This is a genomic window from Flavobacterium sp. Leaf82, from assembly GCF_001422725.1.
Lineage (GTDB): Bacteria > Bacteroidota > Bacteroidia > Flavobacteriales > Flavobacteriaceae > Flavobacterium.
In genome coordinates this window covers 1-115,343 of sequence record NZ_LMMA01000012.1, presented here as the reverse complement: position 1 = coordinate 115,343, position 115,343 = coordinate 1, and the positions used below count along the sequence as shown (strand labels likewise).

Here is a 115,343-nt window from a genome sequence, read left to right as displayed (position 1 = left end):
ATGCATCTTGCAAGTTTTCAGCAATTAATTCAGCTGGACGACCTTCGATATGGTGACGCTCTAACATGTGAACCAATTCTCCGTTTTTGAACAAAGCCATAGAAGGGGATGATGGAGGAAAAGGAAACATATGTTGTCTTGCTGCGTCAACAGCTTCTTTATCTACACCTGCAAAAACTGTAATTAAATGATCTGGTTTTTTAGCACCTTCTAAACTCATTTTTGCTCCCGGACGTGCATTTCTTGCAGCACAACCACAAACAGAGTTTACAACAACTAAAGTGGTACCTTCAGCTTTGATAGCATTATCTACAGCGTCAGCACTATGTAAATCTTGAAAACCTGCAACTGTCAATTCAGCTTGCATTGGTTTTACCATTTCTTCTGGATACATATTTCTTTATTTTTAAATTTTACTTTTGAGTTGCAAAGTTACAAACTTTACTCGCAACTACTTAATTTGACGTATAAAGTTTTGTTATAGTTCAATAGTAGATTTTGAATACAGTAAAACTTTGTAGCAATACCGGTAATTGAACTCGCTTTTAAAGATTTTTTATAGCAACATTTCTACTTCTGTCTGGATATAAAACACAGTACATTAATTAGATATTTCTAATGGATCTAAAGCGCAACCTGTTTTGTTTTTTTATCCAAAAATTGATAATTATATTGTTTCAAATGGCTATATCTACTCTTTATTTTATGTTTGGTAGTTAAAACAGTTGACTTATTTTGTTCCGAAATTTCAATAGTTGACAGATAACTGCTCAGATATTTTTTAAGGATTTCTATATTTCCAACTTCTATAGAATAAATTATTTTTTTCCCTTCGTTCTTTATATTTACAAGATTTGCTTTTTTTAATTCTAATAAATGTTTCGATATTGTAGATTGTGCTAATGGAATTAATTCAACAATTTCGCCACAAGTTCTGTCATTTCTCTTCCATAGTAGCGTCATAATCTGAATTCTTGCAGGATGCCCAAGTGCTTTGCAAATTTTTCCTATTGCTTTGGTTTCTGTATCAAAATGTAAATGTTTGGTAATCCCCATAAATTTGCCAATTAATTCATTATCGTAAATGAACGATTATATAAAACCTGTATCGTTTTTACAGGTTTTTTATTTATTTATTTTTCTCTATTTCATTCGTTTTCTATCGGTAAACGGTAAAATCAAAGTTTTACGTGATAGTGAATTCAAAATCATTTTAGAGATGGCAAATCTAAATGTGAATACGTGTTTGTAACTGCCTTAAAAAGTTTATAAACCACGAGAATAAGACATTTTATTCAAACAAACCCAGACATTATAAGGATCATCTGGTATTTCTATTTATCAATTAATTCAAAGTTTTCAGGGTATCCACTATTTTTTACGATAAAGAGTATCGCATTTCAAAAGTTAAAAAAGCTTTTATTTAAAAATAACGCGAAACAATGCTTTGATAAAAGGTATTTTAGGGCATTTTAAAATTACCTGAAGATCCTGAGCTAAACTGGTTTCTTCATCGAGAAACTTAAAGATCAAAGCAGGATTTCCTTTTTTGAACATTGACGAAAAAATAGTACTTCCCAATTCATTATGACGATAAAGTATATCCAAAAGCAATAAATCATAAAACCAAAATCGGCTTTTTTTATGAAACCCTGTCATTGTAAGAGTCGAAGAATCGTTTTGAAGAAACCTAACTAATTCCGCAGATTTTTTATCCGAATTTCTAAAAGTATAACCCGTACTTGCTTTTGTCCATCCGCCGGCAGTTCCTATATTTAGAACACGTTTCGTGTTTTTTTTCCAAAAAGGATAAGAAGTCATCGGAATACTTCCCTGCTCTTTTTCAACAATTTCATATTGATCAATTCTTAAATTCTTTAGATAGATTTGAATCTCATTTTCGTATTCTTCTTTTGGAAGAAGATTTTCAGAAAACAACGTATATTCAACTAAAGCTTGAGTTTTAGAAGTGGGCAAAACATACATAAAGCGCGTATTTCCTTTTTGCTCAATCGAAAAATCCATAAAAGTCGCTTTCTTCGGATTGAAAACCTCAACTTCTGTTTTTACAAACCAACCCACAAAATGTTGTTGCAAAACCGGATATTTAGTTTGGCTCAAGGCAAAAGCTTTGGTATAAATACTATTGAATAAATAATCGCAAGTATATCTGTTCGCTTCTGTACCTACAAAAACGTGGGTTTCGAGTTCGTTGATATCAGTTACTTTTTCACTTAAAAAAGTAACATTTGAATGTTTTGAAAGTTCATCAAAAACAAAATTATAAAAATCCAATCCTCGAATTTGATTGTATTGATACGGTTTCAGATCTAAATCACGTTTGAAATCTTCATTGGCAAACAAAGCAAAATCCCATTTTTTAGAGATAATCGAATTCCATAATGTTTGCTCTTCTGCCCAAAAACACCAGGTTCGATCATTTATCTTTTTCGAATCCTGATCCAGCAACAAAATTGATTTGTTGGAGAATTTTCCAGACAATACCATTTTATAAACGGTCATCAAGGCAGATAAACCTGTTCCGGTAAAGATGTAATTAAAGTGCTTGATTTGCGAAGAATTCATTCTCAAAAATATGAATTTTATTCCTTTAGTTTTTCTAAAAGAAGTTTAAAATCCCTTGGATTAAGATAGTTATTATATTGTAAGATAATTTCCCTTTTTTCATTCAAAACACACAAAACCGGATATACGATTTGATTGTTCATCGTTCCTAATTGCAAAGCCAGTTCATGAACTCCAACATTATTACCTGAAGGCTGGTATTTAAAAATATGATTATCGAAAGTAATATCTCGTTTTTCCTCAGCATTTAAATCGATAAAATAAAAATCAGAATTCAGTTTTTCGATAATTTCCTGATTTTTGAAAGTCGTTTGCTTCATTCTCAGGCAAAACTGACACCAATTTGTGTGAATGAAAACGACTATTTTTTTCTTTTGAATTTGCTGTAAACTATCAACTTCTTCAAAAGATCTGCTTTTTAACTGGCAAAATCCTGTTGAAGTAAATCCGAAGAAGATTATAAGTAAAATTAGCTTTTTCATTTGTGCTTTTTTTTGCCACTCCCGATAACTATTGGGATTCACAGATTAAAATGATTTTAAAAAAAAACGAGAAAAATTTGCCACAAATTTCACAAATTATCACGAATTTAATTAGCGTAAATTAGTGCAATTCGTGGCAAAAAAATCATTTTAATTTGTGACATTAAACTTTATCTCAAAGTATATCGCAACCCAAAAAAACCGCGAATAGTCTGGTTTTGTCCATAAACATAAGTTGTATCAAATGTCAAACCATACGGATTATCAGGTGTCACCAATACTTTTCCAGCTGAATCATATTGCACATTTTTATCAAAAGGATCATTTGTTCTTGAAATCAAAAACGGATTGTTTTGTTTTGGCGTAAAGTTCAATAGGTTTTTTATTCCTCCATAAAGTTCAAAATTCTTCCATCCAAAATACGTAAACTGAATATTCTGAATACTATACCAAGGCGATTTTGGACTTCTTGGATCCAGATCGCTCAACAAAGGCAACTTCATTGGGCTGTAAACATTTCCGGTATAATCTAGTAATAAATTTAAGGAATCTATTTTATACGAAATGCTCCAGGTTGCAGTAAAATTCTCCGTTAAAAAAGGAGTTTCTGAAATTCCGTTTTCGACATTTTTATTATCTAAAACAGTAGCTCCAAGAATCATTTTTAATCCCGTTGGAAAATTGACATCAACATTCGTGCTTATTCCCTGACTAATTGCGTAACCATTAATATTGTCATATATAATTTTATTTGGATCAGTTTCATAATCTGATATGATCTTATTGCTAAAACGGGTATAAAAAGCCGTTGTTTCGATGCCTATAAAAATTCCGTTAGTAAAGTTTATTTTCTGAATGTAATTCAAATTCGCATTTATGGACTGTTCCGGTTTCAAATTGCTTTTCAGTACAACATCTCTCGAACCTGTAAGTGCAGCGTGATCTTCGGTAAATAAATTCACAACACGAAATCCGGTTCCGGCGTTGAAACGAAAAATTGTATTTTCATTCGTTTTCCATCGATACGCTACTCTTGGCGTATAAATTGAACCATGAATAGAATTATAATCGTAACGCATTCCCAGCAAAACCTGACTTTTAGGAGAAAGTGTAATTTCGTCCTGAACAAAAATTCCCGGTAACCAAGTACTCTCTGCTTCCTTTGTGGCAGTTGTATTATCGTCATAATACGAATATCGATTCGCAATACCGGCAAGAAAATCATTTCGACCAATTTTTTTATCCCAGGTCAATTGCAGGAAACCTATCTTTTGATTGGCAATATATGACGTTGTCCCGTAACGGCTGTCCTGATAATGCACATTTCCAGAGAACGAAAGCATCAGTTTTTCTTCAAAAGGCAATTGATAACTTCCTATTAATTCCCCTCTTTTAGTATAAATACTTTCGCCGTAAATTTCGTCGCCGCCACGGTATTTTTTCTCCCAACGAACATCTCCGCCCCAGCGATCTTCATACATTCCACGTGCTGCAATCGTAAATAAGCGATTATCTTCTCTTTGAAAATTCCACTTATTAAAAACCGAAATCCTTTGAGAAAGTGTGACATCAGTAAATCCATCCTTATCTTTATCTACAACCTCATTGTAATCGAAGTAATTGATTCCTAAAAGCGTTGTTGATTTTTTAGTCGGACTAAATTTCATTCCCAAATCAACATTCGTTTCTAGGTATGATGTCGTAAAAACATCTGCAGAAAACAAAGGTGCGTTTGTTGGATTTTTGGTAATAATGTTAATTAAACCGCCAACCGCTTCACTTCCGTAAAGAGAAGATGCCGGACCTTTTACAATTTCAATACGCTCAACTAATGAATTGGGAATTCCGGATAATCCATAAACTGTTGAAAGGCTGCTCACAATTGGCATTCCGTCAATTAAAACCAAAGTATAAGGACCTTCAAGCCCATTTATATGAATATCTCCTGTATTGCAAACGCCACAATTTAACTGCGGACGAACTCCGTTTATATTCTGAAGTGCTTCATAAATACTGGGAGTTGGATTTCTTTTAAAGAAAACAGGCGAATAAACCTCAACCGGAACAGCGCTTTCTAAACGTTTGACTGCTTTAAGAGTTCCGGAAACTACAACTTCATTCAGCTGATTTTCGTTATCGGTCAATTCAAAATCATAAGATTGAATAGAATCTTTAATAACTTCTATTTTCTTCTTTAAAGTCTGAAAACCCATTTGAGAAACCTGAATAGTATAATTTCCAATATCGACATTTTCTAACGTATAATGGCCTAAACTATCTGAAACTGTTTTATGTTTTGTTCCTAATAAATGAACATTTACTAATTGCAATTTATGACCTTCTCCAGATATAAAACCTGATACAGAAGTAGTTTCTTGCGCAAACGAAATTTGTAAACCAAACAAAAGCAATATCAAAAATAGTTTTTTCATTGTTGTAAAATTAATTTTAGACAAATCTAAAAATTAAATTTGATAAATATTGATTTTAAATTTAGAAATTTATAACTCTAATCAATTCAATATGTTATATTTCTATTTTTAAAAAGATAAGTCAAAGTCATCCCGTTTTTGATAGCGTTCAGTTTTAAGTAATGAAAATATCAACAAAAACTAAAAAAGGGCTTTAGGCAAACCTATAAGATTTTGCTAAAGCCCTTTTTTAATTCAATAGTATTTCCTTAGCTGAAGCAAGAAGTGATACAGAAAAGTCTATAAAAGCTAATATGTTTAAATCTTAAACTCTTCATCTATCAATTGTTTATTCATCATTGCTCCGGCAAAAGATCCAGAAGAAACTGCCATAGCAACAGATCTTGCCTGAATATGGCAATCGCCACTGGCAAAAATCCCGGGAATTGTAGTTTTTTGAAAAGCATCTACTTTCAACAAACCTTGTTCTGTCAAATCGCAGCCTAAAAATTCCGGCAAAGGACAATGTTGCTTAAAAGGGGCTTTGAAATAAATAGCTTTCAAGGATATTTTTGATTCATTGGTGAAGACAAGATTCTTAATAGTTCCATTTTCATGCTCAACAGCTTTTATTTCATCTTCGATAATTTCTACATTATGTTTTCTAAGAATTTGGCTTTGTTCTAATGTTAAAGTCGATTTTCCGTTGGTTAATAATCTTAAATCTTTCGTCCAGTTCAATATCATTTTTGCAAATTCAAAACCTATATCACCATTTGCGATAATAGCCGTTTTCTCTTTTTTTACTTCATAACCATGGCAATACGGACAATGTAGAATCGAAATTCCCCAACACTCAGCAAAACCAGGAATTTCCGGAAGTAAATCTTTTACACCGGTTGCAAATAATAATTTTCTGGACGTAAAGATTTTTCCTGATTCGGTTTTGATTTCAAAGCCGTTTTCAGTTTTCATGGCGCTTATTGCAAGACCGTTATAAAACTGAACCGTATTATAAAAGTCTACTTGCGTTTTGGCTTTCGCCGAAATAACAGCTGGCTTTTCACCATCATGCGTTATAAAATTATGCGAATGCGGCGTTTGTCTGTTGCAAGGCAAACCGCTATCAATCACTAAAACTTTTCGCAGCGATCGTCCCAAACTCATGGCAGCCGAAAGTCCGCTATAATTTCCTCCAACAATAATTACTTCAAAATCTGTTTCTTGTATCATAACTTTATATTTAATGATTGCTGTTTTTATGTAATTTGTAATTAATTAAATGTCCAATGATCATTCCTATTCCACCAATAAAAATTAGGTCGAGATGAATATCAAGAACAATCTCGCTTAAAACACTAATCCATATTAATGCCATTGAAATAATCAGAATAGAGGAAACCAAAAGATTTGATTTCTTAATTATCTTTACAATTGCAAAAAGTCCGATCGTCGCAAATAACAAATCGACGAATGGATTGTGACTTATACCCAAAGGCAGAATCGTAAGAAGCGGAAAAACCAAACAATGAACTAAACAAATAGTCGCGCTCGAAATTCCTAAAATATCGTAAAAGGGTGTGCTTGTTTTCTTCATTTTCAGTACTTTTGCTTAATGCAATTTTGTTGCAAATATACAAGATTATTTTAATTGCAACATTGTTGCGATAATATTTTTTAATACATTAAAATGAAAACAACAAGAAATACAGCAGCAAAGACAGCCGTTTTAGAGATTTTTGAGAAATCTAAAACCGCGCTCTCTCATACCGAAATTCAAAAACAAACGGGAGATTTATGCGATCGTGTTACGATCTACAGAATATTAGACCGATTGGTAAATGATGATATCATACATAAAATTGTAAATCTTGACGGAACTGTAAAGTATGCAAAATGCCATCATCACGCCCAACGTGTGCACATTCATAACCATGCTCATTTTAGTTGTGAAAAATGTTTAGAGATAACATGTCTTGAAAATGTAAAGCCGAGTTATATCATTCCGCACAATTATAAAGTAAATGACATAAACTTTACATTGTCAGGATTGTGTCCAAATTGTTTAAATTCTAACATTTAACTTTTAGACTCGCCTAAAAAAATTGTTGTGCTAATATAATTTATACTTATATTTGTTCAAACAACATTTTTACAATGGGTAAATCTTTAGAAGAAGTTCATCAATCGGTTGCAACAGAGCATAAAAAAACAGGATTCAGAAAAATATTAGCCTTTTTAGGTCCGGCATATTTAGTAAGTGTAGGATATATGGATCCGGGAAACTGGGCAACAGATATTGCTGGCGGTAGTCAGTTTGGATATTCTTTGCTTTGGGTTTTATTAATGAGTAATTTAATGGCTTTGTTATTGCAAAGCTTAAGTGCACGTCTGGGTATTGTAACCCAACGTGATTTAGCGCAAGCTTCAAGAGAAACTTACTCCAAGTTCATCAACTATATTCTCTACTTTCTTGCCGAAATTGCAATTGCCGCCTGTGATCTTGCCGAAGTTCTGGGAATGGCAATCGGGATTAATCTTCTTTTTGACATTCCGCTTATCGAAGGGGTTTTGATTACTGTCTTAGATACTTTCTTATTGCTTTTCCTAATTAATAAAGGAATTCGAAAAATGGAAGCCTTTATAATTGTTTTGGTAGCGATTATTGGATTTTCTTTTATTTTCGAAATGATCTTTGCAGAACCGGAACTGGACAAAGTGCTTTACGGACTTATTCCGTCAATGCCTAATTCTGCTGCCTTATATATCGCCATTGGTATTATTGGTGCGACTGTAATGCCGCACAACTTATATTTGCATTCCTCTTTAGTTCAAACCAGAAAATTTGACAGAACTCCAGCCGGAATCAAACAAGCATTGAAATATAACTTTATAGATTCTACAATAGCCCTAAACCTTGCTTTTTTTGTAAACGCCGCCATTTTGATCTTGGCTGCAGCCACATTTTATAAAAACGGAATGTTTGAAGTTGCGGAAATTCAGGATGCACATCAATTTCTGGAACCTTTATTGGGGACAAAATGGGCGCCTGTTTTATTTGCCGTTGCTTTGATCGCGGCAGGACAAAGTTCTACCGTAACCGGAACTTTAGCCGGACAAATCGTAATGGAAGGATATTTGAATTTAAGAATTCAGCCTTGGGTTCGCCGAATTATTACGCGTTTAATTGCCATTGTTCCGGCAGTAATCGTGATTTTGATTTATGGAGAAAGCGTAACAGGAAAACTTTTAATCCTGAGTCAGGTAATTTTGAGTTTACAATTGGGGTTTGCCATTATTCCGCTAATTCACTTTGTAAGCGACAAAACCAAGATGAAAGGATTTCATATTTCTAAAACAACTCAGGTTGCCGCCTGGATTATTGCTTTGATCATCGTTTCATTAAATGCAAAACTGGTTTATGATGAAATCACTTCATGGCTTGAAAACTCCAGTCACCCAACAATCCTTTGGCTAACAGTTGTTCCTCTGGCTTTTGGATTTCTTGCTTTGCTGTTATATATCATTGCAAAACCTTTTATCGCAAGAGCAAAATCGAATATCGAAAACCATTCACCTCATCATTTAAAATTAGTTTATACACCAAAAGAAAGTTACGGCAAGAAAAACATAGCGATTTCAGTCGATTTTTCTAAAGCCGATGAAGCTGCACTAAACAATGCCTTTGAATTGGGCGGAATCGATGCGCAATATACCTTAATTCACATTGTAGAAACTGTTGGCGCATTAATGTACGGAGTTCACGTTGACGATCACGAAACGACTATCGACGAAAAATTATTATTAGAATATAAAGAGATGCTTTCGCAGAAAGGCTTCAGGATAGAAACTGAACTTGGTTTTGGAAAACCTAACGCCGTGATTCCGAAGATTATCAATCAGGGAAATTTTGACATTCTGGTTATGGGAACCCACGGCCACACTGGATTAAAAGATATTTTATTTGGTACAACCGTAGATAAATTGAGACATAAAATTTCAATACCTTTGTTAATTGTTAAAAGATAGGCTCAAAGTGACAGAGCAACAAAGGCACAAAGATTTAAAACCTTTGAACCTTTGTGCCTCTGAACCTTTGCCCCTCAAAAAATAAAAGAAATGACTTTTTCAGAAGAAAATTATCTTAAATCGATCTATCATCTTACGGCTTCAAATGATGCCGAAGTCAGCACGAATGCTATTGCCGAAATGATGGAGACCAAAGCTTCATCGGTTACGGATATGCTTAAAAAGCTTTCTGAGAAAGATTTAGTAAATTATAAAAAGTATCAGGGCGTATCTTTGACCGAAAACGGAAAACTTGCGGCTAAAATGATCGTCAGAAAACATCGTTTATGGGAAGTTTTCCTTGTTGAAAAACTAAATTTCTCCTGGGATGAAGTCCACGATATTGCAGAACAACTGGAACACATCAAATCAGAACAATTGATTAATCGTTTGGATGATTTTCTGGGAAATCCTACCGAAGATCCGCATGGCGACCCGATTCCGGATGCCAACGGAAGAATTGTTAAGATCGAGAAACACTTACTTTCTGAATTAACTGAAAACCAAACCGGAATTTGCGTGGGTGTAAAAGATACTTCATCAGAATTTTTACAATATCTGGACAAACAAGGAATTGCTTTAGGTTCTCAAATCGAACTTTTATCTAAGGAATCTTTCGATTTATCTGTAAAGATTAAAATTGATGGTCGTGAATTATCAATTTCTAATAAGATCGCTTCGAATTTGTTTGTGAAGCTGGTTTAGAGTCATTTAACGTAAATTCGCTAAGAATTGCGAAGTGTTTACAAAGATTTTTATTTTTTTGTTAGACTGAGCGAAGTCGAAGTCCAGTTTGCTGAATCACTTTGCGGGGCTTCGACTTCGCTCAGCCTGACAAACGAGGCATTATACTTTATGATGCAAAAAGTTTCATCAAAGTCAGTTTTTAGCCCCGATAGTAGCGACATCCTTTGCTTGCCTTCTTTAGGCAAGTAAAGATATAGCGGATAGCGGGATTAGCTCCTAAATCCAATAAAAGTTATTTAAACGATTCCCTTCTCTATCATTTCCAACATTACAGGCGAAGCGTTCTTGAATGTTGGTTCTTGCTCGATGATACTTCCTGCGTTCTTTTTATTTACTTTAAATGTCACATCATTATCTGTGGTAAACAATAAAGCGGTCAAAAACGGATTTTTGATGTAGGTTCCTAATACCATTAAAGCTTCGTCTAAAGTATGCGTACTTTCGATTTCTTCGGTTTTATAACGTGTTGTTAAAGCTATGGAATAGGTATTGTCTTCGTTTATCGCCAAACGGAAGTAGATGTTTTTGATCTCGGTATCACCGATGGTTTTTGCTAAAGTAAGTTTGGCAAAAGTTCCGGCTTTGATGCTTTCTTTAACGCGTTCGCAAAAAAGAGCGAATATTGGTTCGTACATTTTTTTTAAGGTTCTAGGTTTTGAGATGCTAAGGTTCTAAGTTTTTAAAACCTTTGTCTATTATATTTAACCGCAAAGTTCGCAAAGTTTTTCGCAAAGGACACAAGGAAATTAAAAACTTTGCGAACCTAGCGTAAATCTTAGCTCTCGATAGCTATCTGGATTGCGGTTATAAAAAATTACTTTCCTGTAAATTCAGCTTTTCTTTTTTCTAAGAATGCTGTTGTTCCTTCTTTAAAATCCTGGGTTCCGAAACATTTTCCGAATGATTTTATTTCGGTATCAAAACCATTTTTCCCATCTGTATAATTGGCATTGATTGCTTTTATGGCTTTACCAATTGCAAAAGGAGCATTTTTGATGATTTTTTGAGCAATAACATTTGTAAAAGACAAAAGTTCTGCTTGCGAAACCACATGATTTACTAAACCATATTGTTGGGCTTCTTCTGCAGAAATCATTGCTGCGGTCATAATCATTTCCATTGCGCGGCCTTTACCTACTAATTGTGGTAAACGCTGTGTTCCTCCATAACCCGGAATTAATCCTAAAGTTACTTCCGGCAATCCCATCTTTGCATTGTCTGATGCTACTCTAAAATGACACGCCATTGCAAGTTCTAATCCACCACCAAGAGCAAAACCATTAACGGCTGCAATTACAGGTTTCTTTAGATTCTCTATATAATCGAATAATGTTTCTTGTCCTTCGGCTGCTAATTGAGCGCCTTCGACAATCGTATAATTGGCAAATTCTGAGATATCAGCTCCGGCTACAAATGCTTTTTCACCAAATCCTGTTACTATAATTACACGAACATCATCGTTTTTACCTAATAGTTTAAAGGCTTTACTCAAGTCGCTGATAGTCGCTTTGTTTAAGGCATTTAACTTTGTAGGTCTATTAATGGTTACGGTCGCAATTTTTTCTTCAATCGAGATTAAAAGATTTTCGTAGTTCATGACGGTTAGTTTATGAGTTTGTTATGGGTAAAGAAACCCTAAATGTGGTTCCTTTTCCGTATGTTGATTCAAAGATAATTGTTCCTTTGTAATTTTCGATAATGTTTTTTATAATTCCGAGTCCAAGTCCCATTCCACTTGTTTTGGTGGTAAATTTTGGTTCAAAGATTCGACCTGTGTCCAGTTTCTGAATCCCGATTCCGTTGTCTCTTACCGCAATTTCAACATTATTGTTTATACGTTTTACCGTAACAACAATAGATTTATGAAACTGGCTTTCCGGAATTGCCTGCGTTGCATTTTTAACCAGATTGGTAATCACACGAATCAATTGGGTTCGATCCATTTTTGAAATGATTTCCTCTTCTTCGCTTTCGAAAACAATATAATCTTCGTTGAAAATATCTAATGCTAATTCGACCACTTCAACCACATTTAAGGTTTCGTTTTGCTGCGCCGGCATAGAAGCAAAATTCGAAAATGCCGATGCCACCGCGGTCATGGTGTCTATTTGCTGAATTAAAGTTTCGGAGTAATCGTTTAATTTTTGCTTTACATCCGGAGCCGTTGGATCGAACTTACGTTGAAAACTCTGCACGGTTAACCTCATCGGCGTAAGCGGATTTTTAATTTCGTGCGCGACTTGTTTTGCCATTTCGCGCCACGCTTCTTCACGCTCGCTTTGTGCTAGTTTTATGGCGCTTGTCTCTAATTTGTCGACCATTCCGTTATAGGCTTTTATCAGGAAGTTGACTTCTTTGCTATTGGCTTCTAATACGATTTTCTCGTTTTTCTGATCCAGATTGGTTTCTTCTAAACGATCTGAAATGGTTTTTAGTGATTTTGTAATATAAGTCGAAAGAAAATATGCTAAAGCAAAAGCTACAACCAACATAAACGAATACACCTGACTTAAACGAATCAGGAAAGTATTTAATTCGTTGTCATAATAACCATCGTCTTCTAAGTAAGGAAGATTTAGGATTCCAAGCGGTTTGAATTTTTCGTCTTTGATTAAACTGTATGAAGATCGATTTTTGACTCCGTCGATGGTTTTAATATCTACAAATCGTTTTTCGATAGAAGAACGAACCAGTTTCAAAATATATTCCGGAATTGGCGGTGCTACTTTATCTACGGCAAAGGATTCTTTTGAGGATTTAAGTAATTTCCCGTCAAGGCTGTAAATATTGATTTCGATTTTGTGAATCTGCGCTAACTCGTGAATTTTATCTTTAAAGATAAGATCGAGATTTCCGGTTTTTAAAGGATAAGTTGTAGTCGATAAAACATAATTGATATGTTCTTTTACTGCATTTTCTTTTCGTTCAAGGCGTTCCTGATGGTATTCTTTTGCTTCATTCTTAAACTGAATAATCGAAATGGAAGCTAATAAAAATGATGCCACAACAATCAATACAATCATCGAAAGGAAAATCCTAACACGCAATGAAAGCATCGACATTTTGAAGTTGTTAAACATAGTTTTTTAGTATTCAGTCTCAGTATTCAGTCTCAGTCTCAGCATAAACTGAAAACTGAGACTGCAACTGAAAACTATTTTCTTTCTCTTATTCGTTTATAAAATCGGAAACCCAACATAATGATGATCGAGAATAAAAAGATTCCGATTACGCCGAAAATCCAGTTGATGGCACTTTTTAAAACTACTAAAAAAACCACGGCAAAAAGTATAATGGTTGCACCTTCATTCCATAAACGCATAAAATTGTTAGTATATTTTACTTCATCATTTTGTAACTGCTTAAATATTTGATGACATTTTGCATGATACAAATACAATAAGAAAACAAAACACAATTTCACATGCATCCAGGGCATTTTTAGCCAGGCTTGTCCTAAGTCTGTAAAAAGCAACATCCAAAAAGCAAAAATACTCGCCAAAATTGCTGACGGCCAAGTAATAATATACCACAAACGGTATGTCATTATTTTGTATTGTGCTTGTAGAATTTCCTTTTCAGGTGAAGGTTTTTCGTTGGCTTCTATTTGGTACACAAATAAGCGCACAATATAAAACAATCCCGCAAACCAGGTTATTACAAAAATAAGATGCAGTGATTTTAGATAGTTATAATATTCCATTTATTATTTGTTTCAAGTTTTAAGTTTAAGGTTTTTTTTAAAGTTGATTATAACTTGAAACCTTAAACTTAAAACAAATATTATTGGTCACAATATGCGTCCACTATAAAGTCTTTTTTCTTTACTCTTTGTTCTATTTTCTATTTAGCCCAATCGTTAATCCAATTTCCAACTGTTTCGCACCATTCGTCATCATCATTCAAACACGGAATTGCTAAGAAATTCCCGCCTCCGTTTTTCTCGAAGTCTTCTTTGGCACGCATTGCAATTTCTTCCAGTGTTTCTAAACAATCAGATACAAATGCAGGCGTAACAACCGCAAGATTTTTGATTCCTTTTCCTGGCATTTTGTCGATTTCAACATCAGTATAAGGCTCTAACCATTTGTCTCCTGCTAAACGTGACTGAAAAGTCAGACTGTATTTATCTTCAGGAAGTCCTAATAATTTCACCACTTGTTTTGTCGTTTCATAACATTGGTGACGGTAACAGAAATCATGTGCCGGCGATGGTGTATTACAACAAGAACCATCAATTTTACAATGTGATTTTGTTACATCGGTTTTGCGAATGTGACGTTCCGGGATTCCGTGGTATGAAAATAATAAATGATCGTAATCAAAACCAACTAAATGTTTCTGAATGGAATCTGCCAAATTCTTGATATAATCCGGTTTGTTGTAAAACGCAGGAACATCGGTAAAAGTCATTTGAGGAAATTTCTTTTTACGAATTTCTTCTGCTTTTACTAAAATAGTCAAAGTCGAAGCCATTGCGTATTGCGGATATAATGGAAAAAGCAATACTTCTGTAACTCCTCTATCATGTAATTCCTGAAGCCCTTTTTCGATAGTCATGCTTCCGTAACGCATTGCAAGCGAAACCGGAACATTTACCAAAGGCTGTACTTTTTTCTGCATTCTTTCAGAAAGCACTACTAACGGAGAACCTTCATCCCACCAAATTTTTGCGTAAGCATGTGCTGATTCTTCTGGTCTTTTTCGTAAAATAATACCACGAACCAATAAAGCTCTCAATAAATACGGAACATCGATCACGTATTTATCCATTAAAAATTCGTCTAAGTATGGTTTTACATCTTTTGGTGTTGGACTTTCCGGAGATCCTAAGTTTACTAATAATACGCCTTTCATTATATTTTTTCTTGCTTTAGGCTTTAAGCTTTAGGCTTTAAGCATTTGTTTTTTAAATTTTCTTCAAAAGTAGGTTTTGCTGCTTTTTAGAAATATGATAAATGTTATTTTTTATTTATGTTCTGATATATAAAATTGATTTGTTAGAATTTTTCACGCAGAAATTCTGTTCTTATAAATTCAATAGATTGTTTATAATAATCGTTGTTATCCCAATCTCCAATTTCAATTTGAGTTTTCCAATTATTTAAACAGATTACTTCGCACTCAGGTTCTAATTGAATAGAAAATAGGATATTTCCGTCATTATAAATCGCATAACTATCTTCAAGTTGAGCACCAAAAACACATTTTTCAGTACTTTTTGTTGCTTTATAGTATTTCAAATATTTGAAAACGTCAGGCAATTCCTTTTTAATTACATTATAAATATCTTTACCAAATCGATTATAACGCACTAATACATCTTCAAATTTTTCTTGCACGTATTCTTGGTGATCACCTAATATTTCAGTTTCCATTATTTTATTGGGTACATTTAAATAATTGAGTTACACATTCGTATTAATCGACATCAAATATTTCTTCGGAGTTGTCGCAAACTTTTTCTTGAAGGCTGCTATAAAGTGGCTTCCAGTGCTGTAACCAATTTTCAATCCTACTTCATTTACATTATAAGATCCGCTGTCTAATAATTTTCGGGCGAAATCCATTTTGTAATCAAATAGAAAACCGTAAACTGTGTCACCGTAAATTTGTTTGAAACCCATTTTAAGTTTCTTCAAATTCAAACCAATTTCATCTGCTAATTCCTGTAAACCCGGAGGTTCAGCCATATTCGCGATAATGATTTCTTTGGCTTTTCTAATTTTTAGAACGTTATCTTCATCAATCAAAAACGGACATTGTTCTGCATTTGGATCTTCGGTTCTGTTGAAATATAAACTCAGCAATTCGTATCCTTTTCCTTTATAATAAAGATTTTTTATCGACGGATGTAAGTTATAATGAAACAGTTGACTCAAAACAATCGCCATCGACGGACTAATATTTCCTTCGTTATAATACTTTTTGTCTTTATTATCAGGACTTAAAAAAGTAATATAGTCTGCTTCTGCAGAAAACAACGCGTGAAATTTCTTGATGGATACAATTACAGAGATTACCCACGAATTTGGAGCCAACTCTAAATTCAATGGTAATTCTTTCTGCGGATTGTACAAAAGCAACGATTTTTCTTCTTTCAAATCTAAAGCATAACTGCCCTGATTGAACAAGAACTTGGCATTGCCTTTTATTCCGAAATGAAACTGTATCAAGCCACTACCAACTTCGTGTTGTCCGAAAAAGGGTTCTGAACTGTCATTTTGAAAACGAATTAGCGTAAAGTCGTCTTCAATTTTAATAATTTCCTGAGAACTCATAGCGATATTTTTTTAGAACAAAAATCTAGACAATTGCAATATCTTATTTAGAATCACTCTAAACAAAACATTTCTAACAAGTTGATTTTGCTACAAAAATACTTCTTTTTGCATAAAAACAGCTGTTTAGAAACAAAAAATCACGCAGCGATACAAAAAGTACTTTCAGCGTTACTTTTATAAAGACTATAGTGATAATTTTGTTGCACTTTTATGAAAGTGAATTTATGGAAAACAATAACGTACCTAAACATCTTTATTTTTACTCAGTTGGTCTGAGTTATAAAAAAGCCGATGCTGAGGTAAGAGGTAAATTTAGTTTGGATGCAATTGCAAAAACGCGTTTGCTGGAACAGGCTAAAGAAGAAGGAATAGAAAGTTTAATTGTCACTTCGACTTGCAACAGAACCGAGATCTATGGTTTTGCAGAACATCCATTTCAATTAATAAAACTAATTTGTGATAACAGCAACGGTTCTGTCGATGCTTTTCAGAAAGTTGGTTTTGTCTACAAAAATCAAGAAGCCATTAGTCATATGTTTCGCGTAGGAACTGGTTTAGACAGTCAGATCTTAGGTGATTTTGAGATTATATCACAAATAAAAACCTGTTTTGCACATTCAAAATCAATGGGTTTAGCAAATGCTTTCTTAGAAAGACTGGTAAACGCCGTAATTCAGGCGAGCAAAAAAATCAAAAACGAAACAGAAATTAGTTCAGGCGCAACATCTGTTTCTTTTGCATCAGTACAATACATTATTAAAAATGTAGAAGATATTGGTAATAAAAATATTTTACTTTTTGGAACAGGAAAAATCGGAAGAAATACTTGCGAGAATCTTGTAAAACATACCAAAAATGAACACATTACTTTAATAAACAGAACGAAAGACAAAGCCGAGAAATTGGCAGGAAAACTTAATCTGATTGTTAAAGATTATTCAGAGTTACACTTGGAACTTCAAAAAGCTGATGTTGTGGTTGTTGCTACAGGCGCTCAAAACCCAACAGTTGACAAAGCCATTTTAAATCTAAAGAAACCTTTATTGATTTTAGATTTATCGATTCCTAAAAACGTTCATGAAAATGTAGAGGAATTAGAAGGCGTAACGTTGATTCATATGGATTATTTATCACAATTGACAGATGAAACTCTTGAAAACAGAAAATTACATATTCCTGCTGCCGAAGCTATTATCGAAGAAGTAAAAGAGGAATTCGTTACCTGGACAAAAGGAAGAAAATTTGCTCCAACAATAAATGCTTTAAAAGAAAAACTGAATGCTATTAAAGTTTCAGAATTAGATTTTCAAAGCAGAAAAATTGCAGATTTTAATGAAGCCCAAGCTGAAATTATCAGTAACAGAATCATCCAGAAAATCACTACACATTTCGCAAATCATTTAAAAGACGACGACACCATGGTTGATGAAAGCATCGAATGGATTGAAAAAGTCTTTAAGATAAAAGCATCTTAGTTTTTTACCATTAAGATATTAAGACAATTAAGCTTTGCGGCTAAAACATGACAAAATATTTTACCATTAAGATATTAAGAAAGTTAAGCTTTGTGGTTAAAAATTAATAAAAGGAAATCATTATAATTAAGATAAATTAAGCATTGTGCTAAACAAGACAACCTTAATTAAAAGAATAAAAAGTTCTATGACAAAAAAAGAGGTTACACAATTAGCTTATGAAATTACGGGTTTTGCCATAAAAGTGCACAAAGCATTAGGGCCTGGACTTTTAGAAAGCATATATGAACAATGCCTCAAATACGAATTAGAACAAAATGGATATTACGTTAAACAACAACTAGTTGTTAAAATAGATTATTACGATCTTGAATTAGAATCTGATTTAAGAATTGATTTACTTGTGAATGATTGTGTTGTTGTAGAATTAAAAGCAATAGAAAATCTTTTACCAATTCACGAAGCACAATTACTAACGTACATGAAATTGCTACAAAGACCTCAGGGTTTATTAATTAATTTCAATACTTTAAATATTACAAAATCAATGAAACCGCTGGTGAATGAGTTCTTTTCAAGATTGCAAGATTGAGAAAAAAATTGAACCATTAAGAGATTAAGAAAAATTAAGCTTTGCGCTTATTCGTATTTCCTTAATAAACTTAATATCTTAATGGTAAAAAAAACAAAAACCTTGGTTTTAAATATAAATAATGGCTGAAAAAACAATCAGAATTGGAACTCGCGATAGCGAATTAGCACTTTGGCAAGCACATACTGTCGAAAAAAAACTAAACGACTTAGGTTATAAAACCGAGATTGTTGCGGTAAAATCTACAGGCGATATTATTCTTGACAAACCGCTGTACGAACTTGGAATCACTGGAATTTTCACTAAAACTTTAGACATTGCTATGATCAATGGTAGTATCGATATTGCGGTTCATTCTATGAAAGACGTTCCAACTGCTTTACCAAAAGGTATTGTTCAGGCAGCAGTTTTAGAAAGAGCCAATGTTTTAGACATTCTAGTTCATAAAGGCAATCCTGATTTTGCAAATCCAAGTACGATTGCAACCGGAAGTTTAAGACGTCAGGCACAATGGTTCAACAAATATCCTAATCATACAGTAGTTGATTTACGCGGAAACGTAAACACTCGTATGCAAAAACTGGAAGACAATAATTGGGACGGAGCTGTTTTTGCCGCTGCAGGTTTGGAGCGCATTAACCTGAAACCCGGAAATTATATCGATCTTGATTGGATGATTCCTGCACCGGCTCAAGGTGCAATGCTTGTTGTGGCAATGGAAAATGACAATTATACGCTGGATGCGCTTTCTCAATTGAATCATATCGAAACTGAAATTTGTACCTATATAGAGCGTCAATTTCTAAGAACACTTGAAGGTGGTTGTACAGCACCAATTGGAGCGTTAGTAAATTATAATGAAGACGAAGATACTTTGCACTTTCAAGGGGTTTTACTTTCTATTGATGGAAAACAAAAATTGGAAATCGACAAAACAGTTGATATTTCAGAATGGAAAAAACTAGGTTTCTTCGCAGCTCAGGAAATCCTGAACAATGGCGGAACTGAATTGATGGCATCTATTAAAGAATCTTTAAAAAAATAATGAGTAAATCAATTCAAATATTATCTACAAAAAAGCTGTCGGGCGAACAAAAACAAGCATTGGTAAAAGCCAATATTGAAGTTATCGAAGCTGATTTTATTCAAACTCAAAACAAACCTTTCGAACTAAAAGACCTCAACGAAAATCTAATTTTTACGAGTCAGAATGCGGTTCATAGCGTTTTATCGAATCCTGAATCAGAAAAACTAAAAAGCAAAAATGTATTTTGTGTAGGTTTAAAAACCAAAATTCTATTATCTGAAAATGGTTTTAATGTTGTGGCTTACACGGGTTATGCTGCAGATTTAGCCGAAATCATTACTTTGATTTACCGTAACGAAAGCTATACTTTTTTTAGCGGAAACCTTCGTAGAGAAACGTTACCAAAAGCATTAAAAGATGCTGATGTCAAATTGAATGAAATTCAGGTTTATGATACATCATTAGTTCCGCAGAAGATAAAAACTACAGCGGACGGAATTTTATTTTTTAGTCCTTCTGGCGTTGAAAGTTATTTAAAAGACAATACAATTAAGAAAGAAAAGTGCTTTTGTATAGGAGAAACCACCGCAGAAGCTTTAGATAAAATTACCAAAAACATCATCATTGCAGATCAGCCTACAGTTGAAGACGTAATCGAAGATGTAATTGTTGAATATAGCAATAAGCTTTAGGCTATAAGCCGTAAGCAAAAAACCAACACAGCTTAAAGCTCAAAGCCTAAAGCAGCAAGAAAAAAAACAAACACCGCTTAAAGCCTAAAGCTTAAAGCCTAAAGCAATAAAACAATGTTAAAAAACGACCTATTTTTAAAAGCATTAAAAGGAGAAACTGTTCAACGTCCGCCAGTATGGATGATGCGTCAAGCCGGAAGATATTTACCGGAATTTATCGCTTTGCGTGATAAATATGATTTCTTCACCCGTTGTCAAACCCCTGAATTGGCTGCTGAAATTACTGTTCAGCCTATTCGTAGAATTGCTCCGGATGCCGCAATTTTATTTTCGGATATCCTGGTTGTTCCGCAAGCAATGGGAATCGAAGTTTTAATGAAAGAAAATTTTGGTCCGTTTTTACCAAATCCAATTCGTTCATTGGCAGATGTTCACAGAGTTTACGTTCCGGACATTCAGGAAAGTTTAGGTTATGTAATGGATGCTATTAAATTGACTAAAGAAATGTTGAACGACGAAGTGCCATTAATTGGTTTCGCTGGTTCGCCCTGGACAATTTTCTGTTATGCTGTTGAAGGAAAAGGTTCTAAAAGTTTTGATACTGCAAAAGGATTCTGTTTCTCAAACCCTGCTGCAGCACATACATTATTACAAAAAATTACAGACACTACTATTTTATACTTAAAAGAAAAAGTAAAAGCGGGTGTTGATGCCGTTCAGATTTTTGATTCTTGGGGAGGAATGCTTTCTCCTGTTGATTATCAGGAATTTTCATGGAAATACATCAACCAAATCGTTGAAGCTTTAGCTGATCACGCTCCGGTTATTGTTTTCGGAAAAGGATGTTGGTTCGCTCTTGGCGAAATGGGTAAAAGTAGAGCTTCGGCACTTGGTGTAGACTGGACTTGTTCGGCTAGAAATGCTCGTTATTTGTCTGGTGGAAACATTACTTTACAAGGAAATTTCGATCCGTCAAGATTGCTTTCTCCAATTCCAACCATCAAAAAAATGGTTCACGAAATGATCGATGAGTTCGGAAAAGATAAATATATTGTAAATTTAGGTCACGGAATTTTACCAAATATTCCTGTAGACCATGCAAAAGCGTTTATTGACGCGGTTAAGGAATACGGGAACTAAACATAGTATTCAATTTTTAGTCGCAGTTTTCAGCTTAAAATCAGACTGAAAACTGCAACTGGGACTGAAAACTTAAAAAACCATATCCTAGATGTTTGCAAACATAAACTTCACCAGAAATTCTCCATTTTCTTTTATCGAATATGGTTTTCAGGCGTACTATGCGACTGTATTTTTGATGGTGTGGTTACATCCCGAAGAACACAATGTAAGTTTGATAAATGATTTGGCTATTTTAATGGCTTTTGAGTTTATCATGGTACATTCAGGAGTTTTTATGGCGGTTATGCCTAAAAAGCTATCGCTGTTTGTGTTTTTTCCCATGTACGGATTGTTTGCATTGGCATTTCATCATTCTGTAATCAATACAAATATTTTATACATTTATTTGTTAACCGTTTTAAACAGAATGCGTTTTGCTTTTTCGGATGTGAGTCCTGAAATTCGCGCATTACAAATAGGAAAATCGGTTGCTAAAGCAATGTTTTATTTCTTTTTAATTTTTGCAGTATGTTTTGCAAATGGTATAATTCCGAAGTTTGGATTAACGGATGAATTTTTAGAAAAATCCCATTATTTTGACACAGTAAAATCAAGCGGATTATTCATCGACAAACCATATGTTCCAATATGTATGGGATTTATATATTACTCATTGCCGGTTTTGTATTTTATTTACCGAACGATTAAAAACTTTGGAAGAACTAATACCTATACCGCACAAGAAGGTAAATTAATCTTTAGCCAAACGATCAATAATCAGAAATTTAAATCTGGTAAAAAACAATAAATCATGCTCAACAAAGGATTACGAGACAACGAAAGCATCAGAATTGACAATGTCCTGAAAACATTGCGCTCTCTTGATTTTGTGCCTAAAATGTTGAATGACGATGAAAAATTTGAAATTGAAAATCAACTTCAGGAACTCGGTTTAAACATTCAAATTATAGTTGATTATAATAATGAAGAGTTAATCGCATTATTAATCCACAATCAATTCGATTGGAATCAGCTGGAACAATTTGCTGATTTCTTAATCGATTTTCCCAAAGCAGAAAATTATAAATTTGAAGATAAAGCGTTAGCTATTTATCAATATATCCAGCAGGAAAGCAAGGTTTTTTCTTTTGGAATAAATGCTAAAATTGCTGCGGCTAAAAACAAATAGAGATGAGTTTTACAGATTGGAAAATAGAAACAATTGACAACATTCTTCCGGAAGAGTTTTACAACCTCATCGAAAAGAACAAAAAACATATTGAAAAAACTTTTCCAGTTACACTGGCCAATTCTGATTCTCTAAATAAAACGCAGATTTTTTTAAAAGTCAGTCTTGAGAAAGAGAAAAATAAAGAAGGCTATTACTTTTATGCCAGAGATATAAATACTAATACTTTAATTGGTTATTTGTGTGTTAAAACTATTGATTATCGCATTTCTAAATGCGAATTAGGTTATTTTATTGATCAAGATTATCAAGGAAAAGGAATCACGTCAAAAATGGTTTCTCATGCACTTGATTTTTGCTTTAATAAATTAATGCTAAACAAGGTTTTTATATGTACCTCAGAAATTAATTTGGCAAGCCAAAGAATTGCATTGAAACATAATTTTAAACAAGAAGGAATTTTACGAGACGAATTTAGAAACGGTGACGGCGAATTGCAAAACACTGTTTACTTAGGATTGCTTAAATCAGAATATAATAACGATGAAAGATAAATTTTACGCATACATACAAAAATTACAAGATCAGATTTGTTCCGGATTAGAAGCTGTTGACGGAACTACAAAATTCCGCGAAGATCTTTGGAAACGTCCGGAAGGCGGTGGCGGAAGAACACGTGTTATTGAAAACGGAAATGTTTTCGAAAAAGGCGGTGTAAACATTTCAGCCGTTCACGGAAAATTACCGGAAGCGATGCAAAAGATGTTTGGTGTTGGTGAAGCTGATTTCTTTGCCTGCGGATTAAGTTTGGTTTTACATCCAAAAAACCCTATGGTTCCTACTGTCCACGCTAATTGGCGATATTTTGAAATGTATGATGAATCTGGAAAAGTAATCGAACAATGGTTTGGCGGCGGACAGGATTTAACGCCTTATTATTTGTTTGAGGAAGATGCAAAACACTTTCATCAAACGTGTAAAACGGCTTGCGATAAACACAACCCAGAATTTTATCCAAAATATAAAAAACAATGCGACGCATATTTCTGGAATGCACATAGAAACGAAGCCCGCGGAATTGGTGGTTTATTCTTTGATTATTGCAAAGCAAATGAGCAAATGTCAATGGACGATTGGTACAATTTCGTAACCGAAGCTGGAAACAGTTTCCTTGAAGCCTATGTTCCAATAGTAGAAAGAAGAAAAAATCTGGAATATACTCCGGAAAACAGAACATGGCAGGAAATCCGTCGTGGTCGTTATGTTGAATTTAATCTGGTTCATGACAAAGGAACATTATTCGGTTTAAAAACCAACGGAAGAATTGAGAGTATTTTAATGAGCTTACCTCCGCATGTGCAATGGGTTTATGATCATCATGCAGAAGCTGGAAGTGAAGAAGAGACGGTTATTTTAACACTTGAAAATCCTAGGGAATGGATTTGATTAATTATATTTACAAAAAGCAAGAAAAAAGGATAAATGGAAACAATTAATATTTTTAAAAATATCGTTTTTGAATTAAGGAATTGGTACATCAAGAAAAACGATGTTTCAGTCGATTTATTTAATGACTTCAACGATTTTACTATTTTAAAAATCATCAAATTACATTTTTTTGTAGTAACTATCAATAGTGAAAACCAACCTCATTTACTAGATCAAAATACATTTCATGCGATGCCATATGGACCAGTCGAAACAAACGTTTACGACTTTTATAAATCGCACAGAGGCAATTTTGATGGTTTATTTACTATTTCTAATGAAAAAATAATATTTACCACTGGAGCAATTTCACCTGAAATAAATCCGATATTAAAAGAAAAAATCTTAAAATCCATTGAAAAATTAGAGGAATTAGAGCCTAATTTAATTACTGCAGGTGCAGGATCTTTAGTTGAATTAACTCACAAATGGAATAGCTGGAAAAAATATTATAATGTTGCCAAATCTAAACAAAGTTATTCTGAATTAATGCCAAATGAGGAAATCAAAAAAGATAAAAAAATTGTCAATTTAAATTACATTTCTTAATTCATGAAATGGATTTCTAACATAACTTCTAAAATTACTCAGTCTAAAAACACTTTAGTAAAAGATATTTACGATCAAATACCAGATTCTAGTAATAAATTTGACGCCTTTGGTGAGGTACTAAAAACAAAAGAGGAAGAATTTCTACTTGAAATTTTCACCCATCTAAACTACTCTGTTTTAGAAGGTGAATATTTAAATGAAAAATTTTCAATTGAAATTAATAAATTAATAAGTTTAGTAGATACTTTTTTTCAATTTCCAGACCTTTCATTTATTGCAAACACCACAGTAGAAGGAAGATATACTGAATATTTATCAAACACAAAATTTTTATATTCATTTAAGCAGTGTCTAGAAGAATATTCAAAAAACAAGGACTTTATTGATGGTATAATACTAAAATTAGACAAAATATTAGTATTCAATTTGTCTGATAGATCTCATAACATTATTGAAGATTTAAAATTTGAAAAGAAGAATTTTGAATTAATTTTAAGCACTATTTTTTTAGAAAATTTAACTTTAAGCAGAAAAGAATTTACTTTAAGAAATAATGAAGAAAACTTAGAATCCCTTTTAAATTTAAATATCTCTTTCAAACAGTGCTTAGGTAGATTTCCTTTTCCAGATGACAACATAAAATTTATTTTAGACATATTAATAGATAAAACTACCTTTTTAATTAGAAAATTAATAATTAGAAAAAACCAAGAATTAAATTCAGAAAATCAATATTATGTTGCTTCTGGTATTGAAAATTCATTTTTACTAGAAACTCATCTCTATATTTCACAACAATATGATAAATGGGATGATTATTCACAAATACATTATCTTTCTGAAGAAAATGATGTTTATGCTCGGAAATTAAAATCTTTTAGCAATTCTAATGAAACATATTGGGATAGACATCGATTAATAAAAATTGCCAAGGATTTTGATAAAAAAATTAAAGATTTAGAAGATATAAAACTAGATAATATAGTAATTCAAAATATTATTTTTAATAAATATTCCAAAAAAATATCGGAAAATTACATCCAAAATTGTACCCTTTCATGTTCAGTAGAAAAAGAGAAAGAAAAAATATCTGTAGAGTTTAATTTCAACGAATTTCTAGAGAAAGAAAAAGAAAAGATTAAAAAAATTCAATCAGAATCTGTTATAGAAAATTTCTTTCCATATAAGAAATTAGCCGAATTCACAATTGAGTACATTAAACATATTAATAAGGAACTAAGAAAAGGAGATACTTTAAAAAAAGAATTGATTGAAAAATTAGAAATTGCAAATAATAGTCTCGAAGAAATTATAAAGAAATACAAAACGACTTTAAACTGGTGTCGAAATCATTTTTTCTATGCATATCAATTACCTTTCGAAGAATGTATTTTAACTTACAAAATTTCCGAGGATAAATATTTAAACGTGTTTTCACCATCTACATTTTCTTTACCTTTGGATTACGAATCTCTATTAAAAGAAATTGATGGACTTGAAAGTAAAAATGAAAACTTTAAAAATGAAATTAAAAGCTTAAGTAATTTCTCAATATTATTTGAAAAACTTGAGAGTAAGGTATCAATTCAAGAACAAGTTTTAGAAAATAACACTAAGAAAAACATTGAATTGCTTGGTATTTTTTCAGCAATTATAGCTCTACTTTTTCAAGGTGCCTACACCTCAAATTCTGAAACCACTTTTGAAAATAAATTATTTACTTTTATTATAATGTTTATTGCACTAGTATCTTTCATGTTAATGTTAAAAGTATTTGTTTCTAATAAAGTTGAAAGAGGTGAATTGATGACAATTAGAATCATTTCTTTTTTAATAATCCCTTTATTAATAATTACTATTATAATCCTTTTTAAATTATATAATTAACTAAGTGCATATCTTAAAAAATTCCATTTTTCCAAGATATATAATACAACATGAACTCCAAACTGATTTACATAGCGTTTTTTGCCAGCATTTTTGGGTGTTTTGCTCAAAACGATTCACTGCAAAATCCCTATTTTAAATCTTATAATGATAAAATTACTGGCAGTATTTATTATTTAGATACTTCAAATAGTTTTCAGATTGCTTCAGGCACTCAGGATTCGGAAACATTTGTTAATCTTATACCGAATAGAAGAGAACAGATTGGTTTTAATCTGAATTATAAAATCATTGATGTTTCTATTGGTTTTGCTCCAAAATTTCTAAGCCAGAACAAGGGAGATTCTCATTCCAAAAATTTTAATTTCAATACCCGTTTTTACTACAAAAAATGGATGCAGTCGTTTACTTTCATCAATCAAAAAGGATTTTACATCAGCGATGAAAATATAATAGCACAACTGCCAAATATGCGTACGACAAAAATTGGCGGATCGACGGCTTACGTTTTTAATAATAAATTCTCTTTTAAAACATTGGTAAGTCAAAACGAATGGCAAACTAAGAGTTCCGGAAGTTTTATTCCAACTTTCTCGTTTTACTATACCAATATCGACTTAAATACTCCTGATGCAACGCCCGGAGATATTTATGTATTTACTTTGGCACCATCCTATTTCTATAATTTTGTAATTAGTGACAGGGTTTTAATTGGTACCGGAATTGCTTTAGGAGTTGGAATTAATGATATCGATGGAGATTCATCTGCTCTATATCAAGCCGATTTTAATTTAAAACTAGCCTACAATAATGACCGCTTCTTTGCTTTTGCAAGCATCAATACCGTAAGTTTTGCTCAGGACGAAAATGTCAATCCGCGACTGAATGATAATATTGCCACTTTAAAACTTTCTGCAGGTTACCGATTTGATCCTCCTAAAAAAGTAAAAGAAGTTTATGATAAAGTAAATCAGAAAATAGGTTTGTGATATTCATAATTTTCATTCTAAAAATCTAAAATATAATAATATGAAAAATAGAGAAAGATACATCGCACAATTACATCGTATGCATTCCGGAAAAGGATTTATTGCTGCATTAGATCAAAGTGGAGGAAGCACGCCAAAAGCATTAGCACAATATGGAGTTCTGGAAAGCAGTTTCTCAAATGATGAAGAAATGTACACGCTTGTACATCAAATGAGAACCCGCATTATTAAAAGTACTGCCTTTGACAGCGAGTATATTCTGGGTGCTATATTGTTTGAAAATACAATGGATCGTAAAATCGACGAACAATGGACTGCTGATTATTTGTGGGAGAAAAAAAAGATAGTTCCTTTTTTAAAGGTAGACAAAGGACTTGCTGATCTTGCAAATGGCGTACAGCTTATGAAACCTATTTCTAATTTAGATAAATTACTATCACGTGCTGTAGAACGAAATGTGTTTGGGACTAAGATGCGTTCTGTGATTAAAGAAGCTAATATAACAGGAATTCAGGAAGTAGTAGAACAGCAATTTGCTGTAGGTTTACAGATCTTCGAAAAAGGACTTATACCAATTATTGAGCCTGAGGTTGATATTTATAGTGCTGATAAAGAAAAATCAGAAGAAATACTGAGAGACGAAATCAAGAAACAGCTTAATTTACTTGATAAAGATGTGAAAGTAATGCTGAAATTATCGATTCCAACTGTGAATGACTTTTACAAAGAACTTATGTCAGACCCACATGTTGTGCGTGTTGTGGCATTGTCAGGAGGATATGCACAAGACGAAGCGAATCTTAAGCTTTCGCAAAACCACGGATTAATCGCCAGTTTCTCAAGAGCATTATCTGAAGGACTTACTGCGGGACAATCTGATGATGATTTTAATACTAAATTAAGCAAGACCATTAAAGAAATTTACACGGCTTCTATTACATAAAATGATACTGAATTCTATAAAAAAATCCCCGGAAAATAAATTTCCGGGGATTTTTGGTTTTATGATATTACAACTATTTGCTTAACTCTTGAGCCAAATCTAACGTTTGTAAAATGATGTTTTTATCAGATTTTGCAGCATTTAGTTTACATTCGAAAATCAATTTGTTATCGATTAGCTTTTTAGGAGATTCAAGGGTAATATCCGTAAATTGTTCTGCAACTCTTTTGATTTTAGCAGCTTTAGTTTCGTTGGCTTCATCTGTATTAGCATAAACATTTGTCAATCCGGCAATATTTACTTTTCCGGAGATGTAGTTCTTCTTTAATGCTTTTTTTGCTTCTTTAGAAAAAGTTCCCTTTCCTGTATTAAAATAATCCTGCGTATTGGTTATAATTACTACATCTTTATCTTTTTTGATAAAAATAGTACCATAATCTTCTGTTCCCAGTATTTGATAATAATCTCCTTTTGGCTCTAAAAATTGTTTACGAACACCTAACTGAATTAGTTTATCACCAAAAGTGGGATGCGTAGAGGTAAAAACAGCAGAGAATAACGGAATGTTTTTCTTAATCTTTTGTTCTGTTACTTTTTCTTCATAATTTTCATCATATCCGTACGATTTCGTTGTTACTTCAACTTCCTTCATGTTGTATAAAAACATACTCAAATCACCATCAAAAAGTGTTGCAGTAGCTTCTTCATCTATTATTGTCGAAATTAAATCCGTTACAATAGTTATGTCCTCTTTACGAAGTTTTGGATTTTGAAATAATTCAGCAGTTAAGGACGGAAAGTTTTCAAGTATTGCTTTACTATTGATATGATAAGACATATATGCTAATGGCTTTTCATCCGGAAAATAATTAAAGATGTTTTTATTAATCTTTCTATTCGTCATTTTCTCTACGACTACTGCCATTGGTTCAGCATATTCAATAACTTCTTCAATACGTGCATTATCGTTATCAAAATAAAAATCAAGGTTAATACCTTTTACAAAATTTCCAAAACTATTTTGTACCGGCAAAAACTTGTTATAACTGGTAAACTGTGACAAAGCACCATATGTAGAACTTAAAGTAGACATTACTGAACTGTAGTTTAACCATGACGAAATATCAGCACCGGCATTTATCTTATCTGAATTTGGTGGTGTAAAACCATTTTCGAATAACGATTTGATAAAAAGGTTTTGTTGTTCTGCCTGCAAAAAATTAAAATCTGCTTCTGCTTTTTCATATTCTTCATTCGATATTCCTGCATACTCTTCTACTACTTCAGTATCATCATTTTCTGTTGTTGCGTTTGTCTCGTTTGTTGTCGTTTCTTCATAAGGTTCTTCGATTGAAATTGAATCTTGTTTTGTCTCATGAAGAATGTTTGATTTATATTTTTTAGTAAATTCTAAAATAACCAAGTAATTATCATTCCATGCAAATGATTTCTTTTGGTTGCTTGGAGAAAAAAGCAAATATTTCCCAAGATCCTTTATTACCGGTACCTCAACAGAATCTGTATTTTTATTAATGGTGCGTTGCTCTATTAGAAATTGCTTAACGGCTTCTTTACTTTTTATAGGAATCGTAACCTGGTAATATTGAATACTATCTGTGAAATTTCCGTGAATAGATGCTTTTTGATCTATTTGAAAAAGAGCTGCATATTGGGCTAAATCAGGACCATCCTTGTATTTGGCAATAAGCGGATGATTGAGTATATCTACAAGGTTTACTTTTTTAGAAAGCTGGTTTCCATTAAATTGAACGAAATAATCGTATTGTTTTTTATTGGCTTGACCAAAAGTCAAATGCAGGGCGAATAATAAAAAGAGCGTATAAAACTGCTTCATAAATCAGGGAGTTAATTGGATTGTATTGTTCATTAATGCCGATTTTTTAAGCACGCTGTACATACTTTGCTTTAAAAATACGGTCTTTTTGTTTTGGGAAATTTTACTATTTGGATTTTGCACTGCCTGAACATCTTTATCAAATGTATAAATGGCAATAATATTGGCTGCTTCAAGATCTTGTTTTTTCTTAGGATCTTTTATCAGTTTTTCAGGAATTGGATATGAAGCAATTCTTTCGAAGTTCTTGGCGCTACTGACAAAGTGAATTTGATCGCTTTGATTGTTTATTGTATTTACAACAGCATTAAGCGCTTTTACATTTGCATAATTGAGTTTGATAATGAAAACATAATTTTCAAAATCAGTTTTGGTAGTTACGTTTGTAATTCCGTCAATTTTAGAAGCTTTTGTTTTAAAATCCTCCAATTTTTTGATGATTTCCTGTTCGTTCGGGATTTTTACGCCATCGACTTCTTCGAGCCACATTGCCGATTTTGTTTTAAACCAGGATTTCGAAAAATTAACCATCAATGTGTACTCGCCACTTTGATCGTCGTGATGTTTGATTCTTTCTGTTATTTCAAAACAACTTGTTAGCAGTAAACAACAGCATAAAGCGAGAAATTTCTTCATCAGACAAATTTAATGGGAAAATTTTTAAAAACCATAGCATCGTAATAAACAACTTCTATTTCCGGGTTTTAAGAATTAAACGCAAACAAAAAAAGAGCAAAATTTTAGATAATATTAACGGATTCTAAGGTAGGCTAATCTCCTTATTCTGTTGATTTTTCTTTAACTTTGCACTGCTTCTCAAAAAGCATTATAATCTTCAAAAAATAAAAAATAACTGCACTTTTAGAATCAGGAATCAAGCTGCTTTAAAGTAAATCAGGTTAAAAACTGAGATCTAAAAAATCTAAATCTAAAATTATATGTTCCCATTACAGAGAAACCGCCGTTTAAGAACCAATGAATCTATTCGTTCTTTAGTTCGTGAAACAAGTTTGAGTCCACAAGACTTTATGCTTCCAATGTTTGTTGCCGAAGGAAAAGACGTAAAAGTTGCTATTCCGTCAATGCCGGGAATTTACCGTCATTCATTAGACAATACGATTAAAGAAGTAAAGGAAGCCTGGAATTTAGGAATCAAAGCGGTGAATATTTATGTAAAAGTAAGCGATAACTTAAAAGATAATAAAGGTGTTGAAGCCTGGAATAAAGATGGTTTGATGCAACAAACGATTCGTGCGATCAAAGATGCTGTTCCGGAAATGATTGTTATGCCGGATGTGGCTTTAGATCCATATTCGATTTATGGTCATGACGGAATTATCGAAAATGGTCAATTGATAAATGACGCTACTGTTGATGCTTTAACCAGAATGAGTTTAAGTCATGCTGAAGCCGGAGCTGATTTTGTCGCGCCTAGTGATATGATGGATGGACGTGTTTTAGCGATTAGAAAAGCACTAGAAGAAAACGGACATCATAATGTAGGAATCATGAGTTACAGTGCAAAATATGCTTCGGCATTTTACGGACCGTTTCGTGATGCTTTGGATTCTGCTCCGGTAGATTCTCAAAATATTCCTAAAGATAAAAAGACTTATCAAATGGATTATGCCAACAGAATTGAAGGAATTCGTGAGGCATTATTAGACGTTGAAGAAGGTGCAGATATCGTTATGGTAAAACCGGGAATTGCATATTTAGACATCGTTCGTGAGATAAAAGACACCGTTCATGTACCGGTTGCGGTATACCAAGTATCTGGTGAGTACGCGATGGTAAAGGCCGCAGCAGAAAGAGGTTGGTTAGATCACGACAAAATTATGATAGAGCAACTTTATTGCATTAAGCGTGCAGGCGCCAGTATTATCTCTACTTATTTTGCAAAAGAAGCTGCGATTCTTTTAAACAAGTAATATAAAATAAAAGCTACTTTAGCCGAAAATATAACTTATGAAAAAAGTATTACTTGGACTTGCCATGATCGTTTCTGTAACAGCAATTGGTCAGGATATTAAAATTAAAAAAGATAAAATCAGTATCGACGGAACTGAAGTTGCGATTTTAGACAAAGAAAAATTATCGTATAAAATACTTTCCTTAGACAACAGACCTATTTTTTCTATCGAAAGAAAGGCTAATACCCTACTTGATGGTTCAACGGTTTATTGGTCTCTTCTTACTGATTTAAGCAACAATAAAACAAATGAAATTGTTGATTATGGTACAGATCAGGGTTTGAGCTTTCAAAAAGCGATTGTAGCCAGTGTTTGCAATGAAAAATACAAATTCATAAGTGCATCCGGTTTAGATGAAAAAGGCGTTTTAGAATTCATTAACGGAACACCTACTAACATTACAAAAGTCTTTGATGATGCAAACCAGAAAACAATTGACCAGTTAAAAGCAGAAAATGATGCAATGCTTGCCTTGAGAATAAAAGTGGAGAATGGAAATATCCTTCAAAAACAGGAAGTTCTTAAAGATGGTCAGCTTGTTATGGATTATGTTGTAATAGGAGAAGTTAAAAAAAGCAATATAACTTTTATGCCTAATTTCCCTCCTAGTCTGGTTTATACTGTAAACTCCCTATATTCTGAGAAAGACAATAATAGCAGAGCCCAAAACCGAGTTAAGGTATTGGGTGCCTGGTATGCTACAAAAACAGGATATCAAAACCCAAATACCAATAAAAATATCAAGGATGAAATAATTACCTGGGATAACAAATACTATAATTTAAGAGGAACTCTTACTGATACCGAGAAAATTAATCTTTCGTTTTATGGTAATGAAGACAAAGATTTTCTTTCTAAACAAATTGTAGCCAAACTTCTTTATAATGGCTATAAGTTTGAAGCAATGAAATAAAATTAAATCTATAATGAAAAAACTATTATTCTTATTTGCCGTTTTAGCTTTAGCTTCTTGTAAAAAAGAAGCAACAGAAAATACTGTTAAGGAACCTGTAGAAAACTATTCAGAAGGAAACTCAGCAGAAGTCAAAACTCCGGAAGCTTTAGGGAAACAAATTTTTGAAGGACAAGGAAACTGTTTTTCCTGCCATCAGGCTGATCAAAAAGTAATTGGTCCAAGTATTCAGGAAATTGCGAAAATCTATAAAGACAAAAAAGGAGATATCACCACTTTCTTAAAAGGAAATGCGGAACCAATTGTAGACCCAAGTCAGTTTGCGGTTATGAAAACCAATTTTCCTGTGACTCAGGCAATGTCTGATGAAGAATTGAAAGCTATTGAGGCTTATATTTACAGTCATTTAAAGTAGTATTTTTCATTTCTGCTGACATACTGTTGTCATTGCATGGTTTTACATTTACAGCTTAACAAAAATGAAGCAAAAATGATAATTCAAAAATTCAATGTAATTGGTATTTCGGTAAGAACTACAAACGAAAATGGTACCTCATCAAAAGATATTCCGGCTCTTTGGAACAAATTTATGAGTGAAGGAATTCAGCATAAGATTCCGGGCAAAGTTTCAGAAGATCTATTTTGCATTTATACGGATTACGAAAAAGATCATACCAAACCTTACACTACTATTTTGGGCTGTAAGGTTGAAAGCTTAGATTTCGTGCCTGAAAACATGATTGGAATAACAATTGAATCAGCAGATTATGAACAATTTACTGCAAAAGGAAACTTAACCCAAGGAATTATTTTTAATAAATGGCTGGAAATCTGGAACTCCGATTTAAAAAGAAGTTTTACAGCAGATTTTGAGGTTTATGGAGAAAAATCTCAAAACCCTGAAAATGCAGAAGTGGCTATTTACATTGCAAATCAATAAGATACAGAAACAAAAACGGCGCTAAAATTAGCGCCGTTTTTTATTTTATAATTGAATAGACTACCAGATTTTAACTCTTTTATCTGGTTCTACATACATCTTATCACCTTTCTTAATACCAAAAGCCTGATAAAATGTATCTAAATTCTGGATTGGCACAACAGCTCTGTACATTCCAGGAGAATGCGGATCTGTTTTAACCTGGCTTTTTATAGCCTCGTCTCTTGATTTAGTTCTCCAAACTGTCGCCCAGGAAATAAAGAAACGTTGTTCTGGCGTAAATCCGTCAATTAATCCCGGATTACCGTGTTGCTTCAAATACAATTGCAAACCATCGTAAGCAGCATTTGTTCCTCCTAAATCTCCAATGTTTTCACCTAATGTAAATTTACCATCTACGTGAATTCCAGGAAGCGGTTCTAAAGCACTGTATTGTGCAGCAAGTTCACCACCAAGAGCAGTAAATTGTTTTAAGTCTTCAGGAGTCCACCAATCTACTAAATTTCCATCAGCGTTGTAACGTGCGCCAGAATCATCAAATCCATGAGAAATCTCGTGACCAATTACAGCTCCAATTCCACCATAATTAACTGCTTCGTCAGCTTGATAATTATAGAAAGGCGGTTGTAGAATTGCTGCTGGGAAAACAATCTCGTTATAAGACGGATTAAAATAGGCATTTACAGTTTGTGGAGACATTCCCCATTCTGTTTTATCAACCGGTTTGCCTAATTTAGCTAAGTTTTCTGCATAAGACCATTTTGATATGTTTTTCATATTATCAAAATAAGTTCCGCCTTCGTTAACATTTTTAAGTTCTAAAGCTGAATAATCTTTCCACTTGTCCGGATATCCAATTTTTACGGTAAGTTTTTTTAATTTCTCAATTGCTTTAACCTTAGTTTCTTTAGACATCCAAGGCAATGCATTAATCCTGTTTTCATAAGCTAACATTACATTGTTGATCATGTCTTTAGCTTTCGTTTTTGCTTCAGCAGGAAATAATTTCTCTACATAAAGTTTTCCTAAAGCTTCACCTGTTGCTCCGTTGATTACCTGAAGTGCTACTTCTTCACGCGGACGTTGCTTTAAAGCTCCTGTTAACGTTTTTCCGTAGAAATCGAAATTAGCATTTTCAATATCAGTACTTAAAGTCGAAGCTGTTCTGTTTAATAAAGTCCATTTTAGGTACTCTTTCCACGCTTCTACTTTCTTTTCTGTCAATGTTTTTTCTAAAGCAATCATATAACGCGGTTGCGCTACGTTTACTGTATCTAATTTTGACATTCCGATTCCGGTAAAATATTTCTCCCATTGAATAGAAGGTGTATTCTTTTTTAAATCAGCAACAGCAGTTGGATTATATTGTTTTCTACGGTCTCTTCTCTCAACACGGTCTAATCTTGGCGAAGACAATTCAACTTCTAAAGCCAGGATTTGTTTCGCATTTTCTTTTGCTTTAGCAGGAGATTCTCCAATATATTGCATCATTCTTGCAACGTGTACTTCATATTTTTCACGTTTTTCCTTAGAATCTTTATCATCTGCGTTGTAGTAATCTTTATCAGATAATCCTAAACTTCCAGGCACAAGGCTAACAGAGTTTTTATTACTGTTTTTTGCATCAGCTGAAACATAGACACCAAAAAAACCAATTCCACCCTGAGGCTGCATTTCGATAAAGAAATTTTGTAAATCGGTTACGTTTTTAATCGCATCGATTTTCTTTAAGTAAGGCTGAAGTGGTTTTATCCCATTTTTATTACGACCAACCGTATCCATAATCGTGTTGAATAAAGCAATTGCTTTACCCTGATCTGTACTCGATTTATACTTAGGATCTTTTGAAGCTTCTTTTAAGATTGCAAGTGCATCATTATCGGTCTTCTGACGTAGTTCGTTGAAACTTCCCCATGAATTTCTATCACTTGGAATTTCAGTTTTATCCAGCCAGGCTCCATTTACATAACGGAAAAAATCCTGTCCCGGACTAACTTTTGTATCCATGTTAGAAAGATTGATACCCGGTTCTTTCTTTTTTGCATCTTGGGCGTTTACTGCAGTAATAGTAATCATTGCAGAAACAACACAAAACATAGGTTTTCGTAGTTGTTTAATCATTTTTATTTATAGTTTTTAGTATATACACAAACATATTGCAATTATTTCAAACTCCATGTTAAATTTGGCAAATAATTGATTGAAGAATCGGCACCAAACAATAACAGAATTTGATTAAAAATCACCTAACAATAAGGTAATTGCTGCATTTTCTTGTTAATCACACAAACTAAAAACGACGCTCAAAAAAAGCGTCGTTTTATAGTTTTATATATTACCAGATTTTTACTCTTTTATCTGAATCAATGTACATTTTATCTCCTTTTTTGATTCCAAAAGCCTGATAAAAAGCATCAACATTCTGAATTGGCACAACAGCTCTGAACATTCCAGGAGAATGCGGATCTGTTTTTACCTGATTTTTAAGTGCTTCATCTCTGGTTTTTGTTCTCCAAACGGTTGCCCATGAAATAAAGAAACGTTGCTCTGGCGTAAATCCGTCAATTAATCCAGGATTTCCGTGTGCTTTTAAGTACAATTGCAAACCATCATAAGCTGCATTAATACCACCTAAATCACCAATATTTTCACCAAGCGTAAATTTACCATCTACATGAATTCCAGGCAATGGCTCTAAAGCACTATATTGATCTGCCAAAGCAGTCCCAAGCGCAGTAAATTGTTTTAAATCCTCAGGTGTCCACCAGTCTACCAAGTTTCCTTCGGCATTATAACGTGCTCCTGAATCATCAAAACCATGAGAAATTTCATGACCAATAACAGCTCCAATACCACCATAATTTACAGCTTCATCAGCTTGGTAATTGTAAAACGGAGGTTGTAAAATTGCCGCCGGAAATACAATTTCGTTATACGATGGATTGTAATACGCATTTACAGTTTGTGGCGACATTCCCCACTCTGTTTTATCAACCGGTTTGTTTAGTTTTTCAATTCCTTTTTTGAAATTCCATTTAGAAAGATTGCGTTCATTTCCGAAGTAACTTCCTCCATCAGCAACACTTTTAATTTCAAGTGCCGAATAATCTTTCCATTTATCAGGATAACCAACTTTTATTGTGATTTTATTTAATTTTTCAATCGCTTTTACCTTTGTAGCTGCAGACATCCAGGTCAAATTATTAATACGATTTTGGTACGCCAAAATAACATTATGAATCATATCGACTGCTTTTGTTTTTGCTTCGGCAGGAAATACTTTTTCTACATATAATTTACCAAGTGCTTCACCAATAGTGTTGTTTACAACTTGTAATGCTTTTTCTTCGCGTGGCAATTGTTTGATTGCACCTCTTAATGTTTTGCTGTAAAAATCAAAACTTGCAGTTTCAATATCTGTTGACAATGTTGTAGAAACTGTGTTTAGCAAATCCCATTTTAGATATTCTTTCCATTGTGCTACTTTGTTTTCTGTAAAAACAGTTTGCAAAGCCTTCATGTACTTAGGTTCCATAACCACTACGGTATCTAATTTTGCCAAACCAAGATTTGTAAAATAAGCATCCCACTTAATAGCAGGTGTTAATTTTTGAAGTTGGGCAATTGTCATTGGGTTATATTGCAAACGGCTGTCTCTGCTTTCAACACGATTTAATCTTGGTTTAGACAATTCTGTTTCTAAAGCTAAAATCTCAGCAGCACTTTTATTTGCTTTCTCTGCAGATTCTCCTGTAAACTGCATCATTTTTGCAACATGAAGTTGGTATTTTGCACGTTTTTCCTTAGAATCCTTATCATCAGATGTGTAATAATCTTTATCCGGTAATCCCAATCGGCTTACGCCAAGACTAACCGAGTTTTTAGAACTGTTTTTTTCATCAGCACCAATGTAAATTCCAAAAAAACCAGAACCACCTTCCGGCTCCATTTCAACTAAATATTTTTGAAGATCTGCAACATTTTTGATTGCATCAATTTTTTTAAAATAAGGTTCTAAAGGTTTTATGCCTGCTTTATTTCTGCCAACAGTATCTAAAATCGTAGAGAATAAGTTAATTGCTTTTCCCTGATCTGTATCTGATTTATATTTTGGATTTTTTGATGCTTCCTTAAGGATAGACATTGCATCTTTATCTGTTTTCTTGATCAGTTCATTAAAACTTCCCCATGTTGTACGATCACTTGGAATTTCAGTCTGATCAAGCCACGTTCCGTTTACATATTTAAAAAAATCCTGACTCGGACTAATTTTGGTATTCATGTATGAAACGTTAATACCCGGTTCTTTTGAAGTTGCATTTTGAGCTTTAACAGCCGTCAATGAAACGGTTACAAAAAAGGCGCAGAATAAAGGTCTGCAAATTTGTTTTTTCATTTATATTTAATTTTGTGGTCTTTATACAAACGTATTCCTAATATTTGAAACGCTATGTTAAAATTTTTGAAATAATCGCAATAAAGCGTTTTATCCTAACATCATTAATAGATATCATCGAATATTTTCATGTATTTAATACCGGTTTATAACTTGATATTAGAATTGTTTTTGGAATATTTGTTACAAAGAATTTAAATAAAAGTGAGAACAAAAATTCAGAGTGCGGTTTCAGGAAAAATTAATGCCATAGGATTACCTATTTTGGCACTTTGCTGGGTAAGTTTTTTTTGGGGAACTACATGGTTAGCATCTAAAGAAGGTGTTAGACATATGCCCGGTTTGCAATTGGCAAATATTCGTCAGCTTTTGGGCGGAGTTCTGTATGTGGGCTATTTTATCCTAAAAAAAGAACCTTGGCCAAAAGGCAAACAATGGCGTACGATTATTGTTTTGAGTATTTTAAATTTTGCTTTGAGTAACGGATTAAGTACTTGGGGCGTAAAATATATGAGCAGTGGTTTGGGAGCGATTATTAGTGCACTTTTTCCTATTTGGATTATCATTATCAACTTTTTTAATGGTAAGAAAATTGCAAAAATGGCTTTACTCGGAATGCTTATTAGTTTTGGAGGTATTTGTATTATTTTCATTGATTATATCGCTGACTTTCTAAAACCTGAATTTCAATTCGGAATTATTTTAATGACTGCTTCTACAATTACTTGGGCATTTGGAATATTAGAAACTAAAAAGCAAGCCGCAAACTTTAATCCGTATTTTAGTTTAGGATTGCAAATGCTGATTTCGAGTGTATTATTATTTGGAATCACAGAAGCTTCAGGAATTAATATTCCGCTAAGCGAAATACCTTTGGCTTCGTGGTGGTCAATTGGGTATTTGGTAATTATTGGTTCTGTCCTAACTTTTATTGCTTTTATATATTCCCTTCAAAATCTTCCAACAGAAATAAGCAGTATTTATGTTTACATCAATCCAATTGTGGCGATGATCTTAGGCTCTTTTATTTTTGGCGAAGTGTTAACACAGGCAATTGTTATTGGCGCTGTTGTAACTTTAGTGGGATTGTATCTGGTTAATAAATCTATTCGAAAAAGATAAAAAGGTTTTTTTGCCACAAATTTCACAAATTTTCACGAATTAACTTTTTATTGAAATTTATGAGTAAGTTCAAAAAATTAACGCGATTTACATTAGTGAAAATTTGTGAAATTTGTGGCAAAAACCTTTCTTACTCGGTTGCATTGTTAAAAACCAAACCCAATTAGCTTTTTAAAAAGTGCTTTTTGTACTTTTGCACGAAATTGTTTTTATGAAATCGTTTCTATACAAATACCGTAAATTCTTTATTGTTCTTATTGTATTTTCGGCTGTAACTATATCCTTATTTTATTCGGCTTTAAAGCCACAAAAAACATTACCAATTTACAATCCTGCTGATGTAAATCCTGAATTGGTCGATAGTACAATTCAATATAAAAGCAAATACCACACAATTGCTGATTTTAAATTTGTAAATCAAAACGGAGATACGATTACTCAAAAGAATTATGAAGGTAAAATTTATGTTGCCGATTTTTTCTTTACGACTTGCGGATCTATTTGTCCAAAAATGAGCACTAATTTAACCGAAGTTCAAAAAGCAGTTTTAAATAATCCGAAGGTAATGTTACTTTCGCACACCGTTTTTCCTGAGGTCGACAGTATTCCGGTTCTAAAAGCATATGCCATAAAATATGGTATTGTAGACAGTAAATGGAATTTAGTTACCGGAGACAAAAAAGAAATTTATACGATGGCCAGAAAATCTTATCTGGCGGTTAAACTTGGTCGTCCGGATCAATTGTATGATATGGTACATACTGAGAATTTTGTTTTGGTAGATCAAAAGCGTCGTGTTCGCGGTTTTTATGACGGAACAAATAAAGAGGAAATCAAACGCCTTTTAGAAGACATCAATTTCTTGTGTCAGGAGTAAAATCCCTTATTTTTAGAAACATTTAGCATTTACAAAAGTGTTAAATGCCTTGAAATAAAGAATAATTGCCTACTTTTGCAATCTAAATTCAATCTAAATAAGCTTTGCAAAATACTATCCATACTCTAAAAAAAGGCGAGAAAGCCATTATCAAAGATTTTGATATCGATCTTATTCCTCTAAAATTATTAGAAATGGGTTGTTTGCCGGGTAACTTAGTCGAATTGCTACAGATTGCTCCTTTTGGAGATCCATTATATTTGGACATTAATGGTTCGCATGTTGCCATTCGTGTAGAAACTGCTCGTGAAATTGAAGTTGAACTTATCAAAACCAACTTATAATGAGCATTCAAAATATCAATGTTGCCCTTATTGGAAATCCAAATACAGGAAAAACTTCTGTTTTTAATCAACTTACAGGATTAAATCAACAAGTGGGGAATTATCCCGGAATTACGGTTGAGAAAAAAATAGGGTTCTGTAAATTACCGCACAATATCAAAGCCAATATTCTGGATTTACCCGGGACTTATAGTTTGAACGCAAGTTCTATGGACGAAAGTGTGGTGATTGAGCTTTTGCTGAATAAAAACGACAAATTATATCCTGATGTTGCAGTTGTGGTTACAGATGTTGAAAACCTGAAACGAAATCTGCTGATTTACACTCAAATAAAAGACCTTGAAATTCCGACGATTTTAGTCATTAATATGTCAGATCGCATGGAAAGCAAAGGAATAACTTTAGATATTCCGTATTTAGAAGAAAAACTAAAAACGAAAATTGCTTTAGTAAGTTCTAGAAAAGGTTTGGGAATTGATGCGTTAAAAGAATTAATTGTTTCTTATAAAACGATTCCGCATGAACCGTGTTTGAATTCATCGGTTATTGATGAAGAATATTTTAAAAAATTACAACATGCTTTTCCTAACCAATTATTGTACAAATTATGGTTGGTGATTACACAAGATGTCAATTTTTTGAATTTAGATCGAAATGAAATCAGAAGCACTTTTACCAAATCACATTCAGAACTAAAGCGTTTACAGCAAAAAGAAACTATAAAACGTTATCAATTTATAAACGATGTTCTTAAAGAAGGTTTAAAAGTTGATGCCACAATGGCAAAAGATTTTAGAGCTAAGCTCGATCGTGTTTTAACTCATAAAGTTTGGGGTTACGTAATTTTCTTGGCGATATTATTTTTGATTTTCCAATCGATTTTCAGCTGGTCAACTATTCCAATGGATTTTATCGACAGCACTTTTGCATCTTTAAGCAGTTGGGTTGCTCAGGAATTACCAAGCGGAATTCTTACTGATTTACTTTCGCAGGGAATTGTGCCGGGAATTGGTGGAGTAATTATTTTTATTCCGCAAATTGCCTTTCTATTTTTGTTCATCTCCATTCTGGAAGAAAGCGGTTATATGAGTCGTGTTGTATTCCTGATGGATAAAATCATGCGTAAGTTTGGACTTTCCGGAAAAAGTGTCGTGCCTTTAATTTCAGGAACTGCGTGTGCAATTCCGGCAATTATGGCAACCAGAAATATCGAAAACTGGAAAGAACGCCTTATTACGATCTTAGTAACTCCGTTCACGACTTGTTCTGCAAGATTACCGGTTTATACGATTATAATTTCATTGGTTATTCCGGAAGAACGTCTATTTGGATTTCTAAATGTACAGGGTTTGGCTTTGATGTTGCTGTATTTATTAGGTTTTGGAACTGCAATTCTATCGGCTTATATCTTAAATAAAATATTAAAAATAAGTGCTAAAACGTATTTCGTTGTCGAAATGCCAAGTTATAAATTACCTCTTTTCAAGAACGTTGCGATTAATGTTGTCGAAAAAACAAAAGCTTTCGTTGTTGGAGCGGGTAAAATTATCTTAGCAATATCAGTCATTTTATGGTTTTTAGCTTCATATGGTCCGGGAAAAGATTTTAATGACGCAGAAACTATCGTAAAAGAAAGATTTGTAGATACTCCTCTGGACGAAACAACATTCGAAAATGAAGTAGCTTCTCAAAAATTAGAGAATTCTTATATTGGGATTATGGGTAAAGCTATCGAACCTGCAATTTCGCCGTTAGGTTACGACTGGAAAATAGGTATTGCAATTATCAGTTCATTTGCTGCACGTGAAGTTTTCGTAGGAACTCTTGCGACTATTTACAGTGTAGGAAGCAGTGATAACGAGGCGACTATAAAAAGTAAAATGCAGGAAGAAATCAATCCGGAAACGGGTAAGAAGATCTTTAATTTTGCTTCTGGAATTTCTCTATTATTATTTTATGCTTTTGCAATGCAATGTGCGAGTACACTTGCTATTACAAAAAAAGAAACCAATTCATGGAAATGGCCTGCAATACAGCTTTTCCTAATGAGTGGCCTTGCTTATTTTGTAGCGCTTTTTGCGTATCAACTTTTAAAATAAACAATCATGGTACAAGAAATTATTGCCTTTGTCATATTATTTATTGCCGTTGGTTTTTTGGTTAGAAAATTCCTTTGGAAACCTAAAAAGAAAAAAGATTGCGGTGACGGTAATTGTGGGTGTTCATAAGGAAAGATTCTAAGTTGCTAAGGAACTAAGGTTCTGAGGTTTTAGAAGGGCTTCGACTTCGCTCAGCCTGACAAAGCAAAACAGCTTTTTATTTTAGAGATAACATTATAAAACATAAAAAAATGGCTTCAATATGAAGCCATTTTTTATTACTGAAAACTCAGACTGAGACTGAGACTGAAAACTGAGACTGAAAACTACTTAACTCCCTCCCACTCTGCATAAAACTGAGCCAGAAAAGTTTCCATAAACTTATGTCTTTCTGCAGCGATTTGTTTTCCGGTTTCGGTATTCATTTTATCTTTTAAGAGTAAAAGCTTTTCGTAAAAATGATTTATCGTTGGTGCATTATTCTTTTTGTACTCTTCTTTGGTCATATTGGTTACCGGCGTAATTTCGGGATTATAAAGCGTTCTGTTTTTAAATCCTCCGTAATTGAACGCTCTTGCTACTCCAATTGCTCCTATCGCGTCTAAACGATCCGCATCTTGCACGATGTCCAATTCTACAGAGGTGAACTTCTTTTCGAAATTTCCGCCTTTATACGAGATGTTTTCGATGATATTAACAACATGTTGAATAATCTCTTCTGATACACTTTCTGATTCTAAAAACAAACGCGCTGTTTTAGGCCCTATGGTTTCATCTCCGTTATGAAATTTACTATCTGCAATATCGTGAAGCAAAGCGCCTAATTGAACAACTGTGAGATCACAATCTGTATCTTTTGCAATTAATAAGGCATTTTTATATACACGCTCAATATGAAACCAATCGTGTCCGCCTTCGGCATCATTTAGTTTTTCTTTTACAAAGGCAATTGTTTTGTTTATAAGGTCGGTATTACTCATAATTATATTTATTGTCTGTGTGTTATGGCCCGCGGATTTTGCGGATTGCATGGGTTTACACAGTTTATTTTTTAATTTCTATTTTCTGGAAATCTTTATAGAATAAAAAAAGTTGATTGTTAAAGTTTTACAAACCTCAACAATCAACAATATTTTCAATATCAATTTAAAATCTAAAATTCAAGTTTCAGAACAATCTAAACTCTAAAATCAGAACTCTAAAATATTTAAAGTCTCGCTGGTTCAACCCATTTAAAGATATGTGATTCTTGCGGAATCACTAATCTTTCTGAGATTCTTGCCATACGAGATGGTAATTTCATTAAGTAATCACGTGCTTTTTCAGCTTCATCTGTTAAATTAGAAATCTTATCAATTTCCCATTTATCGATTAATTTTTGCATGATATCTACATAATCGTTTGCGGTGTAAACTCCAATACGTTGAGCAGAATCAGAGAATTGTTCGAAAGCAGAACTGATCTTTTGACCAGATTCTCTTAAAAAGTGTGCCGGCATAACGATTTTTTGTTTCATCATGTATTGAAACGCCAACATCATTTCGCTTGGATCTACTGCAAAAATACGAGTAACAAACTCGCTATATGCGTGGTGATGACGCATTTCGTCACCAGCAATCATTTTACACATTTTAGACAACTTGTTATCTCCAAATTTTTTCGCCATTTGGGCTACTCTATTGTGCGAAACATAAGTTGCTAATTCCTGGAAACTGGTGTATACAAAGTTTTTGTATGGGTCAGATCCAGTTCCAATATCAAAACCGTCGTTGATTAAGTGCTGTGTTGTCATTTCGATTTCACGCATGTTCACACGACCGGACAAATACAAGTATTTATTTAGTAAATCACCGTGGCGGTTCTCTTCTCCTGTCCATTGTCTGATCCATTTAGACCAGCCATTTCCACCATTTTCTACCTGATTTATACCTTCTACATCCATTAACCATGATTCATAAGTTGGCAAAGCTTCCTCAGTGATTGTGTCACCTACAAGTGTTACCCAGAAATCATATGGTAATTCTTTAGCAATTTCACGTAACTCTTTTACCTCCTCAAAGAAATTTTCTCCTTCAGAATTAGGCAAAAAGTCTGACGGCTGCCAAATTTTTTCCACTGGAATTAAATACTGTTCAACGAAGCTATCCACGTTTTTTTCCAAAAACTGCATTACTTCTAATCTAATGTTTTTTATAGACATTACTTATTTTAGATTTGGGATTTTCATTTCAGATTATTCTGAATCAAAAATCTATTTATACTCGTTTACTCCTTCTACAACTGCTTTCTCTGTCATCGCCATTAAATCAGCAAAGTTATAGTCTTTTACTGCCAAAGCCTTATGTGCTGTAAAGGTAAGGCGATTTCCTAAACCTACAGGAAAAAAACCATATTTTACCATTTTCCATGAATTGTTGATACTCACTGGTACTATATACGCAGAAGGTGCATATTTACATAGAATTTTTAAACCATTTTGAGCGAATTCTTTCGGTTTTCCTGTTTTGCTACGCGTTCCTTCAGGAAAAATAACAGCAGATCTATTGTATTTCTCAATATATTCAGACAATCCTTTGATTGCAGGAATGGCTTGTTTTGGGTCTTTACGGTCAATTAGCACTGATCCTCCGTGGCGTAAATTATAAGATACACTCGGAATTCCGCTACCTAACTCCTTCTTACTTACAAATTTACAATGAAAACGTCTAAAATACCAAATCATTGCGATAATATCGTACATACTTTGGTGATTTGAAACAAAAATAATTGGAACTCCGGTTGGAATGGTTTCTCTGTTTTCGATTTTATAAGTTGTTCCTACAAGATTTGTGCATCTTAAAAGGCAAAAATTTAAATAATCGACACTTTTTTTATGAGCCTGATAGCCAAAAACATTTAGGCAAATCCATTGTATTGGATGAAATACAAGCAAACACAAACTAAAAATGATATAGTATATAGCAGATATTGGATAGGAAATTATTTTTTGCATGCTTAAAAAATTAATGCCCAAAAGTAATAAATAAATTTTTAGCCTTATAAAAATTGAAAACAATAACCGTTTTTCTGGTTTAATTGTACCTTTGCCTATAAAATTGCAAATTTTTTCTGAATTAAATGAACTTCACTTACCCCAAAAATGAACGCTTAAAGAGCAAAACGACAATTGGTTTACTGTTTTCTGAAGGAAAATCGGTTTCTAAATATCCATTGCGTTTGGTTTACCGTCAAGCGGAAGTTGATGCAGATGAAAAAATAAAAATGGGCGTTTCTGTCTCTAAAAAATACTTTAAAAAAGCGGTTGATCGTAATTATTTCAAACGCGTTTTGAGAGAAACGTATCGTTTGAACAAACATTTGCTTTTAGACAATATCCAGGAACCGTATTCTTTGATGTTTTTTTATCAGACGAAAGACAAATTATCATATGAAGAAATCAATACCAAAACAATTCAGTTGTTTGAGAAATTCCTTTTGCAGGTAAACAAACCTATTGATTCTGAAAATAAAACGGAGTTGTAATCTTTCAATTATAACTTTATTTATCAAATTAGACCAACGCTTATAAAAAAATTGTAGTTTTAGATTTAATTTGAAATAGATATGAAATATATTTCCATTTTATTCTTTGTTCTTTTTAGCTTTACGGGTTGTGGTAAAAACGAAGAGCCAATGGCTGATATGGCAGTTAGTGCCATTAAACTTACTGCAAAAAACGAATCTGCTACCAGTTCTGATGCACAAGCTGAGCCAGCTTCTCCTCAAATTTCGCAAAAAATTATCAAAGAAGCTTCTCTTCGATTTGAAACTAATGATTTAGAAGAAACTTTTAAGCAAATTCAAACTGCAATTGCTACAAATAAAGCTACGATTGAAAATGATTCTGAAGGAAAAGATTATAACAACATTTATAGAAATCTAACCATTCGTGTTCCAAGTGAGAATTTTGATGCTTTTATAAATTCTGTTTCAAAAGGTGTTTCTTATTTTGAAAGAAAAGACATTTCGGCTCAAAATGTAACCGAACGATATATTGACCTAACCACAAGATTAAATAACAAACGTAAACTCGAAGCCCGTTACTTAGAAATATTACAAAAAGCGACAAAAATTAGCGAGATTCTGGAAATTGAAAAACAGATTTCAGCCATTCGCGAAGAAATTGAAGCTAAAGAAGGACAGCTGAAATACTTGGAAAGTCGTGTATCAGAAAGTACTGTTACCATCGAATTCTACAAAACCATTGCTCAAAAAGAAGGGGTTAAAACTTCGTACGGATCAAAAATCTGGACTGCCATTCAATCGGGATTTTTTAGTCTTTCAGAATTTTTAATATCGATCATTAGCCTTTGGCCATTTATTATACTATTTTGCGTATTCGCCTATTTTATTAGAAAAAGATTTAAAAGAAAAAAACTATAATCATGTATCCTTATTTCAAAAAGAAATTCATCATACCAACTGTTGCGGCAGGATTTTTATTTATTGGAACCAGTTTCAAAGACGACTTTTTTGAAATTGCCAAGCAAATCGAAATCTTCACCACATTATTCAAAGCCGTTAATACGAATTATGTCGACGAAACCAATCCTGGTGACTTGATGGATAAAGCGATTAAAAGCATGTTGGGAAGTTTAGATCCTTATACGGTTTATTTTAACGAACAGGATGTTGTAAATTTCAAGATCAACAATACGGGAGAATATACGGGAATTGGCGCTTTGATCTCCAGAAAAAAAGATCGCTTAATTGTTCGTGAACCTTATAAAAATTATCCTGCTGACAAAGCGGGATTAAAAGCAGGCGACGAAATTATCCAGATTGGTGATGTTTTGATTGCTGATTTTAAAGATGACGCTTCGCAATTGTTAAAAGGAACTAAGAATACTAAAATTCAGATTAAATACCTGCGTCAGGGAAAAACGTTTACTACTGAATTGGTTTTGGATGAAGTTGATATTAAATCAGTTCCGTTCTATGGAAAGATAGATGATAAAACGGGTTATATCGTTCTGGCACATTTTAGCCGTAAAGCTTCAAATGAAGTAAAAGACGCTCTTGAAAAACTAAAAGCTGATGGCGCTACGCAAATTGTGCTTGATTTAAGAGGAAATCCGGGTGGCTTGCTAAATGAAGCAATTGATATATGTAACTTGTTTGTTCCTAAAAATGAAGTTATTGTAACGACAAAATCAAGAATCGAAAAACATAATAACACCTATAAAACAACAAAAGAACCTATTGATACTCAAATTCCGTTGGCGATTTTGGTAAACGGACGAAGTGCTTCTGCCTCTGAAATTGTTTCGGGAGCTTTACAGGATTTAGATCGTGCGGTAGTTTTGGGAAGTCGTAGTTTTGGAAAAGGTTTAGTGCAGCGTTCTGTTGATCTGACTTACGGAACTCAGCTAAAAGTAACAATTTCACGTTATTATACGCCTTCCGGTCGTTGTATTCAGGCTTTGGATTATGCGCATAAAGATAAAAATGGCGTGGCTCAAAAAACCGAAGCTAAAAACTTTAATGCTTTTAAAACCAGAAAAGGAAGAACGGTTTATGATGGTGGCGGCGTTTTGCCGGATATTGAATTAGACGAAGCTAAAATGAGTCCGATTACGACTGCGTTATTAAAAAATGACGGAATCTTTGATTACGCAACTACCTATTATTATAAGAATCCAAATCTTGGAGATAAAATACCAACGGTTTCAGATGCTGATTACGTGAGTTTTAAACAATACTTAAAAGCAAATAAAATTAGTTTTGATACGGAAACCGAAGTGGCTTTGAAAAATACTCTGGCTGCTGCCAAAAATGAAAAAATCGATGAAACAATAGCTCCGGAATACCAACAATTATTGGCTGCCCTTGAAAAAAGTAAAACAACTTTGCTGGACAAGAACCAAAAAGAAATTAGAAACCTGATTCAGGAAGAACTGATTAAAAGATATCAATATCAGGAGGGATTATATCAATATTATATTAGAAACAATTCAGAGATTAAGAAGGCGGTAAGTGTTTTAAATAATCAAACTGAATATAAAACGATTTTAAAGATGTAAAAATGAACATTTGTAGAGCCTTATTTCTGTTTTTAATTTACAATTTATCGGCGCAGCAAAAAACCATTGAAACCATTTATTTCGAATTTGACAGATTCGATCTTACACGAAAAGCAACCGAAGTTGTAAACTGTTTTATTAAAGATCTCGACACTTCAAAAGTAGCGTCAATACAAATTTATGGGTATTGTGATGATCGGGGAAATGATGAATATAATTTTCAATTATCAAATAATCGCGCCAGGACTATCCAGAATCTATTAGCCTCAGCCGGATTTGATAATAGTACTATCATAATTCTTGAAGGCAAAGGACGTATTTTACTTAAAACAGATACTGTAGAAAACTTGCATGAAACGCGTTCCAGAAACCGCAGGGTTGATTTGATCATTTTTAAGAAAAACAACCTCGGGAAAGGAATTCATGATTCGTTTAGCGATAAAATTAAAGTAGGTGATAAAATTTTCTTAGAAAACATTCTCTTTAATCTTGGAAGTTCAAAACTGACTTCGCTTTCTAAAAAAGAACTGGATAAAGTCGTAGTTATTTTAGAAAATAAAAAGAACGTGCGTTTCGAAATTAGGGGTCATGTTTGTTGTACTCCCAAAATTTACAGCGACGGAATTGATAAGGATACTAAAGAAAGGAAACTTTCGTGGAACCGCGCAAAGACCGTTTTTAATTATCTGAGTTCCAAAAAAATTTCTAAAAACCGAATGACTTATCGCGGCTGCGGCAATAAATTTCCGTTAGGAAAAGGTGATGCCCTTGATCGCCGCGTCGAATTTTTAATTACCAAATTATAGCTTTCTGACTTAAAGTAAAACTCTAAGAAAAACTACTACACGTTTGTATTTAAATTAGTTATAATTAAATATTTAAATAGATTTATATATTGCAATAATGTTGCATTAGTGTGATTCTAAATACACAATATGTTTAAATCAAGATTAGCTGATTTTAGAATTTAATAAATATTATTCTCTGATCATCTCAATATGCGGAATATCATCTTCAAGATACATTTCGCTGGATTGTACAAATCCGTGACTTTCATAAAATTTCTTTAGGTACAATTGTGCTCCGATAGTTATTTTGTCTTTATCGAAATTTGATTTTATTCCTGCAATGGCTTCTCGCATTAAATCGTGTCCCCATTTTTTGTCGCGATAATTTGCATCTACCACTACTCTGCCAATTGAGGCATTGTCGAAACTAATTCCGGCATCGAATAAACGCGCATAGGCTACAATTTTGTCGTCATATTGACCAATTAGGTGTAATGCTTTCTTGTCTTTTCCGTCAAGGTCCAGATAAACGCAATTTTGCTCTACTACAAAGATTTCACTTCTTACTTTTAGTAAATCATATAACTCATGAACCGTTAATGCCTCAAAAGGCTTTATTTTCCACTTTAATTCCATTATGTATTCTATTTCAATTTTAATAACGCTAAGCAAAATTACATTAAATAAAAATCCTGACTACAAACTGCAATCAGGATTTATACTTTTGATTGAATAAAAGCTTATTTTTTCTTCATGATAATTTCCATACTTTTATATTCATTTCCATTTTTCACATCAAACATTTCCATTTTACGAGTTTGTGGATCTACAATTGTATAGATTTCCCTGAAAGGTGTCTTTTTCTGATTTACAGGATTTACGACTTCTCCTTTTAGTTCCATACTTTTTGTTTTATCATCATATTTACCCATTGCCACCATCATTCCTGTACCCATGTTGTCGATAAAAGTTGTTGTATATTCTTTGCTGGAGTTGTTGTAAGCAAGGGTACTTTTTCCTTCAAATGGCTGTCCCATTATTTTTCCCTGATAATTGGTTTCCTGATAACGCCCTCCAAGAATCATTTTGACATTTGCTACAGAACTTGATTTTTCAGGTTTACCATTTGGTTCGTACCAGAAAGTCATATCGCAATTCCAGGTTCCTACTTCATCTGTCATTAGTTTGTGGGGTTCGCCCGGTTTAGCATAATCTTGCCAGGCTTTCATTTCTGTTGCTGAATCTACAGGTTCTTCGGCAATTGGTTCTGTTGTTATAATGCTGTCTTTAGCATTTACGGTTCCAACTTCTGTTTTTACTTCTTTTTTACAGGAAACAAAAAACAGCAGTAACATTACTAATACTGTGATTAAATTTTTCATAAGTCTTTGTTTTAATGTTTGTTACAAAACAAAAATAAGAAAAAATATTAGTTAATTGTTTTCGGTTTTGATTGTTATCGTTTATCTATTTTGACAGATTTTATAATTGCTTCCAGATCAAACATTAAATCACGTTCCTGATTTGAGGGCGAATAACAGAATCCTTCTATAACTAAAATCCTATTGTACATTTCGTCTACAATTGCATAATTGATAAAAGGCCCGGACATAAAATCATTCTTAAGTTCCCAGGTTCCTTTGGTTTCATAAGCGTTTTTGCCGTCTAAAGTTGTCGAAGAAAAATAAGGTGCATAAGCTTCCCCTGTAATCATTCTTGTATTGGGTTCGCGTCCTTTGATGTAACTGCCAACGGAATCGCGCATCCTGATGATATTGCTTATTACATTTGAGCCTTTTTTAAAACTGCGCAAAGGTATCTGATAGATGAGTAAGCTTGTGTTGCCACTGATTATATCTTTCTTTAACCAAATGAAATTCTTTTTGTGCAACATGTATTCATAACCTGTTGGAATTTGCAAATCGATATGAAATTTGTTTTTTATAACAGCAGGGTTTAGAAGTGATTTGCTGTTGTCTTCCTGGATTTTTTTTATTTCGGCATCCCGAATGATCTTAATAATTTGTGAGGAGTTGAGTTCGATGCTGCAAATAATATCATCTACAGATTTGCCGTAAATACGAAATGTATTATGGGGTAATGCTCTACTGTGATTGATTTCGAATTTGTCTGCAACTGCTTTTTTGACTACAATTATACTGCGGCTGTCTGTAACGAAACCTTCAAGCAGACGAGCGGGATATTGATTTATGGTAAATAACGGTTCTTCCTGGGTAAGACCCAAAACCGGTGAGGCAAATTTATTACGGATGCTGTCACCTACTTCACCATACCACAACTGATCGTCTATGATAATAGAGATCGAATTGGTTTTTCCGGATACAGGCTGGGACTGCTTTTCATTTTTGAAACACGAAATGAGTGCAAATGGAATTAGCAGCAATAAAAAATGGGTTTTATTCATTTTCTTAATTTATGAAATAAAACCCAAATTTATGTAAGATTTTTTTACTATCCGTTTATTTTAAGTTTCATTCCGGGTTTAATTTCTCCGTCTTTTATATTATTCCATTTTTTAATATCTGAAATTGTAACTCCCGGATATTTTTTTGAAATACTATACAACGAATCTCCTTTTTTAACGTAATAGTCTTCTCCAAGATCTTTGGCTGAAGTTGCTTTTTTCTTGAATGAATCAATCGAAGAATTTGAAGCAATTGCAGTGTTTACGGCATTTTCATCAATAATTTCAGGTGTTGCTTTAGAAACTACCAATGTTTTGCCTAAACCAATATTATTTGAAGTTAAACTATTTAGTTCTTTTAACTCCGCAATAGTCGTACCGAATTTTTTAGCAATGCTTCCTAAATTATCTCCTGCTGCCACAACATATTCTTTAGATTGTGTATTGTTTTTATCTTTATCATCTGCGGCAGCAATTGCTTCTTCTGATCTTTTCTCAACAGCATTAGTTTTTAACTCTTTAAAGCTTTTAGTAACCGGATCGTAATCTGTTTTCAGTTTTAGATTTCTTCCTAACGCAACTGCATTTGATTTAAGATTATTCCATTTTTTTAATTCAGGAATAGTCACATTATATTTAGCTGCAATGGTTCCTAAGTTATCTCCTTTTTGAACTCTATACCACTTAACATCAGTATCTGTTGGCTCAATTATTTTCTCCAGTTTTGCTTTTGCTTTTGGCGTTACTTTCAAAGCCAATTTTGCGGGCATTGTTTTATTTAGGGACTGATACGCTACGTAGTCATAAATTTTATCTTCGTTTGAAACAAAAGTGGCGATTTTATCTTTTGGCAAACGCAAATAATGTGGTTCGTTTTGATAAAAAGGTACTACGTTTAATTTATACGAAGGATTTAAAAGTTGTATTTGAGATTGTGGCATGTCTAACAAATCTGCGATTTGCTTGAATGACATTTGATTTTTGATCTGAACTGTATCAGTTTCAAAGTTTTTAACTACGGCTCTTTGCGGATTAATTCCGTGTTCTTTATGATATTCAAAAAGATACATTGTAGCTAAAAAAGCGGGTACATAACCTTGGGTTTCTTTAGGAAGATGGTTACGAATGTCCCAGTATTTTGTTTTTCCGCCAGAACGACGAATTGCTTTGGTAACATTTCCGGGACCTGAGTTGTATGAAGCTAAAACAAGTTCCCAGTCGCCAAAAATGCTGAACATTTTAGTCATGTATTCTGAACATGCAGCTGTTGCTTTAAGCGGATCACTGCGTTCATCGATATAGGAATCTATTTTAAGGGCATATTGTTTCCCGGTTCCGTACATGAATTGCCAAAGTCCTGTGGCGCCCATTTTAGAAACTGCTTTAGGATTTAAAGCAGATTCTACAACGGCTAAATATTTAATTTCTAATGGGACGTTTTGTTTTGCAAAGGCGTCTTCAAAAATTGGGAAATAATATTCTGATAAAGACATTAATCGTGAAAACGATTTTTTACGATTTTTAAGAAATGACTTTATTATGTTTTCTAAACCTTGATTGTATTCAATGTCAAAAGGTGATTTCTCATTCATTGCCTGAAGACGCTGTTTTAGCAATTCTGTTGGCAGTTCTTCATCTACAGTAACATCTGTGTTGATGGTTTGAATGTCTTTGGTAAGATCATCGTAAATATCTAAACTTACTAATTCGTTCATCCAGAGACTATCAACGCGGGTTGCCATTTCGTCTCTTTTAAAAGAATTTTTAACAGAATCTAAATACGATATCTTTACAATTGGCTTAATCTCTACATCTGTCTTTGCAACATCTTGTGCAAACATCGAAATTGAAAAAAAAGCAGAAACAACTATTGATATTTTTTTTACAATCATATAACATTTTTTTAAAATTCTATAAATCAAACTATTATAGAAGGCTTACTTTTGCAAACTTAACCAGTTTATGCATGTAAATTATGTAAAAAAATGTTAATTGTGATATTTTAGTCTAAAATCGCAGCGATTCCAGGTAAAACTTTCCCTTCTAACATTTCTAGCATAGCCCCGCCACCAGTGGAAACATAGCTCATTTTGTCTTCGAAACCAAATTGTTTTACGGCAGCAACTGAATCTCCACCTCCAACTAATGAAAATGCTCCATTTTCTGTCGCTTCTGCAATATAATCACCTAAAGCTATAGTCCCTTTTGCAAATGATTCCATCTCAAAAACGCCTAATGGACCGTTCCATAAAATAGTTTTTGACTCTAAAATTACTTTTTTGAAGTTTTCTAAAGATTTTGGACCTGCATCAAGACCTTGCCATCCGTCTGGAATTTCTGTTACGTTAACAACTTTTGTATTTGCTGTGTTTGAGAAATCATCTGCAGCAATTACGTCAACCGGAATATGGATCTGAACTCCTTTTTCTTTGGCTAATCTTAAAATTTCAAGTGCTAATTCTTGTTTATCATCTTCGCAAATAGAATCTCCAATTTTACCACCTTGTGCTTTAATGAATGTAAAAGTCATTCCGCCACCAATGATCATGTGATCTACTTTGTCCAGGATGTTTTCGATAACTGTAATTTTAGAAGATACTTTTGATCCTCCAAGAACTGCTGTTACTGGTTTTTCGCTATTTTTAAGTACTTTGTTTAAGCTTTCTATTTCTTTTGCCAACAATGTTCCGAAACATTTTTCTGTTGGAAAAAATTGTGCAATGATTGTTGTTGAAGCGTGCGCTCTGTGTGCAGTTCCAAAAGCATCGTTTACATATATGTCTCCAAGTGAAGCTAATTCTTTTGCAAAAGCAACATCTCCAGCTTCTTCTTCGGCATGAAAACGTAAATTTTCAAGTAATAAAACTTCTCCTGGTTTTAGGTCTTTGGCTGCAGCCTGAGCTACTTCTCCAACACAATTTTCAGAAAATTTAACCTCAACTCCTAAAATTTCTGAAGCTGTTTTTAAAATATGTTTTAATGAATATTTTTCTTCAACTCCTTTTGGTCTTCCTAAATGCGACATCAAAATTACGCTTCCGCCTTGTGCTAAAATAGCATCAATTGTTGGTTTTGCAGCTTCGATACGTGTAGCGTCAGTTACATTAAAATTTTCATCCAGTGGTACATTAAAGTCAACACGGATAATTGCTTTTTTATTTTTAAAATCGAAATCGTTTAAAGTTTTCATTAGATAATTTTTTAGTTTTTTTGAAAGAAAAACAAATATAGAACTTTTAAAGTATCAATAAATATAAAAATAACCTATCTACAATAACGAAAACGTTATAAGTTAAGAAAAAAAACAAATTAGGTATTAAATTGTTTAAAATGCTCTAATCGTGTACCGGACTTTGTGTACATGGACAGTTACTGATTGACTGTAAGAAATCGAAGCCAATAGTTATTGAGTGTGTACCTGTGTTATAGTTACCCAAATCGTTGAACATTACCTGGTATGAATATCCAAAATAGAATTTAGATTTCATGAAACCTACCATTGGCCCAACTGATAATGGTTTAGGAAACTGGTCGTTTAGGAAACGGTATGAAACTCCTATCCAGTAATAGTCTTCGTAACGGTTGTAACGTCTGTACTTAAAGTTAAAATCGGTTGTAGAACGTTTATCACTTGCAAAATATTGGTAGTAGACAGACGGTTCATATTCGATACGGCTGTTTTCTCCGTCTTTAAAAACGTATCCTGAATATACCTGATAGTTGGAAAGTAAACTAGGTTCTACTCCTCTGTATTTATCGGTATTTTTCTTTAAAACGTTATTGGCGTTAAAACTTACATAGAAGCTTTTATTACGATACAAGGCACTAATATCAAAGTTACTATTAGCATTATAACGATTATCTGTAACTCCCGGATCGATAAAAGGCTGATTAGGTGTACTAGTAAATTCATCTGTATCAATACGGAAAGTATTGATGTTATAGGAAAGTCCAAAAGACAGGTATTGCTTAGAATAATAATCTAAAATGATGTGGTGTGCAAAGGAAATTTTAGCTCCGGTTTGACGCGTATAACCATTTTTATCATTATAAATATTGATACCAACTCCGGAACGATCCAGTACTCTAAAATCAGCATAAACTGATTGGTTATCTGGTGCATCTTTAATTCCCACCCATTGTGTAAGACCGTTGGCCCTAATTCTAAGGTTGTCACCAATACCGGCAAAAGCTGGTGAGATAACAAAAGGGTTGTCTGCCAAATATTGTGTAAAAACTGGTAGGTTTAACTCTTGGCTGTAACTTGTTGTTACAGCCATGAGTACTAAAGATAAAATAAACTTTTTCATTGTAATAATTTTTTTAGATAACATCATCAGGGGCTCTTATTTTGTTATCTGTATAAAGTGAAATGTCCTACAAACTCTCTCGCATCTTTCTCGTCTTTCAATTTAAGAACATACCAGTAATCTCCTGTTGGTAATTCTTCGCCATTGTATCTACCATCCCATTTTTGTCCGTAGTGGTATTTAGCAATTATACGACCGTATCTGTCGAAGATTGAGAATTCAAGGTTGTTGTAAATATTTGTACAACCAGGCCCCCATGTATCATAAATACCATCTCCGTTAGGTGTAAAGTAATTATCAAGACAAACATCTACGTAAATAGCATGAACTGTGATTGTCGCCGTACATCCGTTTTGATCTCTTACTATTACTACATAATCTCCTGTTTTGTAGATTTTGTATTTGTTTGAAGATGTAAACGGCTCTCCGTTGAAACTGTATTCGTAAGCAGGTGAACCACCAGCAGCAGTAACATTAATGATATTCATTTCCTGTTGTCCTGTAGATTCAGCAAGAGTTAACGGATCGTATGCTTTGATATCGAAACTAATCGTTGGCACGATACATCCATTTGTATGTCTTGCCACAATAAAGTGTCTTCCCGGAGCAACATTTGTAAAGATGTGACTTGTCTGGAAAGGACCTGCTTCATTATCAAGTGCATAATCAATCTGTGTAAGATCTATATTGCTTGCATCAACTGTAATAGTTACCATGTTAGATTGTGCGTTGTTCACACAGTCATAATTAACTTCGACAGTTGGGTTAAGAACTACCGGTAAAGGCATGTTTTCTACAAACTCAGATGTACATCCCTGAGCATCTTTAACATAAACGGTATGAACACCTCCTGAAAGGTTAGTAAAGTCAAAGATTGTCTGATCTATTGCTCCTACAGTATAAGTTCCGTTTTTAACATCAAGACTTACGCTATATGGTGCTGTACCTCCTTTTATTTCGATACTAAATGCTCCGTCTTTGTCGTCTTTACAAACTTCTGGAATCATAGAGTTTGCAAGTTCTTTAACTATAAGAGGTAGTGGTTGTGTAATTTCTATTTCATCTACTACATAACAACCATTTTCATCTTGTGTAACGATAGTATAAATACCAGCAGTTAATTTCTCGAATGTGTTTTTAGTATCAAACTGATTCAAGTCTGGTGAAATTGCATATTTAACTAAACCTGTACCACCTGCGTAACTCATCACGATTTGTCCATTGTTTTCTCCAAAACAAGAAACGTTTGTTGCTACGTGTGTAGTGCTCAGACCAACAGCAGGTTCTTTAATTTCTACAGATTTTACTACTGCATCACAATCACCACTTACAACTCTAACATTGTAATTTCCTGCGATCAGTCCTTCGAATCTACCATCAGCCTGAGGTCCTTGTAATATAACACCAGCTGTAGTTTCTAAAGTATAAGCGTAGTTTCCTAAAGCTCCCGCAGCATTTGCAACGATAACACCAGTTTGTTCACCTGTACATTTTACAACTGCATTTGTAATATCTAAGTCTAATAACAGAGGCTCTAAAGCATCAATTTTAATTTCGTTAGAAATACTAGCTACACAGTTATTAGCATCTTTTACAAAGTATTGGTATTTACCAACCGGTACTTGTAATGTTACAGAACTTGTAAATGGAGTAACATTATATGTTGTACCATCTGCACTGTAAGTATAAGGAGCTGATCCTCCTGTTGCACTTAATGTAAGGATCGTTTCTGTATCACATGTTTGTGATGTTGCTAAAGTTAAGTCAGCAACAATTTCTGTTGGTTCTGTAATAACAATATTAGCTGATGTTATTGAACAGTTGTATCCGTCAGAAACTGTAATACTATATGTTCCGGCAGGTAATCCTGCGAAAACAGGATCAGTTTGCGGACCTGAAACAGCAACTGGGTTTACTGATAAGTAGTTTAATGTATACGAATAGTTACTTCCCTGACCACCTGTTGTTGTATGTACAGTAATGATACCGTCTCTTCCTCCAAAACAAGATAACATTGCCGCATTTGGCGTAGCATTTACCTGGATTGGATCCGGCTCAACTAATGTTACTATTTCAGTATCGATACATCCTTTACCATCTTTAGCATTTACTGTGTAAACTCCGGCTTTTAATCCTGTAAAGTTTCCATCAGTTCTGTAAGCAACTATTGGAGCACCGTTTAATACTAATTCATAAGTATAGTTATTATCCCATCCACCTACTGCAGAAGCAGAGATTTCACCGTCATCATAATTTGCAGATGTACAAGTAATTGGACTAGTTAATACTTTAACCTCTAATTCAGCTGAAGGCTGCGCTATTGTAAACACACTAGAAACAGTACACTCAGGTAATGCTCTTAATTTTGCCGTTACGGTATATGTACCTGCAACAAGGTTTGAAATCAATTCAGGACCTGCACTTGTAGTTGTTCCTGAAATTACTGCAGGACCACCTGTAATAGTGTAATCAAAAGGACCAGCTTCATCTAAAGGATCTGTTTGATTGTCTACAAAAGTTAATTCAACGCTTCCGTTACTTGTACCATAACAAATTTCTGTTGCAATTGGATTAACCTTAATTTCAAATGTATTAGGATTTGAAACATAGTGCGCTTCTTGTATTGAACAATGTGTATCAGGGTTTTCAACAGTAATTAAATAATTTCCTATTGGTAATCCTGTAAATACTCCTGTTGTATTGTTATCTGTAAATGTGCTTCCGCCAATACCTTCAATTTTGTATAACAAGAATGCCGGAGCCGGTGTACCTGTTGTTTTAACAGTTACAGTTATGTCTTCATTGTTGATACAAGTGATGTTTTTGTTAATATTAATATCAATCTCATCTAAACTAATGAAAGGTTTAATATCGATTATTGATGTTGCTGATCCAACACATCCGTTTTCATCATAAACATTTACAGTATAAATACCTCCTGTAAGATCAAATACAGTATATACATTTGATGTACTGCTTTGAAGTACTGTTGCTCCTTTAATAAATTCATATTTAATGAAGTTACCAGAACCACCAGTTACATTATTTACTGTAATTGTAGCCAGATTATTTCCGTTAGTTCCAGGAGTACAGCCAAATTGAGTAACAATTGGATCAGGAACTGTAATTACAGCTGGCTGACCTATTGTAACATCTTCTAATGCTTTACAACCTCTGCCTGAAGTAACTGTTACTGTATATTGTCCTACAGGTAATCCTGTAAACACTCCAGATGTTTGATCTGGTTTTGTAACTGGTCCTGCAGTAATACTATAGTAATAAATAGGGTTATTATTTACACCTGTTTCATCAATAGTAGCAGTAATAGTTCCATCTGTAAATCCGTTACAAGTTACATCAGTTCCTTTTACAAGTAAACCTTCAATTTTTGTAGCTTCTTCGATATCAAACTCAACTGTATCTGTACAATTAGTTGTTAAATCTGTTACAACAATAATATGATGTCCGTGATTAACATTATTAAATGTTCCTGACGTCTGACCAAAGTTACCGTCTAAGCTATAGCTATAATTTGCAGGAGTTGCTCCTCCTGTAGTTGTAGCTGTAACTACACCATCTACGAAGTTACAACCTGGCAATTTAGTTACCACAACATCTAAAACTAATGGTGGTAAAATATTTACCACAGCTGTTGTTGTTACTTCACAACCATTACCATCTTTTACTGTTACATCGTAAGAACGAGCATCAGTAACTGTAAATGTTGGACTAGACTGGAAGCCATTACCAATACTATAAAGGATTGGTGCCACACCTGTAACTCCTGTGATCGTAAATGTATACGTTCCGTTTGTTGTATCCGGACATTGAATGAACGGAGCCACACTTGGAGTTGTTGGTAATGCATCCTCAATAATTGTTTGAGTTTTTGTAGCTGGACATCCGTTAAGATCTTTTACATAAATATCCCAAACCATGTCAGCTCCATTGTTTGTGTCTACAACAATTACAGGATTTCCACCAAACGTTGTTGGTACAGGAGATCCCTGAACTACTGCTGCATAACCGTAAGCTTGCGTTCCGCCTGTAGCAGTAATTGTAATTGTAGCTTTTTTGTTGATGCAATTAATATTTGTTGCTGTTGATGTGAAATCCAGAACTGCTGGCTCTCCAACTACAAAATTAATTACCTGATCCTGACAACCTGAAATGTTATCTAAAACTGTAAATGTATAATTACCTGCAGTTAAACCTGTGTATGTAATAACATCTCCTACTTTAGTTGCTGTTCCTACAATTGGTGAGATACTGTATCCGTAATTAGCCGGAGTAATGTAGTTCGTTACCGTAAAGGCAATTGAACCTGTGTTTCCTCCATTACATAATACATCGCTTAACAATTGAGCTTCAGCATTGATTTTGTCAGACTCTTTTATTACAATCGCTTTAGTTGTACTACAACCGTTAGCATCTGTAACTTTTATTTGATAATTATCCGGTAATAATCCTGGGAAAATACCAGTTGTATTGTTTGCTACAGCTGTTGCCGGCGAAACAATTTCGTACTTATATGGTCCTACACCACCAGTTACTGCGGTTACAGTAGCTGTAGAAGTTCCTCCTACAGTGTTACAGTAAATTGGTGTTGAAGTAATATTCATATCTGTTGGCGGTGTGTAAGGATTTACGACTACAGAGTTTGCAACTCTACATCCTTTAGAATCGATTACAACATAGTAAACAGTTTTTGGAGTAACTATAGTACTTACATTTAATGTTGGAGAATCTCCAAAAGTAACTCCATTATCAAAACTGTATTTATATCCAGGTGTACCATCAGTAGCTGTTAAGGTAACAACTGCATCCTGAGGAGCATTAGTCAGGCTACAACCAAATGGTGTAACTACTGCCGTTGCTGTTAATGTAGCTGGCTCTGAAATTATTACCGTTTCGCTTACAACACATTTTTTAGCATCTCTTACGTAAACTGTGTAAGTATTTGCTATTAATCCAGCAAAAATGTTAGATGGCTGATATGTTGTACCGTTAATACTGTATTCGTAAGCAGGAAGTCCGCTTCCGGCTGTGATTGTAATACTTCCGGTATTGCCACCATTACAACTTACGTCTGCGTGAGTTGTACTTATTGTAGGCATTACAATAGGATTTATAACTACAGGAAGTGAAACTGCCTGACAGTTTTTGCTATCTGTTACTGTAAATGTATAAGTACCAGGAATATTTGTTGTGTATGGAGAAGTTGCCGGTGTAGGTGCGCCTCCATTAAATGAAACCTGATAATTATTATAGGTCAATGATCCCTGAGTAGCTGTTAATGTAATTGTAGCCAAGTTAGGAGCAGCACATGTTAAATCCTGTAGTTTAGCCTCTAGCAATAATTCCTGATCAAGGTTGTAAACATAAGGTGTAACTGCATCACAATTGTTAGCATCTCTTACATAGAAAGTATAAGAACCCGGCGCATTTAATACGAAGTCTGGGCTAGATTTAAATCCGTTACCAATACTGTACATTAATGGACCAACACCATGACCTACCAAAGTAACATTTACCGGAGCGCCATCATAACAAACACCAGTTATTGGGTCGATTGTTGGTCTAGGATCTGTTACAATAGTTAATGGTAATTGTGCAATACATCCTTTCGAATCTTTTACATAAGCTATCCATGTTTTAGACGGATCTAAAATAGCATTAGGACTAGCTTTATAATCAGTCGCAACAGGAGTTGCAGGAGTTGCAACGAAAGCATAAGTATAGTTTGGAGTTCCTCCAGAACCTATTACACTCACTTTTGCACCAAAAATACAGTTTGCATTAACATTAGAAACTAAAGATAAATCTAATGGTACAGCCGGTTGGCTCACCACTACAGTATTTGTAGCGACACAACCTGTTGCTACATCTACAACATCAATTTTATAAGAACCTACAGCTAAATTTACAAGAGTAACTTTAGGGTTTGTATGTGTTCCTGCAACGGCAACACCGTTGATTGAATAGGTATATGATCCGGCAAAATTACCTACTGTAAATTCTACAGAACCATTTGGAGTTGCTGCTGTTTCGTTACAGCTAACATCTTTTATTAATTGACCAGAAACTGTAATATTTGTTACTGGTTTGATTGTATATGATTTTTGGAATGAACATCCATTTGCATCAGTTACTTTGAAAACATAAGTATCTGGTCCAAGTCCTGCAAAAACATTTACTGTTCCGTTATCAACCGTAATTGGCGATACGATTTCATATTTAGTAATTGCATATCCACCTACTACAGACACTGTAATACTTGTTGTTGGAGCATTACAAGTTACTGCTGCACCAGCAAAAGTTAAGTTTGTAATTTTTTGGTATGGATTAACTGTTACCGTGTTATCAAACGTACAGCCTTTAGCATCTTTAACATAATAGTGAATAGTTTGTACTGCACCATTATCCAGAACTGCTAATGTATTAGCGTCATTGTATACTGCAGAACCATCAAAATTGTATTTGTATGGAGCTGTTCCTGTACCTGCAGTAACATTTACTGTTACAACTGCTGGCTGAGCAACATTACTTGTATTACAAGAATATGGGGTTACAGCTGCAGTAGCTGCAAGAATTGCAGGTTGTCCAACTGTGAAAGGTTTAGACAATGAACATCCTCTACCTGAGAATACTGTAATAGAATACGTTCCCGCAGGTAAGTTAGAGAATATGTTATTTGTTTGTACTGATCCTGTTGGAACAGGTAAGATAGAATACGTGTAAACCGGATTATCGCTGTTAGCAGCCAGATTTACAGTAATCGTACCATCGCTTGATCCGTTACAAGAAGCATCAATTACAACTGCAGTAAAATCTACAAGTGTTGGAGCAGATAACTCAACCGGAGCATTTGCAGTACACAATGTATTTGTATCTGTTATAGTAATTGTATAAGCTCCTGCCGGAACACCTGAAATAACATTACCTAAAATAGTTCCCACATTAGGAGTGATACTATATGTATAAGTACCTGAACCTCCTGAAGGTGTCAATGTTATAACTCCATCGTTATTTGCACAAGTTGGTAATTTAGTAATAGCAGGTACTACTAAAAGAGGTTTTTCGATTACGATAGATTTAGTATCAATACAACCGTTAGCATCCTTGATACTAATAGTATTTGAACCTGAATTTAGACCAGTAACGTCATAAGGTAAACCAGGAATACTTGCATATAAACCGTTGTTTACACTTATAGAATAAGGTGCAACACCTGCAGTAGTTTGAGAAACTCTCACTACATAAGTTCCTTCAGCCACACATTTGTCTACAACTGCTAAAGCAATTACCGGACTTGGTGCTAAAGATATTGTTGTACTAACTCTGTCTGTACAACCATTTGCATCTTGTACAACAATATCCCAATTGGTTCTTGTTGCATAATTTAAGCTTAAAACATTACCTGTATTGAAAACTGTAGGTGTGAAACCAACAGCTCCAGCAGCATATTTATAAGGACCTGTTCCTCCTGTTGTTGTCAGGGTAACCTGAGCATCAACATTACAAGTAGCATCTACAACTGCTGTTATAGTAGTTTTAAGTGGTTGTGCCGGTTGTGTTATGTCAAATGTATAAGCATTAGAACATAATGTACCTGTAGACTCAGAAACTCTTAAAACATAGCTTCCAGCTTTCAAATTTGGTATCGTATGAGAAACCGGACCACCTGCAGGACCTGTTAATGGTCCGCCAATTGCCGGAGTAACCGGTAATAAAGTCAACGCATTTAAAACAACATAATTAATTACAGAAACTGTAGGATCGTAACCGCTAACAGTAAATTGTAATGTTCCTGTTGAAGTACCTGTACAAGTAACATTAGTTGCTGTTGTACCAGTAATCACAATTCCTGACGGAGGAGGAGGAGTTTTAAATTCTAAAATAGAGATACAATCATTAGCATCTTTTACTTGTAAGTAATAAGTAGTTCCGTGTTGTAAACCTATAAATGTATAAGTTGGGCTTGTTTGCGAAGGGCTTTCCGTTAAAGGTTGTCCAAAAATAGAATATTTATAATCCGGTGTACCTCCTGAAGTAGTTACTGTAACATTTACACCTGTAGCACAATTGTTTGAATCTATAACCCCAGTCATGCTCAAATAAGGTGGTGTTTCAATTCTTAATTTACCACTTTTAAATTCACAACCTACTGCATCTACAACGGTAATATAATAATCACCAAAGTTTAAGTTTGCAAATTTATGAACAGCAGTTGCCGCAGCACCTGTTTCAGTATAGGTATCTATTTGTGTAAATGTATTATCGTATAGTCTGTAAACGTATGGAGCAACTCCACCAGAAACTACATTAAGATCAAAACTACCAGGAGTATTTAAGTTACATAAAATTGCATTACGTACTATATTAACCACAATTGGAGCTGGATTATTTAAAGTGATTGATGCAGGTGCAGAAGTACAACCTTTAGAATCTTTAACTAAATAGTCATAAGTTCCTGCCGCTAAACCTCCAAAAACATTTGTAGATACATAAGTAGCACCGTTATCAATACTGTAAGTAAAAGGAGAAACTCCTGATGTAGCTACCAATTTGATAGAACCATCTGTGTAAGCATTACAAGTTGGGTCAACTTTTGTAGCTGTTACAGCAATACTTTGCGGTGTTGTTGTTGTAACTTTATTGGTAACCTTTTTACAACCTGCAGCGTCAGTTACTTCAAAATAGTAATCACCTGCTACAGTTGTAGTAAATGTGTTTCCAACTAAATCCGGAGATGTACCATAAGTTACTCCGCCATCTGTAGAAACTAAATAAGAATAAGGAGCTAAACCTCCGCCTGCATTAATAGTAATACTTGCTCCATCCGGAGTTAAACAAGTAATATCGCTAACTAAAACAGCATTTGCTGTTAAAACAGAATTAACTGTAACCGTAGCTGTAGCTGTACAGTTATTAGCATCCTTAACCGTAACAATATATGTTCCAGGAGAAGTAACTGTAAAAGTATCTGCAGGGCTTGGCGTAACACCATTACTGATAGAATATGTTAAAGGTGCAACACCTCCTGTACCAACAGCTTTAATTATAAAAGAAGTTCCTGTTGAAGTACATTGATTTGTAACTGAAGCTGAAACTGTAGGCGCAATATCTGTAGTAATTGCTACATCTAATTTAATCGAACAACCATTTGCATCTTTTACCCAAACGTCCCAATCTGTAATTGTAGCGTTAAGGTTAGCAGTGTTATTTGATACATAATCAGTTAAAGCAGGTGTAACATTATTTTGTACAAAAGCATAAGAATAAGCTGTAGTACCTCCGGTAGCATTAACTGTTACTTTTGAAGTAGTTACATTACAATTCGCATTTACCACATCAACAGTAGCTGCAAGAGCTTGGGTTGGTTGTGTAATTGTAACTGATTTATTGTCTTTACAATTTGTAGTATTATCTGTTACCTCAAGGTTATAAGTACCGGCAACTAAATCATTTAATGTAATAACATCTCCTGTTGTTGCAGTTGTGTAAGGTAATCCTGTTGGAGTAGAAGTTACTGCAACAGCATAATTTCCTGTTGCGCTAAAGCCACTAATTGTGAATCTTGCTGAACCTGTATTTCCTCCAAAACATAAAACATCTGTCAATTTAGAAGCTGTAACAGTAATTGGTGTAAGACTGTTTACTGTATAAGACTGAATTGCAAAACATCCGTTTGCATCAGTAACTTTAAAAGTATAAGTATCCGGAGTTAATCCTGTAAAAATTCCTGTTGTAGCTCCAGTTACGTTTGTAATAGCAGAAGCCGGAGCAGTAATTACATAAGCTAAAGTTCCAACACCATTTGTTGTTGTAACTGTTACTGTACTTGTAGTACTTGCAGCAGGAGAACATAAAATTGCTGTACCGGTAATTGATGCAATAATTGGAGGATCTAATTTTTTTACAACAATTTGTTGAATTGCTGTTGTACATCCTTTTGCATCTTTAACAGAATAGTTGATCGTTTGATCTGTTCCGTTATCATTAATTGTTAAGGTATTACTGTTGCTATATGGACTTCCGTTGAAGCTATATTCATACGGAGCTGTACCAGTTGTTGGTACTGCAATTGTAATCGTAGCAGATTGTTTTGTATTTGTAACACTACAAGTAAAATTAGTAGCAGTAGCAGTAGCTGTTAAAGTAGTAGGCTGACCAATAGTTACAGCTACAGTATTTGTACAACCTTTACTGTCTTTTACATAGAAAGTATATGAACCTGCAGCTAAATTTTCGAATAATGAAGTTAAAGCATAAGTTGTTCCATTAGAACTGTATGTATATCCTCCTGAACCACCAGCTCCTGTTAACTGAACAGAACCTGTTGCTGAACCATTACAAGAAGCATCAACTTTTACAGCAGTAACAGTTGGGTTTGTAATTGGGGCAACAGTAGTAGATGTAGTAGTAGAACATCCGTTAGCATCTGTAATTACAAATGTATAACCATCAGCGTTAGCAGGAGTTACAGAAATTGTAAATGATGTTCCCGCAATAGGACCAACCGGAGAACTTGGTGTTCCCGATCCTTTTGTTACTGTATAAGTATATGGTGCTTTTCCTCCTTTAACATCAACTTTGATAGTGGCGTCTGGAGTAGTAGTACAATCTAATTCTTTAGTTACACCTGCCAAAGCAGATACTTGAGGGTAAACAGTTACCGGAGTAGCTGCACTAGTTGTACAACCATTTTTATCCTTAACTGTAACTGTGTATGTTCCTGCAGTTACTGTAAAAGTATTACCTGGCTGGAAATTCGTTCCATCAATACTGTAAGATAAAGGGTTTAATCCTGTAGCATTTGCCGTAATAGTAAAGCTTGAAGTTGAACCTGTCTGACATTGATTGTCAACCGTAACCGAAGTAATTACAGGTTTAGCATCTACAGCAATAGTGATTGGGAAATTATCTGTACAACCATTAGCATCTTTAACGTAAACGATCCAGTTTAATACTGTACCGTTTGCAGTATCAACTGTCAATACATCATTATAAACCGTAGGAACCGGAGCTCCTTGTCTTGCAACAGCATAGGTATAAGCAGGAGTTCCTCCTGTTGTAGTAGCTGTAATTTCGGCTGTAAATTTATTACAATTTACTGTAGTTGCCGTTGCAGTAACATCTAACACAGCAGCTGGCTGAGCTAATATAACTGAATAAGTAGCCTGACATTTTGTTAATCTGTCTGTTACAGTAATTGTATAAGTACCTGCAGGCTGAGCAGCAGTAACAGCAATAGTTGTTGTTGCCTGGCTTACATTTGTAGCTTGTTGAATAATTGTATTCGCAGCGTTTCTAATAATATAGTCAAATCCGCTTGCTTTTACTCCACTAACTGTAAATTCAATAGTTCCTGTAGATCCAAAACATTTAATGTTTGTAAGTACTGAACCACCGGCAGTAATATCAGAAGTACCTTTTACAGTATGACCTTTTGTAAATAAACAATTTGTAGCAGTATCAGTAGCCTGGAAAATATAATCACCAGGGGCTAATGATTTAAAGTCTCCTGTTGTATTTGTTGCCGGATTAAATCCTGCCGGACCTGAAATAATCTGGTATGTAATATTCGCTAAACTTCCAGTTTTTACAGCTGTCAAAGTTACGTGTCCGCCTGGAGGAGTTGTAGAACAATCGTATCCGCTATCAACAATAGTGATATCTGTGATTGGGTCTAAAGTACCAATAGTAATCGATAATGGACCAATTTGACAATTATTAGCATCTTTAATGTAAGCTGTTACTGTTCGAGCTGTTGTTGTAGAGAATGTATTTGTTGTTGTAAAATTAGCAGTTCCGTTAAAACTATACGTATAAGCACCAGTTCCTCCACCAGCAGTAACTGTAACTACTGCAGGAACTGTTCCTGTAGCACTACATTTAATTGTTGTAGCAGCAATTGATCCTGTTACAACAGCTGGTTCCGTTAATCTGATAATTGCACTTGCAGAAGTACAACCTTTGCTATCTCTAACCTGATATGTATAATCAACGTTTGGACTTAAATTAGAGTACAAAGTATTTGTTGACCAACCTAGGTTATTAAAGTTGTATTCATATCCGCCTGAACCACCAGCACCAATTAATTCAACTGTACCATTTTGTAAACCATTACAAGTAATTTGTGTTGGCGAAGCAGTAACAGTAGGATTAGTAATTGGGCTAATAGTAGCCGTAACAGTTGTAATACAACCTTTAGAGTCTGTAATTTCGAAAGTATAAAGTCCCGCTCCGGTTGTAGCTGAGTAATTAAATGTATTACCTGTAACATTTACAACACCGCCATAAGCTCCGGTATCTTTTTTAACTTTATATGTATATGCAGCAACTCCATCTGTAATGTCAACTTTAATAGTTGCATTAGGAGTTGTACAATCTAATGTTTTTGTAATTGAAGCAGCCGCTTTTAATTCCGGTGCAATAACAATATTTGAAATTGTTACAGGACAGTTATTACTATCTGTAACTGTAATAGTATGTGTACCTGGTCCAACATTTGTAAATGTATTCGTGTTTTGTGCAGGTGCACCATCTAAACTATATGTTATAGCTCCTGTACCTGTTGCAGTCACTACAAGTGTAGCTCCTTTACTAGATGAGAAACAATAATTTGAAGTAGCAGCCAAACTTGCTGTTGGCAATACTGGCGCATCTACAACTACTTGCGCAGACGCAGTAGAAGAACACGCATATTGATCACGAGTTACAACAGTATAAGTTCCTGTAGGGACATTTGCAAAAACTCCAGTGTTTTGGAAAGCTCTTACAACTGTAACACCATTTGCAGCTCTTAATTCGAATTCATAAGCAGGAGTTCCTCCTGTTGCAGTAGCTGTAATTGTTGCACCTGTAGTACAAGTTGCAAGTTTAGTAACTTTTGCATCAATTTTTAATTCGGCAGGAACACCAATAGGCTGGCTAAATGGGAAACTACAACTTGCAGCTTTATCATCATAACGAATTAAAATATTATATGTTTTACCTGTTAATCCAGTAACTGTAACAGGAGATGTTTTAGAGTTTGTCCATGTTGTTCCGTTATCTAATGAATAATCGAAACCATAAGCAGTTCCAAAATTTTGAGCTGATAAAGTGATTTCTCCATTATTAGCACCAAAACAAGTAAGATCTTTATGACCTACAATTGCAGCAGAAAACGCTTTATCCGTACCCACAACAACTGGGAAATCTTTTGTCGCAAGACAAGATTCCGGAATCTGGCGAACCCAGATATCATCTATAAGAACGTCATTACCGTTAAATTCATTACTGTAAGATCTAATTACAAAACTTAAATTAGTTTTACCAATACCCGGATTTAAGGTTAACTCCTTATATTCCCATTTTTCAGTTTTAGGAACAACCCATGGGTTTGACGTGTCTGTAGTAGCAACAATTTCTTCTACTCCACCTACATTATTTAAATTGTTTACTAACTGAATCGTTAATTTTGGATCAGCATGAGATGTTGATGTTTTTACAATAAGATTCTCTGCCCATAACGAAATTATTACAGACTGATTATCAATTACATCTTTAATTGGTTTACTGTATAAAATACCACCAATTCCCGCAGAACCTCCTACGTTTACACATAAAAATCTTCCTAACGGATCTTGTGGAACTGTATGATCTTTTGCAAAAATCCATGAATTTCCAAAATTCGTTTTAATAGAACTTGCTACCGCATATTTACCATCATTGATTTGGTAATCGTTAAAAGCACCACAAGGATATCCAACTGGGTGTGGTGTAGATTCATCTTCAAAACAGTAAGCAGGATTAATACCCGGAGTAGTTGTATAACCACCTTTACCAAAATCTTCCTGTAATAAGTTACTATAAGTAGAAACTGTAGTTACCGTGTACTTAACAGAAATTGTATGAGTACCAGATGGAACATTTGCAAATACGTTATTTGTAATTGGAGTATTTGGAATACCATTTCTAAAATATTCATATTTATAGTTTGCAGAGGTACCGTTTGTAACCGTTACAGTACTTGTTGCAGTACCGTTACAATTAAATACAGGATCTTCAACTTTTATAGTTGGTTCAGCTGGTTTTTGATCCAGAGTTACCGTGTAAGGAATTGTATACTCACAACCAACTGCATCTTTAATTTTTAAGATATAAGAACCTGGCAATACATCTTTTTCATTTGTAGCCTGCCATGTTGCACCACCATCAAAACTGTATTGATAAGGAGTCGTTCCTCCTTGTGCATTATTAATTCTTAATTTACCTCCTTGTTGACCTAATGTACATCCTGCCAATGCTGCAACACCACCAGATGCTGTAACAGCAGAAGTTGGTCCTGAAATGATTTTTTTCACTGCAGGATCTGAACAATATTTAATAGTAGGCTGACCAAATTCAGGAGTATAAGATATACCATATCTTACAATTACATTATAAGTTCCCGGTTGTAAATTAGAGAATACTGGATTTGTTTGATAAGTTCCTCCATTATTAATACTGTAAGACATACTATATCCGTTAGCATTAGTAACATTTACTCTAATTTCAGAGTTATCATTATAACAAGTACTGTTTGTATTTGTTATTGTATAATCTGGTTTTGTATTAGTAGGAACTACAACTGTTCTGGTTAATGTACAGTTATTTTTATCTACAATTTTAATTACATATGTTCCCGGAGCAGTAACTACATACTCGTTTGAACTTTGAAAAACGGTATCACTATTTATAAAATAAGAGTATGGGCTATTTCCACCTTCTGTAGTAATTTTAATTTTTCCGTCACTACAAGCTGTCAATGGTTCTACCAAAGTAGCTGTCGCTTTGTACTCATTCCAAACCTTACCGATATAAATATATTTTGTGTCTTTACAACCATCATCTGTAGAAACTTCTACAACATAGTTTTGATCTGTAGTTAAATTATCAAAAGTATATTCAGATACTGCAACCGGTCCTACATTATATAATAAGTTTCCGTTATTGTAAACTTTATAATAGTATTGTGGATTAGCATCATTTACTGCAACCTTAATTCTACCTTTTTCACCATAACACAATGGTTGCGTTACTTCTGAAACTACAGCAAAATTTCTTTGTCTGATTTGAATATTAGGAACTGTAAAAATACAAGGATTAAGATTTACACCAGTTTGTCTGATATATACCGTGTAAAATCCTGCCGTAGTGACATTAAAAATATTACTTGCCTGATAATTTGTACCATTAATACTGTACTCATATCCTGCCGGAACACCACCAATAGTAATTGTACCTGGTTTACCGCAAATAATATCTGTATGTTTTTCTGTAGGGTTTAATGAGTTGGTAAATACATTAAAATAGAAACGGTTAAAACAACCACCTGCATAATTTAATGTCAACCTGTATTGTCCCGCTATCTTGGCTTCATAATTTGGTCCGGTCGCAACTTGGGTCCATGCACATGAAGTACCTTCATTAGCACAATTTGGACTAATTGGAGCAGCACAACTTGCCTCATCCAGTTTCTCCCAAACAAGAGTAGAACCGTCTGAAATATGAGTTTCGATTAATCTGGAATCATTTGCACCACACAAGAAAAGATTAGGTAACTCTTTTCCGTTGTTAGGACAAATTAATACCTCACCTTTATAAGGAGCTTTTGCATATGGAATAACCGGATTTGTTGTTGTAGCACCAAATCTGGTTACAGTAAAAGCCTGGTAAATTGATCTACATGGAGCAGCAGCTAAGTTATAAACATAATAAATTCCAGGCTCTTTAACAGTAAGAGTTTGTCCTGTACCTATTTGTTTAGTACGAGCTTCGTCACTAAACCAAGTATAAGAAGTATACCCGTTTGCAGCTACCAGATTTACATCATCTTTACATAAAGTAGCAGTTGCTGTATATTTACAACCATCAACACCTACTAAAAAGTTAGTCGCCTTTGGAGTTAATATACATCCAGTATTGGTATTAACACTTGGATCATCAGAAATTTGAAAATCCGGATTTAATGTTCCTTTATAAGTTGCATAAGCCGAGTTATCAATGCTATTAGAACATGCTTCACTCAATGAATTACAATCAGGAACAACCTTAACTTTGAAACTGATAACTTTATCTGATAATGAATTTGCCTTAACTACTGAATCATCAATTTTAAATACAATACTTCTGGTAGCAGGATCATAACTTTGAATCGATACTCCGGCTGGTAAAGGATTTATATCAGTAGGATAATTAAAAATAATATTAATAGGCAACTGATCTCTAATCGTTAAAGATTTAGCATCATCATTACCGGTATTTTTAAAACCTATTTCATAATTTAATTGTTGACCTAATGTTACATTCTGGTTTCCAATATCTACACCGGCAGAATTTTTTACAATTTTTGTCAGTACAATATGTGGTTCGATAATGTCTACCGCAAAGGCATTAAAGTAGTAGAAATAAACGTCCTGGGTACTTCCTAACTTAATTTTTGCCGAAGTTTCGTTATTATCAATTACAATACCCCCGGGCCTTAATAATGTTCCCGGATTATTAATATTCAAAATACCGGCATCGTATCCTAAGGTATTGGTACTGGCGGGATTTCGATTTAAGAAATCTTCTGTTTTATCCGTAGCCGGATCAACAAAAGTTACACTACTATTAAAGAAGTTATTAGATGGTCTTATAATTGCATTTGCAGCATTTGTAGCCGTAATAGTTGTACCATTAATTTGCAGATAATCTCCCGCAATAGGCTGATCTCCCTCTAAAGCTGCAAAAGCAAATTTTACACGAACAGGACCAGTAGGAATAGTTTTAAATCCTGCAACATCAATATCTAAAGTGGTTGCACCACCAATACCGCTAAAACCATCAAATGATGTAATAAATTTTGCTGGTAAAGTTGGATCTTCATAAACCACAAAAATAGACCAACCGGCAGACAAACCAGTTCCGCCATTTGTTCCTTGACTTGACTTAACATTTGCAACAGTATATAAACCCTGTGCATTTGTTTGTCCCGCTACTAATGAGGTAATATCTGCATAACAAGCATATGCTTTATTATTATCACCACCAATTGGTGCTGCATTAGCATCATGAATGATTTGACCTGTAATGTCATTATAGCCACCTGTAGGCAACTTAAGTTTTACTTTTTCTATACCTGTACGATCATTTTGCTGAAGGATCGCACCCCAGTACAAACCAGCGTAAACAATTTTATAACAGGCAGGTTTTGGTACAGTTAATGTCGCACTACTAGAACTGAAAGTAGTGTTATCATTATCGATATCAATATAATTCATATTGAAATCAGAATTGTATCCAGAACCATTATAAGCGTCTTTTGGACTCCTATTATTGGTTTCCCTGTTCAGGATATTGTTACCAATAAGTAACATATCACCCTTTAATCTCTTGTCAAATCTTGGCGTAAATGGCTTAAGATTTTGAGAAATTACAAAGTAACTTTGAAAGAAAATCAAAGCTATTAAAATCAATCTTAGGTTAGTAGGTGTTTTCATAATCATTTTTTTGTTTACTTACATCTTATCCTCTAAGGGGCATTAGTGAATAAAACAATTAGTATTCTATAACATTTATTATTATGCCCTTCTTAATTTCTTAAGAAGGACCGACTCAATCTTAATACGTATTAATTCTCAACTTTTACGATAGCCATTTTCCCGTTATATGGCTTGTTACCTTTTGCTTCTAATGCTTTAGTTGCTTCAGATAATCCATCGAATTTCTCGTAATAGATATAATATTTACTTGTTGTCACATTGTAAAAGAAATTAACATCTGAACGTCCGGCTGCCACCGCTTTGGTTAAGAATTGATCTCTTTTTTCAACACTGCTGTGAACGGCAATAATTAAATAATAACCATTATCAGAATTTTTAATATTCTTGATAATTTGCATATTCGACTGGTCTTCACCAAAATCAAAATCACTTGCGGTTAATGGTGTACTACTCAATTTTGTTGTTTCTTTTATACGTTTAAGAGCAGCAACGTCCTGCGCATATCTTCCTTGATCGTTCTCGTAAGCTGCACGTTTGATTCTACGTTTTTTCTCTATTTCAGTTTCCGCTTTAATACGTTCTAAATTCGAAAGTAAAGTAGCGCTGTCTTGTTCCATTTTTAATTGTGCTGCTTTCAACTGATTTATCTTTTCAAGATAAGCTTTGTTCAGAGCATCATTTTTATTAGGAACTTTTTTAAGTCTTTCGTTATATAAATTAGTCAACTTATCGATTTCATCTTTTTGAGCTCTGTTTGCTTCAGCAAGTTGTGCTTTTAATGCTTCTAACTGACTATTTTCTGCCGCAACACTTTTAAAAGGTTTTGGTTCTCTGTAAATTCCTTTTTCGCTTAAATCATTCTCTTCTCTTAAGTCATTCAAGTCTCTTTGTTTATTTGCCACTGTTGTATTGAACTGTGATAATAAATCTTTTTGATTTTTACTTGAACTTTCAATAGATTCTGTCAAACTCTCTATAGCTTTTGCTGTATCATCTTTTGGAGCCGAAGCTGCTTTTGCAAGTGCATCTGCAGCAAGTTTAGCCTGAAGAGCCTCAGCATCTGCCTTCGCTTTTGCATCAGCTAATAATTTTGCTTCACGTGCTTCTTCTGCCAGTCTCAATTGTCTTGTTTCTTCTTCAGCTCTTAATCTTTCTGTAGATTCAGCATCTGCTTTAGCTTTTTGATCAGCCAATAACTTAGCCTGCGCTGCTTCCATATCTGCTTTTGCTTTTGCATCAGCAGCTAATTTTGCCTGAATTGCATCAGCGTCTGCTTTAGCTTTTGCATCGGCAGCTAATTTTGCTTGTGCTGCAGCAGCATCGGCTTTAGCTTTTGCATCAGCTGCTAATTTCGCTTGTTGTGCTTCTGCATTAGCTTTAGCTTTTGCATCAGCAGCTAATTTTGCTTGTAATGCATCAGCGTCTGCTTTGGCTTTTGCATCAGCAGCTAATTTTGCTTGTAATGCTTCAGCGTCTGCTTTGGCTTTTGCATCGGCTGCTAATTTCGCTTGTAACGCATCAGCGTCTGCTTTTGCATCGGCTGCTAGTTTTGCTTGTAATGCTTGGGCATCTGCTTTTGCTTTTGCGTCAGCAGCTAACTTAGCTTGTAATGCTTCAGCGTCTGCTTTGGCTTTTGCATCAGCTGCTAATTTCGCTTGTAACGCATCAGCGTCTGCTTTAGCTTTTGCATCAGCAGCTAATTTCGCTTGTTGTGCTTCTGCATCTGCTTTAGCTTTTGCATCTGCTGCTAATTTTGCTTGTAACGCATCAGCGTCTGCTTTAGCTTTTGCATCAGCAGCTAATTTTGCTTGTTGTGCTTCTGCATCTGCTTTCGCTTTTGCATCTGCAGCTAATTTTGCTTGTTGTGCTTCTGCATCTGCTTTAGCTTTTGCATCAGCTGCTAATTTCGCTTGCAATGCATCAGCGTCTGCTTTGGCTTTTGCATCAGCTGCTAATTTCGCTTGTAATGCATCAGCGTCTGCTTTGGCTTTTGCATCAGCAGCTAATTTTGCCTGAAGTGCAGCCGCATCTGCTTTAGCTTTTGCATCAGCAGCTAATTTAGCTTGTTGTGCTTCTGCATCTGCTTTAGCTTTTGCATCGGCAGCTAATTTAGCTTGTTGTGCTTCTGCATCTGCTTTCGCTTTTGCATCGGCAGCTAATTTTGCTAAACGAGCATCTTCTGCTTCTTGTAATTTTTTCGCTTCAGCATCAGCTTTTGCTTTTGCAGTTGCTTCAGCGTCTGCCTTAACTTTAGCATCAGCCATAAGTTGTGCTTGTAATGCTTCCATATCCGCTTTTGCTTTCGCATCTGCAGCTAATTTTGCTTGTTGTGCTTCGGCATCAGCTTTTGCTTTTGCATCAGCAGCTAATTTTGCCTGAAGTGCATCAGCATCGGCTTTGGCTTTTGCATCAGCGGCTAATTTTGCTTGTAATGCTTCTGCATCTGCTTTAGATTTTGCATCAGCGGCTAATTTCGCTTGTTGTGCTTCAGCATCTGCTTTTGCTTTCGCATCGGCAGCTAATTTTGCTTGTAATGCTTCTGCATCTGCTTTAGATTTTGCATCAGCGGCTAATTTCGCTTGTTGTGCTTCAGCATCTGCTTTCGCTTTTGCATCAGCGGCAAGTTTTGCTTGTAACGCATCTGCGTCTGCTTTAACTTTAGCTTCAGCATCTAATTTTGCCTGAAGTGCATCAGCATCTGCTTTCGCTTTTGCATCGGCAGCTAATTTTATTTTAAGAGCTTCGGCATCAGCTTTTGCTTTTGCTTCAGCAGCGATTCTTGCTTCTCTTGCTTCAGCATCTGCTTTTGCTTTTGCATCAGCAGCTAATTTTTCTTTTAATGCAGCTTCTTCCGCAGCTTTCACTTTTGCGGCAGCAGCTAATTTTGCTTTATTCGCAGCATCAACATTTGCTTTTGTATTTGCAGCAGCGGCAGCAGCTATTTTTGCTTCAGCTGCTAATCTTGCCTGATAAGCATCTGAATCTGCTTTTGCTTTTGCATCTGCAGCTAAAATAGATTGTAAATCTGCAGCTTCAGCTTTTGCTTTAGCATCTGCTTTACGTTTTACTTCGGCAGCATCTGCTTTGGCTTTTGCATCAGCAGCTAGTTTTGCCTGAAGTGCTTCTGCATCAGCTTTTGCTTTTGCATCTGCAGCTAGTTTTGCTTTTGCGGCAGCTTCAGCATCAGCTTTCGCTTTTTCGGCTGCTAATTGAGCTTGTGTTTTTTGAGGTGTTGCACTTTCAGCAACTTTAGCTTTTGCAGCTTCAGCATCGGCTTTCGCTTTTGCGTCTGCAGCTAATTTCAATTTCAATGCTTCGGCATCAGCTTTTGCTTTATCAGCAGCTAATTGTGCTTGTGTTTTTTGAGGTGTTGCAGCTTGAGCAGCTTTTGCTTTTGCAGCAGCCTCAGCATCTGCTTTCGCTTTTGCGTCTGCAGCTAATTTCAATTTCATTGCTTCTGCATCAGCTTTTGCTTTATCAGCAGCTAATTGTGCTTGTGTTTTTTGTGCAGCAGTAGCTCCAGGTTTATTGGCAACCGCTTGTGCTCTCGCAGCGGCAGCGGCATCTACTCTCGCTTTATTATCTGCAGCTAATTTAATTCTACGGGCTTCAGCATCAGCTCTTGCTTTATCTGCGGCCAATTGTGCTTGTGTTCTTTGTTCTGTACCAACTGCTCTGTTTGCAGTTGCAGTTTGTGCTCTTGCTGCAGCTGCGGCATCTGCCTTAGCTTTAGCATCGGCTGCTAATTTTATTTTAATAGCTTCAGCATCTGCTTTCGCTTTATTGTCTGCTTCTAATTTTGCTTTTGCAGCGGCTTCGGCATCAGCTTTCACTTTTTCTGATGCGGCAAGTCTTGCTGCTTTTGCTTCGGCATCAGCTTTCGCTTTTGCTTCTGCTGCCAGTCTTGCTTTTTCTACACCGTCAGCTCTCGCTGCTGTTGTAGCGGTCGATGGTTTCGCGATTACGGCTTTTGGCTTAGACGGATCTAATAATGCACCTTCTTCGTCATCACCATAGTAATAGTTTTTGTTTTTGAATTTATAAGCAATCGCAAATTCATGAGAACCTCCCATGTTCGTGAAATTACCCATTCCTCTTTCATAGTTATATTCAATAGCAATACTTGGAGTTATATTAACACCAAGTCCGGCTGAAACTCCATATAAAGTATTATATCCTGCCTGTGCCCAAACTCCTTGCGGAATAGCGACCATGGCAAGTCCTGAAATAACTGTTTTGTCTTGTTTGATTTCTGTTTTTACAATTCCTGAAAATTTACTTCTGTCAAAAAAACCATAACTATCAATGTATCCTGTATACATTGCATGAAGTTCGATTGCTCTTTCCGGATCTTCTTTTACAATACCACCTCCAAAATTGTAAAGGATCAGATTGTTAACCGATACTCCAAAATCAAGAAATGCAGTTCCGTAATTAATACCGGGATTTACAGTAAGTAAGGTGTGTGAAGGATAATCGCCTTCAACAATAAAAGTATTATCAGATATAATTTTTCCTTTGTCTAAAGCACTTTGATAAACACCAACGTTTAAACCAAAAGTTAAATTACTATCCTGTTCTAAAACGATGTTATGTGCAAAGTTTCCTATTCCGCCAAAAACAGTCATCAGACCATAATTTTGTTGAAATAATCCAAAAGCAAAAGCTTCATTTTCTCTAAAACGTCCAGAATAATTGGCTAAATAAGTATTTGGTGCATTCTCAAATTGCACCCATTGTCTTTTATTATAAAAACTTGCATAAGCATTTGTTTCGCGAACAAAACTAAATGCAGGGTTAATTAAATATCTATTAAACTTTAAAGAATTTCTGATAGGTAACGAAAACGAAACAACTCCATCCTCAGAAGCTGTCTGTGAATAGAGTGTATTTGAAAAACCGTAAAATAAAGTTATGAATAGTAAAATTTTCTTCATATTATCTTATCACAGTTATTGATCCTTTTTTTTCACCTGTGTCGCCTTTAATGACATAGTAATATACTGGATTTACATTTTTAAAATCTATTGAAGTCTGAGGCCAATCTCCTTGATAATTGCTAACATCAAGAACCATATCGCCATTCGAACTTATAATCATAACCTTGGTATTTTCATTCTTGTATTCATCTGGGATATTCCAATATGGACTCCTAGTTAAACTAATTATATTTGGTATAACACTTGTTGGTTTTGGTGGTCCTGTAGTTTTAAAAATAAATTCTTTAGAAGACACACATCCTGAAACCTGTGAAATTTTTACTTTATAAGTACCAATAGCTGCAACTACATACGTATCTGTTGTTGCACCTGCAATAAGATTATCGTTTAAATACCACTCAAAAGTAGGGCTTGCAGCATCTGTTGTTACAGTAACATTTTGAGTGCTTCCTTCTGTAAGTTCAAATTCGTCTGCTACGTCAATACTAGCGTTAAAACCGTTGTTTTTAAGGTCAATTGTTCCTGTAGAACTACAACCTCCAAAATCGACAGCTACGGTATAAATTCCGGCATCTTTTGCAGTAACTGTACGAGTGTCGCCACCAAATGCAGCGCCATCTTTTTTCCATACATAATGATTACCCTGAGTTGCTGTTAAAATAGTTCCGTCAACACTTGCACAAAACGGATTTCCTAAACTGGAAGTAATAGAAACCGCAGATCCGCCAGAACCAGAAGTACTAACGGTAACACGATTTGAACTAAAGTTTACATCAGAACATAAACCATAATCAATCTCGGCATAATATTTTCCTGGAGCATTAACAATTAACTCTTTAGAGCTTTGTCCCGCAATTGCAACATCATCTTTGTACCATTTATACTTAATTTTTGCATAATTTACTGGCGATGAATTTACAATATCAGGCGTGTCGTTGTTGATAGAAAGTGTCAGACTACCGCCTGCACATAACAACGCAACATCATTTTTATTATTAATGAAAAAAGAACCTTCGTAGTCCTTAAAATATATAGGGAAAGAGGTATTACCCAAAGTGTTTTTAAAGCTCGTACTCGCTGGAGCACTTGCCAAAGAACTCTTAACCCTAAAACTATAAGTGTCTGCACCAACTATGGTAGTTGGTACAGCAAATTTTATAGTTTGTGAAGTAGAAGAAAGATCTGTTGCCAGAAGTTTCGTTGTAGCAATAGGAGTTGCATAACTACCCTGACTGTTTGAAAGTTCAATCACAAAAGTAGTTCCTGCAGGAAAATCTATATAACTAAATGTTGCATAAAATTCGTTGAAATTGTTACCCGCGCATAACTTCTCCAGACCATCAAGTGTTTGTGGTACAATAGTTTGCGCTTGTATTTTTGAATTAACAACAAAAAGAATACTCAAAAACAGAAAGCATTTAGTTAAAGATAGAGTAGTTTTTTTAATCATATAGTGCGTTTTCTGGCCAAATCTATATTCTCAAAAAACAAAATATCAATAAATGTTTCCGAAAAATCATACTTATAGTTCTCTATAATGTCCTTTGCAAGAACAGAATAAAAGGCTGCTATAAAAGGTTTTTCTTCGCAGTTTGAGTTGTCTTGATCTTTATTCGTCTCAAGTGCCATAACAAGGCCATCCTTGGGGATGGATGGCCCTACTATAAACTGATTAGAATTATCTAATTTGCCGATTATTGTATCAGCACTATCATTTTTTTGGTTTGGAGCCGCAGTCAGGCTGCAAATAGCATCAATAGAAGCCGTAGGTCTTTCTAATGAACTTTGTGCATATAGACTTAACGTAATAGGTGAAACCAAAAATATTATATATAAAAAATATTTTTTTCTAGATTGAGCCATTATGTCTTGATCTTTATTTGGTCCGTTTTAAGACGAGTACATAAATTGTGTCTGGGGACTTTATTAATAAAATTTACGCTTTAAAATAAAAATCTGAATCTATTTATCTATTTCCGCTTGAAGCTGTGATTTTACCTAATTGAAGTCTGAAATCAGGTTTTTTAGCATTGAAAATATCAATAAATGTTTCTTTATTGTCACTTTGAGAGTATACGTTAAAGAACACACTGTTTCCATACCAGCTTTCTAAATCTTCGTTGTTAGAATTGTATTCTGTAAAGATATTTCCGTTACATAAGTTGAAATACATTTCCTCAAATTTGATTTTTTTAAGGTTGGCATCATTGATTTCTGTTTTGCTGTCTAATAAAACTGCAGGATTAAATCCAGAGATTACACTTCTTTTCATTTCAAGAGAAGCATTTTCAGCTACATACACAGCCTCTTTTACTAAACCTGCCTGAATATCAGCTTTAATGTTTTCACTGTCATTAAGCATTGTAATATTAGTTGCAACTACTAAAGTCTGTTTTTTAGTAAAATCAGTTTCACTTTTCTTTTCGTATGATTTTACTTCCATACAACGAGATCCGTCTTTAGTACTTGAAAAATATGAAGATCTAACAGCTAATGAGTTGTAGAAACGACATTGAACTCCTTGAGAGAATTTATAATCGTCATTGATTGATTTGTAAGAAACAAATTTAGTAACATTTAAATCTCCTCCTAATAAACCAAATGAGTCTCCTCCGGCATAGCTTACCATAACGTTTTCAAGAACTGTTTTGTTACCAACACCTGCAAGAGTTAAACCGTTGAAAGTATCAACACCTTTTACTTTTTTTCCTGCAAATTCGATTCTAACATATCTTAAAACTCCAGAATTAGAAGCTGCGTTATCACCACCATAAGTAGTCAAAGTAGGATCAAGATCCATGTTGTAAGAACCAACATTTCCAAATTTGTTTATTGGAGCATCACCAAGAATTACAACTCCACCCCAGTCTCCAGCTTTTTTCTGGCTACGGTTAGAAGTAAATACAATTGGGTCAGTTTCTAAACCATCTGCAATAAGTTGTGCACCTTTTGTAACTACCAAGGCACCTTTTGTTTCGAAATCACCAATAATCAATGTTCCTGGCTCAATAGTCAAAACAGCATTATTAGTTACATAAACATTTCCTTGCAATACATAAATATTCCTTTTCAGCAATTTAGTATTAACAGAAATGTTTCCTGCTAAAATTTGGTTTGCTTCTCCATACTCTACTTTGTTAGGCTTAAATTCGGTCCAGTTGTTCAACCAATTGTTGTAGCCCATAATTCCTTTCTCTTGTTGAGCACTCATAGAGGTAACTGTCAAAAGAACGCAAATAATTTGAGTAATTTTTTTCATGATAAGGGGGGTATTACTGTTAATAATAAATTTGGGTATGCGTATGCGTAAATGAAAAAACTCATCTCGAGTTTTCTGATTATTTTTCAGAACACATCGAGAACGAGTTGCTTTTTATCTCTTTTCTCAAAATGACGCAAAAAATTTAAATGATCTACGTAAACACTTTAAAAAAGGTTTTAAAAAATATAATTATTTATTACATTTCGTTCAATTCGTTGAACTCATGTAAAGATTTCAATGTGTTTTCGTAAAATAAAATCGCAGCGATTAAGTTTCCTTTATCAGAATACGGCATCATTTTTCTTTGAAATTCTACTGTTGTATCTAAGAAAGTAGTAGTACCAACTGCTTGTGCATCTAATACTTTTTTGTGTTCACTATCGTCCGGAATACCTAAGTCTGCCATCGTAACACCAGGTTTAGTAACCAAAGCTATATAAGGAAGAGTTTTTACCAAAACTTTAATACGCTCAATGTATAATTCTAAAAGTTCTCCTTTTTGCATACCACTCAATTCTTTTTGATCATGGTATTTACGGATAAGAGCTGTCGTACTAATAATACTTCTTGGGGCATTTTTTGCCTGAGCCGAAATTGCTCCGGTTGTCATGAAAAAAACTGCACTTAATAAAATAATTTTCCCTTTCATAGATTCTTTTTATAAATGGTTGTTGATGAAAACAAAAATATATAAATTAACTTAAATTGCAACTTTATTGATTTCTTTTTTCAAAAAAAAAGCTTAAAAAAAGCTTAAAAACCAGCCTTATGTCGAGAAAATGTGCGTTTTAACGAGGTTTTTGTTAAATTTGTTAAAACTTAAACCGTAAGATATTAACTATAAAAAAAATCACATTTCGTAAAATAATAACCAAAAAAAACTTACTTTTCGTAAATTTTAGAAAAAATTTATCACCAAAAAACACCTATATTCTCTCCATTTATCATTGTTATTAACAAAAGTTGGTTAATAAACTCCAAAAAAAACTTTTTATCGCGGCATAAATAAAAAAGTAAGTGATAAACTTTTTACCTAAAATTTTTGACTACATCATTTTCTTCTATCTTTGCTTCATGCAATTTTCTCAAATTTTAGGTCAAGATTACATCAAAAGTCACTTGATAAAAAGTGCAGCTTCCGGACGAATTCCGCACGCACAATTATTCATTGGGCCAGAAGGAAGTGGTACATTATCAACGGCAATTGCTTACGCGCAATATATTTTGTGTAACAATACAGGAAACGAAAATTCAAACGGAAATGATTCCTGCAATTTGAAGTTTCAAAACATTTCACATCCGGATTTACATTTTATTTATCCAACAGTTACCACCGAAGACGTAAAAACCAAACCAAAGAGTTTAGATTTTATTCAGGATTGGCGCACTTTTATTCAGGAAATGCCTTACGGAGGTTTATTTGACTGGTACAAAGTTTTGGGCGTTCAAAACAAACAAGGAGAAATTCGTGTTGAAGATGCAACAGAAGTTTTAAAATCACTTGCTTTAAAATCTTACGAAGGCGGTTATAAAATCATGATTATCTGGATGGCAGATAAAATGAATATTGCCGCGTCGAATAAATTATTAAAACTCCTCGAAGAACCTTCAGACAAAACTATTTTTATTCTTATTTCTGAGAATGAAGAAGACATTATTCAAACCATACGTTCTCGTTGTCAGGTAATTCACTTTAACGGATTACCGGAAAAAGTTATTGCCGAAGCGTTAATTTCAAAAGAGAATATCGACGAGAAATCAGCTTTTAAAATTGCACATCAGGCACAAGGAAATTATAGTAAAGCCTTACATCTTTTAAAAGAAGATGACTCAGAATATCCATTTGAGCAATGGTTTGTTAACTGGGTTCGTGCCGCATTTAGAGCCAAAGGAAATGCTGCCGCCATTCAGGATTTAATATCCTGGAGTGAAGAAATTGCAGCTCTTGGACGTGAAAGCCAGAAGAAATTTATTCAGTTTTGTATCGAAATGTTTCGTCAGGCACTTTTACTAAATTATGAAGCTCCGTCTTTGGTTTATATCGAACCAAAAGTTGAAAAATTCAAACTCGAAAATTTCGCGCCTTTTGTAAACGGAAACAACATTCACGAAATTTTCAAGGAACTTTCTGATGCTATGTATCACATTGAAAGAAATGGAAATGCAAAAATAATTTTGACAGATTTATCTATAAAACTTACTCGTTTAATTCATAAAAAATAGTTTCAAATGAATAATAATGTTGCCTCCATTTTACTATTAGCATTTTTAGCCTTAACGTTCTTACAATCGGGATATGAAAAAATATTTTATTGGAAAGATAATGTCGATTGGCTAAAAGGACATTTTGCTAAAACGCCATTAAAAAACCAAGTACCGCTTGCGCTTTTACATCTTTTAATTCTCGAATTAATTTCTGGAATTTTATGCGTTGTCGGAGCAATACAATTGCTCACAAATAGTGGTCGTGAATTTGGTTTTTACGGCGCTATTTTTTCCTGCATCTGTTTGTTAATGATGCTATTTGGACAAAGATTAGCCAAAGATTACGATGGTGCGAGAACCATTGTTATTTATTTTATTCCGGCTGTTATGGCTGTTTACTGGTTGAATTAAAAATATGCCACTGATTTTACAAATTAAAAAGATTTAAAAATCATTTATCTGTGGCAAAAAAAGCAGCCCGCATTGCGGGTAAAAAAACAAAATTATTATTAAAAAAATGAATCCAAAACACCCTTCAGAATCCCTAACAATATTAACCGATTTAGTTTTACCGAGCGAAACGAATCCTTTAAATAACCTTTTTGGCGGCGAATTATTAGCCCGTATGGATCGTGCAGCAAGTATTGCCGCGCGCAGACATTCACGCCGAATTGTGGTTACTGCTTCTGTGAATCACGTCGCATTTAACAGAGCCATTTCATTAGGAAGTGTCGTTACCGTTGAAGCAAAAGTGTCAAGATCTTTTAAAAGTTCTATGGAAGTTTTTATCGATGTTTGGGTAGAAGACCGCGAATCCGGAAACAGAACCAAAGCAAACGAAGCGATTTATACTTTCGTAGCCGTTGATGATACCGGAAGACCAGTTGAAGTACCTGCAATTGTACCTGAAACTGAACTTGAAATACAACGTTTTGATGCTGCTTTGCGTCGTAAACAATTGAGTTTATTATTGGCCGGTAAAATAAAACCTTCTGAAGCCACAGAATTAAAGGCTTTGTTTTTATAGTATCAAATTTGATACAATTTGGAACAATCAGGTCAAATCAAACTCCAAAAAAAAGAAGTATTTTTACAAAAATTATAAGCCCATACAAATCTAAATCAAGAAGTTATTTATTTTACGATTTATTTTTGATAAAGAAAAAATATAAAAACTTAGATGAAAGAAAAAGAAAAAGAGAAAGAAAAGATGAGTTCAGAAAAAGATGCCAAATTAAAAGCGCTACAACTTACGCTTGACAAACTAGATAAAACGTACGGAAAAGGTACCGTAATGAAAATGGGCGATAAAGCCATTGTAGAAGTTGAAACTATTTCTTCAGGTTCTCTTGGTGTAGATTTAGCCCTTGGAGTAAACGGTTATCCAAAAGGTAGAATTATTGAAATCTACGGACCGGAATCTTCTGGTAAAACAACCTTAACGTTACACGCAATTGCCGAAGCTCAAAAAGCAGGCGGAATTGCTGCATTTATAGATGCTGAGCACGCTTTTGATAGAAATTATGCTGAAAAATTAGGCGTAGATATCGAAAACCTGATCATTTCTCAACCAGACAACGGAGAGCAGGCATTAGAAATTGCAGAGAACTTAATTCGTTCAGGAGCAATTGATATTGTGGTAATTGACTCGGTTGCCGCGTTGACTCCAAAAAGTGAAATCGAAGGTGAAATGGGAGATTCTAAAATGGGTCTTCACGCACGTTTGATGTCTCAGGCTTTGAGAAAATTAACCGGAACTATTAGTAAAACAAACTGTACTGTTTTCTTCATCAACCAGTTGAGAGAGAAAATTGGAGTTATGTTTGGTAATCCTGAAACTACAACAGGTGGTAACGCCTTGAAGTTTTACGCTTCTGTACGTTTAGATATTCGTCGTTCTTCTCAAATTAAAGATGGTGAGAATGTTATTGGAAACAGAACAAAAGTAAAAGTGGTAAAAAATAAAGTTGCTCCACCTTTTAAAACTGCTGAATTTGATATCATGTACGGAGAAGGAGTTTCTAAAACTGGAGAAATTCTTGACTTAGCGGTTGAATTCGAGATCGTTAAAAAAGCAGGATCGTGGTTTAGCTACGGAGATACAAAATTAGGACAAGGTCGTGATGCTGTAAAATCTTTAATCAAAGATAATCCGGAATTAGCTGACGAATTAGAAATAAAAATCAAAGCGCATATTAAAGAATTAGCAAACGCTTAAAAATACAAAAGACTTAATTATTAAGACTTTACACAAACCCGACAGACTTTTAAAGCCTGTCGGGTTTTTTATTTCAAAAAAAAGAATAAAAATGACGCAACCATTTTCAAATAAGTTCATCTAGTAAACAGACATAAGATTTGATTAGGTATTAGGCCATAATACCGACTTCGGAATTTTTTTTCAGAATAAATTTGGTTGTTTGTTCGATAAAACCCGTTAACTGTTTGGTGTTAGCGGGTTTTTATTATTACTGAAAAAAATTACATTACCTACGCAACCTTTTTCAATTTCTACTCTCTATTATATTGTGACGTTAACGGAGTTTAAGATAAACTCTTTATTATCAATCCTTAATATTTTTAAACCATGAAAGAGAAAATAGAAGTGTTGTACAGTAAAAACCGTAGGAAAACCAAATTGAAATTTAAAAAAGTATTGCGTTTTATTTCAGAAAAAATAATTCATCGATAGTATTTTGAATATAAAATGGGGGATTTTAATTCAAAAGAAAACCCGATAACTTCAATGAGTTATCGGGTTTTTTATATTCTATTCTCTTTATTCTATTCTCTCTTCTCTTTCTTAAATTGAAGTAATCCTTTATAAATCAATTGTCTTACTTCGTCCCGAAGCGTTTTTCTATTCTCACTTGTTAATCCTTTAGTTTCTACAAAAGGAAGAATTTTTCCTCTCATTTTTCCCGGGCTTCCACTTAAAAAAGTATAAGAGAATCGTTCCTTGTTATCTGCAAAAACAATGGGTACAATAGGAATTTGATGTTCGATTGCTAAACGAAAAGCTCCATCTTTAAACTCATCTAATAAAATAGTTTCATCATCCGGAACTCCGCCTTCTGGGAAAATACAAATACTAAGTCCTTGATTAAGCCTGTCTTGCGCTCTTTTAAAAACTTCATTTTTGCTTCTAGAAGAATTTCTGTCTACCAAAATACAAGTACGCTTATAGAAAAAACCAAATAAAGGAATTTTTGAAAGTTCTTTTTTCCCAACAAAAACAAAAGGATTTCTAACCACCGCCAACATCAGCATAATATCTGTCATCGAAGTATGATTGGCAACAATCATGTAACTCTTATTTTTAACAAGCTTCTGTTCTCTCTCGACTTTATAATAAAAACCCATCCCAAAAAGGATAAATTTAGCCCAAATGCGGGCCATTTTAAAGAAATAGGGATATCCGCTTTCCGAGATAATAGAAATCAGTAAAAACGGCAGCATAATCAATATCGGAATGGCCATCAAAATGTAAAACCAAATGCGCCATAAAACCCAAAAAACAATTTTAATTCCTTTCATGGTTTCAAATGTAAGAAAACAGAAGTGAATTTTACAAAAAGAATTTGAGCTGCTATTTATTTACCACAAATTTTCTTTTATTTAAAAATGTTAATGATACTATTTTAACACAGAGGAGCACAAAGTTTTTCACAAAGTTCACAAAGTTCACAAAGTTTACAAAGTTTTAAAAAAAAAGTTTTTTCTAAGTTCACAGGTTTTGATTGAACTATGTCGATCTAAATTTCTTTTTCTCTGTGAAAACTTTGTGTTTTTTCTATATTAAAACTTAATATATTATAGGAAAATAATTATTAAATTTAATGTATTTTTGATCTATGACAGAAAACGAAATATCGACAATAATAATCGGCTTGGCAATCCAAGTACACAAAGCACTAGGACCAGGATTGTTAGAAAATGCATACAAAGAATGTTTATTTTATAAAATTAAACAAAATGGTCTTTCTGTAGAAAAAGAAAAAGCTATGCCTCTAATTTTTGAAGAAATAAAACTAGATTGCGGCTATCGCGTTGATTTATTGGTAGAAAATAAATTTGTAATTGAAATAAAAAGTGTAGAATCATTAACTACAATTCATTTAGCCCAAACTTTAATATATTTAAGACTTGGAAAATACAAACTAGGTCTACTAATAAACTTCAATGAAATTCTTTTAAAAAATGGCATACGAAGGGTTATAAATGATTAAATTTTAAGGCTAAATACTCCGTGATCTTAGGATTAAATATCTTCCTCACAAAACAACTTTGTAAACTCTGTGAAAAACTTTGTGCTTCTCTGTGGTAAAATTAAGAATCCCAAAAAATAGCAATATTGGCGAAAAAAACTTTGCGAACTTTGCGGTAAAAAAACCTCAAAATAAACTTTGCATAAAAAACCTTATGCACTTTGCGGTAAAAAAACGAAATTTGCGGTTAAGAAAAAACTAGAATGGCAAAAATACTTACTGGTGTTCAGAGTACTGGAACGCCACACTTAGGCAATTTATTGGGAGCAATTATTCCTGCAATTGAGTTATCAAATAATCCAGCGAACGAATCATACTTGTTTATCGCTGATTTACATTCGATTACACAAATTAAAGACGGAAAAACATTAAGAGAAAATACATATAGTACCGCTGCAGCATGGCTTGCTTGTGGTTTAAATCCTGAAAAAGTAACTTTTTACAGACAATCTGATGTAACGCAAACTGCTGAATTGACCTGGTATTTAAGTTGCTTTTTTCCATTTCAACGTTTGACTTTGGCACATTCTTTCAAAGATAAAGCCGATCGTTTAGACGATGTTAATGCCGGACTTTTTACTTATCCGATGTTAATGGCGGCAGATATTTTACTTTATGATGCTGAATTTGTGCCGGTTGGAAAAGACCAACTGCAGCATTTAGAAATTACTCGTGATGTGGCTTCTCGTTTTAATCACCAAATGGGAGAAACATTTGTAATTCCGGAAGCTAAAGTTCAGGAAGACAGCAAATTGATTCCCGGAACAAACGGTGGAAAAATGAGTAAATCTGCCAATAATATTATCAATATTTTTCTTGACGATAAAACATTGCGTAAGCAGGTTATGAGTATCGAAACGGATAGTACTCCGCTTGAAGCGCCGAAAAATCCTGATACTTGTAATGCTTTTGCAATCTATTCTTTACTAGGAACTGAAGAGCAAATTGCAGAAATGAGAGCAAATTATCTTGGCGGAAATTACGGTTACGGTCACGCTAAACAAGCTTTGTTTGAATTGATTACCGAAAAATTTAAAACCGAAAGAGAAAAATACAATTACTATATCAACAACCTGGACGAAGTAGATGCTTTACTAAAAAAAGGTGCATCAAAAGCTTCTGTTATTGCTGATGGTGTTTTGGCCAAAGTTCGAGAAATACTTGGGTTTGGGAAATAAAAAAAATTGCCACGAATTACACAAATTTACAGAAATTAATCCGTGACTATTTGTGTAATTCGTGGCATTTATATTTTTAAATAGCTTCAAACAATTTTCCGGGTAAAGGTCTAATTACCCCTTTTAACTCCATATTCAACAACATACCTGAGATTTTATAAATAGGAAAATCACATTTTAAAGCGATGGTGTCCAGTAATTCTTTACCATTTTTAAGTAGAAAATCATACAATTTTTGTTCCTCAGGTTCAAGCTCTACAAACAACTGTTTTTGAACTGGTTTGGCTTTATTTTCGATATCCCAATTGAGGATATAAATTAAATCTGCGGCGCTGGTTAACACGTTTGCTTTTTGAGTTTTAATTAAATTATTACATCCCTGACTGTACTTATCACTAACACGACCCGGAACGGCAAAAACATCTCGATTGTAATCGTTTGCTAAATTTGCTGTAATAAGTGATCCACCTCTATCTGCTGATTCTATAACAATTGTAGCTTCGGTCATTCCGGCGACAATACGATTTCTGCGTACAAAATTTTCTTTATCCGGATTTGATGAACTCCAGAATTCCGTAATAAATCCACCGTTTTCCTCTATTTTTGCCACGTATTTTTTGTGCGATTTAGGATAGATTTGGTTTAATCCATGTGCCAGAACACCAATAGTCTGTAAGTTATATTCCATTGCTATTTGATGCGCTACTATATCGACACCATAAGCAAAACCGCTTACAATTACGGGATTAAGTGGTGCAATATCTTCAATTAACTTCTTGCAAAATTCAGTGCCATAGCCGGTTATCTGGCGAGTTCCAACAATACTGATTACTTTTTTGCCTTTTAAATTTATATTACCCGAAGAAAAAATTAAAACCGGAGAATCTATACAATGCTTAAGCCGATCAGGATAATTTTCGTCCAGAAAAAAAGACACTTTTATGTTGTTGGATTTAATAAATTCAAGTTCCTGATTCGCCTTTTCGAAAACACTTTTATCTTTTAAATTTCTTAACAAAACTGTTCCAACTCCATCAATAGCAGCTATTTGATTTATTTTAGTATTAAAAATAGCTTCGGCACTACCGCAATGTGTCAGTAATTTTTTCGCCATTATATCTCCTACTCCATCGACTTTTAATAAGGCTAATAAATAAAATAAATCTTGATCTGACATGAATTGAAATAGAGTTAAATGGCGGCGAAAAATAGATTTCTAAAACAAATATTGGATTTATTTTAAGAGCAGTAAAGATATTAAATATAAGTAAATTCTTTCAAAATAAATATGTTTTTCTCTAATAATATACTCTTTATTTAAATAAATTATAAGTAATCCCAATAAAAAAAGCAGGTTTATATACTTCATCATATTTAATTTCAGTATCTGATTCATTTGAGAAATCATATTCTCCTGAACTATTTAATAAGTTGGCAGTATTTAATTTTTTTACTTTATTAAATGAAACACCTGACGTAATCACCAAACGATTTAATTCAGTTATAAAGGCACTTAAACCAAAATAAAATCCAGCGTTTGCATTATCATTTATACTTAAACCTACTGAAATTCCGGCATCTAGACTACCTTTAAAATTATAATAGGCATGAAGTAAACCACCTAGCGAATGTTTTAATGTATTTGAATTAGATTCCTCAACTCCAGTTTTTGAATTACTATCTGTTTCGATTTTTTTTCTAAGTGTATAATTATCATCAGATATGAAATTTAAAAAATATCCTGCACTACCGTTTACTTTCCAATTTCCATAAGTACTCACTTCAATCTCGCTATATTTATACATTACTTTTCCTTTGCTGTTTTTTAACTCTGGCGTAAATTTAGCACCGTCATCGTACACATTTTTTGAGATAATGGTAGATTGAAACTTACTTGTAATAATCTCATCATAAAGGTCAATTCCTGCTTGAGCCTCAATAATCATTTTATCCTTATTTTCAGGTTGCATTAATTTGTCATTAATTGCTTTTGCTTTTGTCATTTCCTCTTCAAACAAATACTTACTCTCAAAATTAGCAGTGATTTTATCAAATTTTAATACATTATTACCGTCTTTCAATTCTCCTGAAAGTTTTAGCACATTATTTGCATACAATTTGTTCAATTGTTGATATATAGAAACCAAGCTTAAATAAGATGTTTGAAGATTGGTTAATTCTTCCGTTATTTTCGATTTTTGTTGTAAATGCTCGGTATTTATACCATAAACTGAATAGTAACTTGATTTACTTCTTTCTTTAAAATTCAATATATCGCTTATAAATATACTGTCTCTATTTATCTGTTTTACAAGGGTACTTTTTAAGGTTGTGTACTTATCAATATTCAAGAAATGCTTTTGGAAATTAGTAAACTCCTCTTTAAATTTTTGTGATTCAACGACAATATTAAATATTGAATCATATTGTCTTTTAAGCTTTTCATTATCTTTCGTGAGCTTATTAATCATTTCATCTAATTCTGCCAATTTGGATTTTAATTTGAATATTTCATTTTCTAATTCTTCTATTCTTTGTCTATCAATATCATTGCTCCCATCTGTAATCATTTTCAATTCTAAAGCTTTAACTAGATTGTTATTCTCAGAAATTTTATTTGAGTACCAAATTTTTCTATCTAGAATATCCTCAATTACTTCACTTTTACCACTCTCACCACTTTTTAACTTCCTAGATGTATCCACTTTAGTCTCTGGTATTTTAATCTCCGAAAAACCTTTTGTGCTAAAATCAAAATTTATAGGTACATAAGTTGAATACGTGCTCATTAAAAAAGTATTTACTCCAGAAACATCAACACATACAGGAGTTCCAAATTTTACTTGATTTATAGTATTTGATAATTTTGGTCCGTCAGCCGTTAAGCAATTTATTTGTTTTTGCCCATAAGATGTTATCACAAAAAACAATGTCAGTATTAAAGTAATTTTAGTTTTCATAATTTCTATATTTTTGGTTTACCTACTCTAATTCCCATTTTCGGCTAACTGGTTGATTATTAAACCAAAATTCGAAATTACAGCGCATAAAAAAATCCCTACAAATGGGGATTTTTTGATTAAGAAACTATTTGATTAATTTACAACTACGTGATTCAAAGTATGATGAAGTTAAAAATCATACTTGCGTTCTACTGCAAAACGTATTAAGTCGGTTTTGCCATAGAGATTCATTTTTTTGAGGATATTTTTGCGATGCGTGTCTACAGTACTTTTGCTTATAAAAAGTACATCGGCAATTTCGTTAGATGTTTTTCCTTCGCCAATAAGTCTCAGGATTGCTTTCTCACGATTGCTTAAAAGAATGTTTTCCTTCGTTAATTCGTCTTTGACGACAATTGCATCGTCAAAAAAAGTTTCGTTGCTTATAACGGCTCTAATCGCTTCAATTAATTTCCTGAGCGGAGAATTTTTCATAATATATCCGGACGCTCCCGCTTCTTTCATTTGCTGAATAGCTTCGGTCTGATCAAACATGCTAAAAGCAATTATCTTGATCTCCGGAAATTCATTCTTTATAATTTTAGTGGCACAAATTCCGTCACATTTTGGCATTCGGATATCTGTAATAACAATCTGTGGTCTTTTTTTACGAACCAATTGTATCAGCTCTTCCCCATCGTTGGCCTCACCTACAACGGCGATATCATCTTCAAATTCTAAAGAAAGTTTGATGCCGTCTATAAGCGACTGATGATCTTCGGCAATGATTATTGTTATCATAATGGCAAGTCTATAATGATGGTCGTTCCTTTGGTCAAAATTGAATCTATGGTAAATGTTCCGCCCATCTGTTCTACTTTTTTCTCCATATTTTTGAGTCCAATTCCGGATTTACTAACCACAGTTTTCGGGTCAAATCCTTTACCGTTATCCTCAATAATGATATTGATTTCTTTTGATGTGCCCTGGGTTAAATAAATATTGACTTCGGTTGCTTCTGAATGTTTTATAATGTTGGTGCACAGTTCCTGAATCATTCGGAATAAAGCAACTTCTATCGTATTTTCTAACCTTTCTGTAAGTTCAAACGGAATAACATTTATGGCTAAATGCTCTAAAACGCTCATTTTCTCCGCCATTTTATTAACTGCAACCAGCAATCCTTCGCTGCCAATAATGCCTAAATTTTTAAGATGGGCAATATTCCGTACTTTTTGATATGCCTCTTCTAATAAAGCGTCGGTTTTATCATAAAGCTTATTTTCTTGCTGATTTGCTACTTCGTTGTGGCGTTTCAGATTTTGGAAATTTAACTTCAGTGTTGCCAGCATACTGCCTAAATTATCATGCAATTCGTTGGCGATATTTTGTCGTTCTTTTTCCTGACTTTCAAGCATTAAATCAATATCGTTAAGCTCTTGGTCTTTAAGTATTTTTTCTGTTTTTTGTATCTCGATAAGTTTTTCCTGTTCAGCAATTTTTTTCTTTTTTGCAATATTCTTATAAACCAATATACTGATTAACAAAACAATAATTAAAACACTTATCATCAAATACAAAACAATCTTGTTTTTTTTGATGTTTGTTTTTAATTCCAGATTTTCAAGTTCTTTTTCCTTGGTTTTATATTTAGTATCAAAATTATTAATGGCAATATTTTGCTGTTCAGTATTTAACGAATCATGGTATTTATTTGAAATTTCTAAGTGATATAGCGCCTTGTCCAGGTTTTTTGCATCCTTGTAATTTAAATAAAGAAAGTTATTGATGTTTTCTTTATTCACTTTATTGTATTCGATTAGCTTTATTTTATCTGCCTGAAGTAATAAATCAATCGCTTTTTGATACTGATGAAGCTGCGAATAATTAGAAGCCTGATTCATCAAATTATAACAGATATAATTGGGATTTGGTGTTTTTTCCTGATGCAAAAGCAAATTATCCTTCCGGAGATAATACAAACTGGAATCTGGTTTGTATAGAACATCGCTAAAAAGTACTGCAAGATTATTATATATCTTACTTTCAAGCTTTTTATCTTTTACCTTTTTGTTTAGAACTATTGCTTTTCTAAAATAATCCAGACTCTCTTTGGCTTCTTTGCTGTTGATTTTTAAAGAAGCTAATTGAACATATCCTTTAAGAATTTTAGAATCATTTTTGGTTGAAAAAGCATAATCCATATATTCTTTGAGATAGAATTGGTGCTTTTGCGTATTGTCTTTGTAACTAACTAATAATGAAGCAATATTTAAATTAATTTCCATTGCTTTTTCTACAACATTAGCTTTTAAATATTGTTTTTTAGCTATTAAATAATTTTCAATCGCTTTTACATCATTGTTTTCTTTACTATAACTTTTTGCTGTCAGAAAATAATAATAACCCAAATCTTCCGGTAAAAAAGCAGTTGTGTTTAATACAGAAAGTTGCTTTAAAGCTTCTTTTGATTTGCCTTCTGCAATAGAATTTTCAATAGAACTCAAAACTTTATTTTGTCCCACACAAATGCTCACCATACAAAGTAAAGTGAGCAAAATGCCAAAAGTTGTATGTAATGAATTTTTATGCACCTTCACGGATTGTTCCTCTTCCGGTTGTATTAGGATCAGCTTTAGGGACTAAAATAAGCTCATATATTTCTTGAGGAGTTTTTTGCAAATCTCCATTTTCATGATGAAAAGCAACATTTATAGATTTATGAAAATTAATTGACTGAAATTTTTCATCATTTAAATCAATAATAAATGATTCATAATAACCATTCGCTTTTAAAGGTTCTCCCAAAAGATCCTTAAAATGAATTACAATTTTATTTTCTTTACTATCCGAAAGATTATAAATCTCATAAATCCCATAAAAATTGTTTCTCGGAAGTGGCGGTATTACTACAGCTATAACTGCTTTTTTACCTTCTAAAAGAGTACCTCTTACATCATAATAGTCCATAATTTTGTTTTTTAAGTTAATAATAATCAAATCTATGCAATTATTAAAAGAAAAAAATACCTACAAATGGGTATATTTAAGGGAGTGGTTTAAAAACCTAAAAACAGGAATCATTTTACTTAAAGTTATCTGTTCTAAAGTTTAGAAATTAATTAATACTAAAAACACTTTGAATAAGAAGATTTATTAAATCATTTTTCAAAACAATAAAAAATAAACATTAATAATTTAAAGTAAATTCTTTCAAAAATAATAATTTTAAATATTATTTCCAGAATCTGAAAAAAGATTATTTATCATAACTAATTGAAAATTAATTAACTGTAAAAACATTCGAATTGTTAATAAAAATTGTGAATAAAATTTTGATAACTATATTCGTTGCATAACTTTGTTACTATGAAAATCGAAACTTACATAGCACAGTTATTGTATCGTTATCAGTGTGTAACGGTTCCAGGGTTTGGAGCATTTTTAACCGAAATTCACTCGGCTCAGCTTAATGAAAGCACAAATTCGTTTTTTCCACCCAAGAAAATGATCTCTTTTAATAGCCATTTGAAAAACAATGACGGGCTATTGGCAAATCATATCGCTAACGGAGAAAAAACATCTTACGGCTTTGCTGTAAGTGCCATTGCTTTTGAAATTCAGAATTGGAAACAAATCTTAGATGAAAATGGCACAATAAGCCTAAAAAATATTGGTGAAATTCGTTTAAATTCTGAGAAAAATATAATCTTCACACCAAACGATCAAACTAATTTCCTAACAAGTTCTTTCGGATTAAGTCCGTTTGTTTCACCACTTGTGAAAAAAGAGAATTTTGAGAAAAAAATCAAGGAAATTGAAGAAAGAGAACCTATTGCCTTATTTGAAGAAGAAGGAAGATCTTCGAATTCATTCTTGAAATATGCTGCAATTTTTGTTTTAGGATTAGGAATTACAGGAAGTATAGGATATCCGTTGTATCAAAATCAAATAGCTACAAAAACACTTATTGTTGAAAGTGCTGTTCAGAAAAAAGTACAAAACAAGATTCAGGAAGCTACATTCCTGATCCAAAATCCGTTACCGGCCGTAACACTTTCTGTCGATTCAGCAAAAGTAGAAGCTGCTGAAGAAAAAGCGATGCCTTATCATATTATGGCAGGAGCATTTAGAAGTGAGCAAAATGCACGTAAAGCTTACAATCAATTGATTAAAGATGGTTTTAAAGCAAGAATGCTAGGCGAAAACAAGCATGGTTTATTTCCGGTTTTATACGGAAGTTATGCTACAATGGCTGAAGCCGAAAAAGCACAAAAAGAAATTCAAAAAGGTGAAAATCCAGATGCCTGGATTCTAATTGAATCACTATAATATCAAAATCCTAATCCTTAACGATTAGGATTTTTTTTGTCTTATTTTGTCTTTAAAAAACCCTTATCTGACCTGCTTTCTATAATCGTAAATCTATTTTTGTTCTACACTTTTAAAGAACAAAAAATGAAATACACCCTAAAATTATTTCTTGTATTAGTACTTATTCTAAATTCGAATGTTTTTACTGCCCAGACAATATTAACTACTGAAAAAGCTCAGGAAATTGCACAGAAAAAAGCAGATAAAGAAGCACAAAAAGCAACAGATGATTATCGAAAAAAGCTTAGCGACGAACAAGCGACTTTAAAAAAAGAACAAAAAAAGCTCGACAAACATCAAAAGGATCTGAAAAATTCTGAAAATGATATTGCAGCTACCAACAAGAAAATCGATAAATTAGAATCAAATAAGCAAAAGCTGGAATCAAAGATAAACTCCAGTTCGATTTCTCAGGAAGATCTTCAAAAACAACAGATTAAATTAAAAGAGCAAGATCTTGATATTCAAAAACTGAAACTAAAAAAGATAGAACAGCAAAAAAAACTGGATAAAGTTAAAGCTGAAAATTAAAACTAAAAAAGCCTATTTGCAGACACAAATAGGCTTTTTTGTTTAACGTGGAACAATTTTCGCATCCTGATTAAGAATTTCTTTTCCGCTTTGAGTAATAATTAATCTGGCGGGAGGTGCATCTTTTTCACCCAAAACTATGATATCACAATCATAAACATAGTTTCCTTTTTTAAATTCTATGTGATGATTTCCTCCGCTTCCATCCTGAATCCATTTTCCGTTAGTGATAATCAAATCAGGCTTTTCGGTCATTTTTTGTTTGATTGACCATGAAGCATATCGATAACTATTATTCCCTAAATCATCAATTCTGATTCTGAATTTTGAAGTTTCCAGAATATAAACCGGTTCTTTAAATTTAGCAATAGACGAATGTACTTTCGTTTTGTCGCTCTTAATCAGTTTGTTTTTCAAATCTTCTTCATATTTTGATTGATGATTTATAGTTATCAAACGACCATCTTCATCGATCCAAATACTGCCCTGATTTAGCATAATTCCGCGCCAACCCACTTGTGACCAATCTTTTGCAGGATTTGATTTGATAATTTCATTTTTTAAATCGGCATCAAAAATCTGATCGTAACGCTTTACAAAATCAGCTTTATTCTTAACAGCCGGAATTGGAGAATCTCTGTTTAAAGGATAACGAATAATATTTGCTACAGCCTCTTTTTTATTATTTTTTACGTTCTCTATAAACGTTTTAATAAATTTTTGATATTCCGGTTTTAAATCCTGCCCAACTGCATTGTGAACAGAAAAAACAAGTAATGCAATGTATATCAGCTTTTTCATATTTCTATTTTACATAATGTTTATATAGTTTACTCTCAAATTTCATCACAAAGATTCAGGAACAAAATTTCAAATTCCGCGCCAAAAAATCTAAAATCTAAAATCTAAAATCTAAAATCTAAAATCTAAAATCTAAAATCTAAAATATAAAATCAATTTATACTGGCTTTGAACATTTTAAGTTCATCCCAGGTAAATTCATCTCCGTGTTTTTCTTTCAAACCATTCAGAGATTCTTCCTGATAAAACTGAAAAGCTTCACGAAGCGCCAGAATTTTATCATATGGCAAAACATCTGAAATCTCTACTTTTTTAGCCTGGATAAGCTTAACCAAATGCATTTCGATAGTTTGCACTGTTAATTTACGAATTCTTGCAATATCCTGAACAGAATTTTTTTCAAGCCATAAATCATGCGTTTCTTCTATCGTAGTTTTCTTGGCAGTCTTTGGTTCATTTTTATCCAGTTTTCTTGCTGTATAACGCACCACAGGCTCATCAGATTTAAAAATATCAGTATTCGAAATATTCAATTCCTCGCGAATCTTCGCAACTTTGTCTAATTTGTAGTTTTTAATGGCCGTAGACGACAATTTCTCTTTACAAATGGTTTCGCCTGCAACGACAATTTCAATTAGCAATTTGGCCTTCATTAAGCGCAAAACAGCTTTAGTTTGCAAATCATCTAAAAAAGCAAGTTCTTCATAGAACTCTTTTACTTTTTTAAATTTCTGAATTTCTGCCATTTTATTCAAAAGATCCGTCACCAATTTATCCATTGGCTTGAAAAAATAGTCATATGCTGCCACTACTCTTTCCTGGACAAAGAAAAGATCGACAGTTTCTTTATTGAAAATTTTATTAAGCTGATGCACGAATTTTTGTGCAGGATCTGCCAGCGAATCAATTATTTCTAAACGTTTATGAGCCCAGGCAGAGTGCTTTGATTTTTCAGAAGCTACTGCATTTTCGTTATAACTAAAACGATGATTACGCCATTCTTGTGCTAAATCTGCCCAATTAAAACTGTTAATCAAATAGTTATGAATAAAGTTTTTAGTTTCAAAATGCAATGAATGTTTCAATACGTCTTCGGTCGCTTTGTTCAAAGCATAATCCATGACATCCTGATCGTTCGAAATACCATTCATTTGTAACGGAGAAAGCAAAATAAGCCCATTTAAGGACGTTAAACGTGACAATGCAACATATGCTTGTCCGGGTAAAAAAACTTGCGATACATCGAGCGCAGCTTTCTCAAAAGTTAATCCCTGACTTTTATGAACTGTAATTGCCCACGCTAGTTTAAGCGGATAATGCGCAAATGTGCCCAAAACTTCTTCTTCAACTTCCTTTGTGAGGTCGTTCACTTTGTATCGGATATTTTTCCATTCGTACTTTTCAACTTCGATGGTTTTATCTTCTTCGGGAAAATGTATGAATATTTCTTCTGGCGAAAGCGATTTTACAACCCCCATTTTTCCGTTAAAATAACGCTTATCAAAAGACAAATCATTTTTGACAAACATAACCTGGGCACCAATTTTGAGTTTCAGATTTTCTTCGACCGGAAAAATTTTCTCCGGAAAATCCCCCACAATAAACGGTTGATAAGCAAATTCGTTTCCGGCTAAATCCCCTATTGCCTGTTCGTTAATCGAATCGGCTTTGGCATTATGCGTTGTAAGAGTGATATATCCGGGATTATTTTTTAAATCAAAATCAGGTTTCACATATTCGTTTAAAACCTGAATATCCTGAGGTGTAATCTGATTGTTTCTCAGGTTATTTAAAACCGAAATAAAAGTATCATCAGACTGACGGTAAATCTTTGACAATTCGATATATAAAGGCGGATGCTGCTGTATAACGTGCGAATGAAAAAAGAATTTCCCTTTGTAATAATTGCGTAAAGTTCGCCATTCTTCGTCCCTGATTACAGGCGGAAGCTGCAATAAATCGCCAATAAAAAGCACCTGAACTCCACCAAAAGGACGTGAATTTTTACGAACCGTTTGCATCATAAAATCGATAGCATCCAGTAAATCAGCGCGAAGCATACTGACTTCATCAATAATCAAAAGCTCCATGTTTCTGATCACATTACGCTTTACATTGTTCATTTTAAAATGTCGGCGCAACGTTTCTTTATTCTCAAATTTCACCGTTTCTGTAAACTGAGAAGCTTCTTCATAAGACGGAATAAAGGCAGAAAATGGCAACTGAAACATGGAGTGAATCGTTACTCCGCCGGCATTTAGCGCCGCAATTCCGGTTGGCGCTACAACTACTGTATTTTTATGGGTTGTAGCAATGATTTCGCGTAAAAGCGTAGTTTTTCCTGTTCCTGCTTTACCAGTCAGGAAGATCGATTTTTGCGTTTGATTGATGAATTGTAAGGTGTAAGCAGCTGCTTCTGTAACGTTTTGCATTGGGCTTGTATTGAAAAACTAAAATTATCGCATTTTTATAAAAGAAAAAACCTAAATCTTTACAGACTTAGGTTTTTAATTTAGTTATTTAGTTTGGTATTATTTTTTAACAGCTTCTCCTTCTTTTACTGCAGGTTTATCATCCGTTTTTGGCTCAGATTTATACTTGTCGTTCAAAGCTTTAATGATATCTTTTGTAATATCATATTTCTCTTCAGCATATAAAATTGAGGCCGCATCACCAGTACCATAAATATAAGAATAACCGTTTTTCTTACCGTAATCTTTGATGAATTTCTTCACTCCACTTACTAGAGAATCCATTTCAACACCACTTTCTTGTTGCAATTGTTGAGACAAAGCTTGTTGAGCATAACCCAATTGTTGTTCTCTTTTTTGCAATTCAGCACCTCTTTGTTGAGCCCAAGCCTGTCCGTTTGCTTGTGCCTGACTTTGAAAATTAGCAGCGTCTTGTTTAAAACGTGTAATCTCAGCTTGTAGTTGTCTTCCTTTTTCTTCGGCCTGAGCTTTGTATTTAGCTTCAAGGTCTTTTGCTTCAGTGTACTCTTTCATTAAAACTGAAGTATCTACGTAAGCTGTTTTTACTTCCTTAACTTCTGCGGTTTTATTACATGAAACGGCGAAAATTGAAAGTGCGATAATTACTAATGCTTTTTTCATTTTTTGAATTTCTATTTTTTTAATGTATTGAAGACAAAAATATAAAAAAATAAATAGCATCAACATAAAGTTTAAAAAATGCTCTAATTTTATGATTGTTTTTATTTATCGAAAGAATTATGTCAATAATTCAACACTATTAAAAACGTCTTTCATAGCTTTTATTAGAAACACTTTCTCAAAAAAGAGATAATGAGTCCTCACTTGAGCTAAAAAACCACCAGAAACACGCCCATTTTACGTTTTAGTCCTTTTTTTAAGCCTAAAAGAATCTTGTACATCGATTTTTTCAAATTGATGCTTTTAAAAATTTATAACACCAGAAAATGTCGAAAAAAATCATTTTGTCTTTTGAAATTTTAAAAAACAAAAAATTGAATTAACAACATTTTTAAAAATGCTCAATTTCGAAAAAAATTAGAATACAATTTTCGAAAAAAAATAAAATTCATAAAAATTTTCTTCTTCATGATTTCAAAATTTGAAAACAGAAAAATTCAGCCTTAAAATATCAAAAAATGTGCGTTTTTATGGTATTGTTTTTATTTATGGAACCATCTTAAAGCATAAAAAAACACTATCAAAAGTGGCTTTCATAGCTTTTATTAGAAAGATGATCTCAAAAAAGACATAATTACTCCTCACTTATAGTGAGAAAACGCCAGAAACACGCTTATTTTGCGTTTTACTTGTTTTTTAAGACATAAATGTGCGATGAATACTCTTTTGTACTTCCCGCTTTTAAATTTGACTTTAAACCAACAAAAAATGCATTGATATAATTCATTTTTCCTGTTTTGTATTTTTCAGATAAAAGGCTCACATAAAAAGAATCAAATTTCATCGGAAGCACTTTTTCTAATTTCATATCGACTTTTTCAAAAAGCAATTGAATGGCTTTTTTTGAGAAATGCCAAAAATGAATTGGCACATCATAAGCTGCCCAAAAAGTTTGATAATGTTTCGCGTCGTAAGATTTAAAATTTGGAACCGCAACAATTAATGTTCCAGTTGGTTTTAGTAAACGCTTTAATTCCTGTATTTGTAATTCTAAATTTGGAACGTGTTCTAAAACGTGCCACATTGTAATTACGTCAAATGAATTATTTTCAAGATCACTAATTTCGTTTACAAAAGAAATCCCTTTTTGTATCGCTATATTTTTTGCTCTTTCGCTTGGTTCAACTCCAACAGTTTTCCAACCGTCATTTTTTGCCGTTAATAAAAAATCTCCGGTTCCGGCACCTATGTCTAAAATTCTACCTTTTTGAGATTGCTCGCCGTTGATTAAATTCAATTTATTTTTTAGCGCAATATTTTTCACAAAGTGATATGCTTTTTCAAATAACGAACGTTTGTTATCCGTATGCGAAATATAATCTTCGCTTTCGTAATATCTTCCCAAATTTTGCAAATCAGGTTGTGGAGAAGTAATCAACATATCTAAAGTTTCATCATAATACAATTCGAAAACTTCTTTAGATACAGAGTGGTCTTTTACAGTAAGAAAATGTTTTTTGTTTAAAACGTCCATTTTTTAAATTATAGGTATTTGGTTTAATTTCACAGAAACCCCAAAAGTAAAAAATACTTTTAGGGTTTTCTTATTTTTAGTTTATCGGTGCCAACTAATTTTTACAGCCGACATTTTTTCATTCTCAATTCTAATTTCTTTACAAATCGCAAATCCGTTTTTGATGTAAAAATCCATTGGAGATTTATAAAACTCTTTATTTTGTTTTACTTCATTATCCTGATCGATAACCCAACCATTCAAACTCTTGTTGTGTTTTTTAATTTCATTTATTAAAACAGAACCATTCCCTTTTCCTTGTTCTTTACTATTTAAAATTATAGCAAACCAATTTTCATTATCTCTTAAAAAGGTAAATGACCAACCCACAATTATATCTGAATCATCAAGCAATAAATAATGTTTTGTATTGGAAAGTCCATTCAAATACAAATCAAAATCTGCAATAGCTTTTAAATATAATCTCGCAGGATATTCATTATTCCACAGTTCACGCAAAACTTCTTTTTGTTCTTCAGATAGAACTTTGACTTCGACAATTTTCATATCGGCAAAATATTAGATAAATAGTTTCACGTGGAACAATTCAATTATTTTCAATTATTCAGATTTCTATTGTAACGGCGAACAGAAATACGTTTATTAAAATAGTTTCCATTTGAAATATACTACACGTTAGATGCACTGCTGTGCATCTCTACAAAACACAAAATACAAAATACAAAATCGTAAATTCGTTTCACGTGGAACAATTCAATAAAACAGTCTCAGCATTCAGAATCCAGTAATCACTGAAAACTAAAAACTGAGACTGAATACTTTTTTATCTTCCCATATAAATCAATAAAACCGAAATATCACTTGGTGATACTCCGCTTATTCTTGAAGCTTGCGAAATTGTTACAGGACGAATCTTGCTCAATTTTTGTTTCGCTTCAATTGACATTGATTTAATTTTATTATAATCGAAATTTTCCGGAATTTTCACTTCTTCTAAACGAGTTAGTTTATCAGCGTTATTTCTTTCCTTTTCGATATACCCGGAATATTTAACCTGGATTTCGGCTTGTTCTAAAATTTCCTGATCAACATCGTTTGCTTCAACATATTCTTTTACTTTTTCAAATTTCATCATGTCCTCCAAATCAATTTGCGGACGTGAAAAAACTTTAAACATTTTATCACCTTGCGTAATTGGAGCAGTTTCTTTTGCTACCAAAATTGGATTTGTTTCAGCAACCGAAACACTTGTTTCTTTAAAGAACGCAACCATCTTTTCAGACTCATTTAATTTCTTTTCCATTCGGCGTAAACGAGCTTCAGAAGCAAGACCAATTTCATAAGACATTGGCGTTAATCTAAAATCGGCATTATCCTGACGCAACAAAGTTCTATACTCTGCTCTTGAAGTAAACATACGATATGGTTCTTCCGTTCCTTTCGTAATCAAGTCGTCAATCAAAACTCCAATATAGGCTTCGTCACGTTTTAAAATTAATGGCGCTTTTTCATGCACTTTTAAATGCGCATTTATTCCGGCCATCAAACCTTGAGATGCTGCTTCTTCATATCCTGTTGTTCCGTTAATTTGTCCGGCAAAATATAAACCTTCAACTAACTTCGTTTCCAAAGTATGTTTCAATTGTGTTGGTGGGAAATAATCATATTCGATTGCATAACCCGGACGAAAGAATTTCACTTTCTCAAATCCCGCAACAGAACTCAAAGCTTTAAACTGAATATCTTCCGGAAGCGAAGTCGAAAATCCGTTTACATAAACTTCACAAGTATTCCAACCTTCCGGCTCAACGAATAATTGATGACGCTCTTTATCAGCAAAACGATTAATCTTATCTTCTATCGAAGGACAATATCTTGGACCAAGACTTTTGATTCTTCCGTTGAACATTGGCGAACGATCAAAACCTTCTCTTAAAATATCATGAACATCCAATGACGTGTATGTCATGTGACAAGATCTTTGATGCGTTAACGGAACGGTTAAATCCGAATAAGAAAACTTATCCGGTTTCGCATCACCTTTTTCTTCGTTCATTTTAGAATAATCCAAAGAACGCCCATCAACTCGTGGCGGCGTTCCTGTTTTCATTCTTCCGGCTTCGAATCCGGCTTTCACTAAATCTTCGGTAATTCCGGTTGCAGCACTTTCACCTGCTCTTCCTCCTCCAAATTGTTTTTCTCCAATATGAATCAAACCATTCAAAAAAGTTCCGTTTGTCAACACAACAGATTTCGATCGAATCTCTACTCCTAGCGAAGTTCTGATCCCTTTTATTTTTCCGTTCTCTATAATCAAACCTTTTACCATCTCTTGGTAGAAATCAAGATTTGGAGTTCCTTCCAACATCATCCTCCATTCTTCAGCAAAACGCATTCGATCACTTTGAACTCTTGGAGACCACATTGCAGGTCCTTTCGATTTGTTCAACATCTTAAATTGAATTGCCGTGCGGTCGGAAACAATTCCTGAATATCCACCAAGCGCATCAATCTCACGCACAATTTGTCCTTTTGCAATTCCTCCCATCGCTGGGTTGCAAGACATTTGTGCAATGTTTTGCAGGCTCATCGTAACCAATAAAGTTTTCGATCCCAAATTTGCGGCCGCTGCCGCGGCTTCAGATCCAGCATGACCTGCACCAACTACAATAACATCGTATTCTTCTAAAAACATTTTGTTTTATTATTCTCTGCAAACCGTTTAAGGCGATTCTCAGAATTACTTTTTTAACTCATTTGTTCCACGTGGAACGGCGCTAACGCGCAAAACCAAAACTCTTCAAGTTCTAAACACACATTCTAGAAACATCAAATACATCCTAGACCACAAAAAACTGTTCCACGTGGAACAGACTAAACCATTTTATTTTAAAAGCTTTTCAATAAAATTTCAAAACAAATTTCATGTTCCACGTGAAACACTCTTGCTTATTCCAGAATCAACTTACTCAATAAACTTATGTTTCACGTGAAACATTTAAAAATTAAAATATCAAAACATAAAAATTAAATCGTTCCACGTGAAACAAATTTACATTTACTTTCAAAACAAAATACTAAACGTTTCACGTGGAACACTTGTCTTGTTTTAAACCTCATGCTTTATTATGTTTCACGTGGAACATAATTATTATCAAAATTGAAAGAGTGGTTTAATTACTGTTCCACGTGAAACATTGCGATTTTTTCATCTTCTTTTGAACGCATAAGTTCAGCATCTTTATCACTCTTGTCTTTATATCCACAATAATGTAATATACCATGAGCAAGAACACGCTTCAATTCTTCGGTAAAAGAAGCATTAAAATCTTTAGCATTATCTTCTACTCTTTCAACAGAAACAAATATATCTCCGTTTAGTTCGTTACCAACTGTATAATCAAAACTGATAATATCTGTAAGTGTATCGTGATTTAGATATTCAACATTTATCTTATGAAGATAATCATCATCACAAAAAATATAGTTTATCTCTCCTTCGTTTTTATTTTCAGAAACTATTACAGCACTTAACCAATCAGCAAAGGCTTGTTCGTTGTCTAAAGTAAATTCGGTTTCGTAATTAAAATTGATCATTTTGTATTAAAATATTCTTGAACCTTTTGATTAAAATTCGAGCGCAAAGGTAGTGATTGTCTGTTTAATATTTCTACACTGTTTAAATAATCCAATAACGAGCTTGGTAATGCATTCGTTCTATTTGAGAATTCAGCTTTATTAGTTTCAGATTGACGCTTTGTATCTTGCCCTTGTTGTTGAACTGCATTGTTTAATTTTAATAATTCTTGCTGAATATTAAGTATACGTTGCAAATTCTCATTCTTAAAACCTTTATTTAAAAGTTGCTTTTCTGAAGCTTTCATTTGATCAATTACAGATTTGCCCTGAGAATCTAAACCTTGTTTTGCTAACTCCTTTTGTAATGCTTCACGAAGTTTTACTTGCTCTTTGTATATTTCCATAATAGCTTCTGCATCTCCTTCTCCATCATCACCATCTTTCCCATCATTACCCTTGCCTTCTTTTTTCTCTCCTTTACCATCTTTTCCCTGACCACTTTTACCTTGTCCGTCTTTTCCTTGTCCGTCTTTTCCTTGTCCTTGCTTACCTTCACCAGATTTACCTTGTTGACCTTCGCCTGGTTTATCTCCAGGTTTCTCACCCGGCTTATCTCCGGGTTTCATTCCTTCTTTCATTTTATCAGCTAAACCTTTTTGCTTTTGTATAATATCTGGTAATTGCATTCCTTGTCCATCGCCCGGTTTTGGTTTTCCTGATCCTGGTTTAGACATAGACATTTGCATGTTATTTAATAAATCACTTAAAAAATCAGCTAGTTTATTAGCAGATGAAACTGCATATTGTTGGTGCGAAACTCCTTTAGGAACCTGAACATCGCTTAAAGTTTCAATCGCTTTATCTATATTGTATTGTACATTTCCTATTTCTTTGGTTACATCTTCGGCAACTTTTGGATTACGAAGAGACAATGCAAACAAACTATCATCAACATGTTTAAACTGTTGTTTTAAATTCTGCTGGACTTTTATATTTTTTGTAAAAGCAGAAGAACCTAGTTTCATCGTTTTAAATTGTTTCATCATATCTTCCTGAGATAAAGAATATGCTAATAGATTATCTAAAACCTGACGAAGCATTGCAACATCTTCTTCTAACTGTTCTTGTTCTCCACCTTCCATACTTGAATCCATTTGTTCAGCCATACTCTTCATTTTCTTAGCTGCACTTTTTTGCTTTGGCTTAGCCGAAGATGAATTCTTTTTACTTAATTCTTCAGAAGCTTTCTTTAAATCATCTTTCAAATCTTTCTCTTTCGAAGCATCTGACGGAATATCCAAAGGAGCTTTTAAGGTTTTATTTTCTTCTTTCAGATCTTTTAAATCATCCTGAATTTTATCAAAAGCTTTATTAATATCTTCCTGTTTGTTCTGAGTATTTTCTTTTTCTTTATTCGAAAGTTGTTCTTGTTGGTCTGCTAACTTCTTTAATTTATCTGCAACTTGTTCTGCTTTTTTAGATACATAAAAACGTTTGGTAAGTTCAACTAATTGTTCCAGATTACGAGATTGGTTCTTGCTGATTTGTTTGAACTTTTCCATCTTATCAAACAAATCTTCACTGTTCAATTTATCATTTAAGTTCTTCAATTCATCCATTAACTTCTGATTCTTTTCTAAATCTTTCTCGGCATTATCTAAACGCTTTTGTAAATCATCAGCAGTTTTGTCTTTCTTTTCAGATTGAAATTTATCCAGATTCTTATTCATTTTCTCAGCAAATTGTTTCATCAACTCGTCTTGTTGTTTCTGACGTTTGATAAAATCATTTACTTTTTGCTGATCTTTAAATTCTAAATTATCTTTCTCTTTTCCTGATTTCTGAATCTTATCCATTTCAGAAAATTGCTTTTCCTGATTTTTTAAAGACTTCGATAAACTATTTATATTCTGATTTTGTTGTTGTAATTCTAAATCATGCACTTCATCTGTAGTAGAAACGCGATCAGAAAAAACAGAAGACTTTGTACTCTTAAAACCATGAGGCGCATCATTATCAAAAACTTCAAAATAGTATTCATAAGATACTCCTTCCTGCACAGCAAGATTACTTGGAAAGTTAAAAACAAACTGATCAAATACTCCAGCTTTCACCGGAATGGTTCCACGCTTTGCAGTGTTTGGTTTGTTGCGTTCGTAATAAACAACTTGTAATTTAGATAAACCATAGTCATCTCCTAACCTACCCAAAACATAATTTTTATCTAACTTTAAACTATCCGGAGCAGGAGAAACTGTAATAGTTGGATGCTGATCTTTGATAACTGACAGCTGATAATCCAGTTTTTCGTAGTTTTTCACCTTATTATTCGAAGTAAGGATTTGATATTCTGTATTTTGACTGATATTTTTAGCCAATTTAAACTCGTTTTCGGCCTTATTGAACTTAAAAGTTGCTTTATCATCCTTCCAAACAATCTCCTGAGTCGATTGCGTATTCATTTTCCAAGTCACCAAAGTTCCTTCTGGTACAATTGCATTTCCAGTTCCTTGAATAGTTTCTGATTTCTTTTTTAGATAAGATGGAAAATTTAGAACCATTTCGAAGTTGGCAATTGATGGAACTGTAATTACTTTCAATTCATATTCTTCAGATGAAACTGAATTTCCTTCGAAAGAAAACTCCACATTCGAAACTGGTTTTTCAATCTTGAATTCAAACTTTCCAGGTTGAGATGATTCCATAAAATAACTTTCGTTACCAATATGAATCATGACATTTTCCGGAACAACATTCCCAACCGATTCCATTTTGATAACGAAATCTTTGTTTTGTTCTGTTTGCAAATTCTGATTTAGAACCACAAATTTAAAAGGTGCCGGTGGTAAAAATGTAGCATTAAAATGTACTACTCTATTTAAACTTTGAGAAATGACATTGCTATTTCCCGAAATATAAAACACCGCAAAAAGCAAAATTGGAATGATTGCTAATGGCAAATACTTTCTATTGTTTTTAAAATTGATAGCATTCCCAAAAGGAATTGGTTGCAATGAATTTGCTTTTTGTTCTATTGAAGCCAACATCAACTCTGAACTTTCTGTCGAATTCTCAGAGGCAGACAATTGTAAAAAGTTCGTTAATTTATCACTTACTTCTGTAAAATGATTTCCGATAATAGTCGAAGCCTGATTATAATCGATTCCTTTTTGAAGTTTGAACAACTTAAAAATTGGAAATAAAATAAAACGAAACAATAGAAAAACTTCTACACTTATAAATATCCAGAATAATAATGTTCTTCCTAATGGTTTTAACCAAAGAAAATATTCGATAAAAAGCGTAAACAGAAAATACAATAATCCAAAACCAATAAAAAGAAGTGATCCTTTTATCAATTCATTCGTATAATATTTCTTTATAAATGCCTCTAGCTTTTGATATATTGCAGATGTTGTTTTCAATGTGAATCTGTTTTATTTATAACCCATAAAAGTAGTAATTATAAGTATAAGTTTGAAAGTCAAAAGTCGAAAGTCAAAAGTTCCAATCTTAACGCAAAAGCTTTCAGACTTTCGACTTTTGACTTTTGACGAATGTTGTATCTTTGCAACAAAATTTAAACAAATGTCAAAGCAAGTTCGTGTGCGTTTTGCACCAAGTCCAACAGGACCTTTACATATTGGCGGAGTTCGTACTGCCCTATTTAATTATTTATTTGCCAAAAAAAACAATGGTGTTTTTTATTTAAGAATTGAAGACACAGATCAGACTCGTTTTGTTCCTGGTGCCGAAGCTTATATTATGGAAGCACTGGAATGGTTAGGAATTTCTCCTGAAGAAACTGTTGGGAAAAATGAAAAATTTGGTCCGTACAGACAAAGTGATCGTAAAGAATTATACCAAACTTATGCTGATCAATTGATCAATTCTGGTTGGGCATATTATGCTTTTGATACTCCGGAAGCTCTTGATGCTTTAAGAAAAGAACAAGAAGCAGAAGGAAAAACATTTATTTACAATCACACCATTCGTGAAAAGTTAGATACTTCTCTAGTAGTTTCTGCTGAAGAAGTTGAGAAAAGAATTGCAAATGGAGAACATTATGTGATACGTTTTAAAACTCCGGTTGATGAAACTTTACATTTAAAAGATATAATACGTGGCGATGTAAAATTCGAAACCAGTTTACTTGATGATAAAGTATTGTTTAAAAGTGACGGAATGCCAACATACCATTTAGCCAATATTGTTGATGATCATTTGATGGAAACTTCACATGTAATTCGTGGTGAAGAATGGTTGCCATCGATGCCTCTTCACGTTTTATTATACAGAGCTTTTGGTTGGGATGCTCCGGAATTTGCACATTTACCTTTGATTCTAAAACCTGTTGGTAACGGAAAATTATCTAAAAGAGATGGTGATAAATTAGGATTTCCTGTGTTTCCACTTGAATGGAAAACTGAAGAAGGCATTTCATCAGGTTACAGAGAGAAAGGATTTTTCCCGGAAGCAGTTATAAACTTCCTTGCTTTACTAGGTTGGAATGATGGAACTGATAAAGAATTATTTTCATTAGAAGAATTAGTAGAGTCTTTTGACCTGAACAGAGTTCATAAATCTGGAGCAAAATTTGATCCTGAGAAAAACAAATGGTTCAATCACCAATATTTAATCAAACAAAATAATGAAGATTTGGCTAAAAGCTTCTCTCCTATTTTGGTAGAAAAAGGCTTCTCGACTCCGCTCGAAGTGACAACAAAAATCGTATCATTAGTAAAAGAACGTGCTCATTTTGTATCAGAATTTTGGGATTTGACAGATTTCTTTTTCCAGGCTCCAACATCATATGATGAAAAAGCAAGCAAAAACTGGAAAGAAGAAACACCGGCTTTAATGCAGGAATTGATTTCTACTCTTGAATATATTGATGGTTTTGATTCAGCAAATATTGAAGCAATCGTAAAAGACTGGTTGACTAAAAACGAAATCGGGATGGGAAAAGTTATGCAGTCTTTCCGTCTAAGTTTGGTTGGAGCTTTGAAAGGTCCTCACCTATTTGACATTGTTGAAATCATAGGAAAAGAAGAAACTATTTCAAGAATTCAGAAAGCAATTGCTACTTTATAATCTCATATTTTTACCATTAAGATATTAAGTTCATAAAGCTAGACTTAATTTTCTTAATCTCTGAATGCTAAAAAGAAAAAAAACTAATTTTTATAAACGCTAAGACACATTGATAAAATGTTCTTAGCGTTTTTTTTACGCTTTAAAAAATTGAAATTGGCAGAATATTCGTAATTTACCAGATCATAAAAACTAAATCAATATCATTATGGGTACAGCACTTATTATCCTTTTAGTCTTAGGATTTTTTATTTTAATGTCTTCCTTTTTTACTGTAAAACAACAATCATCAGTAATTATAGAAAGATTTGGAAAATTTCACAGCGTGAGAAATTCAGGATTACAATTAAAAATTCCGGTAGTTGACAGATTGGACGGACGTGTAAATCTAAAAATTCAACAACTTGATGTTATCATCGAAACCAAAACCAAAGACAACGTTTTTATCAAAATGAAAGTTTCGGTTCAGTTTAAAGTAATTCAGGAAAAAGTATACGATGCTTTTTATAAACTAGAATATCCGCACGATCAAATTACGGCTTATGTATTTGATGTGGTTCGTGCCGAAGTTCCTAAACTAAAATTGGATGATGTTTTTGAAAGAAAAGATGATATTGCCATTGCAGTAAAAAGAGAATTGAATGAAGCAATGACAACTTACGGATATGATATTATTAATACTTTGGTAACTGATATTGATCCGGACATTCAGGTAAAAAATGCCATGAACAGAATTAATGCTGCCGACAGAGAAAAAACTGCTGCTGAATTTGAAGCTGAAAGTTCAAGAATCAGAATCGTTGCAAAAGCAAAAGCCGAAGCAGAAAGTAAACGTTTGCAAGGTCAAGGTATTGCAGATCAACGTCGTGAAATTGCAAGAGGACTTGTAGAAAGTGTCGAAGTTTTGAATAATGTTGGTATTAATTCTCAAGAAGCTTCTGCCCTAATTGTAGTAACTCAACATTATGATACATTGCAAGCGATTGGTGCTGATGCAAATTCTAATTTAATTTTGTTGCCAAACTCTCCTCAAGCCGGAAGTGATATGCTAAATAATATGGTTGCATCGTTTACAGCATCGAACCAGGTTGGTGAAATGATGAAGAAAAACAATAAAAAAGTGGTTAAACCAAAACCAATTCAGCCACAATCTGGTTATGAAGATGACATTCTACCAGAAACTGAACAATAATATAAAATAAAAAAGAGGCTTAATTGCCTCTTTTTTTATTGATAAACCAATTGATTACATAGGGTAAAATTGATTGTAAAATTTGCGAATATGAAGTTGCAAAATAATCTTTGAATGAAGAAAAAACTCCACTAACAATATTTTCCGGTGTAATTGATTCCTTAGTTTTTTGAAAACTTAAAACCAATTTTTGATAATTAATCTCTTTCTCCAGTTTTAAAATCTCCAGATCTCTTTCGATCTCTGCATAAGATGCGTATTTTTTATTTTCCATAATTAGTCATTAAAAAATATTTCTGAAAATTTCTCTAAAATGGGACCTTCAACAACTTTATCTTTTAAGAAAAAAAGTAAAATTGTAAACACTAAATAGATCCCTCCTACTGCTAAAAATCCTAATGCATTACTTTCAAATAAAGATCCAAAAGCATATGCTGCAGCAAAAGATCCAAAAATCATAACCATACTAAAACACAATAAAATCAAAGTAAACTTAAAAATTAAAGTTGTTGATTTCATAGCAACTTTAAAACCCCAAAGTTTATAATAAGCCAAATGACTGTCCAGATAAACTTTAGCCTGATCTTGTATCTTTTCAGTATTTTCTTTTAATTCTTCAAAAGCCATAATTATAATTTTAATTAAAAAAAGAAGCACAAAACTCATGATTCAATAATTGATTATCGGTTATTCTAAAATTGAAATAGCCCAAACAATTATCAAAATCACTTTAAGTTTTGTGCTTCGTGTATTATTATTTTTGAAGTTTAGCGTTCTGAGCTTTTAAATCAGCTAATTTAGATTCTAAAAAACCTATTACTTCTTCTGTTTTAAAACTCATATTCGAGAGTAATTCACCATATGTTCCGTCAAGGTTTTCTTTTGCACGAGCAAATTTTTCACGTAACACTTCAGAACTGGCTGAAATTGAATCTTGTAAATTATGTGATGCATCATCTAAACCTTCTTTTAATTTAGCACGGGTTTTTGATCCTTTATCCGGAGCAAATAAAATTCCGATCGCTGCTCCTACTGCAGCACCAGCTAAAATCGCTGCAACTGTATTTAAGTTTTTTGACATAATGTTAAATTTAATGATTACTAAAGGTACTCTTTTTTTGAATTATAAAATATTTGTTAATTGTAATTTAATAAAAATTAACACTAAATTTAATACACATATGCTACAGCTTCATACTTTCCGTCCGCTTTTTCTACAATACTTACAAACGGATAACCATTAGAAGCAGATTCAGTTTTGATTCTCATAGCGGTTTGGTTTTTATTTGCTATTGGCGGTTCTCCTTTTGTCTTTGTCGAGACTCCTGAAAAATTAGCAACTTGTTTTAAACCTATTGTCTTTTCCTGAGATAAAACAGTTACGAATTTATAGTCTGATTTTGAATCTACTATTACTTTATCAGTAACTTTTTGAGTTTTACTGGATTGTTTGTTGGTGATTTTTGAAACTGCGTATTTGCTAATTTTATGTTCTTCGGTATTTCCATTCAAAGAATAATAAACCAAATCATTTTCTAGTTTAATAAAATTAACATCCAGTTCTTCACCATTGTGTTTGGTAATTTGGTGAGTTTGAGAAATTGCAATGCTGGTAAATAAAATTGATAGCGTAAAAAATAAAATTTTCATAATATTAAAATATAAGGATTAAAATTGTTTCTGTCAAAACACAAGACAAAATTTTAAATAACCCATAAAACTAATTTCATGAAATTTTTAAATTATGAAATATCCCCTGAAAAATACTTTTACATCATAAGTATTATCAAATACAATCACAATTAGAATTGACCATAAAATCAATTTTCAGAATTCAGATTAGAATTCAATCTAAAACAAAAAATATAAATTTTAAAATTCTAGAAAAACTCAGATTCGATTCTCAAGTGTATTTTTTGAAATATGACACTTTTGATTTGACCTTGGATAAAAATACCAACTTTATAAACAATTGTATGTTAACAACCCGTTAAACTAAGAAAAATAAGGTCTAAAACTTAAATAAAGCTTAAAAATCAACAATAATATAAAATATGAGTAATCACATGGAAGAAATAAAAAAATAGCTTAAAATCAATTTATGAATGCCGTTTTTAATCAAAAACATCTATTTAAATTTAAATAACCATAGTTTAAATAAATAATAGTAATAATT

Annotated in this window: 90 protein-coding genes (1 of these 90 running past the window's edge); 39 read left to right on the top strand and 51 right to left on the bottom strand. The window is 33.5% G+C overall.

Annotated elements, in window-relative coordinates; translation table 11 throughout:
- From ASF10_RS09090 to ASF10_RS09060, 7 genes are all read right to left on the bottom strand, one after another.
- Window positions 1–394: the 5' portion of a BrxA/BrxB family bacilliredoxin gene (locus ASF10_RS09090; protein ID WP_056247939.1), read on the bottom strand. The gene continues 17 nt to the left of window position 1, outside the view; 394 of the gene's 411 nt are visible here — the first part of the coding sequence; it begins with the start codon at window positions 392–394; its stop codon lies off the left edge, out of view.
- A gap of 230 nt (window positions 395–624) precedes the next feature.
- Window positions 625–1,056 (bottom strand): ArsR/SmtB family transcription factor, encoded by a 432-nt coding sequence (locus ASF10_RS09085; RefSeq protein ID WP_056247936.1) that lies wholly within the window; start codon window positions 1,054–1,056, stop codon window positions 625–627.
- A gap of 363 nt (window positions 1,057–1,419) precedes the next feature.
- Entirely contained in the window at window positions 1,420–2,586 is a 1,167-nt protein-coding gene (locus tag ASF10_RS09080; RefSeq protein WP_056247933.1) for a lycopene cyclase family protein, read from the bottom strand.
- Between the two features lie 17 nt (window positions 2,587–2,603).
- Window positions 2,604–3,068, bottom strand: a complete 465-nt coding sequence (locus tag ASF10_RS09075) for a thioredoxin family protein (RefSeq protein WP_056247931.1) — start codon at window positions 3,066–3,068, stop codon at window positions 2,604–2,606.
- Between the two features lie 170 nt (window positions 3,069–3,238).
- Window positions 3,239–5,500: a TonB-dependent receptor gene (locus ASF10_RS09070; protein ID WP_056247928.1), complete on the bottom strand. Its 2,262-nt coding sequence runs from the start codon at window positions 5,498–5,500 to the stop codon at window positions 3,239–3,241.
- A gap of 297 nt (window positions 5,501–5,797) precedes the next feature.
- The gene (locus ASF10_RS09065) at window positions 5,798–6,712 is read right to left on the bottom strand and encodes an NAD(P)/FAD-dependent oxidoreductase (protein ID WP_056247924.1); all 915 of its coding nucleotides are present in this window, start codon (window positions 6,710–6,712) and stop codon (window positions 5,798–5,800) included.
- A gap of 10 nt (window positions 6,713–6,722) precedes the next feature.
- On the bottom strand, window positions 6,723–7,076 hold the full coding sequence (locus tag ASF10_RS09060; RefSeq protein ID WP_056247922.1) for a MerC domain-containing protein: 354 nt from the start codon (window positions 7,074–7,076) through the stop codon (window positions 6,723–6,725).
- Between the two features lie 93 nt (window positions 7,077–7,169).
- Here ASF10_RS09060 and ASF10_RS09055 point away from each other — a divergent pair, with 93 nt between their 5' ends.
- The 3 genes from ASF10_RS09055 to ASF10_RS09045 all read left to right on the top strand — a co-directional run bounded on the left by ASF10_RS09055 (window position 7,170) and on the right by ASF10_RS09045 (window position 10,252).
- Entirely contained in the window at window positions 7,170–7,562 is a 393-nt protein-coding gene (locus ASF10_RS09055) for a Fur family transcriptional regulator (RefSeq protein WP_056247919.1), read from the top strand.
- Window positions 7,563–7,636: 74 nt separating this feature from the next.
- Window positions 7,637–9,508: an Nramp family divalent metal transporter gene (locus ASF10_RS09050; protein WP_056247914.1), complete on the top strand. Its 1,872-nt coding sequence runs from the start codon at window positions 7,637–7,639 to the stop codon at window positions 9,506–9,508.
- Between the two features lie 90 nt (window positions 9,509–9,598).
- Window positions 9,599–10,252 (top strand): metal-dependent transcriptional regulator, encoded by a 654-nt coding sequence (locus ASF10_RS09045; RefSeq protein WP_056247913.1) that lies wholly within the window; start codon window positions 9,599–9,601, stop codon window positions 10,250–10,252.
- Window positions 10,253–10,530: 278 nt separating this feature from the next.
- Here the strand turns inward: ASF10_RS09045 and ASF10_RS09040 are convergent, their stop codons facing one another.
- The 7 genes from ASF10_RS09040 to ASF10_RS09010 form a co-directional block, all read right to left on the bottom strand.
- The gene (locus ASF10_RS09040; protein WP_056247911.1) at window positions 10,531–10,929 is read right to left on the bottom strand and encodes a hypothetical protein; all 399 of its coding nucleotides are present in this window, start codon (window positions 10,927–10,929) and stop codon (window positions 10,531–10,533) included.
- 179 nt (window positions 10,930–11,108) lie between these two features.
- Window positions 11,109–11,891: an enoyl-CoA hydratase/isomerase family protein gene (locus ASF10_RS09035; protein ID WP_056247909.1), complete on the bottom strand. Its 783-nt coding sequence runs from the start codon at window positions 11,889–11,891 to the stop codon at window positions 11,109–11,111.
- A 10-nt stretch (window positions 11,892–11,901) separates the two neighbouring features.
- Entirely contained in the window at window positions 11,902–13,317 is a 1,416-nt protein-coding gene (locus tag ASF10_RS09030) for an ATP-binding protein (protein WP_082472409.1), read from the bottom strand.
- Between the two features lie 131 nt (window positions 13,318–13,448).
- Window positions 13,449–13,997, bottom strand: coding sequence for a CopD family protein (locus ASF10_RS09025; RefSeq protein ID WP_056247905.1), 549 nt, complete (start codon window positions 13,995–13,997; stop codon window positions 13,449–13,451).
- 140 nt (window positions 13,998–14,137) lie between these two features.
- Complete coding sequence (gene hemH / locus ASF10_RS09020) at window positions 14,138–15,151, bottom strand: ferrochelatase (protein WP_056247902.1); 1,014 nt, start codon at window positions 15,149–15,151, stop codon at window positions 14,138–14,140.
- Between the two features lie 143 nt (window positions 15,152–15,294).
- Entirely contained in the window at window positions 15,295–15,672 is a 378-nt protein-coding gene (locus ASF10_RS09015; RefSeq protein ID WP_056247899.1) for a hypothetical protein, read from the bottom strand.
- Window positions 15,673–15,702: 30 nt separating this feature from the next.
- Complete coding sequence (locus tag ASF10_RS09010; protein ID WP_056247889.1) at window positions 15,703–16,575, bottom strand: helix-turn-helix domain-containing protein; 873 nt, start codon at window positions 16,573–16,575, stop codon at window positions 15,703–15,705.
- Between the two features lie 227 nt (window positions 16,576–16,802).
- Between ASF10_RS09010 and hemA the strand changes: the two genes are divergently transcribed.
- The 13 genes from hemA to ASF10_RS08945 all read left to right on the top strand — a co-directional run bounded on the left by hemA (window position 16,803) and on the right by ASF10_RS08945 (window position 28,534).
- On the top strand, window positions 16,803–18,053 hold the full coding sequence (gene hemA, locus ASF10_RS09005) for a glutamyl-tRNA reductase (protein WP_056247886.1): 1,251 nt from the start codon (window positions 16,803–16,805) through the stop codon (window positions 18,051–18,053).
- Window positions 18,054–18,240: 187 nt separating this feature from the next.
- Entirely contained in the window at window positions 18,241–18,645 is a 405-nt protein-coding gene (locus tag ASF10_RS09000) for a GxxExxY protein (RefSeq protein ID WP_056247883.1), read from the top strand.
- Window positions 18,646–18,766: 121 nt separating this feature from the next.
- Complete coding sequence (hemC, locus tag ASF10_RS08995) at window positions 18,767–19,690, top strand: hydroxymethylbilane synthase (RefSeq protein WP_056247880.1); 924 nt, start codon at window positions 18,767–18,769, stop codon at window positions 19,688–19,690.
- Complete coding sequence (locus tag ASF10_RS08990) at window positions 19,690–20,364, top strand: uroporphyrinogen-III synthase (protein ID WP_056247877.1); 675 nt, start codon at window positions 19,690–19,692, stop codon at window positions 20,362–20,364. The genes hemC and ASF10_RS08990 overlap by 1 nt, the downstream gene beginning before the upstream one ends.
- Window positions 20,365–20,478: 114 nt before the next feature.
- The gene (gene hemE, locus ASF10_RS08985; RefSeq protein ID WP_035687261.1) at window positions 20,479–21,504 is read left to right on the top strand and encodes a uroporphyrinogen decarboxylase; all 1,026 of its coding nucleotides are present in this window, start codon (window positions 20,479–20,481) and stop codon (window positions 21,502–21,504) included.
- 91 nt (window positions 21,505–21,595) lie between these two features.
- Window positions 21,596–22,294 (top strand): hypothetical protein, encoded by a 699-nt coding sequence (locus ASF10_RS08980; protein ID WP_056247871.1) that lies wholly within the window; start codon window positions 21,596–21,598, stop codon window positions 22,292–22,294.
- A gap of 3 nt (window positions 22,295–22,297) precedes the next feature.
- Window positions 22,298–22,675 carry a hypothetical protein gene (locus tag ASF10_RS08975; protein ID WP_056247867.1) on the top strand — a complete coding sequence of 126 codons (378 nt, stop codon included), beginning with the start codon at window positions 22,298–22,300 and terminating at the stop codon, window positions 22,673–22,675.
- 2 nt (window positions 22,676–22,677) lie between these two features.
- Window positions 22,678–23,229, top strand: coding sequence for a GNAT family N-acetyltransferase (locus ASF10_RS08970; RefSeq protein ID WP_056247866.1), 552 nt, complete (start codon window positions 22,678–22,680; stop codon window positions 23,227–23,229).
- Window positions 23,219–24,121: an oxygen-dependent coproporphyrinogen oxidase gene (gene hemF, locus ASF10_RS08965; protein WP_056247864.1), complete on the top strand. Its 903-nt coding sequence runs from the start codon at window positions 23,219–23,221 to the stop codon at window positions 24,119–24,121. The genes ASF10_RS08970 and hemF overlap by 11 nt, the downstream gene beginning before the upstream one ends.
- Window positions 24,122–24,157: 36 nt before the next feature.
- Complete coding sequence (locus tag ASF10_RS08960) at window positions 24,158–24,712, top strand: hypothetical protein (protein ID WP_056247862.1); 555 nt, start codon at window positions 24,158–24,160, stop codon at window positions 24,710–24,712.
- Window positions 24,713–24,715: 3 nt separating this feature from the next.
- Window positions 24,716–26,602: a hypothetical protein gene (locus ASF10_RS08955; RefSeq protein ID WP_056247859.1), complete on the top strand. Its 1,887-nt coding sequence runs from the start codon at window positions 24,716–24,718 to the stop codon at window positions 26,600–26,602.
- Window positions 26,603–26,652: 50 nt separating this feature from the next.
- Window positions 26,653–27,591 (top strand): DUF4421 family protein, encoded by a 939-nt coding sequence (locus tag ASF10_RS08950; RefSeq protein WP_056247857.1) that lies wholly within the window; start codon window positions 26,653–26,655, stop codon window positions 27,589–27,591.
- Window positions 27,592–27,631: 40 nt separating this feature from the next.
- Window positions 27,632–28,534, top strand: a complete 903-nt coding sequence (locus tag ASF10_RS08945) for a fructose bisphosphate aldolase (RefSeq protein WP_056247854.1) — start codon at window positions 27,632–27,634, stop codon at window positions 28,532–28,534.
- 73 nt (window positions 28,535–28,607) lie between these two features.
- Here the strand turns inward: ASF10_RS08945 and ASF10_RS08940 are convergent, their stop codons facing one another.
- Both ASF10_RS08940 and ASF10_RS08935 read right to left on the bottom strand, forming a co-directional pair.
- On the bottom strand, window positions 28,608–30,389 hold the full coding sequence (locus tag ASF10_RS08940) for a hypothetical protein (protein WP_056247852.1): 1,782 nt from the start codon (window positions 30,387–30,389) through the stop codon (window positions 28,608–28,610).
- Window positions 30,390–30,392: 3 nt separating this feature from the next.
- Entirely contained in the window at window positions 30,393–31,025 is a 633-nt protein-coding gene (locus tag ASF10_RS08935) for a hypothetical protein (RefSeq protein ID WP_056247848.1), read from the bottom strand.
- Window positions 31,026–31,327: 302 nt separating this feature from the next.
- Here ASF10_RS08935 and hemB point away from each other — a divergent pair, with 302 nt between their 5' ends.
- The 4 genes from hemB (at window position 31,328) to ASF10_RS08915 (ending at window position 34,215) form a co-directional block, all read left to right on the top strand.
- A complete protein-coding gene (gene hemB, locus ASF10_RS08930; RefSeq protein ID WP_056247844.1) occupies window positions 31,328–32,320 on the top strand; it encodes a porphobilinogen synthase in 993 nt (330 codons plus the stop codon).
- A gap of 37 nt (window positions 32,321–32,357) precedes the next feature.
- On the top strand, window positions 32,358–33,275 hold the full coding sequence (locus tag ASF10_RS08925; protein WP_056247840.1) for a hypothetical protein: 918 nt from the start codon (window positions 32,358–32,360) through the stop codon (window positions 33,273–33,275).
- 13 nt (window positions 33,276–33,288) lie between these two features.
- Window positions 33,289–33,690 (top strand): c-type cytochrome, encoded by a 402-nt coding sequence (locus tag ASF10_RS08920; RefSeq protein ID WP_056247838.1) that lies wholly within the window; start codon window positions 33,289–33,291, stop codon window positions 33,688–33,690.
- A gap of 75 nt (window positions 33,691–33,765) precedes the next feature.
- Window positions 33,766–34,215, top strand: coding sequence for a GyrI-like domain-containing protein (locus ASF10_RS08915; RefSeq protein WP_056248950.1), 450 nt, complete (start codon window positions 33,766–33,768; stop codon window positions 34,213–34,215).
- 60 nt (window positions 34,216–34,275) lie between these two features.
- Here ASF10_RS08915 and ASF10_RS08910 read toward each other — a convergent pair whose 3' ends face one another.
- Together ASF10_RS08910 and ASF10_RS08905 are read right to left on the bottom strand one after the other, a co-directional pair.
- Window positions 34,276–36,336, bottom strand: coding sequence for a M13 family metallopeptidase (locus ASF10_RS08910; protein WP_056247835.1), 2,061 nt, complete (start codon window positions 36,334–36,336; stop codon window positions 34,276–34,278).
- A 214-nt stretch (window positions 36,337–36,550) separates the two neighbouring features.
- On the bottom strand, window positions 36,551–38,611 hold the full coding sequence (locus ASF10_RS08905) for a M13 family metallopeptidase (protein ID WP_056247832.1): 2,061 nt from the start codon (window positions 38,609–38,611) through the stop codon (window positions 36,551–36,553).
- A gap of 204 nt (window positions 38,612–38,815) precedes the next feature.
- On the opposite strand from ASF10_RS08905, the gene ASF10_RS08900 reads away from it, so the two are divergent.
- The 5 genes from ASF10_RS08900 (at window position 38,816) to ASF10_RS23915 (ending at window position 43,182) form a co-directional block, all read left to right on the top strand.
- Window positions 38,816–39,733, top strand: a complete 918-nt coding sequence (locus ASF10_RS08900) for a DMT family transporter (protein ID WP_056247830.1) — start codon at window positions 38,816–38,818, stop codon at window positions 39,731–39,733.
- A gap of 211 nt (window positions 39,734–39,944) precedes the next feature.
- Window positions 39,945–40,610, top strand: a complete 666-nt coding sequence (locus ASF10_RS08895; protein WP_056247828.1) for an SCO family protein — start codon at window positions 39,945–39,947, stop codon at window positions 40,608–40,610.
- A gap of 104 nt (window positions 40,611–40,714) precedes the next feature.
- On the top strand, window positions 40,715–40,954 hold the full coding sequence (locus ASF10_RS08890; RefSeq protein WP_017495803.1) for a ferrous iron transport protein A: 240 nt from the start codon (window positions 40,715–40,717) through the stop codon (window positions 40,952–40,954).
- Entirely contained in the window at window positions 40,954–43,053 is a 2,100-nt protein-coding gene (feoB, locus tag ASF10_RS08885; RefSeq protein ID WP_056247825.1) for a ferrous iron transport protein B, read from the top strand. Before ASF10_RS08890 ends, feoB begins: the two co-directional genes overlap by 1 nt.
- Before the next feature lie 6 nt (window positions 43,054–43,059).
- Window positions 43,060–43,182 carry a FeoB-associated Cys-rich membrane protein gene (locus tag ASF10_RS23915; RefSeq protein WP_082472408.1) on the top strand — a complete coding sequence of 41 codons (123 nt, stop codon included), beginning with the start codon at window positions 43,060–43,062 and terminating at the stop codon, window positions 43,180–43,182.
- A 197-nt stretch (window positions 43,183–43,379) separates the two neighbouring features.
- On the opposite strand, the gene ASF10_RS08880 is transcribed toward ASF10_RS23915, so the two are convergent.
- The 3 genes from ASF10_RS08880 to ASF10_RS08870 form a co-directional block, all read right to left on the bottom strand.
- Window positions 43,380–44,033 (bottom strand): HD domain-containing protein, encoded by a 654-nt coding sequence (locus ASF10_RS08880; RefSeq protein WP_056247822.1) that lies wholly within the window; start codon window positions 44,031–44,033, stop codon window positions 43,380–43,382.
- Between the two features lie 227 nt (window positions 44,034–44,260).
- Window positions 44,261–45,253 (bottom strand): acyl-ACP desaturase, encoded by a 993-nt coding sequence (locus ASF10_RS08875; RefSeq protein ID WP_056247819.1) that lies wholly within the window; start codon window positions 45,251–45,253, stop codon window positions 44,261–44,263.
- A gap of 51 nt (window positions 45,254–45,304) precedes the next feature.
- Complete coding sequence (locus ASF10_RS08870; RefSeq protein WP_056247817.1) at window positions 45,305–46,045, bottom strand: lysophospholipid acyltransferase family protein; 741 nt, start codon at window positions 46,043–46,045, stop codon at window positions 45,305–45,307.
- Between the two features lie 125 nt (window positions 46,046–46,170).
- On the opposite strand from ASF10_RS08870, the gene rnpA reads away from it, so the two are divergent.
- From rnpA to ASF10_RS08850, 4 genes are all read left to right on the top strand, one after another.
- A complete protein-coding gene (rnpA, locus tag ASF10_RS08865) occupies window positions 46,171–46,575 on the top strand; it encodes a ribonuclease P protein component (protein WP_056247814.1) in 405 nt (134 codons plus the stop codon).
- A gap of 81 nt (window positions 46,576–46,656) precedes the next feature.
- Window positions 46,657–47,475, top strand: a complete 819-nt coding sequence (locus ASF10_RS08860; RefSeq protein WP_056247811.1) for a DUF4349 domain-containing protein — start codon at window positions 46,657–46,659, stop codon at window positions 47,473–47,475.
- Between the two features lie 2 nt (window positions 47,476–47,477).
- Window positions 47,478–49,115, top strand: coding sequence for a S41 family peptidase (locus ASF10_RS08855; protein WP_056247808.1), 1,638 nt, complete (start codon window positions 47,478–47,480; stop codon window positions 49,113–49,115).
- A 2-nt stretch (window positions 49,116–49,117) separates the two neighbouring features.
- On the top strand, window positions 49,118–49,921 hold the full coding sequence (locus tag ASF10_RS08850) for an OmpA family protein (RefSeq protein WP_056247805.1): 804 nt from the start codon (window positions 49,118–49,120) through the stop codon (window positions 49,919–49,921).
- 171 nt (window positions 49,922–50,092) lie between these two features.
- Here the strand turns inward: ASF10_RS08850 and ASF10_RS08845 are convergent, their stop codons facing one another.
- The 12 genes from ASF10_RS08845 to ASF10_RS08790 all read right to left on the bottom strand — a co-directional run bounded on the left by ASF10_RS08845 (window position 50,093) and on the right by ASF10_RS08790 (window position 83,005).
- A complete protein-coding gene (locus ASF10_RS08845) occupies window positions 50,093–50,539 on the bottom strand; it encodes a GNAT family N-acetyltransferase (protein WP_056247803.1) in 447 nt (148 codons plus the stop codon).
- A gap of 104 nt (window positions 50,540–50,643) precedes the next feature.
- On the bottom strand, window positions 50,644–51,285 hold the full coding sequence (locus ASF10_RS08840; RefSeq protein ID WP_056247801.1) for a DUF1579 domain-containing protein: 642 nt from the start codon (window positions 51,283–51,285) through the stop codon (window positions 50,644–50,646).
- Between the two features lie 74 nt (window positions 51,286–51,359).
- Window positions 51,360–52,328, bottom strand: coding sequence for a DUF4837 family protein (locus ASF10_RS08835; protein ID WP_056247799.1), 969 nt, complete (start codon window positions 52,326–52,328; stop codon window positions 51,360–51,362).
- A 47-nt stretch (window positions 52,329–52,375) separates the two neighbouring features.
- Complete coding sequence (locus ASF10_RS08830; protein WP_056247795.1) at window positions 52,376–54,220, bottom strand: LysM peptidoglycan-binding domain-containing protein; 1,845 nt, start codon at window positions 54,218–54,220, stop codon at window positions 52,376–52,378.
- 110 nt (window positions 54,221–54,330) lie between these two features.
- Complete coding sequence (locus tag ASF10_RS08825; protein ID WP_056247792.1) at window positions 54,331–55,518, bottom strand: phosphoglycerate kinase; 1,188 nt, start codon at window positions 55,516–55,518, stop codon at window positions 54,331–54,333.
- Between the two features lie 145 nt (window positions 55,519–55,663).
- Complete coding sequence (locus tag ASF10_RS08820) at window positions 55,664–56,638, bottom strand: type IX secretion system membrane protein PorP/SprF (protein ID WP_056248947.1); 975 nt, start codon at window positions 56,636–56,638, stop codon at window positions 55,664–55,666.
- A 44-nt stretch (window positions 56,639–56,682) separates the two neighbouring features.
- Window positions 56,683–74,151, bottom strand: coding sequence for a T9SS type B sorting domain-containing protein (locus ASF10_RS08815; protein ID WP_198529576.1), 17,469 nt, complete (start codon window positions 74,149–74,151; stop codon window positions 56,683–56,685).
- 131 nt (window positions 74,152–74,282) lie between these two features.
- Window positions 74,283–79,091, bottom strand: a complete 4,809-nt coding sequence (locus tag ASF10_RS08810) for a type IX secretion system membrane protein PorP/SprF (RefSeq protein ID WP_056247786.1) — start codon at window positions 79,089–79,091, stop codon at window positions 74,283–74,285.
- 1 nt (window position 79,092) lies between these two features.
- The gene (gene sprC / locus ASF10_RS08805) at window positions 79,093–80,499 is read right to left on the bottom strand and encodes a gliding motility protein SprC (RefSeq protein WP_317039041.1); all 1,407 of its coding nucleotides are present in this window, start codon (window positions 80,497–80,499) and stop codon (window positions 79,093–79,095) included.
- A gap of 41 nt (window positions 80,500–80,540) precedes the next feature.
- Complete coding sequence (locus tag ASF10_RS08800) at window positions 80,541–80,957, bottom strand: hypothetical protein (protein WP_056247782.1); 417 nt, start codon at window positions 80,955–80,957, stop codon at window positions 80,541–80,543.
- Between the two features lie 103 nt (window positions 80,958–81,060).
- On the bottom strand, window positions 81,061–82,353 hold the full coding sequence (locus ASF10_RS08795) for a hypothetical protein (protein ID WP_056247780.1): 1,293 nt from the start codon (window positions 82,351–82,353) through the stop codon (window positions 81,061–81,063).
- 199 nt (window positions 82,354–82,552) lie between these two features.
- Window positions 82,553–83,005, bottom strand: a complete 453-nt coding sequence (locus ASF10_RS08790; RefSeq protein WP_056247778.1) for a hypothetical protein — start codon at window positions 83,003–83,005, stop codon at window positions 82,553–82,555.
- A 425-nt stretch (window positions 83,006–83,430) separates the two neighbouring features.
- Between ASF10_RS08790 and ASF10_RS08785 the strand changes: the two genes are divergently transcribed.
- From ASF10_RS08785 to recA, 4 genes are all read left to right on the top strand, one after another.
- Window positions 83,431–84,579 carry an ATP-binding protein gene (locus tag ASF10_RS08785; protein ID WP_056247775.1) on the top strand — a complete coding sequence of 383 codons (1,149 nt, stop codon included), beginning with the start codon at window positions 83,431–83,433 and terminating at the stop codon, window positions 84,577–84,579.
- 6 nt (window positions 84,580–84,585) lie between these two features.
- Window positions 84,586–84,972: a DoxX family protein gene (locus ASF10_RS08780; RefSeq protein ID WP_056247773.1), complete on the top strand. Its 387-nt coding sequence runs from the start codon at window positions 84,586–84,588 to the stop codon at window positions 84,970–84,972.
- A 106-nt stretch (window positions 84,973–85,078) separates the two neighbouring features.
- Complete coding sequence (locus ASF10_RS08775) at window positions 85,079–85,588, top strand: acyl-CoA thioesterase (RefSeq protein WP_056247770.1); 510 nt, start codon at window positions 85,079–85,081, stop codon at window positions 85,586–85,588.
- 183 nt (window positions 85,589–85,771) lie between these two features.
- Window positions 85,772–86,779 (top strand): recombinase RecA, encoded by a 1,008-nt coding sequence (gene recA / locus ASF10_RS08770; protein ID WP_056248944.1) that lies wholly within the window; start codon window positions 85,772–85,774, stop codon window positions 86,777–86,779.
- A 566-nt stretch (window positions 86,780–87,345) separates the two neighbouring features.
- Here the strand turns inward: recA and ASF10_RS08765 are convergent.
- Window positions 87,346–88,098 (bottom strand): lysophospholipid acyltransferase family protein, encoded by a 753-nt coding sequence (locus ASF10_RS08765; protein ID WP_056247767.1) that lies wholly within the window; start codon window positions 88,096–88,098, stop codon window positions 87,346–87,348.
- 317 nt (window positions 88,099–88,415) lie between these two features.
- On the opposite strand from ASF10_RS08765, the gene ASF10_RS08760 reads away from it, so the two are divergent.
- Entirely contained in the window at window positions 88,416–88,790 is a 375-nt protein-coding gene (locus tag ASF10_RS08760) for a GxxExxY protein (RefSeq protein ID WP_056247765.1), read from the top strand.
- A gap of 242 nt (window positions 88,791–89,032) precedes the next feature.
- Complete coding sequence (trpS, locus tag ASF10_RS08755) at window positions 89,033–90,007, top strand: tryptophan--tRNA ligase (RefSeq protein WP_056247762.1); 975 nt, start codon at window positions 89,033–89,035, stop codon at window positions 90,005–90,007.
- 76 nt (window positions 90,008–90,083) lie between these two features.
- On the opposite strand, the gene dprA is transcribed toward trpS, so the two are convergent.
- The 5 genes from dprA to ASF10_RS08730 form a co-directional block, all read right to left on the bottom strand.
- Complete coding sequence (gene dprA, locus ASF10_RS08750; protein WP_056247760.1) at window positions 90,084–91,184, bottom strand: DNA-processing protein DprA; 1,101 nt, start codon at window positions 91,182–91,184, stop codon at window positions 90,084–90,086.
- A gap of 136 nt (window positions 91,185–91,320) precedes the next feature.
- Window positions 91,321–92,967 carry a hypothetical protein gene (locus ASF10_RS08745; protein WP_056247758.1) on the bottom strand — a complete coding sequence of 549 codons (1,647 nt, stop codon included), beginning with the start codon at window positions 92,965–92,967 and terminating at the stop codon, window positions 91,321–91,323.
- Window positions 92,968–93,138: 171 nt separating this feature from the next.
- Window positions 93,139–93,750: a response regulator transcription factor gene (locus ASF10_RS08740; RefSeq protein ID WP_056247756.1), complete on the bottom strand. Its 612-nt coding sequence runs from the start codon at window positions 93,748–93,750 to the stop codon at window positions 93,139–93,141.
- Window positions 93,747–95,456, bottom strand: a complete 1,710-nt coding sequence (locus tag ASF10_RS08735; RefSeq protein ID WP_206743359.1) for a sensor histidine kinase — start codon at window positions 95,454–95,456, stop codon at window positions 93,747–93,749. The genes ASF10_RS08740 and ASF10_RS08735 overlap by 4 nt, the downstream gene beginning before the upstream one ends.
- Window positions 95,457–95,535: 79 nt before the next feature.
- Entirely contained in the window at window positions 95,536–95,919 is a 384-nt protein-coding gene (locus ASF10_RS08730; RefSeq protein WP_056247752.1) for a hypothetical protein, read from the bottom strand.
- A 399-nt stretch (window positions 95,920–96,318) separates the two neighbouring features.
- On the opposite strand from ASF10_RS08730, the gene ASF10_RS08725 reads away from it, so the two are divergent.
- Both ASF10_RS08725 and ASF10_RS08720 read left to right on the top strand, forming a co-directional pair.
- Window positions 96,319–97,281, top strand: coding sequence for an SPOR domain-containing protein (locus tag ASF10_RS08725; protein ID WP_056247750.1), 963 nt, complete (start codon window positions 96,319–96,321; stop codon window positions 97,279–97,281).
- A 126-nt stretch (window positions 97,282–97,407) separates the two neighbouring features.
- Entirely contained in the window at window positions 97,408–97,854 is a 447-nt protein-coding gene (locus tag ASF10_RS08720) for a hypothetical protein (protein ID WP_056247748.1), read from the top strand.
- Window positions 97,855–97,896: 42 nt separating this feature from the next.
- Here ASF10_RS08720 and ASF10_RS08715 read toward each other — a convergent pair whose 3' ends face one another.
- The 8 genes from ASF10_RS08715 to ASF10_RS08680 form a co-directional block, all read right to left on the bottom strand.
- Window positions 97,897–98,655 (bottom strand): hypothetical protein, encoded by a 759-nt coding sequence (locus ASF10_RS08715; RefSeq protein ID WP_056247746.1) that lies wholly within the window; start codon window positions 98,653–98,655, stop codon window positions 97,897–97,899.
- A 152-nt stretch (window positions 98,656–98,807) separates the two neighbouring features.
- On the bottom strand, window positions 98,808–101,087 hold the full coding sequence (locus ASF10_RS08710) for a helix-turn-helix domain-containing protein (protein ID WP_056247744.1): 2,280 nt from the start codon (window positions 101,085–101,087) through the stop codon (window positions 98,808–98,810).
- A 99-nt stretch (window positions 101,088–101,186) separates the two neighbouring features.
- Window positions 101,187–101,768, bottom strand: coding sequence for an OmpH family outer membrane protein (locus ASF10_RS08705; RefSeq protein ID WP_056247742.1), 582 nt, complete (start codon window positions 101,766–101,768; stop codon window positions 101,187–101,189).
- A 685-nt stretch (window positions 101,769–102,453) separates the two neighbouring features.
- On the bottom strand, window positions 102,454–103,302 hold the full coding sequence (locus ASF10_RS08700) for a class I SAM-dependent methyltransferase (protein WP_056247740.1): 849 nt from the start codon (window positions 103,300–103,302) through the stop codon (window positions 102,454–102,456).
- 81 nt (window positions 103,303–103,383) lie between these two features.
- Window positions 103,384–103,848, bottom strand: coding sequence for a hypothetical protein (locus tag ASF10_RS08695; RefSeq protein WP_056247739.1), 465 nt, complete (start codon window positions 103,846–103,848; stop codon window positions 103,384–103,386).
- A 277-nt stretch (window positions 103,849–104,125) separates the two neighbouring features.
- On the bottom strand, window positions 104,126–105,997 hold the full coding sequence (mnmG, locus tag ASF10_RS08690) for a tRNA uridine-5-carboxymethylaminomethyl(34) synthesis enzyme MnmG (RefSeq protein ID WP_056247737.1): 1,872 nt from the start codon (window positions 105,995–105,997) through the stop codon (window positions 104,126–104,128).
- 482 nt (window positions 105,998–106,479) lie between these two features.
- Window positions 106,480–106,899, bottom strand: coding sequence for an rRNA maturation RNase YbeY (gene ybeY / locus ASF10_RS08685; protein WP_056247735.1), 420 nt, complete (start codon window positions 106,897–106,899; stop codon window positions 106,480–106,482).
- Window positions 106,896–110,306, bottom strand: a complete 3,411-nt coding sequence (locus ASF10_RS08680; protein ID WP_056247732.1) for an O-antigen polymerase — start codon at window positions 110,304–110,306, stop codon at window positions 106,896–106,898. The genes ybeY and ASF10_RS08680 overlap by 4 nt, the downstream gene beginning before the upstream one ends.
- 163 nt (window positions 110,307–110,469) lie before the next feature.
- Here ASF10_RS08680 and gltX point away from each other — a divergent pair, with 163 nt between their 5' ends.
- Together gltX and ASF10_RS08670 are read left to right on the top strand one after the other, a co-directional pair.
- Window positions 110,470–111,975, top strand: coding sequence for a glutamate--tRNA ligase (gene gltX, locus ASF10_RS08675; RefSeq protein ID WP_056247731.1), 1,506 nt, complete (start codon window positions 110,470–110,472; stop codon window positions 111,973–111,975).
- Between the two features lie 208 nt (window positions 111,976–112,183).
- Complete coding sequence (locus tag ASF10_RS08670; RefSeq protein ID WP_056247729.1) at window positions 112,184–113,167, top strand: SPFH domain-containing protein; 984 nt, start codon at window positions 112,184–112,186, stop codon at window positions 113,165–113,167.
- Window positions 113,168–113,186: 19 nt separating this feature from the next.
- Here the strand turns inward: ASF10_RS08670 and ASF10_RS08665 are convergent, their stop codons facing one another.
- The 4 genes from ASF10_RS08665 to ASF10_RS08650 form a co-directional block, all read right to left on the bottom strand.
- Window positions 113,187–113,441, bottom strand: coding sequence for a DUF6327 family protein (locus ASF10_RS08665; protein ID WP_056247728.1), 255 nt, complete (start codon window positions 113,439–113,441; stop codon window positions 113,187–113,189).
- 2 nt (window positions 113,442–113,443) lie between these two features.
- Window positions 113,444–113,794, bottom strand: coding sequence for a hypothetical protein (locus ASF10_RS08660; RefSeq protein ID WP_056247727.1), 351 nt, complete (start codon window positions 113,792–113,794; stop codon window positions 113,444–113,446).
- A 127-nt stretch (window positions 113,795–113,921) separates the two neighbouring features.
- Window positions 113,922–114,248: a YtxH domain-containing protein gene (locus ASF10_RS08655; protein WP_056247725.1), complete on the bottom strand. Its 327-nt coding sequence runs from the start codon at window positions 114,246–114,248 to the stop codon at window positions 113,922–113,924.
- Between the two features lie 89 nt (window positions 114,249–114,337).
- Window positions 114,338–114,817: a hypothetical protein gene (locus ASF10_RS08650; RefSeq protein WP_056247723.1), complete on the bottom strand. Its 480-nt coding sequence runs from the start codon at window positions 114,815–114,817 to the stop codon at window positions 114,338–114,340.
- Window positions 114,818–115,343 lie beyond the last annotated feature (526 nt).

Coding starts and splice junctions, on each gene's coding strand:
- ASF10_RS08795 (WP_056247780.1), bottom strand. CDS start 82,353: ATGAAAAAAATTACTCAAATTATTTGCGTTCTTTTGACAGTTACCTCT.
- ASF10_RS08880 (WP_056247822.1), bottom strand. CDS start 44,033: ATGAGTAATACCGACCTTATAAACAAAACAATTGCCTTTGTAAAAGAA.
- ASF10_RS08800 (WP_056247782.1), bottom strand. CDS start 80,957: ATGGCTCAATCTAGAAAAAAATATTTTTTATATATAATATTTTTGGTT.
- ASF10_RS08730 (WP_056247752.1), bottom strand. CDS start 95,919: ATGGACTATTATGATGTAAGAGGTACTCTTTTAGAAGGTAAAAAAGCA.
- ASF10_RS09075 (WP_056247931.1), bottom strand. CDS start 3,068: ATGAAAAAGCTAATTTTACTTATAATCTTCTTCGGATTTACTTCAACA.
- ASF10_RS09080 (WP_056247933.1), bottom strand. CDS start 2,586: ATGAATTCTTCGCAAATCAAGCACTTTAATTACATCTTTACCGGAACA.
- ASF10_RS08695 (WP_056247739.1), bottom strand. CDS start 103,848: ATGAAAATTGTCGAAGTCAAAGTTCTATCTGAAGAACAAAAAGAAGTT.
- ASF10_RS08660 (WP_056247727.1), bottom strand. CDS start 113,794: ATGGCTTTTGAAGAATTAAAAGAAAATACTGAAAAGATACAAGATCAG.
- ASF10_RS09055 (WP_056247919.1), top strand. CDS start 7,170: ATGAAAACAACAAGAAATACAGCAGCAAAGACAGCCGTTTTAGAGATT.
- ASF10_RS09035 (WP_056247909.1), bottom strand. CDS start 11,891: ATGAACTACGAAAATCTTTTAATCTCGATTGAAGAAAAAATTGCGACC.
- ASF10_RS08945 (WP_056247854.1), top strand. CDS start 27,632: ATGAAAAATAGAGAAAGATACATCGCACAATTACATCGTATGCATTCC.
- recA (WP_056248944.1), top strand. CDS start 85,772: ATGAGTTCAGAAAAAGATGCCAAATTAAAAGCGCTACAACTTACGCTT.
- ASF10_RS08670 (WP_056247729.1), top strand. CDS start 112,184: ATGGGTACAGCACTTATTATCCTTTTAGTCTTAGGATTTTTTATTTTA.
- hemC (WP_056247880.1), top strand. CDS start 18,767: ATGGCTGAAAAAACAATCAGAATTGGAACTCGCGATAGCGAATTAGCA.
- ASF10_RS08970 (WP_056247866.1), top strand. CDS start 22,678: ATGAGTTTTACAGATTGGAAAATAGAAACAATTGACAACATTCTTCCG.
- ASF10_RS09085 (WP_056247936.1), bottom strand. CDS start 1,056: ATGGGGATTACCAAACATTTACATTTTGATACAGAAACCAAAGCAATA.
- ASF10_RS08960 (WP_056247862.1), top strand. CDS start 24,158: ATGGAAACAATTAATATTTTTAAAAATATCGTTTTTGAATTAAGGAAT.
- ASF10_RS08835 (WP_056247799.1), bottom strand. CDS start 52,328: ATGAATAAAACCCATTTTTTATTGCTGCTAATTCCATTTGCACTCATT.
- feoB (WP_056247825.1), top strand. CDS start 40,954: ATGAGCATTCAAAATATCAATGTTGCCCTTATTGGAAATCCAAATACA.
- ASF10_RS08855 (WP_056247808.1), top strand. CDS start 47,478: ATGTATCCTTATTTCAAAAAGAAATTCATCATACCAACTGTTGCGGCA.
- ASF10_RS09045 (WP_056247913.1), top strand. CDS start 9,599: ATGACTTTTTCAGAAGAAAATTATCTTAAATCGATCTATCATCTTACG.
- ASF10_RS08840 (WP_056247801.1), bottom strand. CDS start 51,285: ATGAAAAATTTAATCACAGTATTAGTAATGTTACTGCTGTTTTTTGTT.
- ASF10_RS08870 (WP_056247817.1), bottom strand. CDS start 46,045: ATGCAAAAAATAATTTCCTATCCAATATCTGCTATATACTATATCATT.
- hemH (WP_056247902.1), bottom strand. CDS start 15,151: ATGAAAGGCGTATTATTAGTAAACTTAGGATCTCCGGAAAGTCCAACA.
- ybeY (WP_056247735.1), bottom strand. CDS start 106,899: ATGATCAATTTTAATTACGAAACCGAATTTACTTTAGACAACGAACAA.
- ASF10_RS08860 (WP_056247811.1), top strand. CDS start 46,657: ATGAAATATATTTCCATTTTATTCTTTGTTCTTTTTAGCTTTACGGGT.
- ASF10_RS08720 (WP_056247748.1), top strand. CDS start 97,408: ATGAAATACACCCTAAAATTATTTCTTGTATTAGTACTTATTCTAAAT.
- ASF10_RS08780 (WP_056247773.1), top strand. CDS start 84,586: ATGAATAATAATGTTGCCTCCATTTTACTATTAGCATTTTTAGCCTTA.
- ASF10_RS08710 (WP_056247744.1), bottom strand. CDS start 101,087: ATGCAAAACGTTACAGAAGCAGCTGCTTACACCTTACAATTCATCAAT.
- ASF10_RS08895 (WP_056247828.1), top strand. CDS start 39,945: ATGAAATCGTTTCTATACAAATACCGTAAATTCTTTATTGTTCTTATT.
- ASF10_RS08790 (WP_056247778.1), bottom strand. CDS start 83,005: ATGAAAGGGAAAATTATTTTATTAAGTGCAGTTTTTTTCATGACAACC.
- rnpA (WP_056247814.1), top strand. CDS start 46,171: ATGAACTTCACTTACCCCAAAAATGAACGCTTAAAGAGCAAAACGACA.
- ASF10_RS08940 (WP_056247852.1), bottom strand. CDS start 30,389: ATGAAGCAGTTTTATACGCTCTTTTTATTATTCGCCCTGCATTTGACT.
- ASF10_RS09050 (WP_056247914.1), top strand. CDS start 7,637: ATGGGTAAATCTTTAGAAGAAGTTCATCAATCGGTTGCAACAGAGCAT.
- hemB (WP_056247844.1), top strand. CDS start 31,328: ATGTTCCCATTACAGAGAAACCGCCGTTTAAGAACCAATGAATCTATT.
- ASF10_RS08775 (WP_056247770.1), top strand. CDS start 85,079: ATGAATCCAAAACACCCTTCAGAATCCCTAACAATATTAACCGATTTA.
- ASF10_RS08975 (WP_056247867.1), top strand. CDS start 22,298: ATGCTCAACAAAGGATTACGAGACAACGAAAGCATCAGAATTGACAAT.
- mnmG (WP_056247737.1), bottom strand. CDS start 105,997: ATGTTTTTAGAAGAATACGATGTTATTGTAGTTGGTGCAGGTCATGCT.
- ASF10_RS08845 (WP_056247803.1), bottom strand. CDS start 50,539: ATGGAATTAAAGTGGAAAATAAAGCCTTTTGAGGCATTAACGGTTCAT.
- ASF10_RS09065 (WP_056247924.1), bottom strand. CDS start 6,712: ATGATACAAGAAACAGATTTTGAAGTAATTATTGTTGGAGGAAATTAT.
- dprA (WP_056247760.1), bottom strand. CDS start 91,184: ATGTCAGATCAAGATTTATTTTATTTATTAGCCTTATTAAAAGTCGAT.
- ASF10_RS09000 (WP_056247883.1), top strand. CDS start 18,241: ATGACAAAAAAAGAGGTTACACAATTAGCTTATGAAATTACGGGTTTT.
- ASF10_RS08700 (WP_056247740.1), bottom strand. CDS start 103,302: ATGGACGTTTTAAACAAAAAACATTTTCTTACTGTAAAAGACCACTCT.
- ASF10_RS09010 (WP_056247889.1), bottom strand. CDS start 16,575: ATGAGTTCTCAGGAAATTATTAAAATTGAAGACGACTTTACGCTAATT.
- ASF10_RS08910 (WP_056247835.1), bottom strand. CDS start 36,336: ATGATTAAACAACTACGAAAACCTATGTTTTGTGTTGTTTCTGCAATG.
- ASF10_RS08935 (WP_056247848.1), bottom strand. CDS start 31,025: ATGAAGAAATTTCTCGCTTTATGCTGTTGTTTACTGCTAACAAGTTGT.
- ASF10_RS09025 (WP_056247905.1), bottom strand. CDS start 13,997: ATGGAATATTATAACTATCTAAAATCACTGCATCTTATTTTTGTAATA.
- ASF10_RS08745 (WP_056247758.1), bottom strand. CDS start 92,967: ATGAAAACTAAAATTACTTTAATACTGACATTGTTTTTTGTGATAACA.
- ASF10_RS08725 (WP_056247750.1), top strand. CDS start 96,319: ATGAAAATCGAAACTTACATAGCACAGTTATTGTATCGTTATCAGTGT.
- ASF10_RS08990 (WP_056247877.1), top strand. CDS start 19,690: ATGAGTAAATCAATTCAAATATTATCTACAAAAAAGCTGTCGGGCGAA.
- ASF10_RS08705 (WP_056247742.1), bottom strand. CDS start 101,768: ATGAAAAAAGCATTAGTAATTATCGCACTTTCAATTTTCGCCGTTTCA.
- ASF10_RS08665 (WP_056247728.1), bottom strand. CDS start 113,441: ATGGAAAATAAAAAATACGCATCTTATGCAGAGATCGAAAGAGATCTG.
- ASF10_RS08650 (WP_056247723.1), bottom strand. CDS start 114,817: ATGAAAATTTTATTTTTTACGCTATCAATTTTATTTACCAGCATTGCA.
- ASF10_RS08810 (WP_056247786.1), bottom strand. CDS start 79,091: ATGAAGAAAATTTTACTATTCATAACTTTATTTTACGGTTTTTCAAAT.
- hemA (WP_056247886.1), top strand. CDS start 16,803: ATGGAAAACAATAACGTACCTAAACATCTTTATTTTTACTCAGTTGGT.
- ASF10_RS08655 (WP_056247725.1), bottom strand. CDS start 114,248: ATGTCAAAAAACTTAAATACAGTTGCAGCGATTTTAGCTGGTGCTGCA.
- ASF10_RS08825 (WP_056247792.1), bottom strand. CDS start 55,518: ATGAAAACTTTAAACGATTTCGATTTTAAAAATAAAAAAGCAATTATC.
- ASF10_RS08920 (WP_056247838.1), top strand. CDS start 33,289: ATGAAAAAACTATTATTCTTATTTGCCGTTTTAGCTTTAGCTTCTTGT.
- ASF10_RS08875 (WP_056247819.1), bottom strand. CDS start 45,253: ATGTCTATAAAAAACATTAGATTAGAAGTAATGCAGTTTTTGGAAAAA.
- ASF10_RS08815 (WP_198529576.1), bottom strand. CDS start 74,151: ATGAAAACACCTACTAACCTAAGATTGATTTTAATAGCTTTGATTTTC.
- ASF10_RS08905 (WP_056247832.1), bottom strand. CDS start 38,611: ATGAAAAAACAAATTTGCAGACCTTTATTCTGCGCCTTTTTTGTAACC.
- ASF10_RS08950 (WP_056247857.1), top strand. CDS start 26,653: ATGAACTCCAAACTGATTTACATAGCGTTTTTTGCCAGCATTTTTGGG.
- ASF10_RS08760 (WP_056247765.1), top strand. CDS start 88,416: ATGACAGAAAACGAAATATCGACAATAATAATCGGCTTGGCAATCCAA.
- ASF10_RS08715 (WP_056247746.1), bottom strand. CDS start 98,655: ATGAAAAAGCTGATATACATTGCATTACTTGTTTTTTCTGTTCACAAT.
- ASF10_RS23915 (WP_082472408.1), top strand. CDS start 43,060: ATGGTACAAGAAATTATTGCCTTTGTCATATTATTTATTGCCGTTGGT.
- ASF10_RS08925 (WP_056247840.1), top strand. CDS start 32,358: ATGAAAAAAGTATTACTTGGACTTGCCATGATCGTTTCTGTAACAGCA.
- hemE (WP_035687261.1), top strand. CDS start 20,479: ATGTTAAAAAACGACCTATTTTTAAAAGCATTAAAAGGAGAAACTGTT.
- ASF10_RS09040 (WP_056247911.1), bottom strand. CDS start 10,929: ATGTACGAACCAATATTCGCTCTTTTTTGCGAACGCGTTAAAGAAAGC.
- ASF10_RS08830 (WP_056247795.1), bottom strand. CDS start 54,220: ATGATTGTAAAAAAAATATCAATAGTTGTTTCTGCTTTTTTTTCAATT.
- ASF10_RS08785 (WP_056247775.1), top strand. CDS start 83,431: ATGCAATTTTCTCAAATTTTAGGTCAAGATTACATCAAAAGTCACTTG.
- ASF10_RS08955 (WP_056247859.1), top strand. CDS start 24,716: ATGAAATGGATTTCTAACATAACTTCTAAAATTACTCAGTCTAAAAAC.
- ASF10_RS09070 (WP_056247928.1), bottom strand. CDS start 5,500: ATGAAAAAACTATTTTTGATATTGCTTTTGTTTGGTTTACAAATTTCG.
- ASF10_RS08980 (WP_056247871.1), top strand. CDS start 21,596: ATGTTTGCAAACATAAACTTCACCAGAAATTCTCCATTTTCTTTTATC.
- gltX (WP_056247731.1), top strand. CDS start 110,470: ATGTCAAAGCAAGTTCGTGTGCGTTTTGCACCAAGTCCAACAGGACCT.
- ASF10_RS09060 (WP_056247922.1), bottom strand. CDS start 7,076: ATGAAGAAAACAAGCACACCCTTTTACGATATTTTAGGAATTTCGAGC.
- ASF10_RS08820 (WP_056248947.1), bottom strand. CDS start 56,638: ATGAAAAAGTTTATTTTATCTTTAGTACTCATGGCTGTAACAACAAGT.
- ASF10_RS08765 (WP_056247767.1), bottom strand. CDS start 88,098: ATGAAAGGAATTAAAATTGTTTTTTGGGTTTTATGGCGCATTTGGTTT.
- ASF10_RS08740 (WP_056247756.1), bottom strand. CDS start 93,750: ATGATAACAATAATCATTGCCGAAGATCATCAGTCGCTTATAGACGGC.
- trpS (WP_056247762.1), top strand. CDS start 89,033: ATGGCAAAAATACTTACTGGTGTTCAGAGTACTGGAACGCCACACTTA.
- ASF10_RS08850 (WP_056247805.1), top strand. CDS start 49,118: ATGAACATTTGTAGAGCCTTATTTCTGTTTTTAATTTACAATTTATCG.
- ASF10_RS09015 (WP_056247899.1), bottom strand. CDS start 15,672: ATGGAAACTGAAATATTAGGTGATCACCAAGAATACGTGCAAGAAAAA.
- ASF10_RS08915 (WP_056248950.1), top strand. CDS start 33,766: ATGATAATTCAAAAATTCAATGTAATTGGTATTTCGGTAAGAACTACA.
- ASF10_RS09030 (WP_082472409.1), bottom strand. CDS start 13,317: ATGATTGTATTGATTGTTGTGGCATCATTTTTATTAGCTTCCATTTCG.
- hemF (WP_056247864.1), top strand. CDS start 23,219: ATGAAAGATAAATTTTACGCATACATACAAAAATTACAAGATCAGATT.